Annotated in this window: 98 protein-coding genes, 2 tRNA genes and 1 riboswitch (2 of these 101 cut by a window edge); of the genes, 46 read left to right on the top strand and 54 right to left on the bottom strand. The window is 41.0% G+C overall.

Annotated features, from left to right (window positions below):
- The 8 genes from H5154_RS04660 to H5154_RS04625 form a co-directional block, all read right to left on the bottom strand.
- Positions 1-831, bottom strand: the 5' portion of a protein-coding gene (locus tag H5154_RS04660) for a DUF4097 family beta strand repeat-containing protein (RefSeq protein WP_182717532.1). 60 nt of this gene lie to the left of the window's left edge; only the first 831 of its 891 coding nucleotides appear in the window; its start codon is at positions 829-831; the stop codon falls past the left edge of the window.
- 227 nt (positions 832-1,058) lie between these two features.
- Entirely contained in the window at positions 1,059-3,455 is a 2,397-nt protein-coding gene (locus tag H5154_RS04655) for a PKD domain-containing protein (protein ID WP_182717531.1), read from the bottom strand.
- 317 nt (positions 3,456-3,772) lie between these two features.
- Entirely contained in the window at positions 3,773-4,615 is an 843-nt protein-coding gene (locus tag H5154_RS04650; RefSeq protein ID WP_182717530.1) for a DUF4198 domain-containing protein, read from the bottom strand.
- Between the two features lie 36 nt (positions 4,616-4,651).
- A complete protein-coding gene (locus H5154_RS04645) occupies positions 4,652-5,155 on the bottom strand; it encodes a DUF2271 domain-containing protein (protein WP_145240201.1) in 504 nt (167 codons plus the stop codon).
- Complete coding sequence (locus H5154_RS04640; RefSeq protein ID WP_145240203.1) at positions 5,155-5,787, bottom strand: PepSY-associated TM helix domain-containing protein; 633 nt, start codon at positions 5,785-5,787, stop codon at positions 5,155-5,157. The genes H5154_RS04645 and H5154_RS04640 overlap by 1 nt, the downstream gene beginning before the upstream one ends.
- 76 nt (positions 5,788-5,863) lie before the next feature.
- Positions 5,864-6,259 carry a YbaN family protein gene (locus H5154_RS04635; RefSeq protein WP_182717529.1) on the bottom strand — a complete coding sequence of 132 codons (396 nt, stop codon included), beginning with the start codon at positions 6,257-6,259 and terminating at the stop codon, positions 5,864-5,866.
- Positions 6,260-6,557: 298 nt separating this feature from the next.
- The gene (locus H5154_RS04630; protein ID WP_145240207.1) at positions 6,558-7,856 is read right to left on the bottom strand and encodes a porin; all 1,299 of its coding nucleotides are present in this window, start codon (positions 7,854-7,856) and stop codon (positions 6,558-6,560) included.
- 118 nt (positions 7,857-7,974) lie between these two features.
- A complete protein-coding gene (locus H5154_RS04625) occupies positions 7,975-8,469 on the bottom strand; it encodes a MarR family winged helix-turn-helix transcriptional regulator (RefSeq protein WP_145240209.1) in 495 nt (164 codons plus the stop codon).
- Between the two features lie 335 nt (positions 8,470-8,804).
- Between H5154_RS04625 and H5154_RS04620 the strand changes: the two genes are divergently transcribed.
- From H5154_RS04620 to H5154_RS04605, 4 genes are all read left to right on the top strand, one after another.
- Complete coding sequence (locus H5154_RS04620) at positions 8,805-9,656, top strand: D-hexose-6-phosphate mutarotase (protein WP_182717528.1); 852 nt, start codon at positions 8,805-8,807, stop codon at positions 9,654-9,656.
- Between the two features lie 68 nt (positions 9,657-9,724).
- Positions 9,725-10,297, top strand: a complete 573-nt coding sequence (locus H5154_RS04615; RefSeq protein WP_182717527.1) for a PH domain-containing protein — start codon at positions 9,725-9,727, stop codon at positions 10,295-10,297.
- Complete coding sequence (locus H5154_RS04610; protein WP_182717526.1) at positions 10,290-11,825, top strand: PH domain-containing protein; 1,536 nt, start codon at positions 10,290-10,292, stop codon at positions 11,823-11,825. Before H5154_RS04615 ends, H5154_RS04610 begins: the two co-directional genes overlap by 8 nt.
- Positions 11,826-11,970: 145 nt before the next feature.
- A complete protein-coding gene (locus tag H5154_RS04605; RefSeq protein WP_182717548.1) occupies positions 11,971-14,811 on the top strand; it encodes a PD40 domain-containing protein in 2,841 nt (946 codons plus the stop codon).
- 44 nt (positions 14,812-14,855) lie between these two features.
- Here the strand turns inward: H5154_RS04605 and H5154_RS04600 are convergent, their stop codons facing one another.
- Positions 14,856-15,995, bottom strand: a complete 1,140-nt coding sequence (locus H5154_RS04600) for a PepSY domain-containing protein (protein ID WP_182717525.1) — start codon at positions 15,993-15,995, stop codon at positions 14,856-14,858.
- Positions 15,996-16,295: 300 nt separating this feature from the next.
- Between H5154_RS04600 and H5154_RS04595 the strand changes: the two genes are divergently transcribed.
- From H5154_RS04595 to H5154_RS04580, 4 genes are all read left to right on the top strand, one after another.
- Entirely contained in the window at positions 16,296-16,910 is a 615-nt protein-coding gene (locus tag H5154_RS04595) for a PQ-loop repeat-containing protein (RefSeq protein ID WP_149982258.1), read from the top strand.
- A gap of 81 nt (positions 16,911-16,991) precedes the next feature.
- Positions 16,992-17,819 carry a hypothetical protein gene (locus H5154_RS04590; RefSeq protein WP_182717524.1) on the top strand — a complete coding sequence of 276 codons (828 nt, stop codon included), beginning with the start codon at positions 16,992-16,994 and terminating at the stop codon, positions 17,817-17,819.
- Positions 17,816-18,301 carry a pilin gene (locus H5154_RS04585; protein WP_182717523.1) on the top strand — a complete coding sequence of 162 codons (486 nt, stop codon included), beginning with the start codon at positions 17,816-17,818 and terminating at the stop codon, positions 18,299-18,301. Before H5154_RS04590 ends, H5154_RS04585 begins: the two co-directional genes overlap by 4 nt.
- 18 nt (positions 18,302-18,319) lie before the next feature.
- Positions 18,320-19,108, top strand: coding sequence for a PhzF family phenazine biosynthesis protein (locus H5154_RS04580; protein WP_182717522.1), 789 nt, complete (start codon positions 18,320-18,322; stop codon positions 19,106-19,108).
- A 59-nt stretch (positions 19,109-19,167) separates the two neighbouring features.
- Here the strand turns inward: H5154_RS04580 and H5154_RS04575 are convergent, their stop codons facing one another.
- Positions 19,168-19,410, bottom strand: coding sequence for a hypothetical protein (locus H5154_RS04575; RefSeq protein WP_182717521.1), 243 nt, complete (start codon positions 19,408-19,410; stop codon positions 19,168-19,170).
- Positions 19,411-19,735: 325 nt separating this feature from the next.
- Here H5154_RS04575 and H5154_RS04570 point away from each other — a divergent pair, with 325 nt between their 5' ends.
- The 6 genes from H5154_RS04570 to H5154_RS04545 all read left to right on the top strand — a co-directional run bounded on the left by H5154_RS04570 (position 19,736) and on the right by H5154_RS04545 (position 27,639).
- Complete coding sequence (locus H5154_RS04570; protein ID WP_149982253.1) at positions 19,736-20,914, top strand: efflux RND transporter periplasmic adaptor subunit; 1,179 nt, start codon at positions 19,736-19,738, stop codon at positions 20,912-20,914.
- Positions 20,915-20,929: 15 nt separating this feature from the next.
- Complete coding sequence (locus H5154_RS04565) at positions 20,930-24,100, top strand: efflux RND transporter permease subunit (RefSeq protein WP_149982252.1); 3,171 nt, start codon at positions 20,930-20,932, stop codon at positions 24,098-24,100.
- A gap of 135 nt (positions 24,101-24,235) precedes the next feature.
- Positions 24,236-24,328: riboswitch (cyclic di-GMP riboswitch) on the top strand.
- A gap of 119 nt (positions 24,329-24,447) precedes the next feature.
- Positions 24,448-25,014, top strand: coding sequence for a chitin-binding protein (locus H5154_RS04560; RefSeq protein ID WP_149982251.1), 567 nt, complete (start codon positions 24,448-24,450; stop codon positions 25,012-25,014).
- A 102-nt stretch (positions 25,015-25,116) separates the two neighbouring features.
- Positions 25,117-27,192: a S9 family peptidase gene (locus H5154_RS04555; RefSeq protein WP_182717520.1), complete on the top strand. Its 2,076-nt coding sequence runs from the start codon at positions 25,117-25,119 to the stop codon at positions 27,190-27,192.
- A 48-nt stretch (positions 27,193-27,240) separates the two neighbouring features.
- The gene (locus tag H5154_RS04550) at positions 27,241-27,414 is read left to right on the top strand and encodes a hypothetical protein (protein ID WP_182717519.1); all 174 of its coding nucleotides are present in this window, start codon (positions 27,241-27,243) and stop codon (positions 27,412-27,414) included.
- Between the two features lie 24 nt (positions 27,415-27,438).
- Complete coding sequence (locus H5154_RS04545) at positions 27,439-27,639, top strand: hypothetical protein (RefSeq protein ID WP_182717518.1); 201 nt, start codon at positions 27,439-27,441, stop codon at positions 27,637-27,639.
- On the opposite strand, the gene H5154_RS04540 is transcribed toward H5154_RS04545, so the two are convergent.
- Positions 27,640-28,113 (bottom strand): Dps family protein, encoded by a 474-nt coding sequence (locus tag H5154_RS04540; protein WP_182717517.1) that lies wholly within the window; start codon positions 28,111-28,113, stop codon positions 27,640-27,642.
- 349 nt (positions 28,114-28,462) lie between these two features.
- Here H5154_RS04540 and H5154_RS04535 point away from each other — a divergent pair, with 349 nt between their 5' ends.
- A complete protein-coding gene (locus H5154_RS04535) occupies positions 28,463-28,672 on the top strand; it encodes a hypothetical protein (RefSeq protein WP_149982248.1) in 210 nt (69 codons plus the stop codon).
- Here the strand turns inward: H5154_RS04535 and H5154_RS04530 are convergent.
- Entirely contained in the window at positions 28,669-29,265 is a 597-nt protein-coding gene (locus H5154_RS04530; protein ID WP_145240252.1) for an alpha/beta hydrolase, read from the bottom strand. The two genes, H5154_RS04535 and H5154_RS04530, sit on opposite strands and share 4 nt — an antisense overlap.
- 28 nt (positions 29,266-29,293) lie before the next feature.
- Positions 29,294-29,830: a YaeQ family protein gene (locus H5154_RS04525; protein ID WP_145240254.1), complete on the bottom strand. Its 537-nt coding sequence runs from the start codon at positions 29,828-29,830 to the stop codon at positions 29,294-29,296.
- 90 nt (positions 29,831-29,920) lie between these two features.
- Here H5154_RS04525 and ylqF point away from each other — a divergent pair, with 90 nt between their 5' ends.
- A complete protein-coding gene (gene ylqF, locus H5154_RS04520; protein ID WP_182717516.1) occupies positions 29,921-30,865 on the top strand; it encodes a ribosome biogenesis GTPase YlqF in 945 nt (314 codons plus the stop codon).
- A gap of 426 nt (positions 30,866-31,291) precedes the next feature.
- Here ylqF and H5154_RS04515 read toward each other — a convergent pair whose 3' ends face one another.
- The 6 genes from H5154_RS04515 to H5154_RS04490 all read right to left on the bottom strand — a co-directional run bounded on the left by H5154_RS04515 (position 31,292) and on the right by H5154_RS04490 (position 41,549).
- Entirely contained in the window at positions 31,292-34,240 is a 2,949-nt protein-coding gene (locus H5154_RS04515) for a DUF3857 domain-containing transglutaminase family protein (protein WP_182717515.1), read from the bottom strand.
- Positions 34,241-34,328: 88 nt separating this feature from the next.
- A complete protein-coding gene (locus tag H5154_RS04510) occupies positions 34,329-35,612 on the bottom strand; it encodes a PAS domain-containing sensor histidine kinase (protein ID WP_182717514.1) in 1,284 nt (427 codons plus the stop codon).
- Entirely contained in the window at positions 35,613-36,998 is a 1,386-nt protein-coding gene (locus H5154_RS04505; RefSeq protein WP_145240299.1) for a sigma-54 dependent transcriptional regulator, read from the bottom strand.
- A gap of 66 nt (positions 36,999-37,064) precedes the next feature.
- Positions 37,065-39,518, bottom strand: a complete 2,454-nt coding sequence (locus H5154_RS04500) for an ABC transporter permease (RefSeq protein ID WP_182717513.1) — start codon at positions 39,516-39,518, stop codon at positions 37,065-37,067.
- 1 nt (position 39,519) lies between these two features.
- Positions 39,520-40,275 (bottom strand): ABC transporter ATP-binding protein, encoded by a 756-nt coding sequence (locus tag H5154_RS04495; RefSeq protein ID WP_182717512.1) that lies wholly within the window; start codon positions 40,273-40,275, stop codon positions 39,520-39,522.
- Positions 40,272-41,549, bottom strand: coding sequence for an efflux RND transporter periplasmic adaptor subunit (locus H5154_RS04490; protein ID WP_182717511.1), 1,278 nt, complete (start codon positions 41,547-41,549; stop codon positions 40,272-40,274). The genes H5154_RS04495 and H5154_RS04490 overlap by 4 nt, the downstream gene beginning before the upstream one ends.
- Positions 41,550-41,852: 303 nt before the next feature.
- Here H5154_RS04490 and H5154_RS04485 point away from each other — a divergent pair, with 303 nt between their 5' ends.
- The 7 genes from H5154_RS04485 (at position 41,853) to H5154_RS04455 (ending at position 50,491) form a co-directional block, all read left to right on the top strand.
- Entirely contained in the window at positions 41,853-43,499 is a 1,647-nt protein-coding gene (locus H5154_RS04485; RefSeq protein WP_182717510.1) for a methyl-accepting chemotaxis protein, read from the top strand.
- Positions 43,500-43,778: 279 nt separating this feature from the next.
- The gene (locus H5154_RS04480) at positions 43,779-45,020 is read left to right on the top strand and encodes an OprO/OprP family phosphate-selective porin (RefSeq protein ID WP_145240101.1); all 1,242 of its coding nucleotides are present in this window, start codon (positions 43,779-43,781) and stop codon (positions 45,018-45,020) included.
- A 12-nt stretch (positions 45,021-45,032) separates the two neighbouring features.
- Positions 45,033-46,016, top strand: coding sequence for a tripartite tricarboxylate transporter substrate binding protein (locus H5154_RS04475; RefSeq protein ID WP_145240099.1), 984 nt, complete (start codon positions 45,033-45,035; stop codon positions 46,014-46,016).
- Between the two features lie 11 nt (positions 46,017-46,027).
- Positions 46,028-46,495 carry a tripartite tricarboxylate transporter TctB family protein gene (locus H5154_RS04470; protein WP_145240097.1) on the top strand — a complete coding sequence of 156 codons (468 nt, stop codon included), beginning with the start codon at positions 46,028-46,030 and terminating at the stop codon, positions 46,493-46,495.
- A gap of 3 nt (positions 46,496-46,498) precedes the next feature.
- On the top strand, positions 46,499-48,040 hold the full coding sequence (locus H5154_RS04465; protein ID WP_145240095.1) for a tripartite tricarboxylate transporter permease: 1,542 nt from the start codon (positions 46,499-46,501) through the stop codon (positions 48,038-48,040).
- 12 nt (positions 48,041-48,052) lie between these two features.
- Positions 48,053-49,675, top strand: coding sequence for a sensor histidine kinase (locus H5154_RS04460; RefSeq protein ID WP_182717509.1), 1,623 nt, complete (start codon positions 48,053-48,055; stop codon positions 49,673-49,675).
- Between the two features lie 93 nt (positions 49,676-49,768).
- The gene (locus H5154_RS04455; protein ID WP_149982231.1) at positions 49,769-50,491 is read left to right on the top strand and encodes a response regulator; all 723 of its coding nucleotides are present in this window, start codon (positions 49,769-49,771) and stop codon (positions 50,489-50,491) included.
- Here the strand turns inward: H5154_RS04455 and H5154_RS04450 are convergent.
- The 3 genes from H5154_RS04450 to H5154_RS04440 form a co-directional block, all read right to left on the bottom strand.
- Positions 50,488-51,780 carry a DUF3472 domain-containing protein gene (locus H5154_RS04450; protein ID WP_182717508.1) on the bottom strand — a complete coding sequence of 431 codons (1,293 nt, stop codon included), beginning with the start codon at positions 51,778-51,780 and terminating at the stop codon, positions 50,488-50,490. The genes H5154_RS04455 and H5154_RS04450 overlap by 4 nt on opposite strands.
- Positions 51,781-51,885: 105 nt before the next feature.
- Positions 51,886-54,723: a TonB-dependent receptor gene (locus H5154_RS04445; protein WP_182717507.1), complete on the bottom strand. Its 2,838-nt coding sequence runs from the start codon at positions 54,721-54,723 to the stop codon at positions 51,886-51,888.
- 96 nt (positions 54,724-54,819) lie between these two features.
- Positions 54,820-56,193 (bottom strand): Gfo/Idh/MocA family protein, encoded by a 1,374-nt coding sequence (locus H5154_RS04440; protein WP_149982229.1) that lies wholly within the window; start codon positions 56,191-56,193, stop codon positions 54,820-54,822.
- A 262-nt stretch (positions 56,194-56,455) separates the two neighbouring features.
- On the opposite strand from H5154_RS04440, the gene agaR reads away from it, so the two are divergent.
- The 7 genes from agaR to H5154_RS04405 all read left to right on the top strand — a co-directional run bounded on the left by agaR (position 56,456) and on the right by H5154_RS04405 (position 64,871).
- A complete protein-coding gene (gene agaR, locus H5154_RS04435) occupies positions 56,456-57,226 on the top strand; it encodes a transcriptional repressor AgaR (RefSeq protein ID WP_145240083.1) in 771 nt (256 codons plus the stop codon).
- Positions 57,227-57,268: 42 nt separating this feature from the next.
- Positions 57,269-58,552 carry a D-tagatose-bisphosphate aldolase, class II, non-catalytic subunit gene (locus H5154_RS04430; protein WP_182717506.1) on the top strand — a complete coding sequence of 428 codons (1,284 nt, stop codon included), beginning with the start codon at positions 57,269-57,271 and terminating at the stop codon, positions 58,550-58,552.
- A gap of 17 nt (positions 58,553-58,569) precedes the next feature.
- Positions 58,570-59,706, top strand: a complete 1,137-nt coding sequence (locus tag H5154_RS04425; RefSeq protein ID WP_145240078.1) for an SIS domain-containing protein — start codon at positions 58,570-58,572, stop codon at positions 59,704-59,706.
- On the top strand, positions 59,699-60,628 hold the full coding sequence (locus tag H5154_RS04420; protein WP_145240076.1) for an ROK family protein: 930 nt from the start codon (positions 59,699-59,701) through the stop codon (positions 60,626-60,628). Before H5154_RS04425 ends, H5154_RS04420 begins: the two co-directional genes overlap by 8 nt.
- Positions 60,625-61,788: an N-acetylglucosamine-6-phosphate deacetylase gene (gene nagA / locus H5154_RS04415; protein WP_182717505.1), complete on the top strand. Its 1,164-nt coding sequence runs from the start codon at positions 60,625-60,627 to the stop codon at positions 61,786-61,788. Before H5154_RS04420 ends, nagA begins: the two co-directional genes overlap by 4 nt.
- A 165-nt stretch (positions 61,789-61,953) precedes the next feature.
- Positions 61,954-64,038, top strand: a complete 2,085-nt coding sequence (gene fusA, locus H5154_RS04410) for an elongation factor G (RefSeq protein ID WP_182717504.1) — start codon at positions 61,954-61,956, stop codon at positions 64,036-64,038.
- A gap of 401 nt (positions 64,039-64,439) precedes the next feature.
- Positions 64,440-64,871 (top strand): hypothetical protein, encoded by a 432-nt coding sequence (locus H5154_RS04405; RefSeq protein WP_182717503.1) that lies wholly within the window; start codon positions 64,440-64,442, stop codon positions 64,869-64,871.
- 78 nt (positions 64,872-64,949) lie between these two features.
- On the opposite strand, the gene H5154_RS04400 is transcribed toward H5154_RS04405, so the two are convergent.
- The 12 genes from H5154_RS04400 to H5154_RS04345 all read right to left on the bottom strand — a co-directional run bounded on the left by H5154_RS04400 (position 64,950) and on the right by H5154_RS04345 (position 77,585).
- Positions 64,950-67,685: an ExeM/NucH family extracellular endonuclease gene (locus H5154_RS04400; RefSeq protein WP_182717502.1), complete on the bottom strand. Its 2,736-nt coding sequence runs from the start codon at positions 67,683-67,685 to the stop codon at positions 64,950-64,952.
- Between the two features lie 142 nt (positions 67,686-67,827).
- Positions 67,828-68,835, bottom strand: a complete 1,008-nt coding sequence (hemB, locus tag H5154_RS04395) for a porphobilinogen synthase (RefSeq protein ID WP_182717501.1) — start codon at positions 68,833-68,835, stop codon at positions 67,828-67,830.
- 9 nt (positions 68,836-68,844) lie between these two features.
- Entirely contained in the window at positions 68,845-70,695 is a 1,851-nt protein-coding gene (locus H5154_RS04390) for a diguanylate cyclase (RefSeq protein WP_182717500.1), read from the bottom strand.
- Between the two features lie 2 nt (positions 70,696-70,697).
- The gene (locus H5154_RS04385) at positions 70,698-71,480 is read right to left on the bottom strand and encodes a TatD family hydrolase (protein ID WP_182717499.1); all 783 of its coding nucleotides are present in this window, start codon (positions 71,478-71,480) and stop codon (positions 70,698-70,700) included.
- Complete coding sequence (locus H5154_RS04380; protein WP_182717498.1) at positions 71,480-72,010, bottom strand: hypothetical protein; 531 nt, start codon at positions 72,008-72,010, stop codon at positions 71,480-71,482. The genes H5154_RS04385 and H5154_RS04380 overlap by 1 nt, the downstream gene beginning before the upstream one ends.
- Positions 72,011-72,754, bottom strand: a complete 744-nt coding sequence (gene tatC / locus H5154_RS04375) for a twin-arginine translocase subunit TatC (protein ID WP_149982219.1) — start codon at positions 72,752-72,754, stop codon at positions 72,011-72,013. It lies immediately after the preceding gene.
- Between the two features lie 47 nt (positions 72,755-72,801).
- The gene (gene tatB / locus H5154_RS04370; RefSeq protein ID WP_149982218.1) at positions 72,802-73,134 is read right to left on the bottom strand and encodes a Sec-independent protein translocase protein TatB; all 333 of its coding nucleotides are present in this window, start codon (positions 73,132-73,134) and stop codon (positions 72,802-72,804) included.
- A 5-nt stretch (positions 73,135-73,139) separates the two neighbouring features.
- Complete coding sequence (tatA, locus tag H5154_RS04365; protein ID WP_149982217.1) at positions 73,140-73,379, bottom strand: Sec-independent protein translocase subunit TatA; 240 nt, start codon at positions 73,377-73,379, stop codon at positions 73,140-73,142.
- Between the two features lie 80 nt (positions 73,380-73,459).
- On the bottom strand, positions 73,460-75,064 hold the full coding sequence (ubiB, locus tag H5154_RS04360; protein WP_182717497.1) for a ubiquinone biosynthesis regulatory protein kinase UbiB: 1,605 nt from the start codon (positions 75,062-75,064) through the stop codon (positions 73,460-73,462).
- Between the two features lie 17 nt (positions 75,065-75,081).
- The gene (locus H5154_RS04355) at positions 75,082-75,687 is read right to left on the bottom strand and encodes an SCP2 domain-containing protein (RefSeq protein WP_149982215.1); all 606 of its coding nucleotides are present in this window, start codon (positions 75,685-75,687) and stop codon (positions 75,082-75,084) included.
- A 40-nt stretch (positions 75,688-75,727) separates the two neighbouring features.
- The gene (ubiE, locus tag H5154_RS04350; protein WP_145240051.1) at positions 75,728-76,483 is read right to left on the bottom strand and encodes a bifunctional demethylmenaquinone methyltransferase/2-methoxy-6-polyprenyl-1,4-benzoquinol methylase UbiE; all 756 of its coding nucleotides are present in this window, start codon (positions 76,481-76,483) and stop codon (positions 75,728-75,730) included.
- A gap of 115 nt (positions 76,484-76,598) precedes the next feature.
- Complete coding sequence (locus H5154_RS04345) at positions 76,599-77,585, bottom strand: diguanylate cyclase domain-containing protein (protein WP_149982319.1); 987 nt, start codon at positions 77,583-77,585, stop codon at positions 76,599-76,601.
- Between the two features lie 355 nt (positions 77,586-77,940).
- On the opposite strand from H5154_RS04345, the gene H5154_RS04340 reads away from it, so the two are divergent.
- On the top strand, positions 77,941-79,719 hold the full coding sequence (locus H5154_RS04340; RefSeq protein ID WP_182717496.1) for a DUF885 family protein: 1,779 nt from the start codon (positions 77,941-77,943) through the stop codon (positions 79,717-79,719).
- 180 nt (positions 79,720-79,899) lie between these two features.
- The gene (locus H5154_RS04335) at positions 79,900-81,381 is read left to right on the top strand and encodes an FMN-binding glutamate synthase family protein (protein ID WP_182717495.1); all 1,482 of its coding nucleotides are present in this window, start codon (positions 79,900-79,902) and stop codon (positions 81,379-81,381) included.
- An 89-nt stretch (positions 81,382-81,470) separates the two neighbouring features.
- Here H5154_RS04335 and mtnK read toward each other — a convergent pair whose 3' ends face one another.
- Positions 81,471-82,688, bottom strand: a complete 1,218-nt coding sequence (gene mtnK / locus H5154_RS04330; RefSeq protein ID WP_182717494.1) for an S-methyl-5-thioribose kinase — start codon at positions 82,686-82,688, stop codon at positions 81,471-81,473.
- Positions 82,689-82,820: 132 nt separating this feature from the next.
- Between mtnK and mtnA the strand changes: the two genes are divergently transcribed.
- Complete coding sequence (gene mtnA, locus H5154_RS04325) at positions 82,821-83,846, top strand: S-methyl-5-thioribose-1-phosphate isomerase (protein ID WP_182717493.1); 1,026 nt, start codon at positions 82,821-82,823, stop codon at positions 83,844-83,846.
- On the opposite strand, the gene H5154_RS04320 is transcribed toward mtnA, so the two are convergent.
- Genes H5154_RS04320 through H5154_RS04305 form a run of 4 tightly spaced genes read right to left on the bottom strand, consistent with a single transcriptional unit; the run spans position 83,843 to position 86,045 of the window.
- Positions 83,843-84,181 (bottom strand): gamma-glutamylcyclotransferase family protein, encoded by a 339-nt coding sequence (locus H5154_RS04320; RefSeq protein WP_182717492.1) that lies wholly within the window; start codon positions 84,179-84,181, stop codon positions 83,843-83,845. The two genes, mtnA and H5154_RS04320, sit on opposite strands and share 4 nt — an antisense overlap.
- Before the next feature lie 24 nt (positions 84,182-84,205).
- Complete coding sequence (locus H5154_RS04315; protein ID WP_182717491.1) at positions 84,206-84,748, bottom strand: acireductone dioxygenase; 543 nt, start codon at positions 84,746-84,748, stop codon at positions 84,206-84,208.
- Entirely contained in the window at positions 84,745-85,431 is a 687-nt protein-coding gene (mtnC, locus tag H5154_RS04310; protein ID WP_145240037.1) for an acireductone synthase, read from the bottom strand. The genes H5154_RS04315 and mtnC overlap by 4 nt, the downstream gene beginning before the upstream one ends.
- A complete protein-coding gene (locus H5154_RS04305) occupies positions 85,428-86,045 on the bottom strand; it encodes a methylthioribulose 1-phosphate dehydratase (protein WP_149982209.1) in 618 nt (205 codons plus the stop codon). The genes mtnC and H5154_RS04305 overlap by 4 nt, the downstream gene beginning before the upstream one ends.
- A 90-nt stretch (positions 86,046-86,135) precedes the next feature.
- On the opposite strand from H5154_RS04305, the gene H5154_RS04300 reads away from it, so the two are divergent.
- Both H5154_RS04300 and H5154_RS04295 read left to right on the top strand, forming a co-directional pair.
- Positions 86,136-87,278 (top strand): methionine aminotransferase, encoded by a 1,143-nt coding sequence (locus H5154_RS04300; protein WP_145240033.1) that lies wholly within the window; start codon positions 86,136-86,138, stop codon positions 87,276-87,278.
- Positions 87,266-88,054 carry an amidohydrolase gene (locus H5154_RS04295; RefSeq protein WP_182717490.1) on the top strand — a complete coding sequence of 263 codons (789 nt, stop codon included), beginning with the start codon at positions 87,266-87,268 and terminating at the stop codon, positions 88,052-88,054. Before H5154_RS04300 ends, H5154_RS04295 begins: the two co-directional genes overlap by 13 nt.
- A 240-nt stretch (positions 88,055-88,294) precedes the next feature.
- Here the strand turns inward: H5154_RS04295 and H5154_RS04290 are convergent, their stop codons facing one another.
- From H5154_RS04290 to H5154_RS04275, 4 genes are all read right to left on the bottom strand, one after another.
- Positions 88,295-88,771 (bottom strand): hypothetical protein, encoded by a 477-nt coding sequence (locus H5154_RS04290; protein WP_182717489.1) that lies wholly within the window; start codon positions 88,769-88,771, stop codon positions 88,295-88,297.
- A 453-nt stretch (positions 88,772-89,224) separates the two neighbouring features.
- Positions 89,225-89,317: transfer RNA gene (locus H5154_RS04285), tRNA-Ser, on the bottom strand.
- 51 nt (positions 89,318-89,368) lie between these two features.
- A tRNA-Ser gene (locus H5154_RS04280) sits at positions 89,369-89,459 on the bottom strand.
- Between the two features lie 211 nt (positions 89,460-89,670).
- Positions 89,671-89,811 carry a hypothetical protein gene (locus tag H5154_RS04275; RefSeq protein ID WP_169019719.1) on the bottom strand — a complete coding sequence of 47 codons (141 nt, stop codon included), beginning with the start codon at positions 89,809-89,811 and terminating at the stop codon, positions 89,671-89,673.
- 323 nt (positions 89,812-90,134) lie between these two features.
- Between H5154_RS04275 and H5154_RS04270 the strand changes: the two genes are divergently transcribed.
- Complete coding sequence (locus H5154_RS04270) at positions 90,135-90,989, top strand: diacylglycerol kinase family protein (protein WP_220493363.1); 855 nt, start codon at positions 90,135-90,137, stop codon at positions 90,987-90,989.
- A gap of 77 nt (positions 90,990-91,066) precedes the next feature.
- Here the strand turns inward: H5154_RS04270 and H5154_RS04265 are convergent, their stop codons facing one another.
- Positions 91,067-92,002, bottom strand: coding sequence for a DMT family transporter (locus tag H5154_RS04265; RefSeq protein WP_145240025.1), 936 nt, complete (start codon positions 92,000-92,002; stop codon positions 91,067-91,069).
- Between the two features lie 116 nt (positions 92,003-92,118).
- Between H5154_RS04265 and H5154_RS04260 the strand changes: the two genes are divergently transcribed.
- Positions 92,119-93,561 (top strand): PLP-dependent aminotransferase family protein, encoded by a 1,443-nt coding sequence (locus H5154_RS04260; protein ID WP_145240023.1) that lies wholly within the window; start codon positions 92,119-92,121, stop codon positions 93,559-93,561.
- A gap of 83 nt (positions 93,562-93,644) precedes the next feature.
- Here H5154_RS04260 and H5154_RS04255 read toward each other — a convergent pair whose 3' ends face one another.
- Complete coding sequence (locus H5154_RS04255) at positions 93,645-94,442, bottom strand: YggN family protein (RefSeq protein ID WP_145240021.1); 798 nt, start codon at positions 94,440-94,442, stop codon at positions 93,645-93,647.
- A 407-nt stretch (positions 94,443-94,849) separates the two neighbouring features.
- Here H5154_RS04255 and H5154_RS04250 point away from each other — a divergent pair, with 407 nt between their 5' ends.
- Complete coding sequence (locus tag H5154_RS04250) at positions 94,850-95,038, top strand: PA3496 family putative envelope integrity protein (RefSeq protein WP_145240019.1); 189 nt, start codon at positions 94,850-94,852, stop codon at positions 95,036-95,038.
- Positions 95,039-95,087: 49 nt separating this feature from the next.
- Here the strand turns inward: H5154_RS04250 and H5154_RS04245 are convergent, their stop codons facing one another.
- A complete protein-coding gene (locus tag H5154_RS04245) occupies positions 95,088-95,579 on the bottom strand; it encodes a glutathione peroxidase (RefSeq protein WP_145240017.1) in 492 nt (163 codons plus the stop codon).
- A gap of 95 nt (positions 95,580-95,674) precedes the next feature.
- On the bottom strand, positions 95,675-96,547 hold the full coding sequence (locus tag H5154_RS04240; RefSeq protein WP_149982204.1) for a LysR family transcriptional regulator: 873 nt from the start codon (positions 96,545-96,547) through the stop codon (positions 95,675-95,677).
- A 173-nt stretch (positions 96,548-96,720) separates the two neighbouring features.
- On the opposite strand from H5154_RS04240, the gene H5154_RS04235 reads away from it, so the two are divergent.
- Positions 96,721-97,875, top strand: coding sequence for an iron-containing alcohol dehydrogenase (locus H5154_RS04235; RefSeq protein WP_149982203.1), 1,155 nt, complete (start codon positions 96,721-96,723; stop codon positions 97,873-97,875).
- A gap of 27 nt (positions 97,876-97,902) precedes the next feature.
- Here H5154_RS04235 and H5154_RS04230 read toward each other — a convergent pair whose 3' ends face one another.
- Positions 97,903-98,202, bottom strand: a complete 300-nt coding sequence (locus H5154_RS04230; RefSeq protein WP_149982202.1) for an AzlD domain-containing protein — start codon at positions 98,200-98,202, stop codon at positions 97,903-97,905.
- The gene (locus tag H5154_RS04225) at positions 98,202-98,906 is read right to left on the bottom strand and encodes an AzlC family ABC transporter permease (protein ID WP_259398451.1); all 705 of its coding nucleotides are present in this window, start codon (positions 98,904-98,906) and stop codon (positions 98,202-98,204) included. Before H5154_RS04225 ends, H5154_RS04230 begins: the two co-directional genes overlap by 1 nt.
- 124 nt (positions 98,907-99,030) lie before the next feature.
- Here H5154_RS04225 and H5154_RS04220 point away from each other — a divergent pair, with 124 nt between their 5' ends.
- The gene (locus tag H5154_RS04220; RefSeq protein WP_182717488.1) at positions 99,031-99,687 is read left to right on the top strand and encodes a cytochrome b/b6 domain-containing protein; all 657 of its coding nucleotides are present in this window, start codon (positions 99,031-99,033) and stop codon (positions 99,685-99,687) included.
- A 68-nt stretch (positions 99,688-99,755) separates the two neighbouring features.
- On the opposite strand, the gene H5154_RS04215 is transcribed toward H5154_RS04220, so the two are convergent.
- Positions 99,756-100,208 (bottom strand): cytochrome c, encoded by a 453-nt coding sequence (locus H5154_RS04215; RefSeq protein ID WP_149982199.1) that lies wholly within the window; start codon positions 100,206-100,208, stop codon positions 99,756-99,758.
- Between the two features lie 125 nt (positions 100,209-100,333).
- On the bottom strand, positions 100,334-100,804 hold the full coding sequence (locus H5154_RS04210; protein WP_145240002.1) for a DUF2721 domain-containing protein: 471 nt from the start codon (positions 100,802-100,804) through the stop codon (positions 100,334-100,336).
- Between the two features lie 249 nt (positions 100,805-101,053).
- Here H5154_RS04210 and H5154_RS04205 point away from each other — a divergent pair, with 249 nt between their 5' ends.
- From H5154_RS04205 to H5154_RS04185, 5 genes are all read left to right on the top strand, one after another.
- Complete coding sequence (locus H5154_RS04205; protein ID WP_182717487.1) at positions 101,054-105,109, top strand: S8 family serine peptidase; 4,056 nt, start codon at positions 101,054-101,056, stop codon at positions 105,107-105,109.
- A gap of 204 nt (positions 105,110-105,313) precedes the next feature.
- The gene (locus H5154_RS04200; protein ID WP_182717486.1) at positions 105,314-109,705 is read left to right on the top strand and encodes a S8 family serine peptidase; all 4,392 of its coding nucleotides are present in this window, start codon (positions 105,314-105,316) and stop codon (positions 109,703-109,705) included.
- Positions 109,706-109,875: 170 nt separating this feature from the next.
- Positions 109,876-112,056: a S9 family peptidase gene (locus tag H5154_RS04195; RefSeq protein ID WP_182717485.1), complete on the top strand. Its 2,181-nt coding sequence runs from the start codon at positions 109,876-109,878 to the stop codon at positions 112,054-112,056.
- 185 nt (positions 112,057-112,241) lie between these two features.
- Positions 112,242-112,613, top strand: coding sequence for a DUF4870 domain-containing protein (locus H5154_RS04190; RefSeq protein ID WP_182717484.1), 372 nt, complete (start codon positions 112,242-112,244; stop codon positions 112,611-112,613).
- 66 nt (positions 112,614-112,679) lie between these two features.
- A complete protein-coding gene (locus H5154_RS04185) occupies positions 112,680-113,114 on the top strand; it encodes a YqaA family protein (protein ID WP_182717483.1) in 435 nt (144 codons plus the stop codon).
- On the opposite strand, the gene folX is transcribed toward H5154_RS04185, so the two are convergent.
- The 3 genes from folX to folM are packed head-to-tail and all read right to left on the bottom strand — an operon-like array spanning position 113,111 to position 114,768.
- The gene (folX, locus tag H5154_RS04180; protein ID WP_145239990.1) at positions 113,111-113,470 is read right to left on the bottom strand and encodes a dihydroneopterin triphosphate 2'-epimerase; all 360 of its coding nucleotides are present in this window, start codon (positions 113,468-113,470) and stop codon (positions 113,111-113,113) included. The genes H5154_RS04185 and folX overlap by 4 nt on opposite strands.
- Positions 113,471-113,474: 4 nt before the next feature.
- Positions 113,475-114,029, bottom strand: a complete 555-nt coding sequence (gene folE / locus H5154_RS04175) for a GTP cyclohydrolase I FolE (protein WP_145239988.1) — start codon at positions 114,027-114,029, stop codon at positions 113,475-113,477.
- Between the two features lie 19 nt (positions 114,030-114,048).
- Entirely contained in the window at positions 114,049-114,768 is a 720-nt protein-coding gene (gene folM / locus H5154_RS04170) for a dihydromonapterin reductase (RefSeq protein ID WP_182717482.1), read from the bottom strand.
- Positions 114,769-114,987: 219 nt separating this feature from the next.
- Between folM and H5154_RS04165 the strand changes: the two genes are divergently transcribed.
- On the top strand, positions 114,988-115,343 hold the beginning of the coding sequence (locus H5154_RS04165; protein ID WP_182717481.1) for a sulfite exporter TauE/SafE family protein. Its footprint extends 541 nt past the window's final position; the window shows 356 of its 897 coding nt (coding positions 1-356); the start codon lies at positions 114,988-114,990; its stop codon lies beyond the right edge, outside the window.

The following is a 115,343-nucleotide window of genomic DNA, read 5'->3' as shown; positions in this document are numbered from 1 at the left end:
AATGATGGTGATACCTTTACTGTCGTTAACACGAATACTGCCTGAGCCATCCTCAATGGTGACTAGGCCATTTACATGTTCAACATAAATATCACCCGATTCATCTTCAATGGTGATGTAACTGCCTAGAGTTTTGGCATTGATGCTGCCAGAGTTATCGTCAATATCTACGCTGCCAGTGATATTAGTAAGGGTTATATCACCCGAATCATCTTCAATAGTCATATTGCCAGCAACGTTACGTGCAGTAATACTGCCAGAGTCATCACTGATCTCTACATTACCAGTAATATTTTGCAGATCGATATCCCCTGAATCATCGTCAATTGTGACGTGATGACCTTGATCAATACGAATGCTCCCTGAGTCGTCATCTATAATGATATTACCTAGTACACCAGCAATATCTATATCGCCAGAGTCATCGTCAATCTCAAGGTTAAATGAGCTTGGCACAGTAATAACTAAATCAATACTGGGTGAATTACCTTGATATACCACTATTCCTGATGAACTATAATTTTTTGCTATAAGTACGGCTTTATCGCCTTTTTGTTCCAGAGTAAGTATGTAAGGGTCATCACTTTTTGCTGTATAAATAGTGGCATCTACGCTGATGTTAGTTGCTGTGGTTGAGCCGATCACTTTAAGTGAACCCGCCTCAGCATTAATACTTAGTTGCTGTAATTGTGACGCTGATATTGAGCGTTGCTGCTGTTGTTGTATATTGGCTGACGAGGTTGAAACATGCACAATACAGCCACTGAGAAACAATAGGCTAGTGGCAATAGGAAGGGCTTTGGCTAGCAAAGAAAGAGGTTTGTTGATCATTATTTATTTTCTCATTGTTAATTATATTTTACGATTTGCTAATTTATAGCAAAAACAAAGCCAAAATTTAATGATTTGTTTTTATTGGTTTTTATTTTTATTATCAGATAAGTATAGCGAATAAGTGGTCAAAAATACCAAATTTAGGGTTGTTCTTAATATTCTTTAGATTGGATCTGGAAGGTACGCTAAGCCACTTCAACACGCGTGAAGTGGCTTAGTTTTTTCTAATTATTACAAATGGTGATTATCGCTAAGTTTGGGGGCGACTGAGAGTAGTAAATAGCAGTACTTGAATAAGATGTATTGCGCACATTGTCTTCAACCACGGTTATTTCATATGTTGCAGTTACAGGGAGTGCAATATTTAGTGTGCTATCTAGATATGTGTTATTACTTTTTTGTAATATCAAAGGCTTGGTTTCATCATACTGAGCCTGAAAACTATTCGACGTTAAAATAGTATCGATCATTTTAAAGCGCAGATTTACGGTGTCGGGTCCAGTAAAATCAGGACAGACGAATACAGAGACTTCTACATCTTGAAAAACCGGTAGGCTTGTTTGATTAATATTAATGATAAAATCATTTTGTGTTATCGCTGCTGAACTATACTCGCTAGTTGCCAGTCTTTCATCTGCTGTAGAAATACTAACAGTTGCGCCCTGTTCAACACTAACTATTGCCTCAAAGAAGCCGCTGCTATTTGTAGTATGCTGCTTACCATTTATCATCAGTATAGCGTTATTGATACCAACTTTAGCTACGTTGGTAATTTGTCCTTTAACTATGCCTGTTAGTAAAGCGGAATCGGTAGCAGAGATCGCAAACTCCATTACAGCTGCATTGCCCTCAGCATCAGTAACAGTAACAGTGACATTATAGCTACCTATAATATCAGGGGTAAATTCAGCGACGCCATCTTTTATGTTTACCAGTGCTGCATTTGACTCATTAGGCTTGGTAAGCCCCCAAGTATAATTAAGATTGGTCTCTTCAGGGTCGTAACTTTGGCTAACATCAAATGTTACTATATTACCAACAAAAGCCTGACGTAATTGTTCGCCTTTAGAAATAATGACTGGCTTTGCATTGTCTCTAACTATGATAGTGATTGTTTGCGTATCGGAGTCTTTATTACCATCATTGGTACGTAACGAAATAACAAAACTTCCTGCACCTGATGCTTTAAAGTAAGGTTTAGCAACGTCTGTGTTAGAAAGCGTAGCACGTCCTAATGGCGATAAAATTTCCCACTGGTAGGTAAGCTCTTTGCCTTCAGGATCTGTGCTTTGTGAGCCATCAAGTTGAATTTCTTCATCGACTAAAATAGGTGCTACATCAGCAATAATCGCTGTTGGTTTTGCATTGGCTTGAGCGTGAAGAACGCTTGTTGCTTGCTCAGAATTAAGCTGTCCGTCTGATACGATTAATGTGATCATATAATCACCTTCAATATCAGCACTGATAGAAGGGGTTGCTGTCGTACCTTGGATTAGCTGCGCTATACTATTCTCAGGTCTGCTTTTTATCTGCCAAAGGTAGCTCAAGGGTTGCCCTTCAGGATCGTTGCATTGTTCGCATTGCAGAGTAATAGTTTCAGCTAAGTTAATGTTTCTCTCAGCTACAAGTTGTGCAATAGGAGCTTGATTTGCTATCTCTACAGTTAAAGTAACTGTGGCGGTATCAGTTTCACCATATTGATCTTTAACTGTTAGTGAGAGCGTGTACTCACCGAGGTCTAAAGAAGAGAAGCCTGCGGTATTGCTTAAGTTATCAGTGAGTGTCGGGTTGCTATCGGCAGGTTGTGCGGTAATAGTCCACAGATAACTTAGTGTATCACCTTGATCAGGGTCACTGCTTTGCTTGCCATCTAATGTGACTATGCTGCGAGGAGCGACGGTTTTATTTTGTACTTTAATAACCGCTTGAGGAGCTGAATTTTCGTATAAAGACTCACTTTTTATCATTACCTCGTTGCTTGCTGTTTCGCCCAGTGAATTAGTAATGGTTAGCTTTATTGCGTAAGCACCTGTTTTATCTGCAATGAATTTGCTGGTAACGCTATTATTATTTTCTATGATTGCATTGCTGGTAAGAGGCTTTGCCGTAAACTGCCATAAGTATTTATTTATTACACCGTTAGATGTGCTACTTAGCGCACCATTTAATGCAACCACATCACCTTGTTTTACTGTTTGAGTAAGTCCTGCATGAGCAATTAATTGCGTTGGCTCGGCTTTAATTTCAATTAATTTTTCAACTGGGGCGCTCGAAAGTTTGCCATCGCTCACAACTAAAATTAGTTTATAACTCTTTGCTTCAGCAAGTGATACTTCAACTTTACTTTCATTATCAACAGCAAGAGCGAGCTCATTTTGTCCGTCTGCAGTGGTTAAGCGCCATTTATAAACTAATGAATCGCCGTCGGGATCGCTACTTTTTGTACCGCTAAATGTTAGCGCGGTATTTACCCGCATTTCACCGGTTGGTGCACTGATCATGGCAACGGGTTTATTGTTAGTGACTTTATTGGTTGGTTTTTTTTCTGAGTCACCACCTCCTGAGCCACAGGCTGTGAGAGTTAGGATCAAAGCTAGCTGGATTAAAAAACTCCATTTCATATTACTTTCCTTGTTGTTGGTTTTGTTGTGTTTAGTGGTACTGTAAAGCTAAGCCTGTAGTGCTTGCTATTAAATTTAAATGAGGATTATTTCTGGTTTGAATTAGGTTGGTATAAAGTCCATTTTTCATAATATTTATTTCCGTTAAATATTTTATAGTTATGTTAATTTAATTGTTTATAATATGAACCCAAAAGAGGGAAAATAAAAGAATTAAATTCAAATTTTAGAAAAATTTTGGCGCTAAGTTGTTTATGTGTTTATTTAGAGTTGTAGGCCAAGCTAAGTTACTTGGCCTTTATTTTTAATGAGGGGTTTTATTCAGGTGCTACATCTAATGTAGTAAATAATGAATAACGTACGCTATCGATACCTTTTTCAGTTGAACCTTCGCTCACACTTGCTTCAATCAGGTATAGTCCAGGGTGTTGCCATGTGTTAGTGAAAAAGCCGTTTTTATCTGTGGTTACTTTAACTTCGCCACGTTCGTTACGATAACGTGTATCACCTTTTAAGATGGCAAGTTCTATGTTGGCAGCAGGTTTACCGTCTTTTAATAACTGAAAACGTGCCTCTTCACCAACAAATAAATCATTAGGATGAGTCGGGCCGCTGATCTCTAAGCCTTGACCAAGTAGCGCAGGTTTTGAGGTGCCGTTGCGGCTTACAAATGTATCTACCGTTGCAATCGATTTAGTGGTTTTAATATCGGTTGCATCAGCTGGGATATCTTTACTGTCTTTAGGGCCAAATACACGGCCACGTTCGCCTTTGGCATCTTTATAAAAAGTCATTAGTCGTGGTTCTTGGCTCATCGTTATATGATAAGTACCTTCCCCAGCTAGTTTTACCGCCGCTGAATTTTTACGTTGCAGATAATATGCACGAATTTTATCGCTAACTGGTTTGCCATCAGGGCCGATTGCCATAATCAGATTATCATCATATTCCGCGCCTTTTTGTGCTGGACGATATGCTTTATCTGGTGCGAAAATTTCATTCGAAATACTGGCATCGATCATCACATAATGTGCTTTGTCGCCTGAAAGAGATGTGTGCGAAGGCACTAACCAGCGAGCATGTGCATTGGCATAGCTAGATGCTAGGGCAGTGAAAGTAAGTGCGCCGATAAATGCGCTTTTAAGTAAATTGATTTTCATAGTCTTTCCTTATTTAAATTGTTTTAGCAGCTACATTTACTGACTTTTAATGGTGACGAAGCTTTGTGAAAATTCATTGGTGCCATCGATGGTGATCTTGCCGTCTTTATTTAGATCAAGTTCTACACGGGTGTAATCACGGCCACCTTCTTCGCGAACGACTTCTAAATTAAGTAAATACTTGCCTGCAGCTACGGCTTTGCCATCTAGATCTGTGCCATTCCAGTTAATGGTGTAAGTACCTGGGCGCTTTGTTGCACCTGTTACACCATCAAAGTTAGCGTCACTTTTTCCGGCTTTACGCCACCACTGGCGTAAGTCTTTAAACCATTCTGCTTTTTCAACCCATAAGGCAACCGTGGTTACATGCTTACGCTCTGGGGTTTCTAGCCAAACCGCGACATAAGGTCGATGGTAAGGTTGTACGTCTAGATCAGGTAGGGTTAGTTCTATTTCAAGTTCAGCGGCATTCGCATGAGGTTGAAACAAAGCTGCTGTAAATAAAACAACAGCGCTTATTAAGGTATTAAGTTTTAGCATTAAGACACTCCTTTTAGTTGCGGAACCCAGCATAAATAAATGACTGCTGGTGTTGCGACCCCAAGCACTGTTAGCCATATTCCTACTAAGCGTTTTTTTCTATTTTGAAATAAAATAATCATCCCGGTGATAGCAAAAAAAATCATTAACACGGCTGATATATCAATCACCCAGCTCCATGCTTCGCCGCTATGACGGCCTTTATGTAAATCGCCAATTAAGCTTAAAAAGCCGCCAGTTTGATATTCGAGATTCAGTTCGCCACTGATGAAATTAAGTTCTGCGAAGGCAAAACCTGCAGGCAGTGGGTAGTCGAGCATCACGAGTGCATCTTCTTTTTCCCAGTCGATACTTTTTACTTTAGTTAAGCCATATTGGTTGGCTAAGTAAGCTTCTATTTCAGGGTATAAAATGGGTAAGGTTGCTAGGTTTTCTTGGCCCTGCTCAAGTAATGCACTTGGGAGTGATGTGGTTAGTTGCCCATCACTTTTATCGCCTTCTAGCCAATCAACATGATTAAGTACAATCCCACTGACAGAAAATAAAATAAGCAAAAACAGCAGTGCTGTTGATAGATAAATATGCAACGCACGACTGGTACTATATAAAGTTCGTTTATTTATTAACGGCATAAATAATTTAGTAGTTAAGCAATGTTATCTACATGGTAATGATTTGCATTAGTTATCACAACATTATTTACGAAATTTACATTGCTAGGTATTTTGAAGGGCGAGAGAGTAAATAAATCATAACCGCTATTTCGATGCAGGCTACCAGCAGTAAAACCCACCACGGCGGTGCACAAAGCAGCAATACAATAAAGCCAAGTGACATACCAATACCCGCAAACCACTTCGCCTTTACGGGTACTACTTTGTACTTTTGCCAATGGCGTAAGGTTACGCCATAACGAGGATGATTGAGTAACCAAGCAGCGAGTTTTGGGGACGAGCGAGTAAAGCACGCTAATGCCAAAATGAAAAAAATAGTGGTGGGCATCACAGGTAAAACAATACCTATAATTCCCAGCCCAACCAAGGCTAGTCCTAATAGTTGATAGCCAATACTTTTATAAGTGGCTAAAATTACTTTTAAATTCATGAATAGACTTGTGCCTGATAAAGTTGAAAACGGCTAAATGCTTGGCAAGCAACGTTAAACAATATGCTGCTAGTTTACTCAGCATTGTCAGTTAATTGTACTCGATGACGTTATACTCTGCCACGTTCAGCGCCTCAGCTTGCGATTCAACCTGATGCCGCTGTTCTTTTTATATCCTATTATGAGTTGATGGGAATGTAATTGCTTGCAGTCATTGCTTACAGCGTTATGAAGGATGAGTTTATGAGGGGGTAACCTCTTAAGACTAACCCCCCTAATTACAGGCTGACTTTAAAGATTAAAAGTAATAGCCAATATTAATATTAAATCGACGCTCGGTTTCATTACTATCACCGGCAACAGAGCCACCTACAAATGCTTGATTGCGGGCATGAACTAAATCAAAGTAAGTGAACAAGCCGCCAGCCGCGACGGATACCCCGGTAACATTCATCCAAGTATCGGCAGTGTCATCAGACTTGTTATAGATCGCGCTGTAATCATTATAAAATTGCAGGTTGCTTACTGGACCCCATTCAACCGGTACGCTGTAAGCGACATTAAAGCTACTGGTGGTTGCATCGGTCGCAATAGAGTCATAAAACCCATATGCGCCAACCGCGATACGATTAGTGTCATCGATATTGTAGTCATATTCGCCATGCTGTAGCTGAATATTCCAATTATTGATAACGCTGTTTACATGCAGTGCCCATGCGTTGTAACTTCCTGCGCGGTCTTGGCCGTCATGTAAGCCACCGGCCAAGCCTGATATTCCGACTTCTGTGGTCATGCCTTTGCCGTGTTCAAAGTAATAGGCGTAGCGGCCGGCAAAGGTATTATACTCACCAAGCCCTTTGCTCGGTTCGGCATAAATACCCTCGTCGACGGTGCGACTACCAACAATATCGTACGAATAGCGATGGCTGCGATCTTCAACATAACCATCGACACCACCGAGTTCGTCATTTTTGAAAAAACCTAAATCGAGCTGCCAGTTATCAGCTACTTTACGTTTAAACATCACGCCTAAATCATGATCGTCTTCTAAACCAACGTAGTAGTTTGCACTAAAGAAATAGTTATGGGAGTTATAAGGATCATTACCAAACGGCACTTTTGTGATACCTACTTGCACTTGCCAGTCGTCAGTAAATTGATAGCCTGCCCATGCTGATTTTATTGCGGTCATGTAATCAAAAAAGCGGATCTCTCCGCCGATCAGCACTCCACCAATATCGCCAGAAACATTTAAACGGAAAATATCAAAATCAAAATCGCCACCACGGTTTTTATTGCCGTCATCATATGAGGTGTGACTGTAGTTAGTACGAATTGCACCACCAAATTTAACTCCGGATAGGGCTGTTTCGGTATTATCTTGAGTTTGCTTTGCGATAGTCTTGGTCTGTTCTTCAAGCTGTTGATTAACTTTAGCTTGTTTTGCTTTTTCAGCCGCAAGCTGCTGTTGCAGTTGCTGCATCTGTTGTTGGAGTTGAGAAAGTTGAGCTTGCATAGCATCAATGTCTGAAGCATATGAGGCGCTGCTTGTTGCGCCTAGCATAGTCGCGAAAGCTAACTTTGATAGTTTAAGCATGATAAATCGCTATTCTTGATATAGGTCTGTATAGAATAGACTAATTGTACCTTTAACCCAAGTTAACTAACCATGCGTTCTAGGGTAATCATTTGTTTAATATGATTTTATAAACTATTTATTCGGTGGGTTTGCCTTCAGCGGCGCGGGTCAGCACGCCAACTTCTAATAAAGGAGCTGCATCTATACTTTGAGCATCCATCATAGTAGCAATACGCTGCATTGATGATAGTAGCTGGCTTTGTTCCCACTCGTCTAAGGCTGAGAACTTTTCAATAAAGTGTTCTTGTAACGGTTGTGGTGCTGCTTGCAGAATCGTTTGACCATTTGCAGTGAGGTAAAGACTCACTCGACGTTTGTCTAATTGGCTGCGAACACGCGTCACTAAATCGCGGTTTTCTAAGCGATCCAAGATATTAGTTACAGTTGCAGGACTCAGGTTTACATTTTGGGCAATGCGACTGGCTGTAATACCATCAGTTTGTGCTACTTCAGTCATAATTAATAGCTGCGGACCGGTAAGGCCGGAGATTTTATTTAACTGCTTAGAATGGAGGTCGATCGCGCGGATCACTTTACGTAAAGAAACCAATAATTCGTCATATTTTTTCATTTTTATCTCATTCGCAGATGGTTTGCGGTCAAGGCGCTCGCGCAATCAATAAATATTACACATCTAATAAATAGAGTTCAAATAGATAAGGTCGATTTATACTGTATTATTGGCTTTACACAGATCTGTGGCTGTTTTTTATTTGTTTTGAGTTGAAATTAAATTTAGTTCATTTGCATATTATTTAATTAAACGTTTTTGGTGCTGAGCTTACCTATAAGTCATGACAGAGTGAAAAATTGTAAATTTGACATAAAAACTCACTAAATAATATTTACTAATTGGTTGGGGATTGGGTAAGGTGAGATAGGTTTTTCATTTTTATGGGACGTATAATGAAGTTATCTCCATCTGTAAGCATCGAACAAACTGACACTGGTTTAGAATATATCAATGTTGCAAGCGAGCTTTGTAGCGCTAAAATTTTTCTACAAGGTGCACAACTCACTGAATTCACGCCATGTGGCAAAAAGCCATTAATTTGGGTATCAAGCGAGGAAGATTACCAAGAAGGTAAAAGTATACGTGGTGGCATTCCTATTTGTTGGCCATGGTTTGGTGTCAATCCAAATCCTGAGTGGCCAATTCACGGTGTAGCACGTACGAGCTTATGGCGAGCAGATGAAGTTGCAGAGCAAGACGATGAAATTCGAGTTAGCTTAACCTTGCCAATGGCACAAGTTGATGAAACCTACTGGCCACACAAATCAAAGCTAAAGGTTGAATTTATACTAACTAATCAGCTTGAAGTGCGTTTAACAACCACTAATTTAAGTAACCAAACTATAACTTTCACGCAAGCGCTGCACACTTATTTTCCAACCCCTGCTATTGAAGAAACTCAAGTGGATGGGCTGCAAGGTTCTAAATATATTGAGTTTAGCGAAGGCCCGTTTGATCAAGATGGACTGGTTGGTTTTGCTCGTGAAACAGATATGGTTTATACCCAAGCCGCAGCTATCCAGCGTATTATTACTCCGGATGGAATTATTGAAGTCGGCCGTGAAAACTCTAGCTCTTGTGTGCTGTGGAACCCGTGGATTAATAAGTCAAAGCGTTTATCTAATTTTGCTGATGATGAATACCATACAATGTTGTGCCTTGAAGCGGCAAATGTAATGGATGATAGTGCGATTGTAGCGCCAGGCGAAAGTCATACCTTAGCGACGACCATTCGCTGGGTGTAATATAGGGCCGCAACTTTGCTATAAATCAAAGCCAACGTATCAAATCGTTGGCTTGTTAAGGAAAAAAAGTGTTCGAAAACCACCAACTGGACGTCTTACCCCAACATCAACAAATAGTATATAAGCCACTTGCAGATAAAGCGTTGCTGCACGCTCAGCTTAACTGGCTGCTGTTTTATCTACCATTAACTGCAATATTAGGCGCTGTTTGCTTTTTTAATCAGGAGTTTGCAGCACTGGCACAAACGAGCTTACTGATTGGTTTACCAATTATTTTAGTTTTATCGCTAGGTTATAACGTTGTCAGTATGCGACTTAAAGGAATTGCTATGCGTGAGCATGATATAGCTTATCGCAAAGGCGTTATTTGGCAGCAGGTGACGATTTTACCTTTCTCACGAGTGCAGCACACAGAAATACATCGTGGCCCTTTGGAGCGAAAACTGGGCTTGGCTAGCTTGCGTTTGTATAGTGCTGGCGGAATGAGCGCCGATCTCAACATTAGTGGCTTAAGTCATGATGATTGTAAAAATATCCGTCAGTATATTCAAAAGTACACTGAAGCAAGACAAGTATCTAACAATACCAGCAATCAAGCCGGTGATAGTGTATTAGCTACTGATGAGTCGTTAAATGGATAATTTGAAATGGCAGCGTGTTTCGTCTTGGTCACTGGTTTATTTTATCTTGCATTTTGCTTTCCGATTTGTCAAAGACGGTGTATTTAACTTACTACCTATTATGGTTGTGTTTGTTACGCAGGTTGAAAATAAGTGGTTTTGGGGGCAAGTTGCATTAGCGGTAGCGATTATTAGCTTGTTAATTTATTCATTTTTTTACTATATTAATTTTCGCTTTTGCATTACTGATGAGCATGAAATATTACTCAATAAAGGGGTGTTTAAAAAAGAGCGTTTAACTTTGAACTTTTTGCGAGTGCAGAATGTTAATATTGCCGAACCGTTTTATTTTAAGCCTCTGGGTTTGGTTAACTGTATTTTTGATGCCGCTGGCAGCACTAGCCAAGAGGCTGTATTACCAGGGGTTACATCGCTATATGCAGAGCAAATGCGCGAGCGAGTATTGGCTTATAAAGAAACCCAACAACAAACTGCAGCTAAGCAGCAACCTGAAGATACACATACCAACGAACCACAACAATGTTTGCTGCTGAGCAATAAAGAAGTTGCAAAATTTGGCTTGATGTCGAATATGGCTATTTTGGCATTAGCAGCGCTTGCGCCTTTTATGAATGTTATGCTGGATTTCTTAGAAAAAGCGGTGATCAATCGCCTAGAATCATTCTATCAGCAAGAAGTGGGCGTGTTGGTTGATGCTGCAGCACTCGCTGTGTTTTCAATACTTGTGCTTGTTGTGTTGGTTGCCGTTTTATTATCGGTATTAATGTCATTAATCCGCTTTTATAATTTTCAGCTTTACTTTCAGGCCGGAAAATTTAAACGCATTGCTGGATTATTAGAGCGTCATCAGTTGTCGGTGAGTCTTGATAAAGTACAATCGCTGCTGATTAAGCAAAACCTAATTGCACGACTACTTAAACGTTATACCGTGCAGTGTTTGCAAGCAACCAGCGGCGGCTTTAGCGCGGGCGCAAAGAGCAAACAAAGCTTAGTGATGCCAGTGCTTTCACTTGAGCAAGTAAAACAAGTTTGTCAGTGGGTACATCCTTGGCTTAATTTAACCGGTGATGATTTTAAAGCACTCAACTTTAAAGGTGTCGAAAAAGCGTTACTGATCAAAAACCTATGCTTTTATGCTTTGTTACCGAGCGCTTTAATTGCATTTATGGGCTATGCAGGACAAGGTTACAGCCCTGTATATGGCCTGCTTTGTGCTGTATTACTAAGTTCCTTGGTGTACTTATCATATCGACGATACGGTTATTATTTTTATCAATATCAAGGGCGATATTACGCAGTGTTTCGCAGTGGCATGATAAGTGTGCATTATCGAGTGTTTGAACTATATAAAGCGCAAAGCACGCGCGCAGTAAGCACTTATTTTATGCGAAAAAGTGGTTTGAAGAGCTTGTCTATACAACTCGCTGCGGGCACAGCGACTATGCCTTATATCAAAGCAGAGCAAGCCGATGAAATTATCGACTTTATTCTCTGCCAAGCTGAATCTGATCAACGAAGTTGGATGTAATTCACCGCTTTCAAGTTCTTAGGATGGTATTTTATTAGGCGATAAAGCGTAATAGCGGTAACTCACGTTTTCTTACATTTTTATGCTCTCTTTTTAGGCTAAGTTATGACAATAATGGATTTAAAATAAGAGATCAGGGAACATGATGAAAAAAACCTTACTCGCTACTTCGTTATTATTAGCCACACATACACAGGCCGCCGTGCAATGGCAAACTATTCATACCGAACACTTTAATGTTCATTACAGTCAAGAAAATGCAGATTGGGCACGCTCTGCGGCCAATGAATTAGAAATCGTCCGCAGCAAAGTGCTTGAGCAACAAAACCGTGCTTTAGATGAGGCGGTTGATGTGGTGGTGTTTGATCCACTCAATGCCGCTAATGGTTTTGCATTACCGGTTTCAAATAAGCCATTGATGGCGCTTTTTACTACACCACCGCAGTCAGATACAGTGATCTCAAATAATAGTGGTTGGCAGCAATTACTGGTACTGCACGAATATATTCATCTAGTGCATTTAGCACAACCTACCCGCAGTAAATGGCGTCAAGAGCTCAGGAATATTTGGGATTTATACGATATAACACACAGCGAGATGCCTCGCTGGGTGGCAGAGGGTTACGCAACATTACTTGAATCGAAAATGACGGGGCGTGGTCGGTTATTTGATAACTACAGCGAGGCGATTTTAATCGAATTTGCTCAGCAAGGTGCATTGCCCCGCTATGATCAGTTGAATAGTACAGATGGTGGCTTTATGGCTGGCTCTATGGCGTATTTAATGGGCGCCCGATTTTTAGCTTGGCTAGAGAAAAACTATTCAGAGCAAACCCTTGATGCTGTTTGGACGCGTATGCAAGGGGTTAAGCAACGCGAATTTGATGACGCATTCGAAGGGGTCTTTGGTGACTCTGCGAGTAAGTTGTATCGACGTTTTATTGCTGAGTATACCTATCAAGCAATGAGTAAAGAAAGAAGTGAACAGTCACTTACTAGTGATCTTTGGTTGGCGTTAGATCATTATGCTAGTGGTCCTGCTTTATCACCAAATAGCGAGCAACTTGCAGTGGTGGAGCGTGATCAAGACGGCAAGACTCAGTTAAAACTCTACAGTACTGAGGATAACCTCAAAGCTGCAGAAGAGTTTAACCAAGAGCAACAAGAGCTACTCGCTGATGATCCTAAAGATGTTGCTGATAAACCACCCAAGGTGTTTCAACGTAAGCAAAAGCAAGTCTTGAATCAAATCAACCGTGCGGGTATTCAAAACCCACAATGGCTAAATGACGACGTGTTGTATTTTTCAGCCTACAGCAACGTAGATAATATTGATAATCAGCGTATATCAGATATATTTAGCTGGGATACGCAAACCGGTGAAGTTACCAAACTAACTGATTTAGCTGGCCTGCGGCGCTTTAGTATTGCAGATAATGGGCAAACACTTTATGGAGAACAGATTAAAGGGGGTTACTCAGAGTTAGTGCGAGTTGATTTACAAACCGGTCAAGCTCAACCATTATTCGAAAAAAGTCTAGCAACGGTTTACGATTATCCAGTAGTTAGCCCCAATCAACAGCAACTCGCCTTTCTTAAAACTGAGTTTAATCATAATTGGCAATTGTATATACAAGATCTTTATGGACAAAAATCAATTGCTGTACCAATGCCTAAGGGATATCAATACTTATCACAACCAAGTTGGAGTGCGGATGGCAAGCAGCTTTATTTTGTTGCAGGATTAGCTCAGGCAACGGATATCTACCGTTATGATTTAACTACACAACGTTTGTTCAAGCTGACTCAAGGCCAACAAGCGGTTGCTAATCCACTCGCATTATCTGACGGGGATTTACTGTATTTTTCAATCAGTAGTGATGGCCCTGACATTATGCAGCTACAGGTAAATAATAACGAAGAAGAAATCACCGATTTTGCAACTAACAGTATTGCGCCTTTGTTGCTTGTGAATGAGCACACCTTGCCAAAAGCTCAAATATATCAACAACCCATTGGTGAGCAAACGCACTACGATATTTGGCAGCAAAAAGCCACTTTTGCGTTAGGTGAACAATATCATTCAGCCTCCGCGGCATTATTTTCAGCGAGTATTAAAGGCAGCGATTTACTCAAGCAATTAGATTGGCAGCTGGGCTACAGTGTTGATTTACATGACACTGCACTGCAAGGCATTTATGCCCAAGCACGCTACAGTGCGCTTGCAATCAAGTTTGACAGCCAGTTATTTTCTTATGATTTGAATGCTAGCAAGCAATATCAGCATAGCCTGTTGGCTGATCAGTCAGTGCAAGGCGGCTATATTGCTGCCAGCCTGCCACTGAGCTTTGGAGAGTTTAAAGTACAGCCAGAACTGGCTTATAACTACTCAGAGATAGATGATGCAAATATCAAGCAAGAGCAGAGTTCACAGTGGCTTAGAGTCGGCTTGAAGCAATCTTGGAGCTATGACAGACAAGATTATGCCATCGGCCAAGCGATTGATGCGCGTTGGTATAGTGGCGATAGCGACACGCAGAGTTGGCAGGGCTATGATGTTTCTGCGCAGCTATTTGGTAAAGCGCTGGCAATCCCGATGTATGCTAATTATAGCCAGCAATATAGAGATGATAGTGAGTTGCGATTAGGTGGTTTTAGCTCTTCGTTGTTATCAAAAAATATTCGCAGTGACCTTGTTTTTGCACCTGAACTGCCCTTTTACAGCGCTATTGGCAAACGCTATCAAGGTTATGGTGGAGGTATTAGCTGGGCAGAAGGCATGCCATGGTTGTACTATCAACAGCATCAGATTGACCAACAGGTATACGGGCAAAGCTATGGTGTGAAATGGCAAGGCCCCTTTAGTTTTGGCTTAGGCCCTGCAGGCCTCAATGATGTGAAACTTGATTTTGGCCTAGTCAGAGTAGAAGGCGACAGCTTTGATGATGAGCTTAGAGGCTGGCTCGGGTTTTATTATTCGTTGTAAATTAATGGAGGCTCCAAGGAGCCTCTTCTATCGCTTTGTCTAAGTTAAGTATTTAATGCTGTCGCTGTTCGCCTTTGCTCGCGATTTCTTTGTGATTGTTTTTTACGGTTACGGCGGCTAAGCCACAAGTAAAAACCAGTGCCTGCAAGCCATACTGGGCTTAGGCCAATCACGCACCATAAGATTTTACTGAGTAAACCGGCAAAATAACCAAAGTGTAATTTTCTAAAGCTATCAATTACTCTCCAACCAATGCCGACTTCGCGAATATCCCAGTTAGCTATATGTTCACCGGTTTTTTTATCATAAGTAATGGTGTTGGCGTATTCGCTTGCCAGTGGATTGTTGCTATCAACTTCACCAAATAGCGTAATGTTTTCGTCAGGCTCCAGTGGCATAACTAAAAAAGTACCATTAAATGTCGGGATTTGTTTTTTGCTATCATCCAGAATGGCTTGAAAGTTAATGGTATCGCTATGTAAGTTTTTGGTGAGTATAAAATGCTGTTCTTCTGCGTGTTCGACTACTTCGTGATACCACACAGCCCAATTAAAGTAGCCGCCAGTGATCGCCAAAATTAAAATAATGGGTGAGCCAAGTACCCCTGTCATTTTATGAATATCGCTTAGTACAATTTGCAGCGTCGCCTTGAAGCGTACTGAAAATAAACGTTGCCAAAATTTACGATAAATTATTAAGCCTGTAACGCCGAGGATAAATAGAAAGATTGCAAAAAAGAACCCAAGGACGGTGCCTGTTTGACCAGGTAGAGTTTTTAAATCGTTTAGCAAAAATGTGTAATGCAGTTCTAAAAACCAATCTGTGAAGTAGTGACTAGTGCTAACTGGCTGCGAAAGTATTTCGCCAGAATATTGATTGATATGAAATTTATACCAAGTGTCGGTACCGCGTTCGATTAAATAAACCCGATCAGCAGTATCATCATTAAATATTTCCCAACTACCTACTACATAGCTAGGAAATTCATGCTCAGCAACCGCTATTAATTTATCAATGGGTTTGCGTTCTGCGTGACTATCAACGACAAAGTGACTATCTGGCATGAGTAAGCCATCAATTTCACTTTTAAACACTAATACGCTGCCAGTTATACTGATCACAATAAGTGGAATCAAAGCACAAAGCGCAATCCAACTGTGTATTTTAAAAAGTGTTTTTCTCATAAGGCAAAGAGTCGTCAAAATTAATTTGTTGCATGATAACAATTATCAATGTTATTTCAATTCTATGCGATGAGATGTTTACATACCAACGGCAAAGTGTCAGTCGAAACATGGAAACTGTAAGGTTAACTTGCCGCAGGAGTAGTGAGTTTATTTTGTACAAATGGTTGCTTGTTTTTATAGGACCTTTACAATGCCGCGCCTTACATAAAGCATATAAAAACAGTGGTTTACACTGACTTATTGTTTTGTTAATAAGTTGCTAACTTATTAATCAATTACTAGCGAACGAGGTCTACTTTGGCGCATTACCTGCCTATTTTATCATCATTTATTTTAGTGTTTAGCTTTTTACCATTACTAAATAAAATTCGTAAAAACCGCAGTGTATCGGGGTTGTCATTATTAATGATGACCTTTGGGGTGGCGCAAAGTATTTATTTTATTGCATTTAATCTCTTTTTTGAACGTTACTACATGGTACTACCGTTTGTGGTGACCGGGTGTTTAAGTGGCTTAATCTTGTATTATTTTGCTCGATATAACGCCAAAACTAGAGAGCGAACTCAGTTGGCCGCTATGTTAGGTTTTTCACTATTACCTTTTTTACTGTTAGTAAACCCACAGCTAGAGACTGCTAACGTACTTACTTGGCTTACTTTTGTTGGCTTAATAATGAGTTCGGTGCGAGTCATGCCGCAAACCTATAAAACGCTGCGCAGCGGAGATATAAGCAACTTAAGTGCTCGTTATTTTAGCTTACAGTTTATTGCTGGTGTGTGTGGTTTATTTGCAGAATTAGCGATGGCAGCACCAAGTACTTCGCATCTTTTAACGTTTGTGATGATCTTACTGACTAATGCCGCGCAACTTGGTTGTATTCAATATTATAAAATGCGCCCTGCAATAATATAGAATTGTTTGTTTTAAAAACAAGCGATTCCAAAGTTACTGTTTTTATGGCAAATTACCTTATCGAGATAAAAGGGATAAGGTATGAATTGGAATCAACTAGGTTACTTATGTCGATTATTTTCGCCATTAAGTAACCTTACACATGCACAGAAAAAGCAACTAAGCAGTGCCGAGCATTTACGGGTTTATAAAGCTGGGCAGCACAGTAGTCAATTAGCTACAAAATTATCAGCACAGCTTATTGATAACCGTTGTGAACACGAGCAGCAAAGACTTGCGTTATGTTATGAACAATTACCAAATGCAATTAGTACTAACGGCTTTAAATACGGGAGCAGATTAAGCTATCTGGTATTTATTTTTACTGCTTTTATTATCATTAGTCTGATTTATCAGGTTTTTGTTATACCTTCCTTTTCAGCTGTATTGAGTGACTATCATGCTCAATTAAATAACTCGCTTAGTGATGTGGCAAAATTTTGGTATATATTTGTATCTCTACAAGGAATGCTTCTTTCATTAATTTTGCTCAGTGTTATACGCCTAAGCCAAATAGGCAATCTACTAAAAGCAGAACCATCATCAAGTTGTATCGATTTTATTATCCCCAAAAAAATTCGCCAGCAACACAGCGAGCTAATTGTAATACTTGAATTTCCTGTAAACGGGGCAAGTGAAAGTATTAGCTTCCCTGAGGTTGAGCATTTACAAAGTTGTCAGTTACATGGCTTAGATATTAGTAAAGAATTTGTGCTTTTAATAAAGCAAAAGCTGGCGGTGTTTAATCAAGATGCTACAAGGTATTTGAATAAACTCATTACTATTTTCACGATTACTTTAGTTATTGCGATTGCATTATTTTTGAAAGAGGCTTATCGGCCTATCTTCGCATTGGGAGAGATCATTTGAAAAATAAAGGATTTACCCTAATTGAGCTAATGGTTGTGATTGCTATCATAGGCATTCTAGCTTCTGTGGCATTGCCACAATACAGTAAATATATACAGCGCAGTGAGCTTGTAGACCCCTTAGCAATGGCTGCCGTTATACGAGAAGATGTAACGACTTTTTATTTAGAGCAAGGACGATTTCCATCAAACAATGAGGAAGCCGGTATACCTGCGAGTAAGTTTTTAATTGGCAATCGAGTAACTGGTATTGTCGTTGATGTTGGGGCTATTCATATTAGCCTTGGTAATAAAGCGTCAGTGCCTTTGCAGGGGACGATATTAACATTTCGGCCAGCTGTGGTCACGGGTAGTCCGGGTAGCCCTATAGCTTGGTTATGTGGCTACGATCAGCCAGTCGCAGGTATGCAAGCAATGGGTGAAAATAAAACCACCGTACCCAAAGATATTTTGCCGTCATCGTGTAAAGAACTTAAATATTAAAATATTATAGGTAAATGAATGCAACTGACTATCCATCAAGTAGACGCTTTTACTAACGAATTATTTAAAGGCAACTATGCAGCGGTTATTGATTTAGATAATTGGCTTGATAATGAGCTGATGCTAAACATTGGCGCAGAAAATAACGTATCCGAAACCGCGTTTACTTGTCGTCAAGCTGATGGCAGCTACGCTATCCGTTGGTTTTCACCATTAATGGAAATAGACTTTTGCGGGCATGCTACACTCGCTGCGGCATTTGTGTTGTGCGAACAGCACAATTTATCGCAAATTCGTTTTCAAGCTGCAGCAGTCGGTGAGTTAGTTATTAATAAAAATAGCGATGGCAGCTTTGCCATGACTTTTCCAAAACAAACTCCTTTTGTTGCAATAAAAATACCCTCTGAGCTATTTGCTGGCTTGTCTATACAACCCGTTAAGGTGTTGAAAAACCAACAAGCTTACTTTGCTATTTATGATGGTGAGCAAGATGTGCTAGATCTTAAAACAGACTCTGCGTTGCTTAAAACATTGTTCCCGCTAGATGTCGTAGCAACAGCACCAAGCGCAAAATACGACTTTATTTCACGTTATTTTTGGCCTGCTAATGGCGGTGATGAAGACTATGTAACCGGTTCAATTCACACCGGCCTTGCGCCATATTGGGCTAAAGAGTTAGGTAAAACCTGGCTAAGTGCTTATCAGGCTTCTAGCCGTGGCGGACATCTGTATTGTGAAGTTGCTGCGCACACAATTACTGTAACTGGCCATGCTGTGCGCTATATGCAGGGCACCATATATTTATAATGACTATTTAATTGCTACCTTGCGGTAGTTTAATGGTGATTTGCGCGCCATGCGCTGTGTTAGCTAACTGCAGGGGCACTAATTAGGCGCTCATAGCGTGATGCATATTGACCATACACAGGCGTCATAATATCAATATCACCTTGTTGGACGGTCACCACATTGAGCGTACTCGCATTTAGCTGCGGCACAGCAGGTTGCACCGCAAAATAGCTGATGCTTGCTAGCAGTATGAGTGCGGCAACAATGAGGGCTATTTTAACTTTGTTTAGTTTTGTGGTTTTCTCAATATTAATATTCATAATCTACAAATCTACAAATCTACGAGGTTGATAGTGTAGTTAATGAAAGTTTGATGCCAGAAATGAATACTGTTTATTTTCAGTTTGTTAAGTATTTATATGGTGATTCTAAAGTGATAGCTGTTCGATATTGAACACGCAGGTGTTCGGTTTTGAAAATAACAGCAGCCGCAGGAGATAGATTTATTATCCGAAGCTCAGGTTATTTAAATAAGGACTTTGAATCTTTTTGATACGGTTTTGTAACAGTTCCTTACAAATGTCACGTTAATGTTTCATTCAGCTCTGTTATTATGGCTTTAGTAAAATATTTAGGGGACTGATTATGCGAACAACGATATTGAAATGGACACTTCCATTTGTCGCGCTTGGCTTAGGAATTGTTGGCTTTGTGGGAATTAATGCGATTGCCCAAGAGCCAGAAAAAAAAGAAATAGTCGACACTCGGCCGGTTGTAAAAGTTGAGCCTGTAGCTGCCAACGATCATCAAGTGATTATTAATAGCTATGGCGAAGTTAAGCCACTTGAAAGCACGCGTTTATCAGCGCAGGTGTCGGGTGAGGTTGTTAGTTGGCATCCTCACTTTGTTGCTGGTGGTATTGTTGCTCGTGGCGAAACCTTATTTACTATTGAGAAAGATAACTATGAAGCGGCGCTATTACAAGCCCAAGCTGAACTTGCTCAAGCAAAATCACAGTTAATCGAAGAGCAAGCACAAGCACAAGTTGCGGCGGATGAAGTAAAGCGCTTTCCTGGTAAAGAGCGTACTGCATTGTTTTTACGTGAGCCACAAGTGCTTAGCGCGCAAGCATCGGTTAAGTCAGCGCAAGCACGATTAAAGCGTGCGCAACGTGATTTAGATAATTGCGAAGTAACAGCTCCTTATGATGCACTGGTTGTAAGTCGCGATATTGGTGTAGGCCAGTATATAAATATGGGCACACAAATCGGTGAGTTAAATAATATTGAAACAGCCGAAGTGATTATTCCGATCGCTGGCTTTGACAGTGTGTTTTTACCTGAGCGAGTTAAAGGCATTACTGCAACGGTAATAAAAACCGGTTTACATGGGTTTACGCGTCAAGCTGTGGTTGATCGTGATTTAGGTATTGTTGATAGTGCAACTCGTATGAGTAGCTTAGTTGTTCGTATAGATGATCCGTATGGGTTAGTTAATAAACAGCAGGCAATTAAATATGGCAGTTATGTACAAGTCAATTTTGCTGGCACTATGCTTAATAATATCTATCGCTTACCGCAAGAACTGGTGAATAACCAAATGGTATGGATTGTTAATGATGAGCAGCAACTTGAGCCACGTAAAGTGAAAGTGATCCGCGAAGAGGGCGAGTTCTTTTATATTAGTGATGGCTTAGAGGCTGATGATCAATTAGTTATTACCTTACCAGAGTATCCGCAAAAAGGCATGGCAGTGAAAATCGCTGGTGTGCAGGATGTTAAAAAAGTTGATGCACTCGATAGTGCAACCACTGAAAAACTATAAAGGGTAGACTGCGTTATGAGTAACACTGAACTACCAAATACACCAGACTCAACGGTTGAAAAGCAGACTGGTATTATTGCCTACTTTGCTAATAACTCTGTAGCGGCTAATTTAATGATGGTTTTCATTATAGTAATGGGGATCATTAGTTTTTTAACTATCCAACGACAAATGTTCCCGAACATTGAAATTAATTACATTACAATTAATGCGAATTACCCTGGCGCGTCACCGCAAGAGATGGAAGAAAGTATTCTCGTTAAGATTGAAGAATCTTTAAAAGATATTACCGAAATTAAAAAAGGTGTATATCGCGCATTTCGTAATGGCGGCAGCGCCCAGTTAGAAATCAATACTGATGCAGAGCTCACCGATGTACTGGATAAAATTAAGTTGCGGGTTGATGGTATCGCTACTTTCCCCGCAGGCATGGAGCCGGTCACCATAAGTCAAATAGAGTTTCGCCAAGATGTAATAGGCATGACATTAGTTGCCGACCTACCACTGAATGAGCTCAAACCGATAGCTAACCGCATTGAAGATGAGCTATTACAGCTATCAAATGTATCACTGGTGGTCAATGATGTACCACTGGATGAAATTGCCATTGAGATTGAACCAGACACATTACGTCGTTACAACTTAACCTTAAGCGAAGTCGCTGATGCTGTTCGTCGTTATTCCGCCAACTTTTCAGCAGGACAATTAAAAACCGATGCTGGGGTTATTTCTGTTCGAGTTGAAAACCAACTGTATTCAGGTGAGGAGTTTCGCCAAATACCAGTAAAAATTGGTGATAACGGCGCTAAAGTTTTACTGCAAGATATTGCAATTATTAAGGACCAATTCACCGAAGGCGAACGTTACTTTAAGTTCAATGGTGAAAATGCCGTTTATTTATCAGTAAAAGCGACGGAAGAGCAAAGTATTATTCCTGTTGCGGATTCAGTTAAAGCGTTTATTGATCAAAAAAATAAAGACTTACCGCCGGGTGTCCGCTTAGAGCCATTAATGGATATGACCTATTACTTAAATGCTCGCTTAGATATGATGGTAAATAACCTGATCCAAGGTGCAATTTTAGTCGCTATTATGCTTTCTTTGTTTTTACGTTTTAAGCTTGCGCTATGGGTAATGATTGGCTTGCCGGTATGCTTTTTAGGCGCCATGATGATGATGCCGCTGTTTGGTGTAACCATTAATATCTTGTCATTATTTGCCTTTATTATGGTGCTAGGGATTGTGGTGGATGACGCCATTGTCATCGGAGAAAGTGCCTACACCGAAATAGAGAAAAAAGGCGGTGGAGTTGTTAATGTCGTTAATGGCGCTAAAAAAGTCGCAACTCCTGCAACCTTTGGGGTGTTAACCACAGTTGCGGTATTTGCGCCATTTACGTTATCGACAGGCCCTGAAAGTGCATTCTTTTTTGGGATCGCAGTCGTGGTTATGTTGTGTTTAATATTCAGCTTAATAGAATCAAAGCTTATTCTACCTGCACATATTGCCCATACTAACTTCCCGCCAATTAAACCAGATAGCTGGCGAGCACGTTTTAATAAGCGCTTTTTTGGTTTTGTAAATGGACCATATCGACGTTTTATAGTGCGTTGTGTAGAGTGGCGTTGGGCGGTACTGTTCTCGTTTATTTCATTACTGATCGTCACTTTTGCCTTGATTGCATCAAACAATGTGCGTACTGGTTTTATGCCGAAGATCCCGCATGACTATCCGCAGATCAACTTAGAGATGAATGATAATGTCTCTGATATACAAACCATTGAAGCAATTCGTGAAATCGAAGCTATGGTGATTGCCGTTGATAAAGAGACTGAGCGGGAATATGGTCAAAAACTAATTAGAGATGTACTTGTGTTTAACCAAGGTCGTACTGAAGCGCAAATACTTGCACCATTAGTTGAAGAGGATTTACGTCCTTATAACGCGTTTGAACTTTCTCGTCGTTGGCGTGAAGCGATGCCAACCATTGCTGGTGTTAAGTCGCTTATTATTTATGACGATGTGAATGCCCAAGGTGGTGGTGATGGTGAGTTTGGTTACTTATTATATGGCTCAGATATCGACACTTTAAATGATGCTGGGCGTCGTTTTATTCAATTATTGCAACAACAAGACGGTTTGTTTGATATTAGCTCGACTATTGACCCTGCCAGCAAAGAAGTGCAAATGAGTTTAAAACCTGTGGCTTATGACCTCGGTTTAGACTTAGCCTCAATAGCAAACCAAGTTGGTGCAAGTTTTTACGGTGGTGAAGCACAGCGTGTTATTCGCCGTGGTGAAGAAGTGCGGGTGATGGTACGTTATCCAAAACTAACCCGCGAAGCGTTTTCATCGCTCAAGCATGCAGTTATCACCACACCGCAAGGTAAAGAAGTGTTACTTGGTGATGTGGTCGAGCTGACTGAAAAACCGGGCATTAGCTATATTCGCCGTGAAGGTGGTTATCGTACTGTGTATGTTTATGGCAATATCGACGAGGAAGTGATCGAGCCAAATGAAGTAATTACACAAGTAAAAGACAAGCTATTACCTCAACTAAAAGAAGAGTTCCCAAGCGTTAAATCAGAGCTTGGCGGTGCTATTGAAGAGCAGCAATCACAAGCAAATCAGCAAAAAATGTTCTTTTTTGGTGGCATGATTTTAGTATATATCTTGTTGGCTGTACCTTTGAAAAGCTATGCGCAACCTTTGATTGTAATGTCGGTGATCCCGTTTAGTTTGACGGGGGCTGTATGGGGGCATTATTGGTTTGGCTTAGATCTAACCTTAATGTCGGGCTTTGGTATCATTGCCGCAGCGGGTGTAGTTATTAATGATTCGCTGGTTATGACCGACTTTGTTAACCAAGCTCGCCGTGAAGGTATCGCTATCAAAGATGCGGTGATAGAGGCCGGTTGTGCTCGTTTTAGACCTATATTGCTGACATCTATTACTACATTTGCGGGCGTATTGCCGATTATGTTTGAAACCAGCTTACAGGCTAAATTTGTAATACCTATGGCTGTAGCGCTTGGATTTGCAGTAATGTTTGCAACCTTAATCACGTTAATATTAGTGCCGTGTTTGTACATCATAATGAGTGATGTAGGTAAGGTGTTTAAAGCTTTATTTAATGAAATTATGCTCTTATTTAAAAGTAAACAAGGGCCGCAGTTAGATCGTTAGTTTCAATTTGTTACTACGGACTTTAAAAGCCAATACGTAATGTATTGGCTTTTTTATTTTTATATACCTAAGTATTACTTTTTATTGGCGGTTACATTCTTTAGTTTGATCTTTGAGCTATGTCACATTATACTCACGCTGTTTTGGCAAACTAATCGAAAGGTTAGGACGCAAAGTTTCCGGTCTAAGGTTTTAGTGTGCTAAAACTAAGATAGCGGGGCCGTTGCACAGGGTAATATTAGCCTCACTGTGTGTCATCAGCCCTACAATATAGTTAAAAAGTATTTCTTTTATCCAATAAATACTGGATAGTACCTATTAGATGTTCTTAAGGTGTTGCTTTGTTTATGCATACGTCATTGGCCTGTGGAAATTGGATGCCAATAGGTTGTCTAAATCATCATACCCAATTATTTGTGGGTGATATGGTGACAGTGACTTTTTATGACACGCAAGGAGAGCTAGTCGATTTATCATTTAAATATGAAATTATCACTGAAGAACAAGGTGAGCCACATAATTGGCCGCGTTTTGTCGCGGAATATATTAATACCCATATACCACTAGTTGAAGCAGGAAGAATGACTGAGCAAGGTTTAGTGGTAGCTTATCGTTCAAACCAGATTTATGCACTTGAAGGCTGCGGGATTACTCGTGCGGAATTAACTTTTCAATGTATTGCTAAATGTGATGATTACCAAGCCGTTAAGCCTGCATATGACTATATCTACCCTGAAAAATGCAGTGTTTATAATGCGGGTGTAAAAGTGTTACAGCCAAAAACAGGCTTAATTTATAAATGCAAACCTTGGCCTTTCAGCCAGTTTTGCAATGTGAAAGAAGAAAACAATCCACTTTATGAGCCCGGTGTGGGACAAAGTTGGGATTTAGCCTGGCAGCAAGTTTCCCCTTAATGCTATTTAGCATTTTTCGGCCCACTCATTGAGTGGGCTTTTTTATGCACTTTTGAAAATTATGTTAAACTCCAGCCATCGAAATTTTTTATTGGTTTTTCTGTGGCTCTATCAAACTTATCGTTGTCTTCACTTCCTAATGCTCCTGTTGCACGTAAACAGCCGCACACGTTAACAACACACCAAAAAATACGCATTGATGATTATTATTGGATGCGTGATGACGAACGTACAGATCCAGCGATGCTGGCACATTTAGCCGCTGAAAATGACTATTGTGAACAGCAACTAGCGCCTATTCAGTCTTTTCAGAAGCAACTGTTCGAAGAACTAAAAGGGCGTATTGTTAAAGACGATAATACTTTTCCCGTTAAAGATGGCCAGTATTGGTATCACTCTGAAGTACGTGGCGATGATGAATATTCTCGCCATTACCGTAGTCGTCAGATGGATGCCGCAGATAAGCAGCTACTGTTAGATGTAAATATACTTGCAGAAGGTTTTGAATTTTATGAATTAGGCGAGGTGGCAATTAGTCCTAATGAACAATTGTTGGCTTACTCTGAAGATACCGATGGTCGTCGTATCTATACCGTAAAGTTTAAAGTTATTGATAACGATGATTTACTTGAAGATGTATTAGAAAACACCGAAGGGCAAATCGTTTGGGCAAACGACAATAAAACGGTTTTTTACGTAAAGAAAGACCTTAAAACGTTATTAGGTTATCAAGTTTATCGCCATGTATTAGGTACTAAGCAAGCGCACGATGTATTGGTATATGAAGAGCAAGATCGAAGCTTTTTTATGGGGCTTGGTAAAAGCCGTGATGAGGGGCTGATCATTATTGATTTAGCCACTACAGAAACGAACGATACTTGGGTGCTAGATGCTGATCAGCCGCAAGGAGTGTTTACTCAGTTACTGCCACGCGAAGAAGGGCATGAGTTTGATGTTGATAAACTCGGCGATACGTTTTATATCGTGACCAATTGGCAAGCTAAAAACTTTCGTTTAATGACGGCTAATACAAGCACCATTGCAGATAAAACACAGTGGCTTGAGCATACCCCTCATCGTGATAGCGTTTTATTAGAAGGCGTAGAGCTGTTTGACGATTTCTTGGTGCTTACTGAGCGCGAGCAAGGACAAACACGCTTTGTGGTCATTAATAAGCAACAGCAGCGTATGACCTTAGAATTTGATGATCCTTGTTATTATGCTGCCATTGCAATGAATCCTGAGCATGATACGTACGTAGCTCGTATTTATTACTCAAGCCTCACCACGCCAGGTTCATTATTTGAAGTAGACTTAAATAATGGTGATAAAACTTTATTAAAACAACAGCAAGTATTAGGCAGTTTTGATCCGCAAAACTATGCCTCTGAAAGATTAATGGTAACAGCGCGTGATGGTATTAAAGTGCCCGTGTCGCTGGTTTATCGTAAAGATAGTTTTGCTAAAAATGGCACTAATCCACTGTTTCAATATGGTTATGGGGCGTATGGCATAACCATTGATCCGAGCTTTTCGAGTACCTCATTAAGCTTACTCGATCGTGGTTTTGTGTATGCTATAGCACATGTTCGTGGTAGTGAGATGTTGGGCCGTGATTGGTACGAGCAAGGCAAAAAACAGCATAAGCAAAATAGCTTTAACGACTTTATTGATGTAACCAAAGTATTGGTTGAGCAAGGTTATGGTGCGCAAGATAAAGTGTTTGCTTCAGGCGGTAGTGCCGGTGGCTTACTAATGGGAGCGGTTGTTAACCAAGCGCCAGCGCTTTATTTAGGAATTGGCTGCCATGTGCCATTTTTAGATGTGCTAACCACCATGCTGGATGAGTCAATACCTCTAACTACCAATGAATACGATGAATGGGGTAATCCAAATGACCCTGCCTATTATGATGTGATTGCTCAGTATTCACCGTATGACAATATTACCGCACAGGCATACCCACATATTTTAGTGACTACCGGTTTGCATGATTCACAAGTGCAATATTGGGAGCCGATGAAGTGGGTGGCTAAAATGCGTGAATATAAAACTGACGATAATATTTTGGTGTTTAAAACCGATATGGATGCCGGTCACGGCGGAGCATCAGGGCGTTTTAAAAGCTTGGAAGAAAAAGCATTAGAGATGGCTTTCTTTATCAGTTTGGCTGATTAAGTGTGATTTTCTATTCAATTGAGTTTCACTATGTTTGGAGGTACTTATATGTTTAATGTACATGGGCGCTGGGAATACTCAATTGAATCACCAACAATATATATCAAAGTGATTGGATGTTTTAATCGAGAAGGTATACAGGCTTTTACCAAGGATGTATTTGCTGATTTAGCAAAGTTGCCGCCTCAATCCATTGAATATGCGGTGATTAACTTAGCTTAGTTTGAATTAGCGACCGCAGATAGCTTGGCGGTTGCAACTGAATACTTTCATGGTGTTAAAGCGCGCGGTTATAAACGTGTTGTTTATATTCAAGCAAGTGCTGTAGCCAAAAGTTTGCTGGAACATATCTGGCGGGGTAGCGATATGGATATACAATTTTACGATGATATTCCAGGTTACTTAGCTAAGCACCCGGAACATCTATATATTAAAACCTGGTTATGATTAATTTAAATAAGCTTTAAGCATCCACACTAGCTTCTCTTGCTCAGTTATATAATCACTCATCAATGAAGCCGTACCTTCATCTTGTGCATCACTTGCTTGCTCTAAAATATCGCGCTGCATTTTAATTAGCGTGCTGTAACCAGCGAGTAAGTTTTCGACTGCAGCGACACCATCACTGATATTTTTTGCTTCTTTAATTTTGCTGATCTCTAAGTAATCAGAAAATGCATGCAGTGGTGCGCCATCAAGCGTTAAAATACGCTCAGCGACTTCATCTACTTTTAAAAGTAATAGGTTATAAATTTCTTCAAACTTGACGTGTAGTTCAAAAAAGTTGCGACCTTTAATATTCCAATGAAAACCGCGGGCATTCATATATTGAATTTGATAACTACTTAGCAGGGTATTGAGTGACTTGACGATATCTTCACTTTTCGCGCTGTTAAGACCAATTGCGTTTACCTGTGACATAACTTCTCCTTAATAAACTGATAAGATGTTTTCTAAACACTGAAGCAAGTATCAGCCATTTTTAGTAATCTGTAAAATGGTTAAAATCGATAACCTTAATAGATTTTACCTATTAGCCAACCTGCTGTAGTAATTAATTTGTTCGTACAATAGAGATGGGCTCCAATCTTTAAAAAACCACCCTAAAAATCAAAATAACCGCAAATCGCTTAATAAAAGCACAATAAGATGATCTAAAACAAGCTTTTATAGCAAGCTATTACATGGCGAGTGGTTATTTGATTTAGGTCAAAATTAACGTTTTTAGTCGGCGCATAATCAACACAGATAAATTTGATGGAGAGATAACATGCAGGCTAAAACACAAAAAGAAAGTAAAATGGAATTAGTTGTTATTGGTATAGCGTTGATTGCATTTGTAGTTGGCTTAGTCGGCCATTTAGCAGGAGCAAGCTTTGCTAACTTTGATACCTTTGGTTATATCGCAGCGCCAACACCACTGATCTTAGCAATCATCGCATTTGTTGCCTATAAAGTGGCTGCTAGTGCAGAAGATTAAACCAGCAACTCAACAATATAATTCATCACTTGGCGTGAGTAGATCATACTGGTGTGACTTAAATGAAACACTTTATGTTCTGCCATGCCTTTGAGTTTGGTTTCATCAATTAATACCGTACCATCTGATTGACTACCTTTGGCAATTAGCGGCATGAGGCCGATCGGTAAATCGCCAGCAATACTATAAAGCTTGGCATTAAATGGCCAATCACCATTTTCGGTCAGTAAAAACTCCACACTGTTTTTTAAAAATACATCAAAGCCTTTTTGCTGCATTCTGCGGGCTATATGGCTGCCTTTATGCGGTGTGCCTAAAGTAATAACTTTTGTTACGTTTTGGCTTTGCTCTGAATTTGCAGCAAGGTATGCACGCGCCACCAGTCCGCCCATTGAATGACAAACAAGGGCCGTATTTTTATCATTAATAAAATTATCAATCTGTTTAAAAATAGCGGCGCGATCGGGAGACAATGTATTGTAAGAGAGGTTGAGAATATCCAACCCAGACTTTTCGAGCTGCGAGCATAAAGGGCGCATTACAAAGCCAGACATATACAATCCGTGTAATACCACAACGCGTTTAACAGTCATACACCCTCTTAATCTATTGAACCTACAATTACATTAATTGTACTGGTTTTATTTCAATGTTAACTGAATCAGAGCTCACCCATACATCACCATCTTGAATGGTAATAGTCAGCGATATATTGCGATCAACCAGCGCTGCCAGCGCTTGAGTTGTAGCAAAATCTAAACTAAAAATACTTAAATTTTTAAACTCATACAATTTAGGTTGATGCTTTTGCCACCAAATTGCTTGGTTGTTTTCACCATAAGTGTATAGCACCACTTTTTTAGCTTTATTACAGGCTTTTTTAACACGCTTTTCATCAGGTAAACCAAGCTCAACCCACAGCTCGATCTCATCGCTATAGCTTTTATGCCACAGCTCTGGTTCATCATCAGCCGATAAACCCTTAGTAAATTCTAAACCATCACAGGCATTAAGTGCATAGGCAAGCAAGCGGATCATCAAGCGTTGCTCGGTTTCTGAAGGGTGTTGTGCCAAGGTTAAATTAAAGTCTTGGTATACGTTGCGGTCCATATCGCTTAGCGATAACTGCGCTTTAATAATCGTCGATTTAAGAGCCATAACAGTTTATTTAAAAAAATTTGCGTCAGTATAGCGCAATTAAGGGCTGAGCCAGTTAAAATAGCCCGAAATTATCTGTAGGAGTTAAAAATGGCTATCCAGTGGTTCCCTGGGCATATGAATAAAGCCCGTAATGAAATTAAAGAAATAATGCCACAAATGGATGTGATCATTGAAGTGCTTGATGCGCGCATTCCTTACAGTAGTGAAAACCCGATGGTGGCGACGTTGCGTGAAGGTAAGCCGGTCATCAAAATTTTGAATAAAGCTGATTTAGCCGATCCTAAAATGACGCAAACGTGGAAGGATTACTTTGAGCAAGAAAATGGCGTAAAAGCGATTGCGTTTGGTAATGATAAAGCGGCTGAAGTTCATCGTATTAATGAACTGTGTAAAAAATTAGTACCACACAAAGTCGGTGCTGATAAGCAAATTAAAGCCATGATCATGGGTATTCCTAACGTGGGTAAATCTACGTTAATTAATGTGTTAGCGGGTCGTATTGTTGCGAAAACAGGCAACGAACCGGCGGTTACTAAAGCGCAGCAACGTATTAAGCTAGAAGACGGCATCATGCTTTACGACACACCGGGTATGTTGTGGCCAAAAGTTGAAAATGAAAACTCAGGCTACCGTTTAGGTGCTACAGGTGCGATACGTGATACCGCACTTGAATATGAAGAAGTCGCTAGTTACACCGCTGAATATCTATTGCGGGCGTATCCTGAACTTTTAAAAGCGCGTTATAAAATTGATGAATTACCTGAAAATGATTGGGAATTTGTTGAAATGGCGGGTAAAAAGCGTGGTTGTATTCGTGGTGGTAACCAAATTGATACTTATAAAATGTCAGAAATTCTAATTAATGAATTACGCGATGGCATAATTGGTCGTATCACTATGGAAACTCCAGCTATGCGTGAAGAAGAAGAAGTGATGGTTGCAGGGCTACGTGCTGCGGCTGAGGCTAAAAAAGCCGCTAAAGAAGAAGAGAAAAAACAACGTCGAGCACGAGCACGTAAAAACCGCCGGTAATTGTTTTTCCACTGGTTAGCTCACTAAATTACAGACATAAAAAAAGCCCGTAAGGGCTTTTTTAGTTTCATATCTACCGTCACCGATATGAGCAATGTAGCAAGTAAAATAGTAGGGCGGTTACCTGTCACCAACATCAAGGGGCGTTGCGGTTAGTAACAGGTAACCTTAGCTGTTTACGTGCGCCACACGTGTTTCAGGGTCGAGAAACAAATCAGTTTATTCCGTACAAGTCGTTGTGCTTTGCGTCTTGTTGATATTGATTATCAGTTAGATCTTATGATCTGTCAACACCCACTTGCAAATAATTCTCATTTATTTTATTTGCTGATAAAAACAACAAATAAAGCACTTTGTTGGCATTAATATTACACAGCCCGATTTCTTGCTGATATTAGATTATTTTGCTTGCTTGCTTGCTAATGCTTATGGCGTCTTATTACTTGCAATGCGGTTATTTATTTGTTCTACCAATTCTTTATCTTTGCTTCCTTTGCTATTAACTATAAGTAAAAAGTGCTCGCCTTGTTTGTCGATAACTTTAATCACTGTATTATCAAGTTGTGTTCTGCCATAAGTGACTTCGACGCTAGTAACATCCTTAAAGTGTTTTAAGTTTGATTCAAGTTGGCCTTGTTCATTTTGCCAATAGCTAAAAATGTAGTTGTCGCTTATACCATTGCCGTCGTTACGAAAATCTACCCAAGCATCGCTGTAAAAATATAAAACATCTTCATCAATAGGTACTAATTGATGGCGTTTTAAGAATTGCATTTGAAATGACCACAATTTATCGCCTTTTACGATAGCGGTACTCGGTAATAAATAGACTTCTTCCAGTAAGCTTAAAAATAAAATAGGTACCCAGATTATGGCGATAACTATATTTCTTACTCGCCATTTAGAATTGTATGCAAGTGCGTCAGATGATTGGTTTAGGTGTTGAATGTAATTAACTAATGGCAGCCATAAAAATGGCAGGATACAAATAGCTATAGTAGTTGCTTCGTCAATACGGGTCATGAGACTTGCCAAAATAACCAGTAACCACGCAATAATTGCCAAGACGTTTGGCATGATTTTATTTTTATTGTGCTGCGTTTGGCTGTGTGCAACTAGCTCTAAATATAAAGAGTAATAAAAAAATATCGCGAAAATCCCGCGAGCAATCGGCATGATATGACTATTTTGCTGTATTTTAATTGCTTTCCAGTTGCGATAACTCCAGTAGTTAATAAAAAGTCCTAAAGTAAAAATACTATAAAGAATAAACTTTGCATTAGTAACTGGGTAAAACTGCGCATCACTAAATGTTGGGCGCTTTGCTGACTCGATACGCCATGCCACAATAAAAAATATCAGTGCGAGCAGGTAAGCAAGTAATACTACAATGATCCAATTATCGTTTAAATCAAAACTGCTAGTGGTATCTGCAGTTACATATTTAACAATGCCAAACTGCGCATTGTCGATTAGCTTGCCTCGTTCGCTCAGGTACAGTTTAATCTGATCAGCTGGAATATGATCTTGTTTGGCGCTAAATGAAAAATCGAGTGTTAATATATTGTCCGTAAAGTGGATATTCTTTTTGAAATTAAAGAACGCATTATCAATTTCACTTTGCTTATTATCAAAGTGCCAATTTGGTTCTTCAAATTTTATTTTAATAGTTGTTTCAATATTATTTGGGTACTTAAAATACAGCGGCGTTGTGCGATTAATTTGATCGGGTTCGTAAACGCTATTTTGTATCTCTGAGGCATAAAAGTCAGCTCTGAGTCCTTCGTCGTCAGGTTGCCAAAAATCATTAATAAGGTAAAACTCGTCACTTAACAGCTCGCCGTTATTTGTATTCTCAGTTACCGTCATCGGCTTATCAATGGTTATGCCTTGAAAATAGCCTTGGTAATATTCTAGGTAATCTTTCGCTATTTTATCGAGTCCATTGCGGGCTAATGAACTGCGTCTATTTACAGCATCAAACTGGCTATATATGTAACTAGTTTGAAATGTTGTTGGCTGTTCAGGTTTAAGAGCTATGGTGTAGTTATCATGCGTTTTAATTGTAATACCATCGACAGGGGGACTTATTTTTGTAAGCTGTTGCTCAAAAGGTTTAACAATCAATGCATAACCATAATTTGGTTGTGCTAAATGCGCTAAAGTTCCGGTTTGATAGTTTATTGTTGGATCTAGCCAATAACGTTGACCTGCATGCTCAAGCGTGACAATGACATGATCAAATATTTGTGCTGAGGCTGGTAGTTCAATTAACCGTTTACCTTCGTCAGTGTTCACTAATGCAGGATAGGCTTTGATCCCCATTGCTTTAAGTAATGAAATTAGCAGTACGGTTTTGTCTTTACAATCACCATAACGAAGTGCCAGAGTTTCAGATGCCGACGTTGGTTGGTGGGAGTTAGTACCCATCTCCAAGCCTAAATAACGAACCTCGTCTTGACTGAATTTTAATGCAGCGGCGATACGATCGGAGGCTTGTGGATTACGCATGGCTATTTCATCGGCAATGAGTGTTACAGGATCTGTTACTTCTATTGCGGATTGATATAAAGGGGCTGCCCAGTTAGCAACTTCCTGCCATGATTTTAATTCAGAGAAAAAAACCTGTTTATACGGGTTATACCAATATGGTGTTTGGCTTGAAGATGTGATTGTTGCTTGATTGTGTAAGCTGATTTGATAGTCATGACCAACAGCGAGCGGGGTGTCTTTTATGTCAACCTCGCCGTTAATTGTATTGATATAAAGTGGTGTGGGTTTTTGCCATAACACACGCATAAATTGTTGCGCCACCGGTACCGACCAGTTTAATGTGCGAGACGCGCTAAAATGTTGGTAAATAGGGTTGCGGCCAGTAATCGTAAAGCTGTAATCGAGCTGGTCGTTAATGCGCATATCATCAACAATAATATTTAAACTTAGGCTGCCGTTGTAAATTCCATTGGCTAATTCGGTTTCTCGTTGTAAGACCTTAAATTGTGCGCTAGCGAGTTTATTTATGTATTGCCCATCTCGGATAAGGCCAAGACTATTGAGTGTGAGGGTTTGATAACTGGGATCAAAGTCTAAATTAAGTTGGCTAATGTAATCGATGCCAGTTTGGTTCACCGCCTGCATCACAGTACGCGTGTAGCGCTGCTGAGGATGTTGAGCAGATACTTTTATTTGGGTATCAAGTAATCGGTAATAAGTACCATCGACGATTTGGTTGACTGGGATTTCCGTTTTAATCAGTGGCTGTTGTTTCACCCAATCATCTGCAGCTTGGATTTGGTATTCTTGGCTGGTGCTATAAAAACTTATAACTAAAAAACACACACTGAGTGTGAGGCTCGTTAATTGAGTCCATTTCATTATTGTTCTTCTTTTTGGCTGGTTTTAAGTGTCCCTATTGTTGTTAGATTACCAAGCTATGGCTTATAAGCCAATAAAATACAGGGCATTATCTTGGTAAGGTAACTAATACACGAGTACCTTGACCTTCAGGATTGGCTAATAATTGTAACTGACCACCTTGATTACGAATGAGTTCGCGGCTGATCACTAAACCGATCCCCGCGCCTTGCGCTTTTGTTGAATAAAAAGGCACGAATAGGTTATCAGGATTTGTAATACCAGTGCCGCTATCGAGCAGCTTAATAACAACTTTATCTTTATGTTGTTGCCAGCTAAGAGTAGGTGCGCTTCTACCTCCGGCTTCAAAGGCATTTTTAATTAGATTGATCAGTGCTTGTTCTAACTGGCCTAAATCTACATTGAAGTGCTGAGGTTCAGTTGCTTGAATAACTAACTGTGGAAATAAGGCATGTAATCTCAGATTGATTTGTTCTGTGGTTACGGCTTGCTTATTAGCGGCAGGCAGCTGTGAAAAGGCACTGTAACTGGCTACAAAGTCGAGCAAATGCTGGGCGCGTTTTTCAATCACTTGTAGCATGTCGCTGGCTAAATCAGGTGCATTACTGATCTGTCCTTGCTGCTTCATGATCTGAAGAGACTGACTCATTGAGTAAATCGGTGTGAGGGAGTTTCTAACTTCATGATTAAGTACGCGTATTAATCGCTGCCATACTTGTTGCTCGTTGCTACGTAGTTGTTGCTCAATCGAAAATAACGTCAGTAATTCGTAGCTTCGCCCTGCACGCCAAAATGTTTGTGATGAGATATGAAAACGCTGCTCAAAACATGAATCATCATGTTGTTGCCACATGCCTTGGTTATATATGAGGCCGAGATTATTTGCTGTTAAACCTGCAACGTCAGGAGTGGTTAAACTATTTAAGAATGCTTGATTAGTGAAATAGACTAATCCGTGCGGGTCTAAAATAACAATGGGTAAATCAAGCATGCCAACAAACTCAAATACAAACTCTTCGGTTTGTATGTAATGACGTTTATTTTTAGCAATTTTGTTACTGAGTTTATTAAAGTCGGCTTTTAAGCTTGTAATGCGCCCACCTTGGTATTTGGCTAAGTGCCAGCTATTGCTTTCGTTATTCGCAAGGGCATCAAGTTGTAAGCCAAACCGATCGAGTACATCGGTAACTAGCCGATAACTTTTTAGCGCCGCAAGTACCGTTAGAGTGACCAACGGCAATAATATACTGATGCTGGCAAACCAATCTAAATCCCAGCTGATCGTAAGCAAAATACATAACGTCAGCAGGATAAAAACCATCAAATAAAGGTAGCGTTTAAGGTGCTGTTCAAGTGACTGGTTGGTTGGCATTTAACTGTCTGCTTCTTTTAAATCAAGCTGATGCTTATCGATGCGCCTGTAAATAGCTGATTTACTTAATCCTAAAAATTCCCCAGCAGCAATAACATTGCCATTAAATTCAGCCAGTGCTTTTTGGATCATTTGTTTTTCTAGCTCCTCCAGCGGTAATAGCGGTAATGATTGATTGGCTGCTGCGCTATGGCTGATGCTTGCTTCACTACTGGGTTGTGCAAGAATTAAATCACAGGCGCCAATATTGTCGTTGTCGCTCATAATCACGGCTCGCTCAACACAATGGCTAAGCTCTCTTACATTACCAGGCCAATGGTACTGGGTAAGCGCCAGCGTCGCTTCGCCAGTCAGTGTCATGCCGCTGCGCTGATATTTTTTACTGTGTGTTGCCAACAAGTGATTAGCCAGCTCAACGATATCTTCCGGGCGTTCGCGCAGGGGCGGAATGTGTAGTTCAATGGTGTTGAGTCGAAACAGCAAATCGCGGCGAAATTCGCCCTCTTCAATCGCTTTGGCAAGCTCTGCATTGGTTGCAGCAATAATACGAACGTCGGCAATTTTGGTTTGACTGGAGCCGAGCACTTCAAATTCTTGGCTTTCGAGTACGCGCAGCATTTTACTTTGCAACTCCAGCGGCAAAGTGGCTATTTCATCTAAAAATAAGGTACCGCTATTGGCTATTTCAAAGCGGCCTAAGCGGTCTTCTTTGGCATCAGTAAAAGCGCCTTTTTTATGACCAAATAATTCACTTTCAAATAATGAAGGGGCAATAGCACCAATGTTTACGCTAACGAAGCGTTGCTCACTGCGGTTTGAATGTTGATGTATGTAATGTGCTAAGAGGCTCTTGCCAGTGCCATTTTCGCCAGTAATTAAAATGCTGGCATTGGTTTGGGCTGCGCGTTTAGCTCGGGCTAATAACTGTTGCATAGTGGCTGACAGGGCAATGTAATTAGCATCGCTGGTGCTATGCAATGCTTTTAAACAAGCATTGTCGTGGTTGGTTTTTTGTTGTTTCAGCTGCTGTTGTACCACCGCAGTTAAGCGCAGGTTGTTCCATGGCTTTTCAACAAAATCGACCGCACCCAACTGCATGGCTTTTACAGCAACATCAACGCTTGCCCATGCGGTCATGACTACCACCGGGATATTAGCGCTCAGGGTCTGCAGTTGTTGTAAAAATCGCAGTCCTTCAGCGCCGGATGTGGTGTCGAGTTTAAAGTTCATATCAAGCAAAATAAGGCTTATAGCTGTGCTGCTGATTATTTCCAGCGCCTGCTCTGGGCCTTGTGCTTCAATGCACTGATAGCCAATTTGATTTAATGCCACGATGGCCGCCATGCGTACATCGGCTTGGTCGTCGATAACTAAAATTGTGTCCATTTTGTTCTTCTTGTTTCAAGCAAAAGCAAATTGCTTTACTTTTGCTTGGTTATCACATCATATTGCTTAGTCGTTACGAAGCGCAGCCATGGGTTTTGCTTTAATTAACAGTAATAATGGCCTAAAGCAGGCAAACATGGCAATAATCAAGGTAATTGTCCATGCCATTAATTGCAGCCGGACATCCATGATTAGCCATGACATTAGCTGTTCTTGAAGTATAAAATAACCAGCTAACACGGTTATTATTGCAAGGGCAAAGCCAACCAGCACAGGGATCACCGCCTCTTTGCTCATTAATTTAAATAAGCGTATCTTTTTAGCGCCGAGCGCCATGCGAATACCAAACTCATAACGGCGCAGACCTAGGTTATAGCTCAGCACGCCAAAGATACCTATTGCTGCTAATAATAGAGTAAATAATGCCAAGGTACTACACAGTGCTACTGTTAGGTGGCTCATATACAATAAATCATCGTACTCTTGTTGTAAGTCTCTAAATTGCCATAAAGTTAAGTGACTATTGGCTTTTCTTAATAAACTTAAAACTTGCTTGCTGGTCAGCTCAACACCTTGCTCTGTTTCAATAACAAACATATAGCTCCAAGGCTGTGCGGGCCACCACATGTGCCGACCAAATGATTCGTCGTAGTATTTAGGGGGGTTAAAGTCCTCCGTTATACCGACAATTTCAAACATTTTATCTTCAAGGCCTTTGTAGCTATTACCGATAACATTTGTGTACTCCTGGTCGGGTAATAGCCATTTAGCGACACTGATAGATACCAATAACTCGTTAGTTTCACCGCGCATTGCTTGCTCACTAAAAGTACGCCCAGCGAGTATTTTTGTGCCCACTAAATCAAAGTAATCAGGCCCGACCCACTGGCTTGGAAAGAAGATTGAGCTTTTACCTGCAACATCGGTTAGGGTATTGGCATTTTGCCTTGCTGACACTGGGCTTTGCCCAAGAGCAACATCTTTAATGCCTTCGCTATTTTGTAATACTTTTTGATACTGCTTAATTTGCTCGTAGCGCTCAGCCAGTGTTGCATTGTTATTGGTTTGAAATAACTGTGCAAAGTACAGGTTTTCAGTGTCGCTACCCAGTGGGCGATTAATGGTGTCGAGTGCTTTGCTAACAATCATAATTGAAAAGCTAACTAATAAGGCTGCCACAAACATTTGTGTGCCAATTAGTATACGCACAGTACGACCAGATACTTGCGACACGCCGCCTTTGCCACTGTTTTGCATTTGGCTATTTAAGGTTTTGTAGTTAACTAAACGTGCAGTGATCACTGAGAATATGTACGCTAAAGCAATACACATAACTACCGCTATCAGCACCAAATTAAGGTCAACAGCCAAGCTGTTCACCAGTGGCAAGCGTCCTTCTGCAAGTACTTTGAATAATCGAATGCCCCAAATAGATAAAAACAGTGCAATGCTGACCGATATACTCATTAAAATGAGTGATTGCAGTAAAATGCTGCTAAATAAAGTTTTACGTTTTGCGCCCAGTACAGCTTGCAGCGCTAAGGTTTTATGCTGTGCTAACGCGCGTGAAAAAAACAAGGTGCTGACGTTTAGTACAGCGATGACCAATAGCCCCACCGCGCCTGCAAGCATCATTAAACTAAGTTGATCGTTATTGCCAAGCTCAACTTCACGATACGGTGTTACAACGGGCTTTACATCAGTAATGCCGCCATTATTGAGCCACTCAGATTTAATGTTATCAATTTGGGCTTTTAAGTCGGTTTTTACTTGCTCGTTAGTGACGCCAGGCTTTAATACTGCAATCAGTTTTAAGTTTCTAAACGTGTTGGTCCACGGGCTTTGCCAGTCATCATTATGGAAAAATCGACGGTCAGAACTGGTTGGATACCACACATCAACAGAGCCCGCTTTAATCATGTAAGGTGGGCTGAAATTAGCCGCTACAACCCCCGTTATTATATGCCCATCACCTTCAATCTCACTGGCTGTTTTTAAGGGCTTACCAATTACATCAGGGTCACTATTAAAATGTTCTTTCCAGAACTTCTCTGAAATGACCGCGCTATTATCAGCTTCTTCTAAAGTTCCGCCCTTTTTAAAGCCATGTCCGAGTAAAAAAGGAGTATGTAGGAGCTCAAAATATTCACCACCGACATACAGCACATCCTTTTTTGGTTGGCCGTCTAAGTATAAAAAAACATTTTCAGCGGCATTCATCATAAAAGCTTGCTCAAAGCTTTGATTGTTTTTAAGCCAGTGCACCATCGATTGATAACTTTGAAAGCCAACCGCATCGTAGTCGTCATAGGTTAGGCTTTGCTCAACCACCACCATGCGGGTTTCGTCAAATACATCAAGGGGTTTTAAAAAGTAACTATTTACTAGGCTTAGCACTACAAATAAGGTCGCGAGAGTGAGCGCCAAGGTGGCTACAACGGCGGTAACAAACCCCGGTGCGTTCATCAGTGATGCCCACGCCAAGCGCAGTTGACTACGTGTTTTAGTTAAACGGCTCATGCTAAATCACCTCGGCAGTATCAGCGGATACAGCGCTGGTATTTTCAGTGTGCGTATCTTGGCGTGCTTGCGAATACGAGATAATTTCGCCATCGAGTAGTTTTAGCTGAGTTTTTGCGCGTCCTGCGTAACGTAAATCATGGGTTACCATACAAATGGTAGTGCCTTTTTGATTCAGTGCGTCGAGCAAGTCCATCACTGCATCACCATTTTTAGAGTCAAGGTTACCGGTTGGCTCATCAACCAATAAAATACTGGGTTTACCGGCAAGGGCGCGGGCAATAGCAATACGTTGTTGTTGCCCACCAGAGAGCTGATTAGGTTTATGTTGGGCGCGGTGCCCCATTTCAACCTCATCAAGAGCATGCTTTACTGCGCTCTGAATATCAGCTTGGCTCATAGCAGGCTCACGATAGGTCAGCGGCAATGCTACATTATCAAACACCGAGAGTTCATCTATTAAATTAAATGACTGAAAAATAAAGCCAATATGTAAATTACGCAGCTCTGCCTGTTGGTCCATGTCGAGGGTTTTGGTATCAACGTTTTTAATAAAATATTGTCCCTCGGTAGGGCTGTCGAGCAAGCCAAGTAAAGATAACAGCGTTGATTTACCACAACCTGATGGGCCACTAATGCAAATATAATCGCCTTGATTTATTTCAAGGTCGATATTTTTGAGGGCGTAGGTTTCAACATTTTGGCTGCGATAAACCTTGGCGATATTTTTTAATGAGATAAGTGTATTGGTGTTCATAAACTTTCCTGTTCTATTTTTATAGTTGCCAAATGCTGCCATTTAGAGAGATCTGAAATGATCAGCTGTTCACCCACTTTAGCGCCGCTCAGCAGTTGAATTTTGTTATCACTGAGTGTACCAAATTCAATTTGCGTGAGGTGTGCTAAATGGGTAGTCGGGTTAAGTTTAAAAAGCGTAGCGTCAGTATCGGCTTGCACTTTGGTGGGTAAGTTAACGGTGAGTGCATTGGGTATAACGTGGCTTATTACATACCCTTCAATACTTAAATCTGGGCGTGCGTTAGCTGGCAACGAACCTGTTAAATCAAGTTCAATCATCACGCGGCCATCACTGACGATAGGGTCAATACGGGTGACAGTTGCGATTACTTCGCCACGATTACCCGTGCTAAACGTGTTTACTCTTGCTGGCATATTTAAAGCTATTTTTTCTGCATCGCTTTGTTGCACACTAAGCTCAGCCTTGAGAGCGGTATCTGAGCCTACTATGGCGAGCCGTGTACCTGGTGTAAGGTTTTGACCAAGCTCAACATTAAGCTCTTGCAGCATGCCGTCAATGCCGGCGGTGACCTGTAAGTCATCAAAGGCTTGCTGTTGTACTTGATAGTTCAATTCAAATTGGCTTAATAGCTCTTGTTGAATTTTACTGCGCTGATGGTGCATATCGGCTAATTGGACTAAGCGTTGCTTTTCAATATCAACACGTTGCTCTAGCTGCTTCACGGTTAATAAACTGCGCTTGTAATCAAGACTTGAAACAATGCCTTGCTCGATTAATTTACTTTCGGCCTGTGCACGCAGTTGGGCACTTTCAAGCTCGCTTTTTAAAATAGTCAGGCTTGCTTGGCGCTCTAATCGCTGACTCTTTTGATTGATTATTTGTTCGTTAGCGCTGGCTTTTTGTCTTGCCAATTCGAGCCGTGCGACTGATAAACGTTGCGCTTGTAGTGGATTTACCAGGGTTAAAATAACGGTGTCTTTATTGACGCGGGTGCCGGGGTATACATGAATAGCTTCGACCATGGCGCTATCGGTATTGGTTAAATAACGCTGATACTTTGATTTTAAACGGCCAAAGCCACGTATTTTTATTACAAAATCAGCTTGAGTTACGGTGGCTATTTGCAGTTGATTAGCCGCCAATGCGGTAGGTGCTAGCCATGAGTAAATCAGCCAAATAATAAGCGCTATGCTAATAAGTAAGGTACCAAATATGAGTTTTTTACGCTGACTCGGTTTGGTGCTGCGTTTTAAAGTGCTATCTATATCCATGGCATTGGTAATTTGTTGTTAAGGCAATTGAATAGCCTAAAGCGAATAACATGCCAAACTATAAGTGATTGAAATTACTTGGTTTGCTTTTTTATTGTTAGAAGCAGTTTCCCAGCTTTGGGAAAATAAAATTAAAAGTGGGAGTGTGGCTTATAGGGCTTAATAAATATACTTGGAATGGTCGTGGCTATTAGTTTTTTTAATTCTTTTTGTTCATTTAGTTTATTTGTTTTTTCAGGTACATAGCGCTATTTTTCTTTTAAACACATCCTCCCATTGCCCGCAAACTGATAAGTGATAAAAATGAGCCAATTTATAAATAACCTTAGCTTTCGAGTTAAATTTGCTATTCCTGTCGTCGTCGCCTTAGTTATTTTTTCGGTGTTGTCGGGTTACGTGTTGTATACGTTTAAAGAGCAAGCTCGACTTAACAGTTTTATAAGTTTAGAGGTGCGAACGGTGCTGGACGATCTTGAAGACGGCTATCGTGATCTCTTTCAGGTGAAAACGGCAGGTTTGAGCATGGTGCTAGGACAAGGCGACAAACAAAACTATATAGTACAGCTTGCAGAGTACCGAGATAATATAGTCCGTATCGACGCGCGCCTTTCTAGCCCATTAAAGCTGGTGAAGTCTGGCTACATTGATGCGATCAATGCACAGCGGGTTACGAATATCAAAGCCGATGTCGCTATTTGGTCTCGTTACTACCAAGCACTTTTTAGTGATCACCAGCTTGCGGCTAGTTACTTAGCTGAGCATAAACAAGATATGGAAGCAGTGTTAGCGCGTATTCGCAAAAATGTTACTAGCATGCGTGATGAAATAGATGCCAAACTTACAAATTCTTTAATTGAAGTAACCGCTAATCAAGAGTCTGCTAGCTTTGCTTTGCAGTTTGGTATTGTATTGAGCTTTGTTTTATCAATAGCTGCAACTTGGCTGCTGTCTACCGTTATTTTGGCGCCGTTAAAGAAAATGCAGTTAGCATTAGAAAACATAGCTAGTGGCCAAGGCGATCTCACGCAACGGTTAAACAGTGAGTCAAACGATGAAATGGGTGCGCTTGCGCGTTCGTTTAATACCTTTATCAGTAAAATTCATAACACAGTATTGGCGGTTGTCGGCTCGGCTGAACAGGTGCGCAATGAAACTGAAAGTTTGCGCATTATTACTGCAAGTGTATTAAGTGAAGCCAGTAATCAGCAAATAGAAAGTGAGCAAGTGGCAGCTGCGGTAAATGAAATGAGCACGACCAGTGATAACGTAAGCCAAAACGCTAATGATGCGGCCAGTGCCACAAGTACTGCTAATAATGATGCCAATGTAGCAAAAGCCACAATTGAAGAAACCATTTCGTTAATTAATCAACTGGTGACCGACATTTCGGCATCGAGCGACGTAATAAACACCTTAGAGCAAGATGTAATGAATATCGCCACTGTGCTTGATGTTATCCGTGGTATTGCTGATCAAACAAACTTGTTAGCGTTAAATGCGGCCATTGAAGCCGCGCGCGCGGGTGAGCAGGGGCGAGGCTTTGCGGTCGTTGCTGACGAGGTGCGTTCATTAGCGAGTCGCACGCAAGATAGTACCGGAGAGATCAACGCTATGATTGAAAAGCTCCAACAAGGTACCAATCAAGCGGTTGGTGCAATGCAAGCCAGTACCAAAAGCGGTCAACAAACGATTGAGCACTCTCGCGGTGCCGCGCAATCGGTGCAGCGTATTAATGACGCAGTTACCATTATTAACGATATGAACATGCAAATTGCCACCGCTGCCACGCAGCAAAGCCAAGTGAGTGAAGATGTGAATATCAATGTGCAACGTATTGCGACATCAAGTGGCAATATGCTAGACAAAGTGGATCAGGCTGAGCGTGCATGCCAAGCATTGGCACAGCAGTGTCAACAGTTAGACAACCTAGTAAGCAACTTTAAAGTATAAGTATTATCAAGGGGGTGAATTATTTATCACCCCTTAAGATGCCTCTTTTAGCTAAACCTCAATAAATAATCAATTACTATCAACGAGTTATTAAACTGTAGTTTTGTGCATATTGTGCGTGATTTTTATGCGCTAAATGCATTTTAAGCAGATCAATGCAGCTTAAATTCTAAACATTTCGTTAATCTGACGTTAACACTATGCTCGAAGACAGATAGCAGTGTGTAGTCGCTCATCTAACGACAACAAAATCATCAACAGGTGTGGAGAGAACAACCAATGAAAGCAAGTAACACACAATTGGCTTTAGCCATTGCAGCAGCACTAGCAAGTACCTCAGCATTCGCTGCCAATGACACTGAAAAATTACAGCAGCAACTAGACGAACTACAAAAAGAAGTCGCTGCGCTGAAGAAGTCTAGCGGCTTTAATTTGGAATTTGGTGGTCGAGTGCAACTTGATTACAACTATTTTGATGGTGCATATAACGCGAATAATGACGGTGATGCGGGCGGTGATTTTTTTGCGCGTCGTATCCGTACTTATGTTGAAAGTGAGCATGGTAACTGGGATCACAAGTTACTGCTTGAGTTTGCCGAAGGCACAGCAGAAATCGTGATGGCGCGAGTTCGTTATAATTTCGATAATGGTCTAAAAATTAAAGCGGGTAAAATCCGTGAAGACATCACCTTAAATGGCTTAACGAGCTCTAAGCATACCAATACTATAGAGCGTAGTACGCTAGCCAATACTTTTTCGCCGTTCTTCCGTTGGGGAGCGTCAGCGTCTCAATACTTTAAAGACAGTGGTTTTCGTTATGCCGTTGGTGTTTATAAAAATGATGCCTTTGGTGCTACGGGTCATGACGAAGATGATCAACTAACACTCGCTGCAACGGGACGTGTTACTTGGTCAAGCGCAGCCCCAGGCGATGTGATTCATTTAGGTGCGTGGCATTCATACCGTGATATGGGTGGTAACGAGTTAGGTGCGCGCTTTGCCCGTGGCGAAATACGTGAAGCCAATGTACGTCTTGTTGATTATGCGGTGGGTGGTAATGCCGTGGCATTGGATAGTTTGTCGCAAAGTGGTCTTGAGTTTGCGTATCAAGCTGATGCATTAACGCTAGAGGCTGAATACGCAAGCCGCACACTCGATGCTGTTAATGGCGCCGACCCGCTTGATGGCGAGCGTTATGATGGTTTTCATGTATCAGCGAGCTACTTCTTAGGTGGTGAGCAACGCAGGTACAAAGCCGGTTCAGCATTATTTGTACAACCTAAAGGCATTAAAGATGCGTGGGAGCTTGTCGCCCGAGTATCACAAATGGATGCAACAAGTAGCACGCAAGGTACTGAAGTAACTACTTATACCCTAGGCACATCCTATTATATCAGCAGCGATATCAAATTTATGGGCAACTTGATCTACAGCGATGTAGAGGGCCCAGGCGCAACTGCGTTAGTGGGTGATGAAGACTCAGGTATGGGCTTTAGTGCGCGCATGCAGTATTTATTTTAGGAGTAAATTGAGATGAACTTACTTAAAAAATCATTTAAATCATTTAAAACTACGGTACTTGCGGCATCGTTAGTACTAAGCAGTCCGTTTGCTATGGCTGACATTCACTTTTTAGTACCGGGCGGCCCTGGTGGCGGCTGGGATACCACAGCACGCGGTGTGGGTGAAGGTTTAGTGAAAGCGGGTATTGAAGATAATGCGTCTTTTCAAAATATGTCGGGCGGCGGCGGTGGCCGTGCAATCGCTTATCTGATTGAGTCTGGTACTAAAAAAGGCGATATCTTAATGGTTAACTCAACACCTATCGTGTTGCGGGCACTAACCGGTAAAATTCCTTACAGCTACCGTGATTTAACTCCCGTTGCCAGTATGATTGCCGACTACGGTGCATTTGTAGTACGTAACGATTCGCCATTTAAAACCTGGCAGGATGTGATCGCAGCAATGAAAGAAGATTCAGGCTCTGTAAAAGTAGCTGGTGGCTCTGCACGTGGCAGCATGGATCACTTAGTTGCAGCGCAAGCAGTTAAAGCGGCAGGCCTTGACGGACGTCGTTTGCGTTATATCCCTTATGACGCGGGTGGTAAAGCCAAAGCAGGGTTGTTATCTGGCGAGGTTAACTTACTTTCTACCGGACTTAGCGAAGCGTTAGAAGTCGCTAATGGCGGTCAAGCTCGCATTCTAGCTGTGACATCTGGTGAAGCGTTACCAGATTATCCACAAATTCCAACCTTAAAATCACTTGGTTATGATATGGAGTTTGTTAATTGGCGTGGTTTCTTTGCGGCACCCAATTTACCGGCTGATAAACTTGCAGAATACACCGAGAAGTTACGTAAATTACAAACCACTCCAGAGTGGGAAGTAGTCCGTGCACGTAACGGTTGGTTAAACCTATTCCAAGAAAAAGATCAATTTATAAAGTCACTTGAACAGCAAGAAGCACAGCTTAAAGTTGTTATGGAAGAACTCGGCTTTATTCGTACGTCACGTTAATCGAGGCTTTTATGTTGAATCGCGAACTACTAGGGCCAAGTTTATTCTTGGCGCTATTTACCCTCTACGCCATTGTTGCATGGCAAATTCCGTTACTCCCATTTGAAGAGTACGAAACGGTTACTTCTGCCACCTTACCTAAAGTATATGCGGCATTTGGTATTATCGTTTGTCTGCTTTCTATCGGGGCTACTTTACTTAAACCAACTGCAGCCGTTGATGAAGATAATGCGCTCGAAAAGTCACATGTATTGCGAACAATCGGGTTGCTTATATTGATGGTGATATATAGCGCAGCGCTTGAGCCTATTGGCTTTTTAATCTCAACCAGTGCGTTTTTATTAGTTGGCTTTTTTGTTATGGGTGAGCGCCGCAAGGCTATTCTCTTATTGGCCTCTATCCCTGTTGCTGTAGTGTTTTGGTTTTTAATGACCCAAGTGCTCGGTATTTATTTGGTTCCTGGCAACCTGTGGAGTTAAATTATGTTTGATGGAATTATGCTGGGCTTGTCGACCGTACTCGACTGGAACAATTTATTGTATGTCATAGTGGGTTGTTTTGTTGGTACCTTTATCGGCATGCTTCCGGGGCTTGGGCCAATTACTGCTATTGCGTTAATGATCCCAATTACTTATAGCATAGGTGCCGATTCAGGGATGATTCTGATGGCGGGGGTGTATTACGGTGCAATTTTTGGCGGTTCAACATCATCTATTTTAATTAATGCCCCAGGGGTGGCGGGTACAGTTGCGTCCTCCTTTGATGGCTATCCGCTGGCTAAACAAGGTCATGCTGGCAAAGCATTGGCGATAGCCGCTTACTCCTCCTTTATCGGCGGAACCATAGGCGCAATTTTATTGATGGTTGCAGCCCCCTTGTTGGCAAAAGTATCGCTGAGTTTTCAATCTCCAGATTACGTTGTACTGATGTTTTTAGGTTTAACAGCGATCGCGGCGTTTTCTAATAAAGGGCAATTTTTAAAAGCCATGATGATGACAGTATTTGGCTTAATGCTCGCGACTGTGGGGATTGATCCATCATCTGGTACTGAGCGTTTTACGTTAGGCCAAGCTGACTTACTTGATGGCATTAGCTTTTTATTAGTGGCAATGGCTACTTTTGCACTGGCTGAGGCGCTTATTAATGTAGTGCGTCCAGAGAAAAAAGAAACTAAAAGTATTAATGATTCAGACACACCGCAAATCGGTTCAACTAAATTGACCAAAGAAGAGATCAAAGACATTGCGCCAGTTATTGGCCGCTCGTCTATACTTGGTTTTATTGTTGGCGTATTGCCGGGTGCAGGTGCCACTATCGCTAGCTTTATGGCGTATGCGACGGAACGTAACTTAGCGCCTAAAGGCTTAAAAGAAAAGTTTGGTAAAGGTTCATTACGAGGCTTGGCAGCACCGGAGTCAGCGAACAATGCTGCGTGTACCGGTTCATTTGTACCATTACTTACATTAGGTATTCCAGGCTCGGGTACGACTGCCATTATGTTAGGTGCCTTAATTGCTTACGGTATTCAGCCAGGTCCAATGCTGATGCAAGAAAACCCAAGTGTATTTTGGGCGGTTATCGTTAGCATGTACTTTGGTAACATCGTATTGCTGATTTTAAATCTTCCTTTGATACCATATTTTGCAAAAGTATTAGCGATGCCAAAATCAGTATTAACGATAATGATTTTGTTCTTCAGCTTAATTGGCGTGTATTTAGTTTCCTTTAATACCTTTGATTTATTTATGATGGTTGGCTTTGCTGTGGTGGCGTTGGTATTACGATTACTGGCTTTCCCAATGGCACCATTACTATTAGGCTTTATTTTAGGCGACATGATTGAGCGTAACTTCCGTCGTTCAATGATGATCTCGGATGGTTCATTAAGCTTCTTATGGGAACGCCCACTAACATTGAGCATTTTTATTATCTCAATATTAGTGTTGTTATTTCCATTAAAAGACTTTATAACCCAACGCCGGGCAGATAAAGCGGCGCTTAAAGTGAAGCAAGAGCATGCATAATTGAGGTAAAAAATGAGCTACACCAAGACGCAAAATCCGCTGCAAAACATAGTTAAAAAGCCTAAGCGTTTAGAAACGCGGTTAATAATTTGGGTTACAGGGCTGTGTGTATTACAAGCGGTGTTATTTGGCGGTTTGGTGTATCGAATTACCGCACAAAGTTTGCATGATCACATTGGTGATAAAGCACTCGCTGTGGCGACGAGTATTGCATCAAGCGATGATGTCGTTAAAGCTTTAAAGAACCCTAGTAACTTGGTGGCAATCAACCAAGAAATAGAAAATCTGCGCCAGCTAACTGGCGCAGATTTTATTGTTATTGGTGATAAAAATGCGCATCGAATCGTCCATCCAGATAGCAATAAACTCGGTAAAAAAATGGTTGGCGGTGATAGCCAAGACGCGTTACACGGCGAGCGTTATATTTCAGTGGCGCAGGGCAGCTTAGGTGAATCTATTCGCGGTAAAGTGCCGGTATACGATGAGCAACAAAATATTATTGGTTTGGTCTCGGTCGGTTTTTTAGTGCAATCGGTTGAGCCGTTGATCCGTGAGCGGATTGTTGAAATTATGATTTGGGGTTTGTTGTTAGTTGCTTTGAGTATTATTGCCGCTATCTTTATTGGTCAGCGAGTAAGAAATGCCATCTTTGGTTTGCAACCAGATGAAATAGCGAGGTTGTTTTCAGAGCAGGACGCTATTTTAAATACCATGCGTAGCGGTGTTGTTGCACTTGATCCCGACGGACGAGTACGCAAACTGACTCAGCGTGCTTGCGAAATTTTAGATAAACCAGTCGCCTGTATTAATCAGTCATTAACTCTGAAAGATTTACTGCCAGAGCATGCTGAGTTTTTATTACGAAATCAGCGTCGTAAAATGGTTGGCTTTGAGTTGTTTGCTGCGGATAAACGTTTGGTGTTGTCGCGTTTTTCATTGCAAGTGCAAGGGCAGGCGGATGGTATTTTACTCACTCTGCGCCCAGCTGATGAGCTTGAATACTTGAGCCAGCAACTTACTAAAGTACAAGCATTTGCCGAGTTGTTAAGGGTGCAAACCCATGATTATTCGAATAAGCTAAATCTAATTGGGGCGCTTATTCAAATGGGTAAAAATGAGCAAGCAATCGAATTGATCGGCCAAGAAAGCCAAGGTTCACAAGCACAGATCCACCATTTATTAGAACGTATTCAAGATCCTGTGTTAGCCGGTTTGCTGGTGGGTAAATACCATAAAGCCCGCGAGTTAAACGTAGTATTGGAATTAAACCCAGAAAGTTTACTTGGTGCCATCGCACGTACTGAAATGTTAGAGCGAGTAGTATCAATCTTGGGCAACTTAATTGATAACGCCATTGATGCGGCGATCAGAGCCAGTAAAGATCGAGAACCTCATGTACGAGTCACGGTTGATGAAACGAGTAAGACATTATTGTTTGATGTCGAAGACAGTGGTTTTGGCTTGGGTAACGACCATGAAGTGATATTTACCCCACAATACAGTTCAAAAGCAGGGGCAGAGCATGGCATTGGTTTATATTTAGTGAAAACTAATTTAGATTCGTGTGGTGGTAGTTTAGAAATTGGTGAGTCAGATTTAAAAGGCGCGCGATTAAGCGTCTATATTCCTAAATAACCCTAAGGTAATTTAGGCTAATAAGCAGTGGCCAAGCAAACAATAATAAAAGTAAATGGGCTAACATTGCAACGCTAAAATGAGTAATAAAAAATGACATATTCAGTAGTTATCATCGAAGATGAGCTCGAAGTTGCACAACTTCTTGCTCAATACCTGCTTTTACCGAATGGGGTTGCGGGGAACCAAACTGCGCGACAAAGCTTGCGTCAAGGTCAGTATCAGGTAGTTGGTATTGCAGCAAACTTAAGTACTGCTACCGCGCTATTACAGGCGATAGAGCCCGATTTGATCTTACTTGATATCCATCTACCAGATGGCAATGGCCTTGAGTTATTAACAGACTTGCGTCGGCGCTCAATTAAAAGCGAAGTGATGCTACTGACTGCCGCCAAAGAAGTCGAAACTCTTGAAAAGGCAATGCAGTTAGGGGCCTGTGATTTTTTGGTTAAACCTTTGATGCTTAATCGACTTGATCAGGCGTTAGCGCGATTTGAGTCACGCCAGCAGTGTTTGTCTGATGCTAACGAGGTGACCCAATCTATGGTCGACACTTTATTTGGCTCAAGCGAACAAAGTAAAGCACCGGTTAGACTGCCGAAAGGGGTTGATCAGCTTACTTTAAAAAAGATTATTGATGCATTTAAAGAGCACAAAAAAACGCCTTTTACAGCACAGCAAATGGGCGATCTTGTAGGAGTAAGTCGCTCAACTGCACGCCGTTACTTAGAATATTTACTAGAGGCAGAGCAAGTCAGTGCCGACCAAAGCTATGGCAGCATAGGTCGGCCAGAGCGCTGTTATAAAATGGCTTAGTTATCTGGCAAAGCGCTTAAGTCTACCTCAGGCGCTTGACCAACTGGGCGTTCAAATTCACTGTGTAATTTAGTAGGGCCTGTAAAAAAGCCAGTATTGCGTAAGTAAAAACCTGCGTTTTCAGTGCCTCCTTGATAATCCATTCTCGATTGCTTGGCAGCCGTTGCATCATAAGTAAATTGTGCTTTATCAAGAGAGTGCCATTGGCCTTGAGTATCTCTGAGCCACTGATTACTGTATAACGCTTTGCGCTCGAATTGCCCTGCATCAGGGATGAAGTTTTCTAAGAAGCTGTGTGGCCTTGCCACATATGTATCTGTACTAGGGCGTCTAAATGAAGCAATGAACAGCCACTTTGCGGCGATAGGGTCATAAAAATATGCGCTGTAGTCGGTATGATTAGCAAGGTTTTCAGTCGGATTTACTTTCAATAAAAAGCGGTAGGTTTGTTCTGCTTGCCAAGGGAATACTAAATAGCTTTGCCCGCCAGAACCTTCATTACCAAACTTACCGGTATACACATCATGCCCTTTAGCTAATTGCTGAATGCGCATTTCCACAGGAATAGCAGCTGGATCATCGGTCTGAAAAGGACTCCATACTGAAAATAATACACGGCGTTCAGTGTCAGAGTTTACTTGCATACCAAAGTAACCCTCAGCAAAACCATTGGCCATAAAATACGAGCCTTGATGATCATACCCTTTTGGTACGCTCAGCTCTGAATAGAACCATTGATAGTTTTTAGTCTTGTCAGGTATGGGATAGTTTAAATGCACGGAAGGCCCGCGACGACCCCAATAAATATCATCTTTTACATATAAAGGCGCCGCCGACTCTTTATCTAGCGTGACAATAAGACCTTGAATATCAGCAAAGGTGTCAGCTGTTTTAGCGATACCGGTAAGTTGCAATTGTTGGTATCCGATTTGATCTGGCAGAAACTCGCCAAGATCGATATCTTGAAATTGCTGATTAGTGAGCGTAATTAACTGACTCTGTTGATTAAAGTCGACTTTAAGCTGGCTGCGATCGCCTGCAACTTTTACGCGCAACTTTAAATTAAAAGCCGCTTTTGTTGGCAGGTAAAAGTAGTGATTAACTGGTATTGTAGAGTCTTGCCAGTGCGTGATCCCCACATCACTAATCAGTTTTTTATTTGCTGCGATACTATGGCTAGTAGCACTATTGCCATAACTGGGAATAAAGTAATCCGTGGTTTGGTTTGCCACTGCAAATGGCGAAAATGAAGTCCATAATAATGAACCAATAAATAGTAAAACTCTCATAGTGAGCTCCATAAAAAGCGCCGACAAACGGCGCTAATATAAGAGGGTATACCCAAGCCTCCTTAAGATGTGAATTCTGCATCTTGAGGTGGTGTGGGTATAAGCTTAAAATGATGCTGAAAAGCCAAGGCTAATCGAGCGACCATAGCGCGCTAAGCGACGAATTTGTTCTTCTGTTTTTACGTATGACCACTGTCTTTCATTGGTTAAGTTGGTTACGCTTAAATCAACTCGCACTTTCTCAGTGATATTGTAACTGGCACTGAAATCGTATTGGCCGTAGTCTGCCGCCCATTCTGGTCCGCCCCATGCATCAGGATAGACTAAGTAGTCGTCGCGCCAGTTATAAGCAATACGGGTTTGATAATCACCTTTTTCATAATAAATAACCGCGTTATACGAGTGCTCAGACATCCCCACAAATGGCAGATCATTTAGCTCTTCGTCGTCATAGCTGCTGTCTGTGAAAGTATAGTTTATTTGTACACCCAGGCCATCGAATGGTGCTGGAAGTATTTCGTCAAAAGACTGCTGATAAGCTGTTTCAAAGCCTAAAATTGTTGCGCCTTTTTCCGATGTAGGTGAGATTTTTGTAAAAATTGGGCCTTCTACAGCCACTCCATCTTTAAAATAATTACCCACTTGCGCAGTGCCTACTCGGCCGCGGGCAATCACTGATTCGATGTCTTTATAGTAGGCTGCAAAGGTTAGTGCACCATAGTCAGAGAAATACCATTCAATCGTCGTATCTATTTGATTGGCTCTTAGTGGCTTAATACCCGGGTTTGAGGCATGGTATTCGGCATTATTAAAATCTAAGTAGCTATAAGGCGATAGATAATCTAAGTTTGGGCGTGTGATTACTTTAGCCGCACTAAAACGATAGAGTAAGTCATCACGTAGATGCAATTTAAAGTTTAAGCTCGGTAGTACGTCTGTGTAGCTTTCTTCAGTGGTAGAGCGGGTGTAATAATCTTCAATTTCACCCTCAACGCGATAGCTTAATGCGCCATCTTTTTCGGTTATATTGTAACGAACATTATCAACATCAAAGATGTAACCATCTGATGTGACATCGGTTTGTATTACACGGACGCCCATGTTTAGTGCAAAAGGCAGTTTAGCAATATCGCCTTGTAGATTTGCTTCAACAAAAGCCGCTAAGGTTTGCTCAGTAAGGGCGAATGAATCCTTTGGGCTGTTCTTTGCGACAATTTTATCTTGCGCCGCTTGTGGATTAATTGATTCATAAAAAGCATACAGTTTGTCGTAATTAAAGCTTGCCCATGGATCCGGATGTTTACCAGGCTCACCATCTAAGAAGTTATCAAAGTTAGCTGGCACGAGTACATCTGCTGGTAAACGAAATAGGTTTAAGCCGCCTAGCTCTTCAACACTTGAGTCGTCAAAACTGTCGTATTCTGAGTTTTTAAAATAAGCGCCACCATTACTGAACATTGATGCATTTTTTGATTTATAAACACTGCGTTCTTTGGTTTGTTTGCCGTAATGAACGCCAAATTGAATATCTTTCACTAGTTCAAAAGAGGGAATATAGGTTGCTGCTAAGCGCACCTCTTCTATTTGGTCTTTCACATCGGTGCCTGAATTGTAGCTGTAATGCGCACCAAAAGGTTGTTCTGCACTCAGTGCTGGGGTCATGGTCACATCTGGCAGCATATTACTACCGGTTTGGTCGATAGTGATACCATCAACAAAACCACGTGCAACAATAAAACGATTGTTACCATTGCTGACATTTTTAGCTTGTGACTGTGAAATATCTAAATCAACCGTTAAGCTCTCTGTGGCATACCAAACCGTATTAAAACCCCATTGCCAAGTATCTGTATTACGTGGCACAGACACATTTAACAGCTCAGCCATTGCGCCATCAACTAGTTCTACATAATTAGCGTTACCATCTTCATTGAACTTTACTTCACCGATAGCGGGGATCCCCGGTGTCCAAGATTCATCATAGGTTACAAATGAAATTTGATATTGCTCACCATTGGTTTCGTATTGTGAGTACATGCTGTCAAAGTTAACATCTATACTATCTGACGGGCGCCATTGCAGCGCTAAGCTTGCACCCAGTCGCTCACGCGTATCCTGCCAATTTGAATAACGTACGTAGCCTGGAATAATCGATGGGTATGATTGCTCATTATCTTCAAGCTTGCCGTTACCGTTACTATCGATTGGGATACGTACATCAACATTCTCGTCTGGATCATAAAAACCTTCACCTTCATAAGAGTCTTCACGCTGTGTACGTTCAGAATATACCGCTGTAAACAGCGCTCCAAAGGTATTATCAAAAAAGGTATCACTAATTAAAAACGAAGCTTGTGGATTGGTGTCGCCAGTACGTTCTTCATAAATGCCTTTGGCACTGCCTGATAAAGTGAAACCATCTAAATCCAAAGGTTTGCGGGTTTTGATATTGATAACTGAGCCAATGCCGCCTTCTTGTGTTTTACTTTGTGGGGATTTGTATACTTCGAGGGATTGGACTATTTCGGGGGCGATTAAATCAAAATTAAAGTTACGGCTAGAATGCTCTGATGCCATACGTCGGCCATTAACGGTGGTAACGTTGTAGTCACCACCTAAACCTCGCACGGTAACATTTTGGCCCTCGCCGCCGTTACGGGTAATTGCAATCCCCGTCATCCGTTGCAATGCCTCGGCAATGTTTTGGTCGGGAAACTTACCGATATCTTCTGCAACGATAGCATCCATAACCCCCACAGCTTGTTGTTTTAAATACAGGGATTCTTTAATACTCGAGCGAACACCTCTAACTTCAATTACTTCGACTTGCTCTGCTTCGGCTTCTTTTTCTTTTTTTTTGTCTTCATCAGCTGCCAGCGAGGTGCCACTGAAGATGGCGCTCATAGACAAAAACAGTGTGGACAGTTTTAGTTGTGCTTTCATAATAGTTACCTGTATTTTACTTGTTGATGGTTGTTTTTTTATTGAGTTATTGCCACGCGTGTTGAGTGTATTTTTCTCCAACACGCGAGAGGTTAATTACGAAATAATGCCAAGTGGTTTTGCTTGCTGCCAAAGACCACGGGTGAAATCTGGGAAGTCTTTGCTGTTACTTCTATCGGCTACAGAATCAACAGATAGCGGGAAAACAGCTGACCATGCGGCTGCGTCATACACATCTTGATCAAGTGGTTCGCCATTGCGTAGGCAAAAAATAATCCGCCAAAACATCAAGAAGTCCATGCCACCATGGCCGCCGTTGCGTTCAGCCTCAGCGCCCATTTTTTGCCAGAGCGGATGATCGTATTTGTTATACCAATCAGCCATGTCGTAATCCCACTCGTGATAGCTTTTACTGCCACCTTGCTCAAGTGCGATCCTATTTGGAAAGCCAGCAAACACACCGTTAGTGCCTTGAATTAAGTTATGACGAGAATAAGGACGTGGGGTGGTGGTATCGTGTTGCACCATAATGCTGCGACCTTTAACCGTTTTAATAATGCTGGTATTCATATCACCCGCAATATAGTTAAGTTTGTTGCGGCTATGATCTGCGGGGAATTCTTTTTTAGCGTAGGCTGCACGGCCTAATGATGGCGAGCTCATCGAGCTTATATAGTCAAAACGATCGCCACGATTGATATTCATGTATTGTGAAACAGGGCCTAAGCCATGAGTTGGGTATAAATTACCATTAACTGCTGCATGCCATGGTGTACGCCAAGAACCTGTTTTATGGTCAATTTCTTTCATTTGCCAGCGTAGCTCATGGATATATGCTGCTTCACCATGCAACAATTCACCAAAAACGCCTTGGCGAACCATATTAAGAACCATTAATTCGTCGCGTCCGTAGCAAACATTTTCCAACATCATGCAGTTTTTCTGAGTTCGCTCAGAGGTGTTTACTAGTTGCCATGCCTCTTCTACAGTCACTGCTGCTGGTACTTCAACAAAAGCATGCTTGCCGCTTTCCATGGTATCGACAGCCATCGGCGTATGCCACTGCCATGGTGTTGAAATAATAACAATATCAATATCTTGTCTCTCTAGCATACGGCGGTAATCGTGATCGTTTTTGCCATAGGTGTCTGGTTTTTTAAAACCTTTATCAACAACAATCTTCACGGCCCTGTCTACAACGGCCTGATGGGTATCACAAATTGCTTTAATTTCAACGCCATCGAGATGACAAAAATGCTTAACAGCACCAACACCACGTTCACCCACGCCAATAAAACCAACCCTTACTACGTCCATTTTTGGCACAGTTAAGCCAAGGGTTGAACGTCCTTGTTGTGCAGTTCTTAATATCGATTTGGAATTGGTGGTAGAAGCACAACCCAAAGCCGCGCTGGTTGCTGCAATTGCGGCCATTGATTGTAAAAATCGTCTACGGTTGAGATCGCCCATAACATTGCCCTTATTGTTTATTATTTGTAAATTTGTTTTCGCAGGCTTTTATTTGTACACACAACAAAATGTCAATGCAAGATAAAAATCTTTCGTTTGCTTTCATTTTAAAGGGTGTTGTTTTTATTTTTTATTTTAAAGTCTTTATTTACAGTGGCTTAATTGCGTTTTTTAATGTTTAAAGATAAATGTAAAAAATTGAATTGAAAGTAAACGAAAGCTGCGTACAATGAATGAAAGTTAACAATGAAAGAGAGCGGACATGCTTAACACTATCGAAAGGCGTCATGAGATTGTGCAATTGGTCTACAAACAAGAGCGGGTGCAGGTTCCTGAGTTGGCTCAGTTGTTTGGTGTTTCAACGGTAACTATCCGTAACGACTTAAATGAGTTGGATGAAAAAGGATTGTTGGTACGGTCCCGTGGTGGTGCAGTTGCCAGTAATCGCTTAACTCAAGAATTATCATTAAAAGAAAAACACGATGCAAATCGCGGTATTAAAGAGCGCTTAGGTAAATTTGCAGCGAGTCTAATTAAGGATGGTGAATCGATTATTTTAGACTCAGGGACAACAACTGAAGAAGTCGCTAAAAATCTAACCAGCCACCACGGCGTAGTTGTCATGACCAATGGCTTAAATGTGGCGCACTCACTACTTAATGCGCCATCGGTTGAAGTGTTAATGACTGGTGGCACGCTACGTAAAAAATCACTGTCATTTTATGGCCGCCAAGCTGAACAGCACTTACAACAATATCACTTTGATAAGTTAATTTTGGGTGTTGATGGCTTTGAAAAAGATATTGGTATTACAACGCACTTTGAGCTTGAAGCTCTGCTAAATCGGGTGATGTGTGAAGTATCGCGAGAGATCATAGTAGTAACAGATTCTAGTAAATTTAATCGTAAAGGCGTGCATAAAATTATTGCCGCCAGTGAAATAAACGTACTGGTTACAGACAGTGGAATTCCAGCAGAGATAAAAACCGCGCTCGAAGATGCAGGTGTGCGGTTACATATTCTCGATCTTTAACTTTTATAACTAAACAAAGATTATCTAACGAAGAGGCTTGCAATGACGATATTACAGCAATTAATCGCAGCGAATAAACGCGGCGAAAAACAGGGTATTTATGCCGTTTGTTCCGCTCATCCATTGGTGCTAGAAGCTGCCATATTGCAAGCCAAACAAGACAATAGTTATTTATTAATCGAAGCAACCGCTAATCAGGTCAATCAGTTTGGTGGTTATACGGGTATGTTACCTACTGATTTTATGGCATTTATTGAACAGCTTGCGACAAAGCAAGAGTTTGCAATTGATAAGCTGATCCTTGGCGGTGACCATTTAGGCCCTGTGTGTTGGTGTGATGAAAGCGCTGAATCGGCGATGCAAAAAGCTCAGCAGTTGATCGCCAGTTATGTTGGTGCAGGATTCAAAAAAATTCACTTAGACACCAGTATGCGCTGCGCCGATGATGAATTAATTTTAGCAGATGAAACAGTTGCAACACGTGCGGCGCAGTTGTGTGCAGTGGCTGAACAAACAGCATTAGATACCTTTGGCCGCAGTGACTTAGTCTATGTTATTGGTACTGAGGTGCCGCCGCCCGGTGGTGCCGATGAGCAAATAGATACGCTTGCAGTCACAGAAACTGACCATGTTGCTAGTACATTGGCATTGCATCACGATGCATTTTTACAGCAGGGGTTATCATCGGCATGGCAGCGAGTAGTTGGCTTAGTTGTACAGCCAGGTGTGGAATTCGATAACACGCAAGTATTTGATTATGATAGCGCTAAAGCGCAACGGCTAAAGCAATATATAAAGGCCGTTGATGGCATTGCCTTTGAAGCACATTCAACTGATTATCAAACGCCCATCGCGTATCAACAATTAGTAAATGATCATTTTGCGATTTTAAAAGTGGGCCCAGAGCTTACCTTTGCTTTGCGTGAGGCATTATTTGCATTAAGCCATATTGAAGATGCGCTAATAGACACCGAGCAATGTTCACATATACGCACTGTTATTGATGCCGATATGCAGCAGTTTCCGAAAAATTGGCAGCGTTTTTATCAAGTTGATAAATCAGTGCAGCAGCTTTATCGTCGCTTTAGTTTTAGTGATCGAATCCGTTATTACTGGGGACAACAAGGCAATCAAGCTGCCGTTGATAAGCTATTTAGTAATTTACAAAAACAACCGATACCACTGCCGTTACTAAGCCAATATATGCCATTGCAGTATCTTGCAGTGCGAAATAACACCCTGCAAAACAGCCCTAAATCTTTGGTACTTCATCACATAATGCAAGTAACCAGTCGCTACGCAGATGCGTGTTTTAAACAACAATAGACGTAAGTGAGGTAGTAATGTCTAGTTATTTAGCAATTGATGAAACCCTTTTAGAAGCTAAAAATAGTTTATGGACTGCAAAAGAAATTATGCAGCAGCCCGATTGTTGGCGAGCAACGCTCAGTATTGTAAAAGCTGCACGAGCGCAGCTAGATAGTTGGCTTGCGGGCGTATTAGATAAGCCAAATGCGCAAATAATTTTTACCGGTGCCGGTACCTCAGCTTATGTTGGTGAGGCGGTTGTTGGTTACTTGAATCAACAATTGGATATTGCTTGTCGAAGTGTTAGTAGCACAGAGCTTGTTGCCTGCCCAGAGCAGTATTTACAGCCAAATAAGTCAACTTTATTAGTGTCATTTGCACGCTCTGGCAATAGTCCTGAAAGTGTTGCCGCTGTTGATGTAGTGAATAACTATGTAAAACACTGCGCGCATCTATTTATTACTTGTAACCCCGATGGAGCACTGCATAAACAAGTAGCGCAAGATGAAAACTATTTCTCGTTATTGATGCCTACGCAAACACTTGATCACAGCTTCGCTATGACCAGTAGTTTTACCTCAATGTTGGTGGCAAGTGTGGCAATATTTAGTGATGCAGATAACGCTGTTTTAACTATTGCAGAAGCGGTTGAAAAAAATATTGCTGGTAAATTAGCTGAACTAAAAACATTGGCTGAACTGCCTATGCATCGCTTAGTGTATTTAGGCGCAGGATCCTTAAAAGGCTATGCGCAAGAATCAGCATTAAAATTATTAGAATTAAGTGCGGGTCAAGTTATGGGGTATTTTGAATCCCCGCTTGGTTTTCGTCACGGCCCAAAATCATTGGTTGATGATAAAACTTTAATTGTTTTATTTGGCTCAACTAATACCTATACCAAGCAGTACGATATTGATTTGTTGAATGAGTTACGTCGCGATAATAAAGCTATTGATGTTCACGCCTTGACGCTGCCAGATGACGCGGTGATGCAGCAATTAGACGATGTATTTAATGGCTTATATTATATGGTCTGCGCGCAAATAATGTCGTTCTATAAAGCGTGGCAATTAGGCATTACAGTAGATAACCCATGCCCAACTGGTGAAGTAAACAGAGTGGTGCAAGGGGTGACGATTTACCCGCTAAAACAAGGTGATATTAATGACTAAGCAGTATATTTATGGCATTGATATTGGCGGTAGTAAAATTGAACTTGCTGTATTTGACGCTTCATTAAAGCAACTTGAATCATGGCGCATTGCGACTCCGCAAAATAGTTATCAAGACTTTCTAAATGCGTTAGTTGGTATGATTTTAAGTGCTGATCATAAATATCAATGTCACGGTGCGGTCGGTATTGGTATGCCTGGCATTGTTAATGCAAACCAACAAGTACTGTCGGCTAACGTGCCTCATGCGACCGGTAAAAATGCCGCGCAAGATTTAGCTCAGTTAATAAATCGCCCGGTTGCGATCGAAAACGATTGCCGCTGTTTTGCACTCTCAGAAGCGCGCAGCAGCGTTGGTTTGCAACATACCCGAGTGTTCGGTGCAATTCTTGGTACTGGTGCGGGTGGTGGGCTGTGTATTGATGGTCAATTGTATAAAAGCGCCCAGGGAATTGCAGGTGAATACGGTCATTACGCACTTTCTGCAGTGTTACAGCAGAAGTACCAGTTACCTATTTTAAAATGTGGCTGTGGTTTAACAGGGTGCATTGAAAGTTATATTGCAGGCCCTGGCTTGGCGAGAATTTACCAGCACTTTTCTGGCGAAGTATTAACTACTTTTGAAATTGTTGAAGGGTTGAGAAAAGGCGACGTATTTTGCCAACAAAGCTTTGCCTGTTATTTGGATTTAATTGGCAGTACTTTTGCGGCAATTATTATGGCCTATGACCCTGAGGTGATTGTAGTTGGTGGCGGTATGTCTTTAGTTGATGAACTAATGAGCAAGCTTGAAGAGGCAATCGTACCGTATGTATTTGCTGATATTCGGGTGCCAAAAATAGTGCTTGCTGAATTTGGCGATGCCAGTGGCGCTCGCGGTGCCGCTATTTTGGCCAAAGAACAAGTGGGAGCGCTGGCATGATTGGATCCGTGTTTTACGTCAAAGCTGATGTAATTTATTGTCAAGAACGAGTACTTAAAAATCACTTCATGTTAGTTGAAAATGGCATTATTAGTCATTTTACGCAAAACCCTACAGCCGGTGTGCCTATTGATGATTATGGTAATGCTGCAATTATTCCAGGCTTAATTGATTTACACATTCATGGTCGCGAAGGTTGTGATGTGATTGATTGTAAAATGAGTAGTATTGAAACGATTTCATGCTCACTTGCAGAGCATGGAGTAACAGGCTTTTTAGCAACGACAGTGACCACCGATTGGCAACAAACACTTAATGCTATGAGTGTAATTGGTCAGGCATACACGCAGCAACCTAGCGGGGCACAGGTGCTAGGTGGCTATAGTGAGGGCCTGTTTTTCAGTGAAGTTCATAAAGGCGCGCACAATCAAGATTACTTTTTAGAGCTATCGCAGTCGCATCTAGAAGCGATGATTAATGCAGCCATGGGTAGCTTAAAAGTGGTTGCGTTGGCGCCAGAAAAGCCAGGCGCAAATGCATTAATTGAATACCTGACAGCGCAAGGAATTAGGGTAATGCTTGGTCACTGTGATGCCAATTATGAACAAACTCAAAGCGCACTTGAGCATGGCGCATGCGGTGGGGTGCATGTTTTTAATGGGATGCGTGGCATTCATCATCGTGATCCAGGTTGTGCCGGCGCGGTATTGATGAATGATGACGCATTTGTTGAAGTGATTGCAGATGGTGTACATCTTCATCCTACAATTTTAAAGCTGATCTATAAGCTAAAAGGTCCACAAAAAATCGCTTTGATCAGTGATTGTATCAATGCCGGTGGACTAAATGATGGTGAGTATAAATTGGGTAAAATGGATGTTGTTGTGCAACAAGGTGTGGCGAGAACTGCCTCCGGCTCGTTAGCTGGCAGCACTTTAACGCTTGAGCAAGCAGTTAAAAATATGCATCAATTAGGCAGTGTAGAGCTACGTGAGGCGATAAATATGGCCAGCATTGTGCCCGCGCAATTTCTTAATATTGCCAGCCAAGTTGGTTCTTTAGCGGAAGGTAAGCATGCGAATTTTGCTATTTTAAACAGCGATTTTAGTATTCAGGCGACTTATGTGAAGGGTCAGCGGTGCTTTTTTAAAAGTGCATAAAATGGCTAAAGCGCTCGGCTTTAGTGTGGCTATGCGCTTCAAAACCCATAGAAAGTAAAATATTATAAAATTGATTGCATTTTAAGCGACATGTATGGTGATGTTCGCTATAAGTAATGCTATACTCCCGCCGAATAATTTTTCGACTTTATTAAGAGTAAAATAATGGCAGATTTATCGAAGTACAGAAACATTGGTATTTTCGCGCACGTTGATGCGGGTAAAACCACGACTACTGAGCGTATCCTAAAGCTTACTGGTCAAATCCATAAAACTGGTGAGGTTCATGATGGTGAATCAACAACTGACTTCATGGAACAAGAAGCTGAGCGCGGTATTACTATCCAGTCTGCGGCTGTAAGCTGTTTCTGGAAAGATCACCGTTTTAACGTTATCGATACTCCTGGACACGTTGACTTCACAGTTGAAGTATACCGTTCATTAAAAGTACTTGATGGCGGCATCGGTGTATTCTGTGGTTCTGGTGGTGTTGAGCCACAATCAGAAACTAACTGGCGTTATGCTAACGAATCAGAAGTTGCACGTGTTATTTTCGTAAATAAATTAGACCGTATGGGTGCTGATTTTTACCGTGTAACAGAGCAAGTACGTAAAGTACTTGGCGCAAACCCACTAATCATGACGTTACCAATCGGTATCGAAGATGAGTTCTGTGGTGTTGTTGATGTTTTAACTAAAAAAGCATACATCTGGGACGAAACTGGTCTTCCAGAGAACTACACGATCGAAGACGTTCCAGCAGACATGGTAGACAAAGTTGATGAATACCATGAAATGCTAATCGAAACTGCTGTAGAGCAAGACGATGACCTAATGGAAGCATACATGGAAGGTGAAGTACCTTCTTTAGAAGATATCAAGCGTTGTATCCGTAAAGGTACTCGTGACCTTGCTTTCTTCCCTACATACTGTGGTTCTGCTTTCAAGAACAAAGGTATGCAATTAGTACTTGACGCTGTTGTTGACTACTTACCATCTCCTACAGAAGTTGATCCTCAACCGCTTATGGATGAAGAAGGTAACGAAAACGGCGAGTTTGCAGTTGTATCTGTAGATGAACCATTCAAAGCGTTAGCGTTTAAGATCATGGATGACCGTTTTGGTGCATTAACTTTCGTACGTATTTACTCAGGTAAACTTAATAAGGGTGACACTATCCTTAACGCGTTTACTGGTAAAACTGAGCGTGTTGGCCGTATGGTTGAGATGCAAGCAGACGACCGTAACGAATTAACTAGCGCACAAGCTGGTGACATCATTGCAATCGTAGGTATGAAAAACGTGCAAACTGGTCACACTCTTTGTGATCCTAAGCACCCAGTAACACTTGAGCCAATGGTATTCCCAACTCCAGTAATCTCGATTGCTGTACAGCCTAAAGATAAAGGCGGTAATGAGAAAATGGGTGTTGCTATCGGTAAAATGGTTGCAGAAGATCCATCTTTCCAAGTTGAGACTGATGAAGATTCAGGCGAAACTATCCTTAAAGGTATGGGTGAGCTTCACTTAGATATCAAAGTTGATATCCTTAAGCGTACTTACGGCGTAGACCTTATCGTTGGTCAACCACAGGTTGCTTACCGTGAAACTATCACTCGTGAAATCGAAGATAGCTACACGCATAAGAAACAATCTGGTGGTTCTGGTCAGTTCGGTAAAATCGACTACCGTATCAAGCCAGGCGAAGTTGCTTCAGGCTTCACGTTTAAATCATCAGTTGTTGGTGGTAACGTACCTAAAGAATTCTGGCCTGCAGTTGAGAAAGGCTTCAAGTCAATGATGAGCGAAGGTGTGCTAGCTGGCTTCCCAGTGCTTGACGTTGAAGTTGAACTTTTCGACGGTGGCTTCCATGCCGTGGATTCATCTGCAATCGCATTCGAAATCGCTGCTAAAGGCGCTTTCCGTCAATCGATCCCTAAAGCGGGCGCACAACTTCTTGAGCCAATCATGAAAGTTGACGTGTTCACTCCAGAAGATCACGTTGGTGATGTAATCGGTGACCTTAACCGTCGTCGTGGTATGATGAAAGACCAAGAAGCTGGTTTAACAGGCGTTCGTATTAAAGCTGACGTTCCGTTATCAGAAATGTTCGGTTACATCGGTTCATTACGTACAATGACATCAGGTCGTGGTCAGTTCTCTATGGAGTTCTCACACTATGCACCATGTCCACAAAACGTAGCTGAAACTGTAATCGCTGCAGAAAAAGAGAAAAAAGCTGCTAAGTAATTAGCCTTTAAACTCTTAAAAAAACCCGCACCTGTTGCGGGTTTTTTATTGCCAGAAATATTATCCCTCCAACAATCGAATACTTTTTTGTTGTCATGCTAGTAATGAGTAGTTAGCACTCTTTAGTAGTTATTTAAGCAAACAGTTAAATAATAGAAAAAGAATCAACTATTTATTACTGCAGTTTAAACGTCATTCCACTCATAAGTTGTAGTTTAAAAGCTGGCTGTTTTACTAATTAAACTAGTTATTTATAACTAGGTAAAAAGTAGTGCAATTACTTGAATCTTAGTTACTAATACAGGTAGAATACCCGCTTATGCCACCCATATACGCATATTAGAGAAATGGAAGTCTCTCGAATAAAGAGACATATATGTGTACTTTTTTAGGACGTTTATATGAATGCAATTAAATTGAGCCCAAACTGGCTGTTGCAGTTAGTTATGATACTAACCCTTTGTGCAGTTGCTTTTTTGCTAACAATCATCTTTGCTGTTAATCAGACTTTTTTAGCCCTAATTATTGTTCCTGTTATTTTTATTATCTCAATTTTAAGTATCGCCAACTTGCGTTTTATGCATTGCTATAAAGCGGGTATTTACTACTCTCAAGGGTTAAGTAAAAAATATATTAATGCAGATGAAATTGTTGATATTCAATTTAACTCATTAAAATTACTGACTGTATTATCGGTTTCTTTAGAAAATAACAAAGTAATCCACTTTTATAACTGGCAGTTTGACGAGCAAGCCCAGCAGTCAATTAGGTGTTGGTATAGCAAAAAGAAGAATCGCTGTAATAATTCACAGCATACTGAATGTAATGCATAGAAAAGGCCGCAGTTTAGCGGCCTTTTTACTAATCTGAACTCTGCTGAATAAAGCTATTCAAGCAGAGTTTAGTTTATACTACGCTTTTTTACGGCGCAGGAGTGTTAGTGGTAACGCCAGTAACGTTAACCAAAATAATGAACCTGAGTCATCGTCTTCGTCATCAGTTTCATCATTAGCAATATTAATGTACACAAGCTGCGCATTTGATAAATTACCAGCACTGTCTTTTGCTTGTACCATTAATGTGATTTTTCTTTCAAACTCATAGTCTAAATCACCAGCAACGATTAGTTGTCCTTGCTCATTTATAGTTACTGCATCGTGGCCAGATACAATGAAGCCAATAACGGGTGTGTACTGTGCATCGGCATCACTAAAGCTCAATTGACCAATGACAGTGCCAATATGGCTATTTTCACTGATGTTAAAGCTCTGCTCAGGCTCTAGCACTGGAGCTTGTGGCTCAGGCGTTGGCTCTACAGCAGGGGTAGATTGAATATCAATAATTACAGGGTCATGATCAGAGGCACGATAAGCACTCTCTGAATACAAGCTAGCAACTTGAGAATCAGATTTGAACTCTACGTTATAATCCAGACTAATCGGCTCATCAGCATTGATATGCCAGTCTGTCGCTGCGACAACTTTAGCAAGTAAACTTGGACTAGCAACAGCATGATCTAAGCTACCCATGCGGCCAGAAAAGCTATACGAATAACCAAGAGTGTTACCATCTAATTCTGCGACGACATTTTTAAATCCTTTATCTGCAAATGCACGTATTGGATCTTCCATCGCATAGGCATTCATATCGCCGACTAAAATGATATCTTCATCGTCTACACCGGTTGGCTTGCTATCAAGCCAGTCAGCATAAGCATTGGCACCCGCTACACGGATCTCATTCCAACATGCTTGGCCATCACCTAAATCAGCATTGTTGCCATCAGCACTGCCACAGCTACCTTTGGATTTTAAATGCGCTACAGCAACAGTAAATACTTCTTCTGATTCAAGTGATTTGAAGCTTTGTGCAATAGGTGGGCGGTTACTGTAGTCAAATGGATATTGGGTTGTGATAGCTGCGGTGCCAACTTGTGCGACTTTATTTGCACGGTAGATCAGTGCGGTGGTAATTTCATCAGTACCAATTTTATCTACGTTAAAATTAACAAAGGCGTATTCATTATTGCTATCTTCATCGTTTAACGCATTAACTAGACTAGCAATAGCGCTATTTGCACTGAAACCATCGTTTTCGATTTCCATTAAGCCGATAACATCAGCTTCTATAGCAATAAGTGCACTGACAATTTTCGCTTGTTGGCGAATAAATTCAGCTTCACTATCGGCGCCACGACTGGTTGGGAAACCAGCACCTTGGCCATCACCATTGAAGTAGTTAAGCACATTAAAGCTTGCAATCCGAAGATCTGCATCAGCGTGCAGTTCTGGTGCATCTGTACGTGGATTAGTTGCAACAAAAGTTGGTTGTACTGTTGGGTGAATGCGATAGCGATCAAAGCTGTAACCCATTACACCAGTGATTGCGTTCACAGAATCACCTAAACGTAATGTGTTATAAGCGTCTAAGCCAGTACCTGGGTAAGAAACTGGGTCAAGATTTTGTTTCGTTGAACCATCATCAAGTAAGATTTGTTTCTTGATGTTTTCGGCTTCAACAGCGTTAGCAGCATCACCGGGAAGGGCTATTTGTGTACCTTGATATAAACGTTCTGTGGCAAGACCTACTTCACCATAACGGCCTAAACCATAGTTGTTGCTAACGACCAGCGGTTGTTCTAGTGAAACCAGCATGCCTTCATAAGCTTCTAAATCGGCTACATTATTAACAGGGAGAGTGATGCTTGTTGCTGTTGGCGTTAAGCCTTTAGCACATACTTCCACTTGACTAACATCACCAATTTGGGTGGCATTAAAGTATTCAGCAACACTGCCTTTGACGCGCACATGGTCACCAACATTGACATCGGTATCAGCAAAATAAACAAAGACACCTTCAGAAGTAAGTGGGTTTGTATCAATATCTGCATCAAGTGATGTAATAAAGAAGCCACTTAATTGCTCACTACCTTGAAAATCAGCAGTTACTACGCCTTCCAGCTCAATTTCTGTGTTTAATAGAGGGCTATCACCGCCTTCACCTTGTACAGCGCTGATCAAGGTTTTAGCTGCGCCGCATTCTAATGGTACTAACGGCTCCGGTTCTGGCTCGGGATCTGGTTGGTTGTTTTCACCGTGGAAGCCTAGGCCAGAAAAGTCATCTTTATCAAATTGTAGCCATTGTTCACTAGGATCAAACGCGCTAGTTGCATCAGTGCGACCAGAGGTGACATCTGCCTTACGACGTAGAGTCTTATCTTTAGTAGTTACCCCTCCCGCTGTCCAAACTTCTTGCACACCTACCTGTCCAAAACTATCAATAACAGTATCACCGAGCGTAAGTGTGAAAGCGTCATCACCATTAAAGTTAACAGCACCGCTACGTAAATCTGCTTTAGTTGTTAAGTCATCTAAAGCACGGGTGTCCGTTGTTACAATAACAAAAGTACTATCAGCAGCAAGAGAGCCTGACAATTCTTCACTTGTTGAAACTGTATCACTGCCATTTGAATATAAATTAAGGGTATAGCCGTCGAGAGATATAGCTGTTGATGAGGTGTTGTAGATTTCAATTGCTTTATTGTAACCGCCACCTTCAACATATTCTGAAATAATTAGATTAGCTGAGGCTGGTGCACTGAGGCTTGCAATAACAAGCGCCAATGGCGTTATTTTTGTTTTGAACATTATTATTTTTTCCCGTGTATTGTGTCCCGAATGGGACAAACAGTTTAAGGAAAATTTATGACAAAGAAAATACAAAATGTTAATAATATGAAAATAAAAAGGGCGGTGAATCGCCCTTTTCTAAATTAAATATCTATGAGGCTTATCTTTTAAGCAGTTGTGCAGCTTGTTTTGCAAAATAGGTAAGAATACCGTCAGCGCCAGCACGCTTGAAAGCAAGCAATGACTCCATAATCGTGGCTTCTTCAGCAAGCCAGCCATTATCTATCGCCGCTTTATGCATAGCGTATTCGCCACTCACTTGGTAAGCAAACGTCGGCACACCAAACTCATCTTTAACCCGGCGTACAATATCTAAATAAGGCATACCAGGTTTGACCATCACCATGTCAGCACCTTCTTGTAAATCCAGCGCTACTTCACGAATGGCTTCATCAGAATTAGCAGGGTCCATTTGGTAGGTTTTTTTGTCCGCACCTTTTAAGTTACCAGCAGAGCCGACGGCATCACGAAATGGTCCATAGTAACTTGAGGCATATTTAGCTGAATAAGCCATAATGCGTGTATGAATGTGACCTTCGGCCTCGAGCGCTTCGCGGATCGCGCCAATGCGGCCATCCATCATATCTGAAGGGGCAACAATATCTGCACCCGCTTGTGCATGAGATATCGCTTGTTTAACTAATATTTCAGTCGTGATGTCGTTAATTACATAGCCATTATCGTCGATAATGCCGTCTTGTCCATGCACAGTAAATGGATCAAGCGCCACATCGGTGATTACCCCTAATTCTGGATAGGCTTCTTTGAGTGCGCGTACAGTGCGTTGTGCCAGTGCATCATCATTGTAAGCTTCTTCAGCAAGCAATGATTTTTTGTCCGCAGGGGTGACCGGAAAAATAGCGATTGCAGGAATACCTAATTCAACCAACTCTTTTGCTTCAATCAGCAGTAAGTCAATCGATAAGCGATCTATGCCTGGCATCGATGCAATGGCTTCACGGCGATTGTTACCTTCAAGTACAAATACTGGATAAATTAAGTCATTTACACTGAGTTGATTTTCGGCCATCAAGCGGCGCGAAAAATCATTGCGGCGCATTCTGCGCATGCGAGTATAAGGGAAAAGGTCGAGACCTGATTGGGCCATTATTTGCTCCTAGTCTAAAATTGGAAAACTAACTACACGATTACGCCCACTTTGCTTGGCATGATAAAGTGCTTTGTCGGCGCAGTCGGTGAATAATCCCGGATTATGAATGTCTTCTGCAATGGCGCTATATACACCAGCACTAATGGTAAACTTTATCTGGGTGTTTGCCACTGTAATTGTGGCATCCATGATTGCTTGGCGGATTTGCTCTGCTATTTCTACTGCACCGCCGAGGATGGTGTTAGGTAGTAAGATCACAAACTCTTCGCCACCATAACGGGCTACTTCGTCAAGTGGGCGTTTTAAATGGCTTTTTATAATGTCAGCCACAGCACGGATAGTTTGGTCGCCAATTAAGTGCCCGTAGGTGTCGTTAATGCTCTTAAAGTGATCAATATCGAGCATGACCACACTTAAAGGCGTTTGCTCTCGACGAGAGCGACGCAAGTCCATTACTAGCTTTTTATCGAAATAGCGGCGATTTTTTATTTGTGTTAATGGATCTTCCATATTGATTTGTTCAAGTGCGCGATTCTTTTCTTCAAGCTCTCGCAGGGTGACCTGAAGTTCAAACGTTCGCTCTTCTATATTTGCTTCTAAATCTAACCTAGCTTGTTCTTGTAGTGCTAAACGCTCTTGCAATAAAGCATCTTGTGCTTCACTTTGGGCTATTTTACTCTGCTGTGCAGTAACTTGAGCATCGCGTTCGATTAAAAAGTGTTTGATGGTAGCAAAGCTTAAACTGAGTGAGCAGATTAAAAAGCTAAAAAATACAAACGGTAAACCACGGGTATTAAAATCATAGATGTCAAATACGACAATTATTAGATAGATCTGCGCAGTTAAGAACATTAACATACTACATAAAAGCGCACTCAGAGGCTGCGTTCGCTGTTGCTTAATATCGATCCCTAACGCAGTTATGTGTAACAACATAATCAACACCGGTGCAATTAGGCTGTAATAAAGCATGATATTTGTAGGGAGCAACCAGATAAAAAATAAGCTGATAAAAAGTAACCAGTTACTCCATTTGTGTAAGGGTTGCAGCGCTGTTTTTGTGGGCAGGCGCAATTGTTCAAATAATAGCTTGAATAAGCAAGTGGTTAAGATCAGCATGCTAGGCACGGCTAGCTGCTGCAAACTAGGCAAAGACGGGTGGAAATAGCGATAACCAAAGCCATATAAGTAAATCAGTAATAACCATAACGTGATTAAAATACTGCCACTGAGTGCAAAGTAACGTTTTCGTGAAAAGCCAAACATGACCAAGCAAGTGACTGCCAACGATAAAATAAATCCGACGAGCAGGCCGTACATTAAATTAAACTTACTTTTATCTTTTAAATATTCGTCATGCTGCCAAAGACTTAACGGCACTCTAACACCATCTAGACTTTCAACTCGAAGCAGTAATGTTGACTGACTTGCCGGTGGCAGTGTTAGCTTTACTAATAATGATTCTGTATTAATTTGTCGGTTATTGAGTGGTAATACATCACCAATTTCTTTAAACAATAATCTGTTTTGCTTAAAGTAATGGTATACAGCAACTTTATCTAATAACGGATTATCAATGGACAATAAAATTGGTAGCTCTGAATTCTCAGCGTTAACCAGTTGCAGGCGTAGCCATACGGCTTGATTAGTGAGTCCTAAATTGAGCGATTGCTCTGAAAGCTGTTGCCATTGCTGATTTGAAGTGAGCTTGGCTTGCTCTGCTGTGAAAGGCTGCAGGGAATATTCGAAAGGTATATTCACAAGGTGTTTGAAGTGCTTATCTAAGGTGATCTGCGTTGCGTTGGCCGTAAATGAAATAAATACAAAGCTATAAAGCAGCAACCAAACACGCTTCATTATCAGCCCTTGTGGTTGAATAACTGTTGGAAGTTAAGTGTAGTTTGCTTTGCAACAGTTGCAAACTCTAGGCCTTTTAAGGACGCGATAGTTTGGCATATATGTGGTAAATAGCTTGGCTCATTGCGATGCGATTTAGGTTTTGGTGTTAATGAGCGAGGGATCAAAAACGGTGCATCCGTTTCTATTAATAGGCGCTCTAATGGCAGCATAGGCATCAGTTGTTGCAGTGATTTACCGCGACGTTCGTCACAGACCCAACCGGTAATACCAATGTATAAACCGAGCGATAAATACTGTTCTAAGGCGTGCTGATCACCAGTAAAACAATGTAATACTCCACGCACCGAATATTGTTGCAATATTGCCAGCATATCTTCGCTCGCATCGCGCTCATGTAAATATACCGGAAGGTTTAACTCTACTGCCAAAGTGAGTTGTCGGTGCAACACGGAACGTTGAGTCTCGCGGGGAGAAAAGTCGCGATTGTAATCTAATCCACATTCGCCAATCGCAACAACCTCAGGGTGTGCAGCGAGAGTGCGCAGTTGTGTTTCTAGTTTTCCATCGGCTGATTTTGCGTCATGGGGGTGAACACCGGCGGTAGCAAGTAGCTTGTACTGTTGTGCTAAGTTAATCGCTTGCTGACTGGAGTTTATATCGCAGCCAATTAACAGCATTTGGCTAACATTTTGCGCTTTTGCGCGAGCAATGATAGCCGAATGTTGAGCATCAAATTGATGATTGGTAAGATTTACGCCTGCATCAATGAGTGATGTGGTCATTAATTAGTGCGCTTAACGCGGATCGAACGATTCTGGCCTGCTTTTTTTAATAAAAAGGAGTTGAACATACCACGTTCAATAATCACGGTATCATTTTGGTCGATACGCAAGCTATCTGAGCCAATTTGACGCCATTGTTGACCGTTGTCTAAACTAATAATTAATTCACCGTATGGCGCTTCTTTGACGTTGCTAACGACGGCTGATATTTCATTGTCATTATCTCTTGCTACTTCTTTATGTTCTAAACCAAAATCGTCATTTTTAGTCTTAGCTATTTGCTCATTGGCTACTGCTGCAGCTGTTGGTGCGCCAACGTTAGGGGCTGCTGAGTTGGTAGGTGGGGTTAAGGTTTTTGTTGTTGCTGGCTTACTTAATGATTTACCCGCCATAGTGTTGTCATAACAAAGCAGACGATTGAAGTCATTTTCTACAAATGTACATGCTTGTAAAGCTTGTAAGTTAACTTCATTGGCATGAACAGTAGGAATGCTTAATAAGGCAAGTATTGGTAGTAGTTGTTTTTTCATTTATTCCTCAGACTCATTTTGCTGGGGTTTAGCGCTATAAAAGGATGCTAAGATTAAACCCAATTCAAATAACAGTAGCATGGGAAATGCTAATAATGTTTGTGATAGTACATCCGGTGGCGTTAAAAACATAGCTACAACAAAAACACCGACCACAATATAAGGACGTTTTTCTTTTAAACTTTGTGTTGTGGTAGCGCCACTAAAACACAGCAGCATTATCGCTACTGGAATCTCAAAAGCGACCCCAAAAGCAAAAAATAGCTTCAACGCAAAACTTAAGTAGCTACTAATATCTGGTGCCAACGTCATCATTTCTGGGCCAACGCTAGTAAAAAAGCCAAGAATTATGGGTAGTACTACAAAGTAACAAAATGCGATACCGCTATAAAAAAGTATAATGCTAGATGCTAAAACAGGCATTAGCATGCGTTTTTCATGTTGGTATAACCCTGGCGCAATAAAGCCCCATATTTGGTGTAATATTAATGGAAACGCTGCAAATAAAGCGACAAATAAGGTTAACTTAAACGGCGCAAAAAATGGTGCTGTTACATCAGTAGCGATCATGGTTGCTGTACTTGGTAAGTGCGCAACTAATGGGGCCGCTACAAAACCGTAAATATCGTTCGCAAAGTAAACCAGCGCAATAAAAAATACCAATATAGCTAATAAGGCTTTCATAAGCCTATTTCGCAATTCAATTAAATGACTTACAAAGCCTGATTTAACTTGTTCAGTCATAATTTAACTCGTTACCGATATATAGACCATAGCCAACAAAAATAATTTCATTTTTGTTCATCAATATTCACTTTATCTGTTTGCTCAGAAGATCTTTTTTTATAACTGTGGGTGACTGAGTCCGCTGCCTTTTGTAATTCGCTGACCGAGTCTTTTATTGCTGGACTTAAGTCTTGCATGCCTTGTTGTTCAGCTTTTTTTAAATTTTGGTGTAACTCATGCACTCTTAATTCTTCGTTGACTTCAGCCTTAACAGAATTAGCCAACGATTTTATAGTTTTTACCCAACGGCTAACAGTACGAATAGCAACCGGCAAACGCTCAGGGCCAAGTACCACTAAGCCGACGATTAACACCACAACAAGTTCCCACATACCCATGCTAATTAAGCCTTATGGTCTTCTTTATTTTTATCAACAGACTCTTTGTTTTGTATTGGGTTATTTGCTTGTTCAATTGGTTCTGCTGGTTTATTTTGCTCATCTTCAGAGACTGCTTTTTTAAACCCTTTTACAGCGTTACCTAAATCACCGCCAATGCCACGCAATTTTTTTGTGCCAAAAAGTAACACTATGATTGCTAAAACAATTAACAATTGCCAAATACTAATGCCGCCAAAACCCATGATGTTCTCCACTTATTTAAATACTGTGAATTAAAATTATTGTACTGATTATACTCACCGAGCACTAAATAGCACTTAGTTTATGTTGCGCTGCGCCAAGCAAGTATAAAGCCGCTTAAAGAGCATATCCCAGCAATACCTGCAGCGACAAGGTCATGCTGCAAATAACATAACCCAGAGACTATCATTGCTGAACCAGCAAAAAGACCAAGTAATAATGGCTTGTATGATGGCTGTGGCAGTGGTGCAGGGCTGTTGCGCTGTTGTTTTAGGTTGTGATAAATCAAATCAGGTAACTCAGGCATTTTTTCTGCCCAAAATGGCAAGTTTGCGTATACCTGTTTCAATACCGACCAAGGACCAACCTGTTGCTTTACCCAGTCTTCTAAAAAGGGTTTAGCTGTTTTCCATAAATCTAATTGTGGATATAGCTGACGCCCAAGGCCTTCAACATACAACAAGGTTTTTTGTAGTAGAACTAATTGGGGTTGAACTTGCATATTAAAGCGACGAGCGGTATTAAATAGATTAACTAAGACGTGGCCAAATGAAATCTCTGCTAATGGCTTATTAAAAATCGGCTCGCAGACAGTGCGAATGGCAAACTCAAATTCTTCCACGCTGGTGTCTTTAGGTACCCAGCCAGAATCGACATGTAATTGTGCGACTTGACGATAATCGCGATTAAAAAAGGCAATAAAGTTTTCGGCTAAGTAACGTTTGTCTTCTTTGTTTAGCGTGCCCACGATGCCACAATCAATACCGATAAATTTAGGGTTTTCAGGGCTCTCATAGGATACAAATACGTTACCAGGGTGCATATCAGCATGAAAAAAACTATCACGGAACACTTGGGTGAAAAACACCTCCACACCGCGTTCGGCCAGTAGTTTCATATTGGTGTTTTGCGCAACTAATGCCTCAGTATCAGACACTGGAATACCGTAGATTCGCTCCATGACTAGTACATTTACGCGACTATAGTCACTGTAAACATAGGGAATATAAAGCGAATCAGAACCCTCAAAATTACGCTTTAATTGAATGGCGTTTGCGCCTTCACGCATCAGATCAAGTTCATCAAGTAAGGTTTTTTTATACTCTTTGACTACTTCAACTGGGCGTAACCTTTTCGCTTCATTGATTAACTTGGCCACTACTTTGGAAAATTGTTCCATTAATGCTAAATCAGCGTCAATTTGTTCTCTGATATCAGGGCGAATAACTTTAATAACCACCTTTTGTGGTTGATTATGTTCATCCACTAAAGTAGCAGTATGTACTTGGGCAATGGATGCTGAAGCTAAAGGGGTTTGCTCAAAATCGCTAAAGTATTCACTGATATCATCGATTTCAAGTGCATTTTCAATTAGTTGTTGTGCTAACACACCATCAAATGGCTGTACTTGATCTTGTAGTAAGGCCAGCTCTAAAGCGATGTCTAGTGGTAATAAATCGCGCCGAGTAGATAGCATCTGGCCAAACTTTATCCACACCGGCCCCAATTGCTGTAATGCTAAACGCAGTCTTAACCCTGCTGGTTTTTCTGGGTGTTTATTGGTTAGCCAAAATAGACATGCACGGCCAACTTTGCCATACCAAGGTATTTTTTGTGATGGGATCAGTTCATCCAAACCATAGCTAAGGAGGGTTTTTGTGATGTTATAAAGCCGAGCAGCTGACACAGATAATCCTTACTGATTCATTTTGCTTGAAGTAGTTGGTTGATACGTAACTCAAGTTGCGCAACATGTGCTTTGAGTTGACGCGTGTGTTGCTTAAATTGCTCAAGCTCTAAAGGATGAATAGTCACTTTGAGCTCGTCTTGGCATAAAGTAGTGAGCGTTGTAGAGAGTTTCTTGTTGGCTTTTTGACCTTGCTGTTGAGTTTGTTTAACTAACTGCCATAGTTGCTGTGCCGCTGCGTCACCAAGATAATCAGATAAGTGTTCAGGCCAATCGATATTAAGCGCAGCGAAAGCATTACTAAACCCTTGTGCAATATTTAGATCACCTTGCAAATCGAGTTTATCTTGGCGGATTAACTGAGTCAGCATCGCAGGGTTTTTAAGTGCCATTAACGTATTAATATCGGCGCTTATCATGCAGTCATATTGCGTTTCGGTAGTGTTGTATAAATGCAGTTGCTGGCCAGTAAACACCACTAAAAACTGCTGTTGCCAATCGCGTATATCAATTAATAAGCGTTGTTGGGCAATTGATGACAGCCTATCGCCAAGAGTGGGGTCGAGCTTAAGTGCCGTATTTAAAATACCTTCGACTAGTGCGACTATGAAATTATTTAACATACAATACCTTAGCAATAAACGTTACTAGCTGGTGTGACGCTTAATATTTGAAGCCACGATGTAATGCTACAATACCACCGGTGAGGTTTTGATAGGTGGTTTGCTCAAATCCAGCCTCGTTCATCATTGCTTTTAGTGTTTCTTGATCTGGGTGCATACGAATTGATTCAGCTAAGTATTTGTATGATTCACCGTCGTTAGCAACTAACTCTCCCATTTTAGGTAGTAAGTTAAATGAGTAAAAATCATAGGCTTTACTTAACACTTGATGCTCTGGTTTGGAGAACTCCAATACCAGTAGACGACCACCAGGCTTTAAGATTCGGTACATCGAGCGAAGTGCTTTATTTTGATCTGTAACATTACGTAAACCAAAGGCAATGGTAATTAAATCAAAACTATTATCAGGAAAAGGCAGTGCTTCAGCATTCATTTGTACGTAGTCAATATTGCCGACTAGACCTAGGTTATGTAGCTTTTCGCGGCCCACTTTAAGCATTGATGAGTTAATATCACCTAATACTACTTGCCCAGTATCACCAACCAGTTGACTAAACTTTGCCGTTAAGTCGCCGGTACCACCTGCTAAATCCAGCACATGATGGCCTTTACGCACACCTGAGCTGGCAATGGTTTGACGTTTCCATAAACGATGAATACCAAACGACATGAGATCATTCATTACGTCATATTTAGTAGCAACTGAATGAAATACATCGGCAACCATAGAAGCTTTTTCGGTTTCGGCAACGGTTTTATAACCAAAATGCGTGGTCTTTTCAGGATTCTCGTTCATGATTAATCTCTATCGTGGTAATAAAGACTAGTGTACTTGATTGTTACGCCATGGTGCAATTTGAATATGGGGGAAATTGCTTGTGGATCAAGGTTTATTATTTATTCGTTGTGGCTCACTGTCCGGCAATAAAGCTGCTTTGGCCAAGCGATCTTGCTTTATGTGCTGCATTAGAGGCTTTACGGGCAAGATTATTAAAATCTTTTTCGTCTAAGTGCTTGGCAATCCCTAATGACAGGTTGATTGCTGGTAGCTTAATACCGTTTTTAGAACTGACGAATCGCAGTTTCTCGACTCCATTACGGACTTTTTCAGCAATTACATTCGCAGTTTCAGGGTCGATATCGGCCAGTAATACAGTAAAAGCATCTTTGCCAGTACGCCCTGGCAGGCCACTTTCAAATACATACTTTTGAATTTGTTTAGCTACTTTACTTAAAATTACTTCACCAATGATATCGCCGTAGTTATCAATAAAGTGATCTAAGTTATCGATTTGGATGGCAATTGCACACACAGATTTTTTTTGGTTTAACCATAATTGTGTTTGCTGGTTTAAATAATGACGTTTAAAAAGGCCTGTTTGCTGGTCGGTGATGTGTTGTTTACGTAATTGTACGAGTTGTTGTTGGGTTTTCTCTTGTAATCGCTTTGCTTTGATCAGCTCTATTTTAAATTGTTTATGTTGAGTGAGCAGGTGGGCAGTTTGCTTATTTAATGTCTCAAGTGCGAGTTTGCTTTGGCTAACATTATTTTCATCTAATAAATGCACGCATTCGCTGACCTGACTTGCAAAGCGAATGATATCTTTTTCGGTTGAGTGCGCGCTACGTGATAATGAATTAATAACATCATCAACATTGCGTACCATTTTGGTTTCAGCTTGATGAGCTTGATCCATATAATCGAAATACAGTTGCTCTATATAAACACAGTCAATTTCTTGGCCTTGGGCAATTGCACGATCGATAGTGGTATTTAAATCAGAATTAACTTGGCTGATATAGGTATAGACAACGTGATAATTGAGAGGGGTCGGTGGTAATATATGGTGTTCTAAAAAGATACATACCTTGGTCATTTTTTCTTGAGCAATAGCCATGGAATCATGGAACATCATTGTATACACCAATTAAATACACGTAACAGCGAAATTAAATAACCTTCTCCATGAGGTCTTGACGCGATCCTAGCGTATGAGATTGCCTTACATTAATCTGTATCGGGGATATTTAAAAGCAAAAATATGTAATTTGGCAGCGAAATCTCCATTTTTCTCGTTCATTAGCTGGTTTTCTCGACAATCTTACTAGGCAATAAAAATGCTGATTAACTACTAGCCAATAGTCGCGGTTAATTTAACCTTATATTTATCGCCCTTGGTCGCATTTTTTTGGTTATTTGATCTGTCTAGGTTAGGTTAAACATCACGTTTTAAGTAGCAGATCCCTATTATTATGAAAAAATCACCTTCATCGGTTATGCGTCATTCCCTGTTAAGTATCGCCTTGGTATGTACATTAAGTGCGTGCCAAATGACCACGATAGATAGTGACCAACAATTTACGCAAGTGGCGCAATCAATTGTTGATTACCGTAAAAGTATTAGCACGTATAGCAACCCCGAGGGGGTTGATGGCTATTTGTTAACTAATTTATCTGCGGAGTTTCTTGAAAAGAAATACCAACATAACACTGAATTATTAGCGCAGTTAGATGCAATAGATAAAGATAAACTCAGTGATGAAAACCGTATTAATCTCACTATAATTCGTGGCCAAGTACAAAATAGTATCGATGAATATGTATTTAACAGCCACTACATGCCGCTTACTTCTGAATATGGCTTTCACTCGAGTTTATCTTTTATGGTGTCGAGTTCAGATTATAAAAAACTAGCTGATTACCAGCTTTATCTACAGCGTTTGCAGCAAGTTCCTCGGTTTTTTGCGCAAAATATCGGTTGGATGCGTAAAGGGCTGGAAGTTGGCTTAACTCAACCTAAGGCTGTATTAATTGGTTATCAAGATTCTATCAGTGCATATATTGTTGATGACGTTACTGAGTCTGAATTTTATAAACCATTTTTAAATAATACCGCTGGTTTGAGTGATAGTGAGTTTTTTGCTTTACAGCAACAAGCTAAAAAAATCATTAAAGAACAGGTAATTACTGCTTATAAAAATTATTTAACGTTTTTTAATGAAGAGTATCAGCCAGGTGCGCGTACTGAAATTGGTATCTCTGCTACACCAAATGGTGCTGCGTTTTATGCTAATCGTGCCAAGTATTACACCACCACAGATATGACACCAAAAGAAATCCATGAACTGGGGTTAAAAGAAGTGGCACGTATTCGTGCTGAAATGGATAAGATTATTGAGCAAGTTGGTTTTAAAGGCACATTTGCTGAATTTGTGCACTTTTTACGTACTGATCCGCAATTTTACGCTAAAACACCGGAAGAGTTATTAAAAGAAGCATCGTACATAGCTAAAAAAATGGATGCACAATTACCTAAGCTATTTCACACCTTACCACGCATGCCTTATGGTGTTGCACCTGTGCCAGCAAGCATAGCGCCTAAGTACACGACTGGTCGTTACTCTGGTTCGAGTCGTGATGATCAAGCGGGTTATTACTGGGTAAACACTTATGCACTTGATAAGCGCCCTTTATATGTTTTAGAGGCACTTACTTTTCATGAAGCTGTACCTGGGCATCATTTACAGATTTCCCTTAATGCTGAATTAGAAAACCTACCAAGTTATCGTCAAGATGCTTATTTATCAGCATTTGGCGAAGGATGGGGATTATATTCTGAATACTTAGGTATTGAAGCGGGCTTTTATCAAGATCCATATAGTAACTTTGGTCGTTTAACTTATGAAATGTGGCGTGCAGCCCGTTTAGTGGTTGATACTGGCATGCACATGTACGGCTGGAGTCGCGATCGTGCGATGAAATTTATGAGCGAAAATACGGCGTTGTCTTTACACAATGTGAAAACCGAAACTGATCGTTATATTTCATGGCCAGCACAAGCACTATCATACAAAATTGGTGAGCTGACTATTAAACGCTTACGCAAAGAAACAGAGCAAGCATTAGGGCAAGACTTTGATGTACGCGAGTTCCATCATCAAATACTTCGTCATGGCTCTGTGCCAATGTCAGTATTAGAAGATCAAATCCATCGATACATTGAAACTGAGTTAACTAAACAAAAAAGCTAGCTTCTATCGACATGGATCGCTGCATTCAGTGCAGTGATCCATTAAAATCCTTTGCTTGAAATTTAATCTGCTTATATGCTCTCTACTGTAATAAGATTTTTACTAATATATTCGCTACTTAGCTTAAGTTTTTAGTATAAGTATTAGTGAAATGAGAAAACAACCAGCAAGGGGCGCTGCATGAGTAATTTAATAGTTTTTAGCATTGATGTGTTTGCCAGCTTATTTATAGTGGTATTTGGGTGTTTAGTTTTAGTTGTTATTTATTTTTATATCAGTGATGTCACTCAATCTAAACAAGCGATTAGACGTAATTATCCGGTAATAGGTCGGTTTAGATACTTTTTTGAGCGCCAAGGTGAGTTTTTTCGTCAATACTTTTTCGCTATGGATCGCGAAGAAATGCCATTTAATCGCGCCGATCGTAGTTGGGTTTATAAAGCGGCTAAAAATGTTGATCGTACCACCGCCTTTGGCTCAACTCAGAGCCTAGAAGTTACCGGGACCGTGATGTTTATGAACTGCGCGTTTCCTACCTTGGACGAAGAAGCGCTTGAACCTAGTGCAGTTACCTTAGGGCCGCATTGTCCAAATCCTTATATTACTAAATCGCTATTCAATATTTCAGGTATGAGTTTTGGTGCGTTATCAAAACCTGCTGTACGTGCGTTATCGCAAGGTGCCAAACTCGCTGGTTGTTGGATGAACACTGGTGAAGGTGGTTTAAGCCCTTATCACTTAGAAGGAGGTGCCGACATTGTGTTTCAAATTGGCACAGCTAAATATGGTGTGCGCGATGAACAAGGTAAATTAAGTCATGAGAAGCTCAAGCAAATAGCTGCGCATGAACAAGTAAAAATGTTTGAAATTAAAATGAGCCAAGGTGCGAAGCCTGGTAAAGGCGGTATGTTGCCAGGCAAAAAAGTGACTGCTGAAATTGCGGCTATTCGTGGTATCCCAGAAGGTCACGATTCAATTAGCCCAAATGGTCATCCTGAAGTTAAAAACCCTGCAGATTTACTTGATATGATTGCCTCGGTGCGCGAAACGACTGGCAAGCCAACCGGCTTTAAAGCGGTTATTGGCGCTTATGCATGGCTGGAAACCTTGTTTGCTGAGATCAATCATCGTGGTATTGAATCTGCGCCCGACTTTATTACTATCGATAGTGCTGATGGCGGTACCGGTGCTGCACCACAACCGCTGATGGATTCGGTGGGTTTACCACTGAAAGAAAGTTTACCTTTGGTTGTTAATATGCTCGAAAAGCATGGCCTGCGAGAGCGAATTAAAGTTATTGCGTCAGGCAAACTGATTGTGCCGTCTAAGGTTGCATGGGCGCTCGCGCTGGGCGCAGACTTTGTTGTATCGGCACGTGGTCATATGTTTGCTTTGGGTTGTATTCAAGCGCTGCAATGTAATAAAGACACTTGCCCAACAGGGATAACCACACACAACGAGCGGTTGCAACGTGGCTTAGATGTCGCCGATAAAGCGCAGCGCGTAGCAAACTACAATAAGTACATTCATTATGGTGCGGGTTTAATTGCTCACTCATGCGGGGTATTTAGTGCCCGTGAACTTGGCCGCCAGCATGTGCGCGTTGTGCAAGAAAACGGCCTGTCAGAGCCGCTTGATAAAATGTATGAAAATTATCAGTAATTTAAAATACTAGGTAATAGAAGCTAGGTCCCGCCCAAATAGGTTGATAAAAGGCACTAAATAAAGTGCCTTTTGCTATTTTTATAAATTTAATTTAGTTGGCTTATCAATAAAGAGAAAAACTCTTCTTTGTTATTGCAAGTGTGGGCGTTGAGTACTAACTGCTCACCCAGCGCTAAAGTGTGGCGTTGTACGTCTAAACGCGCCTGCGCATCTTCAATGCCATCAATGTCAGCAACGTGTGCTAAGCCGATAGTGCGGCGTATTAGTTCTGTCCCACAGTAACCAATCGCGTCTTGTAATACTTGTTGCATAAAATACTCGCCATAACCAGCGGCTTTTAAATTGTTATCTGTGGTTTGCTCTGCAATAAATGTCAGCCACTGTTGTTCAAACAAAGAATAACTCTCTTGCAGGCAAGTCAGTAAATGGGTGTGATAGTTACGGCGTGTAACAAATTCACTAATACGAGCATTTTGCGCGCAGTAGTTTAATAATAAATTGCCGATAAATGAGCCGATATCAAAGCCAACTGGGCCAAAAAAGCCAAATTCAGGGTCGATCATCTTAGTGGTGTTTTGATCGACAAAAATACTGCCGCTATGCATATCACCATGTAATAGCGTCTGCGGGCATGATAAAAATTTAGCTTTTAGTTTTGCGATCGCTAAATGTAATGCGGTGTTATTTTGTAATTTATAGACTGTACTTTGCAACTCGCTTGGGTAGTTATTACGCTCATGTTCACGCAAGATATCGTTGAAAAACAAATCTTCAGTAATTTGGCACAATTCTGGATTAGTAAACTGACTGACTTTGGCTTTTTTATCTTGCGCGGTTAGGTAAAAGTCTGAGTTATAAAAACCGGTATGGCTTAAGTAGTGAGCCACATGTTGACCTAATAGCGGAAATTGCTCTGCGTTTATTTGTGCGCTACGCAAAATTTGTAAGTGACCAAGATCTTCTAAAATGGTCAGTGCTTGCTCTGGATTATGATGCAATACTTTTGCTGTGTAGTCAGGGCTTAATGCGCCGTGATTGAGTAAAACCTCAGCTTCAATGCGTGCTCGGTCAAGCGTTAATGGCCATGACTCACCCACACAGCGCGCATAAGGCAAGGCTTGCTTTAAAATAACGCTATTACTTTGCTCGTCGCTTATTCTAAAAACGAGATTTAAATTGCCATCTCCAAACTCATACGCCGATAACGTTTGGTCAGGATCAAACAAATCATATCCATCTTTAGTTACAAGATTTTTAATATAATCAATCGCATGCTGTGCATTAAAGGCAACGTATTCGGCCATCGGCGTACTCTCAGAAAATGATAAACGATAGCATTCTATACCTTCAACCGTTTAGATGTCTACACTTCTGGGTTGTGCGTTTTAAAAACTACTGTAAAATAACCTCAGCCTAACGATTATTCAGGATCAATCATGCAAGACCTCATAGCGAGCAGTTTAAAATATCAAAACAATACACTAAGCGTGTTAGACCAATACCTACTGCCGCATCAGCAGGTATGGCACGAATGTGATGATGTAGCCAGTATGAGGGATTTAATTCTAAGCTTAAAAATACGCGGCGCACCGCTAATTGGTTTAGGAGCAAGTTTGCTAGTTGCCCATTTGGCAGAGCAAGGCACCGCTAAAGTAGCATTAGCGCAGGCGATTGATGATTTAGAAGCCACTCGGCCAACCGCGGTTAATTTAATGCATTGTATGGCAAAGTTACGTATTGCGTTACAACAAGATGATTATGTAACGGCAATTGTAAGCGCAGCTGTTATCCTGTTTAATGAAGATATCGCCTTGTGTGAAAGCATGGCAAATCATGGTGCTGCATTGGTTAGCAGCGGCGATAATATTCTCACACATTGTAATACAGGCGCCTTAGCAACCGCAGGTATTGGTACTGCTCTTGGTGTTATTTATAAAGCGCAGCAACGTCATGGCGATATTCATGTATGGGTGGATGAAACGCGGCCATTATTGCAAGGCGGGCGTTTAACCGCATTTGAACTTGAGCGCTGGCAAGTACCTTACACCTTAATTTGCGATAATATGGCAGCGAGTTTAATGGCTGCTGGCAAGGTTGATAAAATTTTTGTCGGTGCAGATCGTATTGCTGAAAATGGTGACTTTGCTAATAAAGTGGGCACTTATAACTTAGCAGTACTGGCGCATTTTCATAACATCCCATTTTATGTCGTAGCGCCGCTAACAACCCTCGATGTAAACACTGCATGCGGTGCAGACATTGAAATAGAACAACGTAACAGCGCAGAGGTGCGCGGTGTAAGCGGAAGCTTTGGAGAAGCACTATGGGCACCTACAAATGCTAATGTATATAATCCCGCATTTGATGTAACCCCCGCTAAGCTTATTACCGGCTGGGTACTCGATACTGGCGTTTATGACCAACAACAAGTTTTAGTTGGTGAATTAAAAAGGCTGGTTTAACAGCCTTTTGCCACATACACCCATGCATTAATGCCGCTGCTAAATGACTCTTCAATACGGATGTAGTCATTAACTTCGTAGCTATCCGCGTTAGCAAGTTCCTCTAAGGTGATAGTAAAAATAGTGCCAGTTACTGTATCTGTTGGCAGGCCTGTTTTAATTAATGCTGGATGAAAACGCTGGCCGCTGCTTTTGTGCACGGCGGCGTCGGTGATCTCAACTTCGCCTAATACGTAACCTTGTAGTGTATCGGCTTGGCCTTCGAGCAAGCGGCTAAAGGTATCAAGCTGTACTTGCTCTAATTGCAGTGTGCCGTATGAAAATAACTTTTCCATTTAAACTCCATTATTAACAGATATCTAGTCTAATAAAGGAAACTGCTTAGCAATCTCAGATTCGGTGCTTTGTGCCACCCAGCCTTCGGTATTATTGAACAAACGGATCGCAGTAAATTCAGGATCGCTGCCCATATCAAACCAATGGGGAGTAAGCTCTGGTACTGAAATTAAATCACCCTGCTTGCAAAGTACTTGGTAAACCTTGTCATTAATATGCAGGCAAAATAATCCTTGGCCTTTTACAAAAAAGCGTACTTCGTCTTCACTATGGGTGTGCTCAAATAAAAACTTAGCACGTAATTCTGCAGCGTTCGGGTTGCCTTTTGCCAGCGAAATAACATCTACAGTTTGATAACCACCTTGTTGCTTTAAGCGTTCAATATCAGCGTTATAGGCGGAAATAATAGCTTCATGACTAGTATCAGCAGTAATCGTTTTTGTTGCTTGCCACTGCTCAAATCGTACATTTACTTTATTAAGCTCGGTGGCAATTTGTGCTGTATCTTGAGTGTTTAATAAAGCATTATTGCCGTTACAATCAGCAAAAATAGTCAGTTGGCTCATGCTAAATGCTCCACGGTGAATTGGCTAAAATCGTTAATATAGTTATGCGCAGGCGAGCTTGCTTGACCATCACGGATCAGGTGCAAGGTTTTTAAACCTGCGGCTTTGGCGGCATCAAGCTCGGCTGCCACATCACTTAAAAATAACACTTCATTAGCGGCAAAAGGTAGTTGCTCAATAATATTGTGATATGAACGTTGCTCTTGTTTAGCGCCGACTTGAGTATCAAAATAATCAGTAAACAAGGAGCGAATATCACCAAAGTCAGAGTAGTTGAAAATTAAATGCTGTGCTTTTACTGACCCTGATGAATACACATACAACTGCTGGCCGGCTTGTTGCTGTGCAACTAAAAAGTGGTAGGCATCTGGGTATAAATGGCCGGTAAAATCGCCATTTTCATAGCCAGTTTGCCAAATCAAACCTTGTAACTGTTTTAATGGAGTGATTTTTTTATCGTCACGGATCCATTCAAGTAAAGTGTTAATTACGACATCAATACTGGCATCTGGCTGTTCAATAACCGCTTTTACGGCATAAATTTGTTCAGCTACAGCGCTTTGCTCTTGATGAGTTTTTACAAATTCGGGGAGCTGCTTTGCGGCATATGGAAATAGTACGTCTTTAACAAACGAAATACGGGTAATAGTGCCTTCAATATCGGTCAGCAGTGCTTTGATCATGATTCTAATCCTACTAATTTTAAGCGTTCTATCTCACATGCAAATAAAAACTCAAGGCCTTCTAATTGACGGCGTACTTCACCAATAGTGCGACCCACTACATACAAACCGTGGCCGCGAATAAGCACGCCGTGCTCAATAGGCGTGTGTAAGTGGTGATCGCTCACTAATAAACTCAAGCGATCAATATCTTGGTCGTTATCAAAGATTGGAATACTCAAGGTGTCTAAATGTGAAGTAATGCCGGTTAGTGACTTTTGCATTTCGTAGCCGTGTAAGTCTAGGCTGTGACCTTTAATAACCCGAGATAATACCGTCGCAGCAACCGAATGAGTGTGCAATACATAATTAGCAGCAGGAATAAGTTTATACATGCACAAATGCAATTCGGTTTCAGCTGAGGGTTTGGCGGCGCTAGCGCTACGATTACCGACATGATCCAGTTCAATAAAGGTATGCGACCCTAATTGACCTTTGTCAAAACCGCTGGCAGTAACCACAAAACCGGTGTTAGTTCGCGCTGAAAAATTACCACCCGTAGCTGGCACCCAACCACGTTGACTGATCCACTTTCCTGCTTCTATAAGTTCTGAAATAGCGGTATTGTTATGCATACATTCCTCATACTTCTTTAGACGGCTATACATCTGTTAACAGCAATGATAGCATCGCTTTGGGCGCAAAACCATCATTAAGGGTAACCAGTGTTTGAAAGTAAATTGCCAAATTTAGGCACCAGTATTTTTAGTCAAATGACTGCTTTAGCAAATCAATTCGAAGCGATTAATTTATCGCAGGGGTTTCCTGAGTTTGATGCGCCTGAGCTACTTAAAAAACAGCTTAATCATTATGTGCTTGAAGGAGTTAATCAATATTCACCTTCATCTGGTGTGCCGCGCCTGCAGCAACAAATTGCCCAGTTAGCAAAACGAAAATATGCAGCTGAAATAGATGCCGCGCAGCAAGTAACGGTAACCTCTGGCGCGACCGAGGCCTTGTTTGTTGCCATTCAGGCGCTGGTGCGCGAAGGTGATGAAGTCATTGTGTTTGACCCCGCTTATGATTCATACCAGCCAGCGATTGAATTGGCCGGTGGTAAGTCAGTCAATATTGCTCTGCATGCTCCGAGTTATGCAATTGACTGGCAAACGGTGGCTGCGGCTATCAATAGCAAAACGCGGGCTATTATAATCAACACTCCACATAACCCAAGTGGTAAAACGTTAAAACAGCACGATATTAATGCTCTAAAAGCCTTAGTAATTAAGCATGACTTATACCTGATAAGTGATGAAGTATACGAGCATATTACTTTTGATCAGCAACCGCATTTAAGTGTGCTGCGTGATAACGAATTGTTTGCTCGCAGCTTTGTGATCTCAAGCTTTGGCAAGACTTTTCATAGCACAGGCTGGAAAATGGGTTACTGCATCGCACCCGCTGCACTTGCGGTCGAGTTTCGTAAAATTCACCAATATGTGACTTTTTCAAGCTTTACGCCGGCACAACATGCATTAGCCGATATGTTAGAACAGCAAGGTGAGCATGTGGATGAGCTCAGTGAGTTTTATCAACAAAAGCGTGATGTACTTAGTAAAGCACTAAAAGATAGCCGCTTTACCATTTTACCAAGTGAAGGCACCTACTTTTTACTGCTTGATTACAGCGATGTATCGGATTTAAATGACGTAGAATTTTGCCAGTGGTTAGTAGAACAAGCAGGCGTTGCAGCCATTCCACTAAGCGTGTTTTATCAGCAACCAAGCAACGATAAAGTTATTCGCTTATGCTTTGCCAAAAATGACGCCACGCTATTACAAGCCGCGGAGATTTTATGTCAACTTTAACTATAGCACTGATACAAACATCGCTTAATTGGTTAGATAAAGACGCCAACTTGGCACACTTTGGCAATAAAATAGCTGATATAGATAAATCAGTAGAGCTTATTTTATTGCCAGAAACCTTTGCCACCGGCTTTGCTATTAACCTTGATTGCGCAGAGCCGGATCATCAGTTAAAGCAAGGCAAAGTGCTTGATTGGATGATCGCGTCGGCAAAATCAAGCAATGCGGTAATTGCAGGCTCGGTATTGGTAACGCAAGGAAATAAAAAAGCTAATCGCTTTTATTGGGCATGGCCCAATGGCGAAGTGAAGTATTACGACAAACGGCATTTATTTTGCTTGGGCAAAGAGGGCGATTTTGTAACCGCAGGGCAGCAACGTGAAGTGTTCACCCTTAATGACTTTAGAATTTTACCGCAAGTTTGTTACGACTTACGTTTTCCGGTCTTTCAGCGCAATCGCAATGACTACGATGTGATGGTTAATGTCGCCAACTGGCCTGCTGCAAGGCGCAAAGTATGGGACACCTTACTAATGGCGCGGGCGATGGAAAACCAGTGTTATGTGATTGGCGTTAATCGTATTGGTGATGATGCTAATGGCGTCGCGCACAATGGCGGCACGGCAGTGTATGACTTTAAAGGTGATACGTTAGCAGCCGCTACTGATAACAAAGCTGATGTTGTTATTATCACTTTGGACAAACAGCCGCTTGAGCTCTTTAAGCAAAGTTTCCCAGCGCATTTAGATGCCGATGGGTTTAGTTTGGGTTATTAAGATAAAGAGACTGTTTAGCCTCTTTACCCGTTTTACGCAGAAGCATTGTAGGTGAGTTTGATCGCAGCGAAACCCGACAACATACAACAAAAAAATAATCTACAGGCTTGTATCAATACAAGGCCGTTTATCTGCGATGAATTTTTACCTGCTCACCCAATCGTTACGAGAGAATACCTAGGCTAGGTTAAAGTATTGATTTAATAGGTAGCAACCTATTGCATTACTATGATGTAACAGTTAGTTATCCGGTTTTTTATCTGCATTGTGATTATATGGTTGGCACAATATCTGAATTTCGTGATGCCCATCATATAATTTAAATAACTCATTGCCCCCAGTTTTGTTAAAAAATTGAGATAGGGTTATTTTGTCCTGCTCATACTCCATTAGTAACCAAAAGCCGTAAAAACCTTTAAACCAAAAATAATAGAATATCGCTGCGAAAAAAAATACTAGATAGGCTGCTTTACCTACTTTCTTTTTATATTTTAAACAACTAAGGAACAACCAAATACAACTCAATATTGCTAAAATTAAGAATGCTGAAAAAGGAGTAATAACTACTTCAATGTTGTCCCAGCGAGAGCTTAGACAAGAAGCATATCGGTCTGAAACTATTGTGTAAATTAAAGTGATTTTGAAAAGGAAGTACAATAATACAGTTGTAAAAACTGCATATAAAATACCACTTTCTTTGTCCTCACTGTTATTCAACTTGTAGCCTTAGAAAATATTTTGGTGTTTTTAAAAAGAAAAGTCAGAACGATTTTTGAATTTGGTTTAAGAGCTGACTTATGTGTTCTATTTGATATTACATTACACAACTTAGCGGAAGGGATCTAGAGTTTAGTTTTCTGGCCGCACTGCGTGCGTTTAACTTTGTTCCAGACAAAGTTTGGTCGAACCCTAGTCGAGGGTTCTCACCCGCCTTCATTGGTGTAAAGGTTACGGACATAAAACAATAGGCTTTTCATTCTGAAATTTGTGTCAAACGTGGGGATGGGCTTGCTTACGTCCATGTAACCAATCGCTTCGCGACGCTTGCAGCGGCCTAAAATGTTCCTGACATTTTATCGAACCCTGGTCGAGGGTTCTCACCCGCCTTCTGCCATTTTTAACAACAAAAAAAGCCCCACAATAAATTGCGGGGCTTTTTTCGTTATTAAATGGCGGAGAAGGAGGGATTCGAACCCTCGATAGAGCTACAAACCCTATACTCCCTTAGCAGGGGAGCGCCTTCGGCCACTCGGCCACCTCTCCGGCGCATAAATTGTCATTTTGATAATCGAGTGAACCACCAAAACGTAATAATGGTGGAGAGATAGGGATTTGAACCCTAGAGGGGCTATAAACCCCTGCCGGTTTTCAAGACCGGTGCATTCGACCACTCTGCCATCTCTCCGTTGGGAAAGAATAATACGCAGGTGATTGGGGTGTGTAAATAGGAAAAAGATCGTTTGCTGTTTTTTTGTTCTAAAAAAGAGGTTTTTTTATAAAAAAGGAGTTTTTAGGGAGTTTAAAGAAGGGGTTGCAGCAAACGAGGGAGCTAAATAAGTAGTTTCATTTAGTGGTTGGGTGTTTGCTGCACCGCTAAAGTAATCATGGTTGGGTGATTACTTGTATTGAACTGCGCCGCCAAGAGCTAGCTTTTTGCCGAAACGGTTAAGTCTGGCAAGCATTTTTGCTTTGCGGTTGGTCGGTTTTACTGCAACATGGGTAGCTGCATTTTCGTTTAATGTATTTACTGGGTTCATTACTTTGCTCCGGGTTATGTCTGTTTTGACAACACGGCTATTCTGAGCTTTTTTTGCACAAAAATAAAACGATAAAAATTAGGGTGGTCGGATAGAAATAACTAATCCGAATTGTTTTTATTAAGGTATGATTCAGATAGTACGTACTGAGTATTATGCATGGTTATGAAATTTAAAGTCGCCTAAATCACTTGTTTAAAAGCAATATTACACTACCACTGATATTTTAATGCATTAGATAATAAATAAAGTGACTAATTATTCAGATTAATTTATTTTTTGAAAATGTCTATTTCCCTACTTTTGAATAGGCTGGTATCCAGATGCTAATAATTATTAAACCAAGTACGCAAAAAAAACATAAAAAAAATTGCACTTGGTTATTAGAGCAGTGTCAAAAACGTCAAATTAGTTACACTATTTTTTACACCACAGGACATTTTACCAATGATTGCCAAAAAATAACGGTTTTGGCTCAGTCACAAAAGCGCGTTGTTGTGCTCGGTGGTGATGGCAGCCTGCATTTGGCTGTAAACGCATTGATGGGATTGAGTTGCTCGTTGGCGTTATTGCCTCAGGGGACGGGTAATGATTTTGCACGCGGCTTTGGCTGTTCAAACTCAGCTTGGCGTAATGCTATTTTTAGTGAGCATCAAGTAAAAATCGATATTGGCCAAATAAATAGCCGTTACTTTATTAATATTGCGGGGGTTGGCTTTGATGCGCATGTAGTACAGGCATTGCAAACCAAGCCTGCATTATCCGCTTTAAGTTATAGTTTAGCTGGCTTTAAGTGTTTATTCGTTTATCAGCCTTCTCGCTTGGCTGGGAGTTTTGCAGGGCAGCAATGCGAATATGGTAATTTGATTACTGTATTTGCAAATCATCATTATTTTGGTGGGGGGTTGATGATAGCGCCAAAAGCACAATTGAATAGTGGCTATTTAGAGTGCTATCGCGTGCCTACGCGTGGTTTGTTAGGTAACCTCTACAGTTTTGTGCGCTTATTGCTACGTAAGCACCACGGTATGAAAGAGCTCAACTACCAGCGCTTAGAAATTGCTTATATAAATACGCCTGATTTACCAATCGAAGCAGATGGTGAGCTGGTAGGCGTTACCCCAGCGGTGGTGATTATTCATCCGCTCGCGTTGCGTTTTTGTATGCCGCAATGTTAAATGACGAGTAATATGTTAGTAATAAAAAAGCGCCTAACAAGTAGGCGCTTTTGGCGTTAGTTGCGTATATACGCATTCTAACTGGGGATGGAGCGTTTATTAGCAAATGATGCTTTATTAGACTCAATAAACGCTTTAATTCTTTTTGTTGGAGTCAGTACAATAGCATTACCAAGCAGTACTAAACTAAAGCCGATAAACGTATTGGCTTGCCAACTAAAACCTTCAAATAATGTACTTAAAGTCACTGCAACTAATGGAAATAACACAATCACATAGCTGGCACGTTCTGGGCCGATATTTTTTAGTAGTGCAAAGTAACATGCAAATGCAATAACCGTCCCAAACACCGATAAATAAACTAATGAATACCAGTAGCTTGCTGGGGCCGACAGGCTAAAATCGGCACCGCTGATGATTACATATACAAATAAACCAATAGCGCTGTATAACATGCCCCATGCATTGCCCTGCATGACGCCAATACGTTGTTGAGAGTTACGTACGCTGATCATATTCCCTAATGAAGCCACAAAGGTGCCAGCTAAGGCAAGTAGCAAACCGACCAACGCCCCATTACTCAAGTCGAACTGCTGTAATTGTGGCCAAAACAGACTGATGATGCCCAATACCCCTATCAATGCACCCGTATATATACGTTTAGCTATGGGTTTACCAAAAAATAATCGGGTATTTACAATGTTCATTAATAACAACATTGAAAAGGCGATTGATGCCATGGCTGACGTTAAATAATGTTGTGCCCAGTAAAGTACTAAGTAATTAAGGCCAAAGTTACACAGTGCTAGTAATACGAAAAAGCCATGATCGCGACGACTATAATTCATCGGTAATTTTTTAATATTCACCCATACCCACATTAGAATTGCAGCCAAACTAAAGCGATAAAATAGTGAAACTTCAACGGCGATATCGCCAAGTTGAAATTCGATTGCGAGCCAGGTAGAGCCCCAAATTAAAACGGTTAGTGCATAAAGCACGATACTTTTCATGGCCTTGGTCCATTATGTCGATTAAGTGTTTATTTTAAGATACTTCTGTATACTTAACATACACAGAAAACTATAAATGCAACCTATACAGATTGTACGGCTTTAAGGTGTCTACTATGTCGCTGGTGATCAGCAAAACCAACCATGACTTTTTATATCAGCAAGTAATGCAGCTGGTGCGTGAGCTGAGTGAGCAGGGGACACTATTACCAGGCGAAAAACTCCCCTCATTACGTAAAATGGCCACTAAGCTGAATGTCAGTATTCCGACGGTGAAATTGGCTTACCAATCACTTGAGGCACAAGGTTTGGTTGAAGCACGAGAAAAGTCAGGCTATTTTTTAAAAACGGCACATACCCAGTTAGCGCGGCCAAAGCGGGTTAAACTCAATCGTGAGCCAGTTTCGGTCAACATGCAGGTATTAATTGAGCAAGTGTATGATGCAATTCATCAAGCCGATGTCGTACCGTTTGGCATTGCTAATCCTGTTGCTGCCGCTCCAACTGATAAAATGCTAAGTCGTACGATGCGCCGGGTTATGTCGATTGCCGGCAGTCGCGCCATAAATTATGGTGCGATGGATGGTTTTGCACCATTGAAAAAGCAGTTAATCCATCGTTATTTAGATTTTGGCATTGGTGTTGACTCGCAAGAACTTGTGATCACCAACGGTGCTCAAGAAGCACTGGCGATCGCGCTAAAATGTGTCACTAAAGTAGGTGATGTGGTGGCGATCGAGTCACCTTGTTATTTTGGTATCATTGAATTGATCGAAAGCCTGGGCCTCAAGGCGCTCGAGATCCCGCTGTGTCCTGATGATGGGATCTGGCTTGATGATCTGAGCCAGGCTTTACATGATCACGATATTAAAGCCTGTGTGTTCTCTACTTCGATCAATAATCCTGTGGGTAGTTTTATGCCTGATCATAAGCGTAAACAATTAGTAGAGTTATTGGAATCTCAAGATGTGGTGCTAATTGAAGATGATGTGTATGGTGATTTACATTTTACCCCGCAGCGCGGTACACCCGCTCAGGCTTACTCAACAAAAGGGTTGGTATTAACCTGTGCATCGTTTTCTAAAACTGCGGCGCCGAGTTATCGTGTTGGCTGGTTGATTGCCGGAAAGTTTGCTGCCAAAGCGCGTCGCTATAAGCGTGCATTGAGTTGTTCTACTTCATTGATCAATCAATGGACGTTATATGAATTTATAGTTAGTGGTGATTATGATCGTAATATAAAACTACTGCGACAGCGTCTACGTTCTAATAAAGAACGAATGATCTGGTGTTTACAACAGGCCTTTCCGAGTACCGCTAGGATCAGCGATCCGCAAGGCGGATGTGTGATCTGGATTGATTTAGGTGCGGCTTACGATAGTGTAAAACTATTTCAACTGGCATTAGAAAGTGGCATTAGCATTACTCCTGGCTATATTTTTTCAGCCACTAATAAATATCGCAGTTGTATTCGATTAAGTTATGGTTTGCCATGGGGTGAAAAAATTGAACAAGCTATTATAAAGCTAGGTGAGTTAGTGCATTTAGCGAAGAAATAGCATGGCATAAAAAAGCAGCACCTTTAAAAAAGAGTGCTGCTAAAGGGATATCAAACTTTTAGCGTTTAGAACCTGAGTTCAAGTTAGTTATTTTGTTTATAACTAAATAATTGGTAGTCTTTCAATTCTGGAACTAGTTTAACTAATTGTTGCTCTTGATCAGCAATGGTTGAAAAATTACCGCACAGTGCATCAGCGCGTTTTTCAAGTTGGTTAGCTTGTTGCTCAACTTTGGCTTCAATTTCAGCTCCCATATTTTCCATGCGTTGTTCAAAGGCTTGCATATCGCCACCAGAGCCCATTAGTTCTGAACCTACAGCCATTAAAATACTACCCATCGATTGCATCATCGCAGCTTGTACAGCGCTTTCTATTTGCTCATCAAATTGGCTTTCAAAGTTTTCGCCAAATTGGCTAAAGCTTTGTTGGCCCATTACAAAAGCGCCTTGTTGGTAAAAGGTGTTTTGTACTTCTACCTGAATATCAGCCATTAATTCATTAATGCTATCTAGGCCATCGATATTAAATGCATTGGCGACTTCTTCAATGGCGACCCCGGCAATTTTAACGCCTTCAAGAGCAATGTTCGCGACTTCTGGTAATTGGCTACGCAGACTGTCTGAATAATTACTGATAGCTTGGTGTTGTTGACTGTTGAGTGTCAAAGTTTGGCCATCAATCATTAACTCGCCACTATTTATAAAAGTCATAGTGTGGTTATCAGCTGTAAAAATTTCTAATTCATTTGGCTTAATACGCACATCATTTTTAAATTCAACGTCACATGTGTCGCCGCTAAAAGAAATATTCGTCTCATTGTCATTGTGTGCCATTGCCCCTGTGGCAATGAATAAAGAACTTATTAATAGTAATTTTTTCATTTTTATTTCCTGCTAATTTGTTGATTATGACCAGTACGCATTTAACGTATTTAATACTTATCAAGTTTAATGCCAATAATTATTGGCATTTAAAAACAATGAGTTAATTGTTTTTTTCCCTTTTTTAATTACATTTAAATGTTATAAAAAAGCCATTTTTTAGTCATTTTGACTAATTTACATTAATACATAAAAGATACTTATCGTTTCGATAAAAAACTCTCACTTTCCAGAACTCAAATTTAGCGCTATTTATTCACAATATCGACATAACACTATTTTAGAATTGCGTTATGGCTTTATTTTGGTGCTTTTTCATACGGTGAAATAGTGCTGAACATTTTTAATTTACCAATGATAGTGATAAAAAATCCTTAATTGGTCTCAAACACTTTATGGAGTGGGTTGTGGGTAAGACATTTAGTTACGATGCGCTAGATGACGATTTTGTTGAAGACGAGTACGAAATGGTCGGGCGTAATCAACACGACAAGAATAAGCAAAAGGTTAAGAAAAAGTTGGAAGACTACCTTGAGCAAAAACGCTTGCGTAAAAACTTGGGCGATGATGACTTAGATGAGTATTTAAACGACTAAGAGATAATTTAAATAAAGAGGCAATTTGCCTCTTTATTGCTTTTAGAGTTTAGATATTACTGCTTTTAAGGGCTTTGATAATAGCACCTTCGATTTGTTGCGGTTTGGTAAATGGTGCAAAGCGTTTAATTGCCTCGCCGTCGCGGCCAACTAAAAATTTAGTGAAATTCCATTTTATTTTGCGGGTTAAAAATCCAGGTAAGGCTGATTTTAAATGCCTGAATACGGGGTGGGCGTTTTCGCCATTAACATCAATTTTGCTCATCATCACAAAATCAACACCGTAGTTAATTAAACAACCTTGCGCTATTTCTTTTGCGCCGCCAGGCTCTTGTTTGCCGAATTGATTGCACGGAAAACCAATAATTACTAACCCTTGATCAGCGTATTTTGCATGTAATTGTTGTAAACCTTCGTACTGTGGAGTGAAGCCACATTTACTGGCAGTGTTGACAATTAACACAACTTTGCCTGCGAAATCTGAAAAATCAATGCTTTGGCCTTGCAGATTGCTGGCTGAAAGTTGATAGAAGTCGTTCATGTTGCTCTCTTGTTATTGTTGTTTGTTAAATTCTATCCTGAGTTGTGACAGACATACAGCTTAAATTATCATCATATTGCATAGACCATTTTATTTTAACTTGCATGATTAAAGCTTGTGAGTAAATGTTCAATCAATAATCGCACTCTGTACGGCATTAAATCTTTACGTGGATACACTAACCAAGAGGCATTGTCTGTTACCTGAAACTCATCAAGTAAGGTAATTAGTTGCCCGTTTTCAATATACTTATCAACAATATCAGTGGCTAAATGGGCAATGCCCAAGCCTGCTAATGTCGCAGATAATAGTGCGCGCGGATGGTTACTGCGCCAGTTGCCGGCAACTTTTACCTCTTTAATATCGCCGGCAAAATTAAATCGCCAACGTTTCCCCATGGCAATTAAGCAATTATGAGCGGTTAATTGTTGAGGCGTAGTTGGGGTTGGGTGATGTGCTAAATATTCTGGACTGGCAACGAGAGTCATGATTCGCGGGCTAAGTGGTCGTGCAATTAAGTTAGAGTCTTGCATGCGGCCAAAACGGATCGCTAAATCAAAACCTTCTTCAACTAAGTCGACATTACGATTGTTGAAGTCCATATCTACTTCAACCTCAGGGTAGCGTTTTACAAACTCAACAATTTTAGGTGCTACATGACATGCAACAAATTCACCAGCACCAGAAATTCTAATGATCCCTTTGGGTTTACGTTGCTCACCTTGCAGTTGATTATTAGCATCAATTAGCTCTTGTTTAATTGCTTTGAGCTTTACGGCATATTCGCGGCCGGCATCGGTGAGGCTTATTTTTCGGGTAGTACGTTGAAATAGCAATGAGCCTAAGCGGTTTTCAAGTTGCTGTACTTGGCGGCTAATATGTGAAGTTGATACTTCCATGACTTTGGCTGCTTTGGTAAAGCTGCCATGTTCAACCACATGTAAAAATTCATCAAGGCCATGCCACATAATTTAGTTCTCAAATATTAAGTAATTATAGTTTATACCATCTATTGTTGCAGCTGTGCAAAAGTGATTCTCTGAGCTTAGTCTTTAAATTAATGCTTAAATCCCTACAATTAGATGGTCACCAAATTTTAGCTCACACTAAATAATGAGCATCTCTAAGCAATGGAGCAAGCATGTTAAATTTCAGTTTTGCAAACCCAACCAAAATTCATTTCGGCGAACAACAAATCGCTTTAATTAAAAATGAGATCCCTGCAGACGCAAAAGTATTAGTTACTTATGGTGGCGGCAGTATTAAAAGTAATGGCGTCTATGATCAAGTCGTCGATGCGTTAAGTGAACATACGTGGTTTGAGTTTGCCGGTATTGAGCCTAACCCAAGTTATCAAACATGTATGAAAGCCGTTGCTTTGGTTAAAGAAAAGCAAGTTGATTACATTCTTGCAGTTGGTGGTGGTTCAGTCGCTGATGGTAGTAAATTTATTGCCGCAGCAGCTAATTATGACGGCGAGCCATGGGATATTTTATCAAAAGGTGGCGAGATTAAATCTGCTATTGCTCTTGGTGTGGTATTAACGTTACCAGCAACGGGCTCTGAGTCAAACGGCAATAGTGTTGTTTCAAATCTTGACACTCACGAAAAACTTGCATTTGCTAGTCCATTTGTATTGCCAAAATTTGCAGTACTCGACCCTGCAGTGACTTTTTCATTGCCTGAGCGCCAAGTGGCGAACGGTATTGTTGATGCATTTGTGCATACTATGGAGCAGTATTTAACCTACGATGTAGGTGCTAAGCTGCAAGACCGTTTCGCTGAAGGTATTTTAATGACCTTAATCGAAGAGGGCCCTAAAGCGTTCAGTGAGCCTGATAACTATCAAGTACGTGCAAATATTATGTGGTCAGCAACGATGGCATTAAACGGCTTAATTGGAGCGGGTGTACCACAAGATTGGTCCACTCATATGTTGGGCCATGAAATGACTGCGATGTATGGCCTTGACCACGCGCAAACGCTTGCGATTGTATTACCTCGTATGATGGCTGAGCAAACAGAAACTAAGCGCGGTAAAATCTTACAGTACGCAGAACGCGTTTTAGGATTAGATATCAGTGATGAAGATGCAGCAATTGAACAAGCAATTAATGCAACTGAAGCGTTTTTTCACAGTGTGAATATGCCAACGCGTTTAAGTGATTATAACTTAGGCGAAGAAGTCGCTGATAAAATTGTTGAGCAACTTGAACGCCACGGTATGACGGCTATTGGCGAACGTGGTCAGGTCACTCTAGATAAAAGCCGTGCTATTTTATTAGCCAGCGTTTAAAGCTACTTTTAGCGCATTACTAATGTGCTAATTTAAGATCAAAAATAAACCCATACCAACCAGTGTTGTGTAGTAAATGTTGTGCGTTTTATACGCGACAATAATGGCTGCTATTGCCGCACTGAGGTATGGGTTTTGCCAATCTAAATTTATTCCCTCATCTGTTACAAACACTATAGGTACCCAAATCGCGGTAAGTACCGCCGGTGCGCTAAAACTTAGAAACTGCTGCATTTTAGGGCCAACTTTAAATGGTAGGTCACGATGTAAAAATAAGTAACGGGTAAAAAAGGTAATACACGCCATAAGTAAAATAGTGCTCATCATCAGTTATGCTCCAATTTATCTTGGATACGGCTAATAAGGTAACCGATAGTCATCGCCGATAGTGCCGCGGCTACTAACCATAGTTCAAACCCCTGGCTTTTTAAAACGGTAGCGACAACACCAGCGCTTACAACCGTTGCCAATGTAGCGAGATTTTTAATACCAGGAATTACTAATGCAATAAAAGTTGCAGCAATAGCAAAGTCTAAGCCTAAATTAGTGAGATCAGGTAGCAGACTGCCCGCTACGATGCCAATTAATGTCCACAAGTTCCAAGTAATATAAAAGCTAAAGCCGGCACTGAGCGCGTAGATCAAGCGAGTTTTAGTTCGATAAGCTTTGCGATGATGGGAAAACGCAAACAGCTCATCAGTGAGTACAAAGCTTACCGGTAAGCGCCAACGCAGCGGCTGATCAATCACTTTATGACGCACCGCTAAGCCGTATAAAAAGTGCCGTGAGCTAATTATGAAGGTGGTGAATAAAATAGTTAATAAAGGCGTATTGCCAGCCATTAGCTCTATAGCGACTAGTTGGGCGGAACCGGCAAACACTAATAATGACATAGCTTGGGTTTCAAATGCGCTAAAGCCATTTTGTATTGCCAGTGAACCACATAAAATCCCCCAGGGGATCACTGCTAAACACAGTGGTAGCATATCTAAAAAGCCTTTTAGGAGTGCGCGTTTGGTGCTAAGTGTCATTAATATTATTCATTACGGTAATTAATGCCCTTAGTCTGCCATAGAATCAATTAACCCTGAACAGCAAAGATGCTAAATTAACAAAAGTTTGAAATAATAAGCTTTTACGCAAAAGAGGTTAAGCATGCATAAAATTAAAGTATGGGATGGGTTTATTCGCAGTTTCCATTGGTTGTTAGTTATTGCAATTGCGGCGCTGTATTTTAGTGCTGAAGAAGGCATGATGGAATTACACTTTGTGGCTGGCTTTTTCACCTTAGCGCTACTAGTAACACGCCTTATTTGGGGCTTGATTGGTAGCAAAACAGCTAAGTTAAGTGCATTGTTTCATTTACCTAGCGCAGCACTAAAATCATTTAAACAAACAGATAATAAACCTGGCCATGGCGCAGCGGGCAGCTACATGGTGTTGGCATTTTTTATTTTATTACTGGCGCAGTTAGTAAGCGGCTTAATGACCACTGATGACATTTTGACAGATGGCCCATTAGTGCAGTATGTATCAAGTAATGTAGTTGAATGGGCCGGCTGGGTGCATCATAAAAACTTTGATTTATTGTTGTACGCGATTATTCTCCATATTGTGGCAATTGTAATTTATCGCATTAAAGGCAAAAATTTAGTCAAAGCAATGGTTACGGGCTATGCCGCTGAAAAAAATAATGATAGTAATGAAGAGCTAACAAAATCACCGTGGACTGCGATAATTATTTTTGTCGTTGTATTTGCGGCATTACTGATGACATGGGGCGCAGAACCTGTGGCTTACTTGTTTAGTTAAACGGTTCAACAGATCAAAAACGGCGCTAATTAAGCGCCGTTTTAGTTTTAAGATGATCGCATTAAAGATTAGTCTTTAAATGATGTGTGGCAATCTTTACAGCCTTTAGCCCATGGGCCAAATGCTTTAGCAATTACTTTTTTATCACCTGTTTGCGCGGCAACGGCTAGTTCATCAGCATATTGTTGGAATGCTACCGCTTTTTTCATAAAGGTTTCGTTATCGCTCCAAATAGCAGGTAATGCAGATGTTTCGCCTTTATCACTGCCTGCAACGAATGCTTCCCATGGCATTTTTGATAATGCAGCGGCATTATTTGCACGGTGCTTAAAACGCTCAGCATCAAAAGGTACTTTGCCCTTTAGCATGTCACCCATATCACCAATTTGGACACGGATCATTGAAAACGCCGCTTGGCGGTACTCAATGGCGTCACTAGGCTCTTCAAATACAGAGTTTGCTGTTGCACCAAATGTTAGTGCACAAAGTGTTGCACCTAAAAATAATTGCTTTAACTTCATTCCTTTTGCCCCTTATATGTAATTCATTGCTTGTATAGCAGCTGTTGTATATCAGCAAGTCAGATTATTCAAGTGTATTGCGGTTAAACTGAACTGTTATTGAATTATAAAACTAAGATCATGCCTTAATTATTTATATCAATGTCAGCAAAGATCATTCCTCTGCGCATACTACGGGTTGCTAAAAATACTTCACCCAGTAATGACATAAATGCACAAATAAGTAGTGCCATTGCGCCAACAAAACAACTGCCGATGGAAACACCTAAATTAACTGATTGGATATGAGACAAAAATAACAGCATGACCACGGCGCAAACAAGTACCGCACTTAATACACTTAAACTAAAGGCAATATGGATACAGCGAGAGCGTTTCAGCAGTGCTCGTAGCTCGGTTGTTAGCGATGAATTAAACTCTTCATCGGTACTTACCTTTAATTTTCGTTCAAGTTGACGAGCACGGTCGGTAATTCGAGCTAAGCGATTAGATAAAACGCCCAGCGTAGCAGCAATACCAGTAATTAAAAAAACCGGCGCAACGGCTGTTTGGATTACTTTTGCCATTGTTAAAATATTTATAACATCAGAGTTCATTGGTTCCCTTTTAGGTATATTGGTGTGCTTTAGTTCTATTTGTTTACAAACATTTACATTTTCACTTTTCAGTTTTTAAACATTAAAAACAGATGTTTAGTGTTATTTTTTTCGGTTTTCTATTTGCCTTTGTAATTTTAATGTAATCGAGTTGTTGTTATTTTGGGTGTTGAAGTTCTATATTAGTCTCGCACTTAATTTATGATCACCAATAAATACAATAATACATAACATATCCCAGGGGAAATCATGTCTAAGAATCTAATTAAAAGAACGGCGGTTGCAACCGCTGTAACAAGTATCTTAGTTACAGGCGCTGTAAATGCAAATACAATAAATAACAGCGTACTTAAGCATACCAGCTACACGCCAGTATCACAGACCGATATTGTAAATAAAAATCAACCATCAGCATACCTTGTTGTTTTAAAAACAAAAACAGCAGCTGATATGATGGAGCAGGGTGTCTACAATGTTTCTGATGCTCGTCAGAGCTATAATCAAGTTGCAACGTTACAAAGCCAAGTTCAAGATAAGCTATTTACCCTTGATAGCAATGTAAAAGTACTTGGTTCAACTAAAATTTTGGCGCCGACGTTAATTGTTCAAGCAAGCCAAGGTGCACTAGATAGAATTGCAAAAGACTCGCGTGTAGAGCGTGTTTTACCTATGTTTGATTACGACCTTCATGTTGCAGCAACTGCTGACTACATCAAAGCGTCACCATTAGTAACAAATGGTACAGTAACAGGTGCAACGCAAACTGTTGCAGTACTAGATACAGGTATTGATTATACTCACAAAATTTTTGGTGGTGAAGGAACTGTTGAAGCTTATGAAGCAGCTCAAGCAGATCCAACTGCAGTGACTTGGCCACAAGGTCAAGTTATGGGTGGTTATGACTTCATGCGTGATGATGCTGATCCAATTGAAAATGATCCAGCTACTCCAACAGAAGAAGATGCAGCAACTAGCCATGGTACATCTGTATCTCACTCTGTCACTGGTATTGCACCAGCGGTGGAGCTATACGTGTATTCAGTGTGTGGCGGTGGTTGTCCAAGTGCAGCACAGGTTTCGGCATTAGAAGCCGCTATGGATCCAAATGGTGATGGTGATTCAGAAGACCGAGTTGATGTAATCAATATGTCTTTAGGTGGAGAGTTTGGTGACACATACATCGGTGGTGGTACGCAGTTTTTAATTCAGCAAGCCGTAGATGCAGGTGTGAACGTTGTTATTTCTGCTGGTAATGATGGTGATAACCCATTCCGCATTGGCGGTCCTTCTACGACGCCAAATGCACTCTCTGTTGGCGCGATGACGCATCCTGCAAATGATGTTGGCGTTGCATCTGGCACAGTTGAAGGTGCAGAGACCACAATTCAGCCGTCAGGTTTTGGTCCACAAACTGCGTTTGTAATGACAGATGCCGATGCTGAAGTTGTTTACCCTGAAGAAAACCAAAATGGCTGCGTGGCATTTTCTGCTGAAACTGACTTTACTGACAAAGCGGTAATTATTGACCGTGGTGCCTGTAATTTCACTCAAAAAGTATTAAGCGCTCAAGATCGTGGTGCTAAGTTTGTATTTGTAGCAAATAATGTTGATGATGGTACGCCTGCGCCAATGGGTGGCTTTGATGCAGCAGTAACAATTCCTAATGTCGGTATTAATTTTGCTGCAGGGGCAGCAATGAAAGCTGCTTTAACAGCCGGTGAAATGCCAACATATAGCATAACGATTGAACGTAAAGTGCTAGCGGGTGCAGTTGCATCGTTCTCATCTCGTGGTCCATCAATGGATGGTTTACTAAAACCTGAAATTACAGCGCCAGGTACTGATATCATGGTAGCGGCAACTGGTACACAAGATCAATTAGCACCCGCAACAGGTACTTCATTTTCAGGTCCGATCACTGCTGGTGCTGTTGCATTAGTTCGTGAAGCGCATCCAGATCGTACTGCACTTGAAATTAAAGCGACAATCATGAATGCGGCTGACTTAAATGTAACCGTAGAGCCGATTAGTACTAACCCAGATTCTCCACTTGCACCAATTAGTTCTATCGGTGCAGGCTTAGTAAATGTTGACAAAGCTGTTAACTTACCTGTTGCGGCATGGGTTGAAGATGAAACATTCAAAACTAAACAAGCGGCGCTATCGTTCGGTTTAGAACGCATGACAGAAACAACCAGCTTTACAAAAACAGTGACGTTGAAAAATTTCTCTGATGCAGACAAAACATATGACCTTCGTATTGAAGAGCGTTATATGAATGATGTGGATACTGGTGCTGTTAGTTTTGATATTCCACGTAGCGTAACTGTTGCGGCAAATACGGTAACAACATTCGATGTAACCATGACAGTTGATCCATCTAAACTGCATAAGTGGACGTTAGAAAACCCATTTAGCCAAGAGGATCTAGCAGCTCGTAGTCCGTCACTGACTATGGCTGAGTTTGATGGTGCGCTGGTATTTGATGATACTTCAACAGCCGACACAGATCATGACTTGCACATTGTTTACCATGCGATACCTAAAGCCGGTGCTGAATTAGCTTTTTCATATGAAGAAGTTAATGGTGTTGGTGAGTTGGTTGTAACCAATGTGGGGGCGACTACGATATTACCAACTGCAGAATCAGTGGTTGCTACAAGTGAAGAGAACCGCGACGCTGACTTTGATATTCTCTCAACTACATTTGCTGCTTATACGTCTGAGACATGTGAGTCAGGTGTGTTCATTACATCTTCAATTCAATTACGAGATGAAATTACCCACATGCGTCAAATCGGTGTTCGTATGAATCTCGATATTGATAATGATGGTGTTTATGATCACTTTATGATGAATATTAATGATGTTGGCCGTGATGCAGCAATACCTGGGCGCAGCCGTACATTAATTGGTGAAATCGATGCCGCAGGTGAGGATGTGTGGCAGTGGGGTACACCGATGTATCATGCTGCTGGTGAAGATACAGTGACCTTCTCTGGATGTAGTAATTTGTTAGGCTTAGATGCAAATATGCTGGGCAGCACAATTAACATTGCAGCTTCAGTTGGTTATCCAAATTATCAAGCCGGTGTGTTCTCTGAAACCGATAGTGTAGTTGGTTCTACTGTGTTTACAGGTAATCCGGTGGTTACTTTGGAATCGACAGAAGACGCTGAAACTAAATTATCTGAACTTGCTCCAGGTCAGAAGGCTGTAATTAGAGCTGATGGTAATTTCGCATTGACCTCAGCTACAGGGACAGATGTATATACTAATTCAGTAACTGGTGTTCCGGCTGTTCCAGCTGTGCCTAATCTCGTTGTAGAAGAGTTTACAATTAATGAAACTGCACTTGATGGTATTACTATTGGTAGACTTAGTTTTGAAGATACTCCAGCACTACGTATAACAAACTTTACTGTTGTGAGTATGTCTGCTCCAGGCTTAATGATTGATGCTGAAACTGGCGATATCATGGTTGAAGATACGAGTATGTTGGATTTTGAGTCTGACATTAAAGAAATCATTTTAACAGTGAAGGCGACTGATTTACTTGGTACTGAATCTGCAGCAGCCGATATTAAAGTAACGATTACCAATGATGCAGATGAGTTACCAGTTGTAGCAAAAGGGCAAAATTTCAGTATTATTGAATCCGCAGCCGAAGGTACAGTGATTGGCATGCTTGATCATAGTTTGTTTGAAAGTGCGGCAACAATGGTTACTGGTGGTACGGTTGCAAACACAAACTTAATTAGTATTAATAATAAGGGTGAGCTAGTTGTCACTGGCAGCCTAAGTTATTATGCAACTCCAACTATGACTCTTGATGTAACAGTAATGGATGACAGCGGCTTAGAGTCTGAGGTTGTGCAAGTTATGTTGAATGTAACCGCCGATCCTAAATCTCATGCCCCAGTCATTGAGGGTGGTCAAAAATTCAGAACTGATGAAAATGTTGCCATTGGTACCGTGTTGGGTCAATTGGTATTCTCAGACCCTGATATGGATATTTCGCCAATTACTCGTTTTATTGTATCTGGAACAACATTAGTTAGTGTTCAGTTAGATGGTTCAATTGTGACTATGGGTGAAATTGACTATGAGTTTGATAAAGAGATTGTTTTCAGTGTTCAAGCTGAAGATAGCAAAGGTTATGTATCGAAAGCGGTAAGTGTTGAGATTGACGTTAACAATCTACGTGCGAACGATGATGACGACAATGATAGCTCTGGTTCGCTAGCGTGGTTAACGCTGCTTGTAGCACCGTTTGCATTTATGCGTCGCCGTAAACAAAAGTAGTAATATAGCCTCTAAAGGCATATAGCTTTAGTTAAAATACCGCCATTGGGCGGTATTTTTTTTGTTTTAAATTTATTGTTATTACCTAAAATGGTTACATTTTTTGTTTCAATGTTGTTTTTTTGTTTCTTGCTGGTGTAGTATTCGGGACTTAATGTTTCTTTTTGGGAGCATTTAATAACAATAATCTCATCAGAGGAATTTATGTCTAACAAGTTAATAACAAAAACAGCCTTATCAATTGCAGTATCATCAGCACTAATGGCGGCATCGGTAAATGCACAAACAGTGCAAGCAGCACACAGTATTACCGCTCTCAATAATTTCTCTACAGCTACATTTAATGAAACCGATGTTAAAGAACAGTTACCATCAGCTCATATGATTGTGCTAAGAGCGACAACCGCTGCCGATCTAATGGCGCAAGGTATTTATCAAATAGGTGACAGCCGTGCAACCATTGCACAAATTGAGCAAGTGCAAAGTGCAGTGACAATTGAACTAAGTAGTCTAGATTTTGGTACAAAAGTAATTGGCCAAACTAAAGTGCTGGCGCCTACTTTGATTGTACAAGCAAGTCCTGAGGCGTTAGAAAAAATTGCCCGTGACTACCGAGTTGAGAAAGTGCTGCCAATGTATGATTATGAATTACATGTCGCCGCATCTGCAGATTATTTAAAAGCTTCACCATTGGTTGCAAATGGGGTTGTAACAGGTAAAGGTCAAACGGTAGCGGTACTGGATACAGGTGTTGACTACACGCACAACGTTTTTGGTGGTGCTGGTACCGTAGAGGCGTATGACGCAGCTCAAGCTGATCCTACTTCTGTAGCTTGGCCGCAAGGCATCGTACATGGTGGCTACGACTTTATTCGTGACGATGCTGATCCAATTGAACATGATCCTGTAGTCGTGATCCCCGATGTTGATGAACCGACCAGTCATGGTACGTCTGTTTCTCACTCTGTTACTGGAATTGCTCCTGAAGTAGAGTTATATGTGTACTCAGTGTGTGGTGGTGGTTGTCCAAGCGCAGCACAAGCATCAGCATTAGAAGCGGCAATGGATCCTAATGGTGATGGCGATATCTCTGACCGCGTAGATGTTATTAATATGTCTTTAGGTGGCGAGTTTGGTGGCACTGAAACTGACGGAGGTACTCAATACTTAATTCAAAAAGCGGTTGATTTAGGTGTAAATGTTGTTATCTCAGCAGGCAATGATGGCGATCATCCTTTTCGTATTGGGGGACCAAGTACCACGCCAAACGCACTTGCAGTTGGTGCGATGACGCATCCAACATTAGATATTGGGATTGCTTCAGGTACCGTGCTTGGAGAAGAGGTTGTTTTTCAAGTTTCAGGTTTTGGTCCGCAAACCGCATTTGCTATGGCAGATACCGATGCTGAACTTGTTTACCCAACCGCAAATCAAAATGGCTGTGAAGCATTTTCAGAAGACACCGATTTTAATAATAAAGCGGTGCTTATAGACCGTGGTGAATGTAATTTCACGAAAAAAGTACTGCATGCACAACAGCGCGGCGCATCGTTTGTATTTATTGCAAATAACGAAGATGACGGTACTCCTGCTTCAATGGGTGGATTTGATGCCACGGTTACTATCCCAAATATTGGCATTACTTATGCTGCCGGGGCAGCGATAAAAGCGGAGCTTAAAGCATCAGGCAAGGCTGCATATAGCTTAGTTGTTGAGCGTAAAGTAACATCAGGTGCTGTGGCAACCTTTTCATCGCGCGGTCCATCAATGGATGGTTTATTAAAACCTGAAATCACAGCGCCAGGTACAAGCATTATGGTTGCAGCAACTGGTACGCAAGATCAACTAGCTCCAGCCTCAGGTACATCCTTTTCAGGACCGATTACTGCCGGTGCGGTTGCGTTAGTACGCGCAGCACACCCACAGCGTAATGCCTTTGAAATTAAAGCAACATTAATGAATACGGCAGATCTAAATGTGACTAATGAGCCGCTTAGCACAAATCCAGATTCTGAATTAGCACCAATTAGTATGATTGGTGCTGGTTTAGTTAACGTTGAAAAAGCGGTTAATCTGCCTGTTGCAGCATGGGTTGATAATACCGAGTTTAAAACTAAACAAGCGGCATTATCGTTTGGCTTAGAAAACTTTACTGGCGTTAGGTCAATCAGCAAAACAGTCACCGTGAAAAATTTCTCGACACAAGAAAAAACCTACAAATTACGGACTGAAGCACGTTACGAAAATGATAAAAACAGCGGTGCAATCAGTTGGGATATTCCAGGCAGCGTAACAATTCCCGCAGGTCAAACTACAGAGTTTGATGTAACGCTAACGGTTGATCCTAGTAAATTGCACGAGTGGAAACTGGAAAACCCATTTGATGCCGAGTCGGTAGCTGCACGAAGCGCCGCATTAACGCTCGCAGAGTTTGACGGCGCCTTAGTGTTTGACGATGTGGATGATACTGATTCAGATTATGCGCTACATGTTGTTTATCATGCGCTACCAAAAGCGGCTAGTGAATTAAGTATTGCTCCGGAAGTGGTTGGTAATGAGATGCAACTTATCGTTGAGAATACCGGGGCAACAACAGTTTCAACAATGACAGAAAATATTGTTGCAACTGGTAAAGTTAAGTCAGCAGCAGAGGCACCGTTCAATATTCTTGCAACGACATTCAATGCAATAGCAGCTGAAGGATGTGAATCTGGTGTATTAGTTACAGCATCGATTCAGTTACGTGATGAGATCACTCATGTATTCCAAGCAGGTTATCGTTTAGATATAGACACCAACAACGATGGTGCCTATGACTTCCTTATGCAGAACTACAATGACCGAGGTCGTAAAACGACTTCGCCAGGGCGTTCACGTACTGTTATTGGTACTATCGATGACACTGGCGCAGAAACGCTTCGGTTTTTGACACCGTTATATCAATCAGCTGGTGCAGATACCATTACCTTCTCGGTATGTAGCAGCACACTGGGGTTAACACGTGATAATTTAGGTGATCCGTTAAATATTAAGGCATCTGTAGGCTATCCATCTTATGGTGGCGGCGTGTACTTTGAAACAGATAGTCTAGTTGGCGCTACGACCTTTAGTTCTTCAGCGTCAGTGAGTTTAACTGCGGTGGATGGCAGTGATACAGTCGTAAATCAACTTGCGCCAGGTGAAAAAGCGATTGTGAATGCTAGTGCGCCATTTGCTTTTACAGCATCGTCATTACAAGATGTACTGAAATTAGTGACTGCTGAAGACTTAGTGTTACCAAAAACGCAGGCTCCTAAGCTTGCAAATGCATCATTTGATGTTGTTGAAAATGCGGAAAACGGCCATCTCGTTGGCACCTTGAGTGTTGTGGAATCAGATAGAGATTTAGCGATTGCTGAGTTTTATGTGCAATCGCAAACTCATCAAGGCTTTAGTGTTGATAATAAAGGGCAAATTCTTGTATCAAACAGCGAGTTAGTTGATTTTGAAGTTGGTAAGCACATCGCTGAACTAGTCGTTGTTGCCATCGATACTTTGGGAAATACATCAGAGCCTGCTGTTATTACTATTAACATTACCAATGTTGCAGATGAAGCGAGCGAAGTAACCCCAATTATAAATTCTGGCCAAGTATTCTCTGTTGCAGAAAACACCCCAGTAGCTACCGCATTTGCTCAATTAGCTTTCACAGATCCAGATAACAGTTCAATCACTATGTTTACTGTAGCGGGAAGTGATGCAATCACGATTGATAATACGGGGATGCTAACCGTTGCTCAACTACTTAATTTTGAAGAGCAAAGTACTATTACGTTAGAGATAGTCGCAATTGATGAAGATGGTCATCAGTCAGCTGCTGAAATTGTGACGATTAACGTGTTAAATGTCGCTGATGAAGGAGCAGAAGTTGCGCCAATTATCGAAGCCGGGCAAACTTTTAAAGTGCAAGAAAATGCCGTGGTAGGCACTGTGATTGGTCAAATACGTGCTATTGATCCAGATACAGCAGTAACACCAATTGTAAGCTACACAGTGGCAGGTCATAACGGTATTGCAATTGATGAACTTGGCCAAATCACAGTGGTGGGTGACGTTGATTATGATGCAACACCTGAGATAAAGCTGATGGTTAGTGCAACGGATAGTGCTGGTAATCAATCTGCAGCTGTTGAAGTAACAATCACTGTAGCGCAAGACGCATTAGAAAACACGCCAGTTATTGCTGATAAACAACGCTTTAGTGTTGATGAAAATACAGCGCTTGGCACTGTGATTGGTAAACTTAACTTTAGTGATCCAGATGCTGATGTAAGTCCTGTTACTAAGTTTATTGTGTCAGGCACTGACTTAGTCACTGTTAATGCTGCGGGTGAAATTGTTGTTGCAGGTAGTATTGATTATGAATATGAGCGTAACTTTACATTTAGTGTTATCGCTGTTGATAGTGCGGGTAATAACTCTAAAGCTGTTGCTGTTGAAGTACGAGTAAAGAATATTGTGGGCAAAGATGACGATAATAATGACGGTGACAGCGGTTCACTAGCATGGTTAACATTGCTTATTGCACCATTTGCATTTATGCGCCGCCGTAAATAAAAGTAATTGTTTAGTTAGTCATTTTAATTATCAGTGACTAACGAGCAAAGTTAATCAAACAAAGGGAGCTTAGGCTCCCTTTTTACATTGCTTTACAAACTAATATAGGTAATCAACAGCTAGTTAGATATATTGCTAGTAGTGGAATAATAATAACTCTAGGGAATACTATGAAAACACGTCAATCATTTGCGTTAGCGGCTTTGTCGTTAGCTATTTTAGCGGGCTGTAATAAAGCCCCAGAACAAAATAATATAAAATCCGAGGCTGTACAGAGTGAAGCTGCAGTGGTTAATGTAACTGCACCGATAGCCAATAAGATCCCTTTCGAAATGACTATTCATGGTGATACGCGCACCGATAATTACTATTGGATGCGTGACGATGCACGAAAAGATGCAGCTGTCATAGCACACCTTAATGCAGAAAATACCTATACTGATGCGATGCTAAAGCATACTAAAGCTTTACAAACTACTTTGTTTGAAGAGTTAAAAGGGCGCATTCAAAAAGATGATGACTCCGTGCCAACTAAAAGTGGCGATTATTATTATTCATCGCAAACGCGAGGGGATAATGAATACCCGACTTATGTTCGCAGTAGCGATGATAAGGGCACTGATCAACACGTTATATTAGATGTAAATGAGTTGGCAAAAGGCCATGACTATTTCGCGGCAACAGGTTTATCTGTCAGCCCAAATGGTCACTTATTAGCATATGGTGAAGACACGGTAAGTCGACGTATCTACTCTATTTTAGTGAAAGATTTAAAGACCGGTAAATTACTAGAAGATAAGCTCGAAGGGACCGATGGTGATATCGTCTGGGCGAATGATAATAAAACTTTTTATTACATTAAAAAAGACTTACAGACATTGTTAGGTTATCAGGTTTATCGCCATACCTTAGGTACGCCACAAGCACAAGATGAGTTAGTGTACGAAGAGACTAACACAAGTTATTACACTGGCCTTGGTAAGAGTAAAGACAAACAAGAAATTTATATTTGGCATGGCAGTACTAACGCTTCAGGTGTGTCGGTAATTGATGCTAATGACGTCAAGGCGCAGCCAAAGCGCTTAATTGAACGTGAAGAAAACCTAGAATATGATATTGCTAAACTCGGTGATACTTATTACATAGTCACTAACCTTAACGCAGTAAACTTTCAGCTAATGACGGTGGATAAAGATAAAGCGCACGACAAAGCGAATTGGCAAACACTGATCGCCGCGCGTGATGATATTAAGCTTGAAGGCATCGATTTGTTCACTGATCATTTAGTGTATAAAGAGCGTGAAATGGGGCAATCTCGTTTAACGATACGCAACTTAAAGTCGGGTGATGAACAGCAGCTGAGCTTTAATGACAGCAGTTATATGGTCAGAACATATGGTAATAATGAATTAGATAGCGAAAGCTTACGAGTATATTATGCCAGTATGACGACGCCTGGTTCATCGTATGATATCGATTTGAATAGCACAACGAAAACACTGTTAAAACAGCAACAAGTGATCGGTGATTTTAATGCCGATAATTATGCATCGGAGCGACTATTTATTACTGCGCGAGATGGCGTAAAAGTACCGGTGAGTTTAGTTTATCGCAAAGATAAATTCAAAAAAGATGGCACTAATCCATTGTTACAATATGGCTATGGGTCGTATGGGGTAACCATGGATCCAAGTTTTTCTAGTAGTCGTTTGAGTTTACTTGATCGAGGCTTTGTATTTGCTATCGCGCATATTCGTGGCTCGCAGATGCTCGGTCGTCCTTGGTATGAAGATGGCAAGCTACTCAATAAAAAGAATACTTTTAATGACTTTGTTGATGTAACCAAAGGCTTAGTTACCCAGCAGTATGGTGCGCAAGATAAAATATTCGCGATGGGCGGCAGTGCGGGCGGCTTATTAATGGGCGCCGTGGCAAACCAAGCACCAGAGCTTTATCAGGGGATGGTTGCGGCTGTGCCATTTGTTGATGTAGTGACCACTATGTTAGATGCGAGCTTACCATTAACAACCAACGAGTACGGCGAGTGGGGCAACCCAAATGACAAACTATATTATGATTATATGCTGTCTTACTCACCGTACGATCAAGTGAGTAAACAAGCGTATCCAAATATGTTGGTCACCACAGGTTTGCATGATTCTCAAGTGCAATATTTTGAACCAGCAAAATGGGTTGCAAAATTACGTGAGTTTAAAACCGATGATAATAAATTACTGTTTAAAATTGATATGGAAGCAGGCCATGGCGGTGCATCTGGGCGTTTTAAAAGCCTTCAAGATACAGCTCTAAATTATGCATTTATCTTAGATCTAGCTGGTATTAAAAAGTAATAACTGATTTTAGTGTTTTACAATTAAGGCGTGACTTAGGTTACGCCTTAATTTTTTGTCTAAATTAAGTGTTGTGGTTTTGCACACTTGCTCGAGCTTAGCAGTATCGACGACGCTGATTAAAATCTAGACATTAAGACTGAAAAAGGTCAGCATATAGGTATTAACGAAATAAGGAGATGGTAATGGAAGATAATCAACAGGTTGAATCAGTTATAGCGAGTAAAGATGAGCGTATGTGGGCGATGTTATGTCATTTAAGCGCATTAGCCGGATTTATTATACCTATGGGTAGTATCATCGGTCCGCTGATTGTCTGGTTAATAAAAAAAGACGAAATGCCATTAGTGGCTGAACATGGGCGTAAATCGCTTAACTTTCAAATCACTATGTTCATAGCATATATAGTGTGTTTGATTTTGATGTTTGCAGTTATCGGGGTAATTTTATTACCTATAGTCGCTATTTTCTCGTTTATTATGGTGGTGATTGGCGCAATCAAAACTAATGACGGTAAAGAGTTTAACTACCCATTTAGCTTACAATTGATAAAATAAACTACTCTTCATTTTTATCAAACCCAGCAAATGCTGGGTTTTTTATATGCATTAATAAAGGCTTAGATGGCTTATTTAACTCTGTTCTTTACTGCGTTTATTTCGGCAACATTATTGCCAAGCTCATCAGAAGTGGTACTCACAGCAATGGTGACCAAAGGAGAATATTTACTTTGGTTGTTATGGCTCAGTGCCACAGTTGGTAACGTACTAGGTAGTTGCGTTAATTACTGGTTAGGCACGCAAGTCATACGTTTTAAGGATCGGAAATGGTTTCCCGTGTCACAGGCAAGTATCGATAAGGCTGCAGAGCGCTTTGAAAAGTATGGTGTTTATAGCCTGTTGTTGGCATGGCTACCAATTATTGGTGATCCGCTAACAGTTGTAGGAGGCATTTTTAAAGTGCGCTGGTGGACATTTTTATGGCTGGTTACCCTTGGCAAAGGCGCACGTTACTTGCTTGTACTAGCCTTTGCCGTTGGGCTGGATAAGTTGTTTTAAGCTTTACTCCAATCGAGTGTTAGCGATACTGAATCTGCAAAACGCAAAGCGTGAGGTTTATCAACTCGCACTTTTGCATAATTCACGCTGCTATGGCTATGGCAAACACTGAGTATTTCTGCCACTAGTTTTTCAAGCAATAAAAAGTGACCTTGTTCAACAATGCTAATCACTTCTTTGGTGATCACTTTATAATTAAGTGCTTGTTCAACTTGATCCGTTTCACAGGCTTGCTCAGCAGGATAGTGAATTTCTAAATTGATCACTACATCCTGCTTTTTCTCACGTTCATCGGGATTAAAGCCAATAAAAGTGCGCAGCCGTAAGTTAGTTACATGGATAATTGCATTGGCCATAGGATCAGCCTTTTACAAGTTGTAAAAACTCATTGCGGGTTTTTGGATCGGCTCTGAAGTTACCTAGCATTACCGACGTACGCATACTTGAGTTTTGTTTTTCAACCCCACGCATCATCATACACATATGTTTTGCTTCCACTATTACACCAACGCCTTTAGCACCGGTGACTTCTTCAACCGCTTTAGCGATTTGATGAGTCAGTTGTTCTTGAATTTGAAAGCGGCGTGCAAACATATCAACAATACGCGCAAATTTCGATAAACCCAGCACTTTGCCGTTAGGAATATAAGCAATATGACAGCGCCCTACAAATGGTAATAAATGATGTTCACACATCGAATAAAGCTCTATATCTTGAATTAAAACCATGTCATCTGCATCAGAAGTAAATACCGCATTATTGGTAATTTCTTCTAATGTTTGACGATAGCCTTTGGTCAAATATTCCATCGCTTTGGCGGCGCGTTTTGGCGTGTCTAATAGGCCTTCACGTTGTGGATCTTCACCTACAGCAGTAATAATTTCGTGGTAACTATTTTTTAATTGATCGTGCATAAATTTCTCGATTAATCCGTTATTTTAAATGTCTGCCACCATCTACGGGTAAAGAACGTCCCGTGATGTAATGGCTGCTAAGCAATAAATCGACGCTGTTTATAATTTCGCGACAACCGGGCTCGATGCCCATTAATGATTTTTTAAGGGTTTTTTCTCGGTACTCATCGCTATCGTGATCATTAAAAATAATTAATGAAGGGGCGATAGCGTTCACTTTAATATTCGGGGCAAACTTAGCTGCAAATGATTTTGTCATATTTTCTAAGGCGGCTTTACTTGCGGCATATGCGATATGCTTTGGACTTCCTTTTTCAACAACATAATCAGTTAAATGAATGATATCAGCAGGGTGTTGCTGCTGTTGCTGGAAATTTAACAGTAACTCGCTAAGCGCTAAGTTAATTAAGTAAGGTGCTTTAGCATGGAGCCGCATCATGTTATCAAATAGCGTACTGCTATCTGGATTATTCGCTTCGCAATCCCAACTCGAGGCATTGTGGATCACCGCCTTTAAGCTATTTGTGTGCAGCTTTAATTGACTGACAAACTCATTAATGCCGTTGTCAGTGCTAAAGTCTGCGTAAACACATACAGCACCATGGTCAGATAATTCATCAATAGCGGGATGGCGAGTTCGGTAAGTAACGATAATAGCTTGCCCTTGGGCTATAAAATGTTTTGCCAGTGCTAAACCAATACGTTGGCCGGCACCTGTTATTAAAATGGGCGATGTCATAACTAAATACAAATCCTTAGGTTTTTTTAATGCGATGAGCTGGATTACCATGTGTTTACTAACAACTATAAACTAAATTACAGAACTATTTCATCTTTACTGCAAAGATATTGCACTCATATAACAATCTGTTTGTACGCCGTAACGAACAGTTGCGATCATTTGCTCTGCGATGATTGTCAGGCATAATAATAAAACTTCAATTTATGATCTGTAACTATGCAATCACCACCTAAACCGATCCATAAACTGCGTATGATCCCCTGGTTATTTGTTGCTGGCGTGTATTGTTCATTAATTGCTTGGCAAGGCGCAAATGCTGCGCTACAAAGTGTTATCGCAGAGTTTAGCATTGTTGTGACTATGGCTTTTGGGTCTTTTGTTGCTGGTGGCACTGCACTTGGTGGTGGCGCAGTAGCATTTCCTGTGATGACTAAGTTACTGGCAATAGATCCTGTAACGGCAAAAGTATTCTCGTTAGCTATTCAAAGTTTTGGTATGAGTGCGGCCGCATTAACCATTATTTTTACTGGTATTCCATATTATCGCCAAGTGGTATTAATCGCAGCTCCTGC

This window comes from Pseudoalteromonas sp. SR44-5, assembly GCF_014163675.1.
GTDB classification, from domain to species: Bacteria; Pseudomonadota; Gammaproteobacteria; order Enterobacterales; family Alteromonadaceae; genus Pseudoalteromonas; species Pseudoalteromonas rhizosphaerae.
Note: the sequence above shows the minus strand (reverse complement) of the source record. Positions and strands in the feature narration are given on the sequence as shown.

Excerpts from the sequence above, each read along its gene's own strand:
- H5154_RS04655 (WP_182717531.1), bottom strand. The coding sequence starts at position 3,455 with ATGAAATGGAGTTTTTTAATCCAGCTAGCTTTGATCCTAACTCTCACA.
- H5154_RS04650 (WP_182717530.1), bottom strand. The coding sequence starts at position 4,615 with ATGAAAATCAATTTACTTAAAAGCGCATTTATCGGCGCACTTACTTTC.
- H5154_RS04645 (WP_145240201.1), bottom strand. The coding sequence starts at position 5,155 with ATGCTAAAACTTAATACCTTAATAAGCGCTGTTGTTTTATTTACAGCA.
- H5154_RS04640 (WP_145240203.1), bottom strand. The coding sequence starts at position 5,787 with ATGCCGTTAATAAATAAACGAACTTTATATAGTACCAGTCGTGCGTTG.
- H5154_RS04635 (WP_182717529.1), bottom strand. The coding sequence starts at position 6,259 with ATGAATTTAAAAGTAATTTTAGCCACTTATAAAAGTATTGGCTATCAA.
- H5154_RS04630 (WP_145240207.1), bottom strand. The coding sequence starts at position 7,856 with ATGCTTAAACTATCAAAGTTAGCTTTCGCGACTATGCTAGGCGCAACA.
- H5154_RS04625 (WP_145240209.1), bottom strand. The coding sequence starts at position 8,469 with ATGAAAAAATATGACGAATTATTGGTTTCTTTACGTAAAGTGATCCGC.
- H5154_RS04620 (WP_182717528.1), top strand. The coding sequence starts at position 8,805 with ATGAAGTTATCTCCATCTGTAAGCATCGAACAAACTGACACTGGTTTA.
- H5154_RS04610 (WP_182717526.1), top strand. The coding sequence starts at position 10,290 with ATGGATAATTTGAAATGGCAGCGTGTTTCGTCTTGGTCACTGGTTTAT.
- H5154_RS04605 (WP_182717548.1), top strand. The coding sequence starts at position 11,971 with ATGAAAAAAACCTTACTCGCTACTTCGTTATTATTAGCCACACATACA.
- H5154_RS04600 (WP_182717525.1), bottom strand. The coding sequence starts at position 15,995 with ATGAGAAAAACACTTTTTAAAATACACAGTTGGATTGCGCTTTGTGCT.
- H5154_RS04590 (WP_182717524.1), top strand. The coding sequence starts at position 16,992 with ATGAATTGGAATCAACTAGGTTACTTATGTCGATTATTTTCGCCATTA.
- H5154_RS04580 (WP_182717522.1), top strand. The coding sequence starts at position 18,320 with ATGCAACTGACTATCCATCAAGTAGACGCTTTTACTAACGAATTATTT.
- H5154_RS04575 (WP_182717521.1), bottom strand. The coding sequence starts at position 19,410 with ATGAATATTAATATTGAGAAAACCACAAAACTAAACAAAGTTAAAATA.
- H5154_RS04570 (WP_149982253.1), top strand. The coding sequence starts at position 19,736 with ATGCGAACAACGATATTGAAATGGACACTTCCATTTGTCGCGCTTGGC.
- H5154_RS04565 (WP_149982252.1), top strand. The coding sequence starts at position 20,930 with ATGAGTAACACTGAACTACCAAATACACCAGACTCAACGGTTGAAAAG.
- H5154_RS04560 (WP_149982251.1), top strand. The coding sequence starts at position 24,448 with ATGCATACGTCATTGGCCTGTGGAAATTGGATGCCAATAGGTTGTCTA.
- H5154_RS04550 (WP_182717519.1), top strand. The coding sequence starts at position 27,241 with ATGTTTAATGTACATGGGCGCTGGGAATACTCAATTGAATCACCAACA.
- H5154_RS04540 (WP_182717517.1), bottom strand. The coding sequence starts at position 28,113 with ATGTCACAGGTAAACGCAATTGGTCTTAACAGCGCGAAAAGTGAAGAT.
- H5154_RS04535 (WP_149982248.1), top strand. The coding sequence starts at position 28,463 with ATGCAGGCTAAAACACAAAAAGAAAGTAAAATGGAATTAGTTGTTATT.
- H5154_RS04530 (WP_145240252.1), bottom strand. The coding sequence starts at position 29,265 with ATGACTGTTAAACGCGTTGTGGTATTACACGGATTGTATATGTCTGGC.
- H5154_RS04525 (WP_145240254.1), bottom strand. The coding sequence starts at position 29,830 with ATGGCTCTTAAATCGACGATTATTAAAGCGCAGTTATCGCTAAGCGAT.
- ylqF (WP_182717516.1), top strand. The coding sequence starts at position 29,921 with ATGGCTATCCAGTGGTTCCCTGGGCATATGAATAAAGCCCGTAATGAA.
- H5154_RS04515 (WP_182717515.1), bottom strand. The coding sequence starts at position 34,240 with ATGAAATGGACTCAATTAACGAGCCTCACACTCAGTGTGTGTTTTTTA.
- H5154_RS04510 (WP_182717514.1), bottom strand. The coding sequence starts at position 35,612 with ATGCCAACCAACCAGTCACTTGAACAGCACCTTAAACGCTACCTTTAT.
- H5154_RS04505 (WP_145240299.1), bottom strand. The coding sequence starts at position 36,998 with ATGGACACAATTTTAGTTATCGACGACCAAGCCGATGTACGCATGGCG.
- H5154_RS04500 (WP_182717513.1), bottom strand. The coding sequence starts at position 39,518 with ATGAGCCGTTTAACTAAAACACGTAGTCAACTGCGCTTGGCGTGGGCA.
- H5154_RS04495 (WP_182717512.1), bottom strand. The coding sequence starts at position 40,275 with ATGAACACCAATACACTTATCTCATTAAAAAATATCGCCAAGGTTTAT.
- H5154_RS04490 (WP_182717511.1), bottom strand. The coding sequence starts at position 41,549 with ATGGATATAGATAGCACTTTAAAACGCAGCACCAAACCGAGTCAGCGT.
- H5154_RS04485 (WP_182717510.1), top strand. The coding sequence starts at position 41,853 with ATGAGCCAATTTATAAATAACCTTAGCTTTCGAGTTAAATTTGCTATT.
- H5154_RS04480 (WP_145240101.1), top strand. The coding sequence starts at position 43,779 with ATGAAAGCAAGTAACACACAATTGGCTTTAGCCATTGCAGCAGCACTA.
- H5154_RS04475 (WP_145240099.1), top strand. The coding sequence starts at position 45,033 with ATGAACTTACTTAAAAAATCATTTAAATCATTTAAAACTACGGTACTT.
- H5154_RS04470 (WP_145240097.1), top strand. The coding sequence starts at position 46,028 with ATGTTGAATCGCGAACTACTAGGGCCAAGTTTATTCTTGGCGCTATTT.
- H5154_RS04465 (WP_145240095.1), top strand. The coding sequence starts at position 46,499 with ATGTTTGATGGAATTATGCTGGGCTTGTCGACCGTACTCGACTGGAAC.
- H5154_RS04460 (WP_182717509.1), top strand. The coding sequence starts at position 48,053 with ATGAGCTACACCAAGACGCAAAATCCGCTGCAAAACATAGTTAAAAAG.
- H5154_RS04455 (WP_149982231.1), top strand. The coding sequence starts at position 49,769 with ATGACATATTCAGTAGTTATCATCGAAGATGAGCTCGAAGTTGCACAA.
- H5154_RS04450 (WP_182717508.1), bottom strand. The coding sequence starts at position 51,780 with ATGAGAGTTTTACTATTTATTGGTTCATTATTATGGACTTCATTTTCG.
- H5154_RS04445 (WP_182717507.1), bottom strand. The coding sequence starts at position 54,723 with ATGAAAGCACAACTAAAACTGTCCACACTGTTTTTGTCTATGAGCGCC.
- H5154_RS04440 (WP_149982229.1), bottom strand. The coding sequence starts at position 56,193 with ATGGGCGATCTCAACCGTAGACGATTTTTACAATCAATGGCCGCAATT.
- agaR (WP_145240083.1), top strand. The coding sequence starts at position 56,456 with ATGCTTAACACTATCGAAAGGCGTCATGAGATTGTGCAATTGGTCTAC.
- H5154_RS04430 (WP_182717506.1), top strand. The coding sequence starts at position 57,269 with ATGACGATATTACAGCAATTAATCGCAGCGAATAAACGCGGCGAAAAA.
- H5154_RS04425 (WP_145240078.1), top strand. The coding sequence starts at position 58,570 with ATGTCTAGTTATTTAGCAATTGATGAAACCCTTTTAGAAGCTAAAAAT.
- H5154_RS04420 (WP_145240076.1), top strand. The coding sequence starts at position 59,699 with ATGACTAAGCAGTATATTTATGGCATTGATATTGGCGGTAGTAAAATT.
- nagA (WP_182717505.1), top strand. The coding sequence starts at position 60,625 with ATGATTGGATCCGTGTTTTACGTCAAAGCTGATGTAATTTATTGTCAA.
- fusA (WP_182717504.1), top strand. The coding sequence starts at position 61,954 with ATGGCAGATTTATCGAAGTACAGAAACATTGGTATTTTCGCGCACGTT.
- H5154_RS04405 (WP_182717503.1), top strand. The coding sequence starts at position 64,440 with ATGAATGCAATTAAATTGAGCCCAAACTGGCTGTTGCAGTTAGTTATG.
- H5154_RS04400 (WP_182717502.1), bottom strand. The coding sequence starts at position 67,685 with ATGTTCAAAACAAAAATAACGCCATTGGCGCTTGTTATTGCAAGCCTC.
- hemB (WP_182717501.1), bottom strand. The coding sequence starts at position 68,835 with ATGGCCCAATCAGGTCTCGACCTTTTCCCTTATACTCGCATGCGCAGA.
- H5154_RS04390 (WP_182717500.1), bottom strand. The coding sequence starts at position 70,695 with ATGAAGCGTGTTTGGTTGCTGCTTTATAGCTTTGTATTTATTTCATTT.
- H5154_RS04385 (WP_182717499.1), bottom strand. The coding sequence starts at position 71,480 with ATGACCACATCACTCATTGATGCAGGCGTAAATCTTACCAATCATCAA.
- H5154_RS04380 (WP_182717498.1), bottom strand. The coding sequence starts at position 72,010 with ATGAAAAAACAACTACTACCAATACTTGCCTTATTAAGCATTCCTACT.
- tatC (WP_149982219.1), bottom strand. The coding sequence starts at position 72,754 with ATGACTGAACAAGTTAAATCAGGCTTTGTAAGTCATTTAATTGAATTG.
- tatB (WP_149982218.1), bottom strand. The coding sequence starts at position 73,134 with ATGGGTATGTGGGAACTTGTTGTGGTGTTAATCGTCGGCTTAGTGGTA.
- tatA (WP_149982217.1), bottom strand. The coding sequence starts at position 73,379 with ATGGGTTTTGGCGGCATTAGTATTTGGCAATTGTTAATTGTTTTAGCA.
- H5154_RS04355 (WP_149982215.1), bottom strand. The coding sequence starts at position 75,687 with ATGTTAAATAATTTCATAGTCGCACTAGTCGAAGGTATTTTAAATACG.
- ubiE (WP_145240051.1), bottom strand. The coding sequence starts at position 76,483 with ATGAACGAGAATCCTGAAAAGACCACGCATTTTGGTTATAAAACCGTT.
- H5154_RS04345 (WP_149982319.1), bottom strand. The coding sequence starts at position 77,585 with ATGGCTATTGCTCAAGAAAAAATGACCAAGGTATGTATCTTTTTAGAA.
- H5154_RS04340 (WP_182717496.1), top strand. The coding sequence starts at position 77,941 with ATGAAAAAATCACCTTCATCGGTTATGCGTCATTCCCTGTTAAGTATC.
- H5154_RS04335 (WP_182717495.1), top strand. The coding sequence starts at position 79,900 with ATGAGTAATTTAATAGTTTTTAGCATTGATGTGTTTGCCAGCTTATTT.
- mtnK (WP_182717494.1), bottom strand. The coding sequence starts at position 82,688 with ATGGCCGAATACGTTGCCTTTAATGCACAGCATGCGATTGATTATATT.
- mtnA (WP_182717493.1), top strand. The coding sequence starts at position 82,821 with ATGCAAGACCTCATAGCGAGCAGTTTAAAATATCAAAACAATACACTA.
- H5154_RS04320 (WP_182717492.1), bottom strand. The coding sequence starts at position 84,181 with ATGGAAAAGTTATTTTCATACGGCACACTGCAATTAGAGCAAGTACAG.
- H5154_RS04315 (WP_182717491.1), bottom strand. The coding sequence starts at position 84,748 with ATGAGCCAACTGACTATTTTTGCTGATTGTAACGGCAATAATGCTTTA.
- mtnC (WP_145240037.1), bottom strand. The coding sequence starts at position 85,431 with ATGATCAAAGCACTGCTGACCGATATTGAAGGCACTATTACCCGTATT.
- H5154_RS04305 (WP_149982209.1), bottom strand. The coding sequence starts at position 86,045 with ATGCATAACAATACCGCTATTTCAGAACTTATAGAAGCAGGAAAGTGG.
- H5154_RS04295 (WP_182717490.1), top strand. The coding sequence starts at position 87,266 with ATGTCAACTTTAACTATAGCACTGATACAAACATCGCTTAATTGGTTA.
- H5154_RS04275 (WP_169019719.1), bottom strand. The coding sequence starts at position 89,811 with ATGAACCCAGTAAATACATTAAACGAAAATGCAGCTACCCATGTTGCA.
- H5154_RS04270 (WP_220493363.1), top strand. The coding sequence starts at position 90,135 with ATGCTAATAATTATTAAACCAAGTACGCAAAAAAAACATAAAAAAAAT.
- H5154_RS04265 (WP_145240025.1), bottom strand. The coding sequence starts at position 92,002 with ATGAAAAGTATCGTGCTTTATGCACTAACCGTTTTAATTTGGGGCTCT.
- H5154_RS04260 (WP_145240023.1), top strand. The coding sequence starts at position 92,119 with ATGTCGCTGGTGATCAGCAAAACCAACCATGACTTTTTATATCAGCAA.
- H5154_RS04255 (WP_145240021.1), bottom strand. The coding sequence starts at position 94,442 with ATGAAAAAATTACTATTAATAAGTTCTTTATTCATTGCCACAGGGGCA.
- H5154_RS04245 (WP_145240017.1), bottom strand. The coding sequence starts at position 95,579 with ATGAACGACTTCTATCAACTTTCAGCCAGCAATCTGCAAGGCCAAAGC.
- H5154_RS04240 (WP_149982204.1), bottom strand. The coding sequence starts at position 96,547 with ATGTGGCATGGCCTTGATGAATTTTTACATGTGGTTGAACATGGCAGC.
- H5154_RS04235 (WP_149982203.1), top strand. The coding sequence starts at position 96,721 with ATGTTAAATTTCAGTTTTGCAAACCCAACCAAAATTCATTTCGGCGAA.
- H5154_RS04230 (WP_149982202.1), bottom strand. The coding sequence starts at position 98,202 with ATGATGAGCACTATTTTACTTATGGCGTGTATTACCTTTTTTACCCGT.
- H5154_RS04225 (WP_259398451.1), bottom strand. The coding sequence starts at position 98,906 with ATGACACTTAGCACCAAACGCGCACTCCTAAAAGGCTTTTTAGATATG.
- H5154_RS04220 (WP_182717488.1), top strand. The coding sequence starts at position 99,031 with ATGCATAAAATTAAAGTATGGGATGGGTTTATTCGCAGTTTCCATTGG.
- H5154_RS04215 (WP_149982199.1), bottom strand. The coding sequence starts at position 100,208 with ATGAAGTTAAAGCAATTATTTTTAGGTGCAACACTTTGTGCACTAACA.
- H5154_RS04210 (WP_145240002.1), bottom strand. The coding sequence starts at position 100,804 with ATGAACTCTGATGTTATAAATATTTTAACAATGGCAAAAGTAATCCAA.
- H5154_RS04205 (WP_182717487.1), top strand. The coding sequence starts at position 101,054 with ATGTCTAAGAATCTAATTAAAAGAACGGCGGTTGCAACCGCTGTAACA.
- H5154_RS04200 (WP_182717486.1), top strand. The coding sequence starts at position 105,314 with ATGTCTAACAAGTTAATAACAAAAACAGCCTTATCAATTGCAGTATCA.
- H5154_RS04195 (WP_182717485.1), top strand. The coding sequence starts at position 109,876 with ATGAAAACACGTCAATCATTTGCGTTAGCGGCTTTGTCGTTAGCTATT.
- H5154_RS04190 (WP_182717484.1), top strand. The coding sequence starts at position 112,242 with ATGGAAGATAATCAACAGGTTGAATCAGTTATAGCGAGTAAAGATGAG.
- H5154_RS04185 (WP_182717483.1), top strand. The coding sequence starts at position 112,680 with ATGGCTTATTTAACTCTGTTCTTTACTGCGTTTATTTCGGCAACATTA.
- folX (WP_145239990.1), bottom strand. The coding sequence starts at position 113,470 with ATGGCCAATGCAATTATCCATGTAACTAACTTACGGCTGCGCACTTTT.
- folE (WP_145239988.1), bottom strand. The coding sequence starts at position 114,029 with ATGCACGATCAATTAAAAAATAGTTACCACGAAATTATTACTGCTGTA.
- folM (WP_182717482.1), bottom strand. The coding sequence starts at position 114,768 with ATGACATCGCCCATTTTAATAACAGGTGCCGGCCAACGTATTGGTTTA.